A 113,628-nucleotide genomic window follows, 5' to 3' on the forward strand; every position below is an offset into this window, starting at 1 on the left:
GTCGTGGCGCCCGGTATTGCCGAAGCGCTTCTGGCAACCGCAATCGGCCTCGTGGCCGCTATTCCGGCGGTCATGGCCTACAACAAGTTCATGGCTGACGCGCACAAGCTTTCCTCGCGCATGGAAGGTTTTGCCGACGAGTTCTCCGCGATCCTGTCTCGCCAGATCGACGAGAAGCTGCAGACGCGTCAGGCCGCGCAGTAAAACGCAACGCCGAAAGCCAGTGGAGTAAAACGCGATGGGTATGTCAGCAGGCGGTAGCGGTGGTGGTTCGGGCGGTCGTCGCGGCCGTGGACGCGGTCGTCGTGGCGGCGGCGGTGCGATCAGCGAAATCAACGTGACGCCACTCGTGGACGTCATGCTCGTGCTGCTCATCATCTTCATGGTGGCAGCCCCTATGATGACGGTCGGTGTGCCGGTCGATCTGCCGCAGACCTCTGCCTCCGCTCTGAACTCGGAAACGCAGCCGATCACCATTTCGGTCAATGCCAATGGCCAGATCCATCTGCAGGAAACGCCGATCGAAGCGGCGGAAGTGGCGGACAAGCTGAAGGCGATCGCCACCACCGGATACAATGAACGCGTCTTCGTGCGTGCCGATTCCGTTGCCGCTTACGGCGTTGTCGCGGATGTCATGGCGCGTATCCAGGGCGCGGGCTTCAAGAATATCGGCCTCGTAACGCAACAGAAACAGGACAATTGACCTCGGCGATGAAGGGTAGCATTACCACATCTGCGATCGTGCACGCCTCGCTGCTGGCCTTTGCCCTTGTGTCCCTGGGCTCGCCAGCACCGCTCGAGGTGTCTCAGGCCGAGTCGATGCCTGTCGAACTCGTGTCCGTCGAGGAAATGACGCAGATCCAGCAGGGTGACAAGAAGGCGCCGAAGGCGGAGAAATCCGCCCCTGTTCCGACCACGCGTCCCGACACCGTGCCCAATGCGCAGAATGTCGGCAACAACAATGCCGACCTCGATGCGCCGCCGACGCCAACCGAAAAGCCCAACAACAATGACAGTGCTGCCGCTCCGCCAAAGCAGGAGCAGCCGGCACCCGTGGTCGATACCAATCCGAACGACGTCAAGGACATCGTGAAGGAAGAGACCGCGCCGAAGCCGCAGGAGATGGCGGCCCTTCCACAGCCAAAGCCTGAAATCGCGACGCCGCCGAAGCCCGCCGAGCCACCGCCGGCCGAGCAGAAGGCCGAAGAGCCGCCGCCGCAGAACCAGGAACCGGCAGAAATTGCCGTGCCGCAGAACGTGCCGCGCCCCAATGCGCGTCCGCAGCCGCCGGAACAGAAGCCGGAGCCGCCAAAGCCCGAGCCGCAGAAGCCGGCTGAGCAGAAGCCTGCGGAAAAGCCGACTGAAAAGAAGACCGACCAGGCCAAGGCCAATGAAAAGCCTTCCGACAAGAAGGTCTCCGATCGCAAGCAGGAAACGGCAAAGGCTGCCGCAACCCAGCAGAGCGAGTTCAATGCCGATGAAATCTCTGCACTTCTCAACAAGCAGGCGCCTTCCGGCGGTGGCGCGAAGCGCTCCACCCAGACGGCAGCCCTTGGTGGGAAGAAGACGATCGGCACGGGCCTGAGCGCCAGTGAGATGGATGCTCTACGCGGGCAGATTTCCAAGAACTGGTCGATGGTCGCCGGCCTGACCGATGTGGCGCAGGTGGTCGTTGAAGTCCGCGTCCATCTCGACAGATCGGGTGAGATCGTCGGCCAGCTTGAGGTTTCGGCGACAGGCGGACCGGACGGAACGCGCCGTGCGGTGGAAGGCAGCGCAAGGCGCGCCGTCACCCGATCCGCGCCCTTTACCAATCTCCCACCGGATAAGTACGACGGTGAAAAAGGATGGAACACCTTGTTGTTGACGTTCACGCCGGAAGACTTCGGTGTCTAAGCAGCCGCTTTCGGCGCCGGGCATCCGTATTCCAATCGATGTGCAATTTATGAAAAAAAGCTGAAAGGCTTGTCTCGATGATCAAGTTCTCTTTCCTTCGCGCGATGATGGTGGCCTCCGGCCTCATCCTGTCGTTCGTTGCGATCACTCCAGCCAACGCGGAAGTTCGGCTCAATATCACCAAGGGCAATGTGCAGCCGCTGCCGATTGCGATCACCGATTTCATGTCGGGTGACGGCATCGGTGCGCAGGTTTCCGCTGTGGTTGCGGCGGACCTGCAGCGCTCCGGCCTGTTTGCGCCGATCAACAAGAGCGCCTTCATCGAAAAGATCAGCAATCCGGACCAGTCGCCGCGCTTTGAAGACTGGAAGGTCATCAATGCCCAGGCACTGGTGACGGGCCGCGTAACGAAGGAGGCCGATGGTCGTCTTCGCGCCGAGTTCCGTCTGTGGGACACCTTTGCCGGCCAGCAGATGATGGGTCAGCAGTTCTTCACCCAGCCGGAAAACTGGCGCCGCGTCGCGCATATCATCGCCGATGCCATCTATGAGCGCATTACCGGTGAAAAGGGCTACTTCGACACCCGCGTCGTTTTCGTTTCCGAAAGCGGCCCGAAGCAGCAGCGCAAGCGTCAGCTCTCCATCATGGACCAGGATGGCTTCAACGTTCGTAACCTGACCAACACCAACGATCTGGTGCTGACGCCGCGCTTCTCGCCGAACCGGCAGGAAGTCACCTATATGTCGTTCGAAGGCAACCAGCCGCGCGTCTACCTGCTGCAACTGGAAACCGGACAGCGCGAAGTCGTCGGCAACTTCCCGGGCATGACCTTCTCCCCGCGCTTTTCGCCGGATGGTCAGAAGGTGATCATGAGCCTCCAGCAGGAGGGCAATGCCAATATCTACACGATGGATCTGCGCTCGCGCACCACGACGCGCCTGACGAATACCGGTGCGATCGACACGGCACCGTCCTACTCGCCGGACGGCCAGCGCATTGCGTTTGAAAGCGACCGTGGTGGACGCCAGCAGATCTATGTGATGAATGCCGATGGCTCGGGCCAGACGCGTATTTCCTTCGGCGATGGGTCCTACTCCACGCCGGTCTGGTCTCCGCGCGGCGATCTGATTGCCTTTACCAAGCAGTCGGGCGGCAAGTTCTCCATCGGCGTGATGAAGCCCGATGGTTCTGGCGAGCGCATTCTGACATCCGGCTTCCACAATGAGGGACCGACCTGGGCGCCAAATGGACGCGTCCTGATGTTCTTCCGCCAGAATGCCGGTGCCGGCGGCCCGCAGCTCTATTCCATCGATCTGACAGGTTATAACGAGCAGATGGTCAAGACCCCGACCTATGCGTCCGACCCTGCCTGGTCGCCACTGCTTGACTAAGGCGTATCGCGGTCTTTCAGGCTCGCTCCCTACGCATTAGGACTTGTTCTTTCGCATGTCGTTCTCGCAAGACAGCTGTACCGTTTTGCTTCGACCATGCCTGATAAATACCCGCCACAGCACCTCGAACCGGAGTTGTTGTGGCGGTTTTGTGGAGAATACCGGGAATGCGCCTCTTTCTTGCCGCAAAATGCTGTGAGGGAGCAGAAAAGTGGGACATTTCCGTTTTGTTAACCATAAGCGTTCGGGGGCCGTTAACCTCAATCGGTTAGCGTCTGGCAACGTTATCGAAATCCTAAGGAGAGACCGGCGATGAGCCGTACACAAACTTCGGCGCTTAGCCCAATGCAGAAAATCGCCCGCAATCCGGCTGTTATCGCTCTGACGCTTGCTCTGGCGCTTGCCGGTTGCGCGAACAAGAAGAACATGCCGAACAGCGCTGGCGAGCTTGGCCTCGGCGGTGGTGCTGGTTCCGCGACGCCTGGTTCGCAGCAGGACTTCACCGTCAATGTCGGCGACCGCATCTTCTTCGATACCGACTCCACCTCGATCCGCGCCGACGCCCAGCAGACGCTGCAGCGCCAGGCCCAGTGGCTTGCTCGTTACCCGAACTACGCCATCACGGTTGAAGGCCATGCCGATGAACGCGGCACGCGCGAATACAACCTGGCGCTCGGTGCACGCCGTGCAGCCGCCACCAAGGAATTCCTAGCATCCCAGGGCGTTCCGGCCAACCGCATGAAGACCATCTCCTACGGCAAGGAACGTCCGGTCGCCGTTTGCGACGACATCTCCTGCTGGTCGCAGAACCGCCGCGCGGTTACCGTTCTCGGTGGCGCAGGCATGTAATTGCCTCGCGCAATCGTGATGAAATTTGCAAAGGCGGCCCTCGGGTCGCCTTTCGTTTTTTTCATAGTTTGGCCGAAGTTAAGTTGCTTTTTCATCGCAGATGGAAAAAATCGCGAGTTGCGCCGCTGGGGCGCAAATCAATGAGACAGGAAGCACTATGAAGAAACTTGTCGTGGCGGGAATGCTGGGGCTTGCAGCTTGCACCGGCTTCAGCGGCACTGCAGTGTCGCAGCCGTTGTTTGGCTGGGGTGGGAACCCTAGCACGACCAATTCGCGGGCTCCGGTGGTCAATGTCCAGGCCAACGAGACCTACCGCGTACAGCAGCTTGAAGAGCAGATCCGTCAGTTGAACGGTCGTATCGAAGAGATGAGCTTCCAGCTTCTCCAGATGCAGGAAACCATTCGCAAGGCGCAGGAAGACAATGAGTACCGCTTCCAGGAACTGGAAGGCGGCGGCAAGTCCTCTGCACCGGCTGCAGCACCGAAGAAAAAGGCCGAGGCGGATCTTCCGCCTGCAGGCTCTTCCGCCGGTCCGTCTGACGATGTCGCAACCATTATCGGAGAGCCGTCCACCAACGGCGCTTCGGTGCCAGGCAGCGCAGCACCCACCGGTCCGCGGTCCAACGCCGCACCGGGCGAGACCACGCTTGGCTCGATCGAGCTCGATTCGCATGGCCTGCCGGTTGGCGGCACGCTGAATTCCAGTGCCAACAATTCTGCAGGGGCGCTTCCAGGTGTCAGCACGGGTGGCAAGTCCACCAGCACCGATCCGGTCAATACTGCAGCGCTGACCAGCGAAAACGATATCTACCAGGCGGCTTACAGCCATGTGCTTGCTGGCGATTACAAGCAGGCGGAGCAGGGCTTCGAACAGTATATCAAGGGCTACCCCAATGGCTCGAAGGCGGCGGACGCCAGCTTCTGGCTTGGCGAAGCGCAATATTCCCAGGGCAAGTTCACCGCTGCCGCGAAGACCTTTCTCGACGGCCACAAGAATTACGGCAAGTCGCCCAAGGCGCCTGAAATGCTGCTGAAGCTCGGCATGTCGCTTGCCGCACTCGATAACAAAGACACCGCCTGCGCCACGCTGCGCGAAGTGCCGAAGCGCTACCCCAGCGCCTCCAAGACCGTTCTCGGCAAAGTCACCAGTGAACAGAAGCGCATCGGCTGCTGAGCCTGCTCGCAGCCCCCGCTATGGCACCCCATTCTTCTCCGCTCGCGCCGATCGAGGCAGCACGGAATTTTCTAGAACGCATTCAAAAACCCGCCCTTCTTCTGGTGGCGGTCTCAGGTGGAAGTGACTCCACCGGGCTGCTTCTTGCCCTTCACGAGGTTTTGCTTGCCTCCGGTCGCGACGATGTCCAGCTTCATGCCGTGACCATCGACCACGCTTTGCGCCCCGAAGCGGCGGATGAAGCGCAAGCCGTTCAATCCTTGTGCCGCGGGCTGAATATTCCCCATGACATCCTTCGCTGGAATGACGAGAAGCCGAAAACCGGCATCTCCGCTGCTGCGCGGCTCGCGCGGTATCGGCTGATCGGCGAGGTCGCCAGCAAGATTGGCGCAACAGCCATTGTGGTCGGGCACACGCTGGACGACCAGCGCGAGACAATTGCGATGCGCAGTCAACGAAGCGCGCAGGCTGGCACGCCCGGCCTCTCTGGCATGGCAGATGCGGTTCTCTACAATGCCCGCCACTGGGTGCTGCGCCCGTTCTTAGGCGTGCGTCGCGAGGATATTCGCGACGATCTCGCGGCCAAAGGGCAGGGATGGTTCGATGATCCCAGCAATGAGGACGACACGTATGAGCGGGTGCGTGTGCGCAAGCTCTCAAGGGATGACGAATTTCGGCCCTGCGAGCCGTTGCTCGACAGGATCGAGCTTGCATCCCGCGCCGCGGCTTTTGTCCATAGCGGAGCGCAGGCTTATCCGGGTGGTCTGATCAAGCTCAGTGCCGATTGCCTTGGCGATGATCCCGCCGTCATCCGCTATGCCCTTGCAGCACTCGCTTGCGTTGCAGGTGGCCGTGCCTATCCGCTTGCGGCGCAGAGCATGGACCGGGTGATGGCCTTCGTCACCGCTAAAGAGCCAGGCAGGCTGACGGCAGGGCGGGTCATCTTCGACCGGCGCAAGGATGGGTTATACCTGATGCGGGAGAACCGGGACGTGCCGACGATAACCGTTGCTCCTGGCGAGACCGCGAGGTGGGATGAGCGGTTCGAGATCGTCAACCGTTCCAAGCTTCCGGTGACTGTTTCAGGCGGGGCGGTTGCTGATGCAGAGGATGCCACGCCCGCCGCCGTTCCGGCTGGTGTGCTGAAACGCGCGAAGTTCTCGCAGCCACGTGTTACTCCGGAGAGTGCGGGGCAGGAGGAGGCTGATGTCGGCTCGATTACGATGCGCCCTTTGCTTGCGCCCTACGACCTGTTTCTCCCGCGCTTCGACCTCGATTTGGCCAACGCAATTGCGCTCAGTCTCGGGCGCGGCGTCTATCCAAAGCTTCCGCTGCAAAGTTTGTCGTAAATTTCGCAGAGTTTTTACCGCAAAACACATCTCCTTCCTCCCTTCGCCTTGGCAACCGCAACTGTCCTCCTTATGTTAGGGGCAACATAATGGCGGGCGGTCATCCGTCCGTTGGAGTTCGGGGAGTTCAATGAACCCAAATTTTAGAAATTTCGCCCTGTGGGCGGTGATTGCTCTTTTGCTGATTGCGCTTTTCAGCATGTTTCAGACGTCGCCGTCTCAATCCGGCTCGCGCGAAATTCCATATTCGCAATTTATTCGTGATGTCGATGCAGGCCGTGTCCGTGAAGTGACGGTAACGGGCAACCGCGTTCTTGGCACCTACACCGAGAATGGGACGACCTTCCAGACCTATTCGCCGGTCATTGACGACTCGCTGATGGACCGTCTTCAGCAGAAGAACGTCACCATTGTCGCGCGTCCTGAAAGCGATGGTTCCTCCGGTTTCCTGAGCTATCTCGGTACGCTGTTGCCGATGTTCCTGATCCTAGGCGTCTGGCTGTTCTTCATGCGGCAGATGCAGGGTGGATCGCGCGGCGCGATGGGCTTTGGCAAATCCAAGGCGAAGCTTCTGACGGAAGCACATGGCCGCGTCACCTTTGACGACGTCGCCGGTGTCGACGAAGCCAAGCAGGACCTAGAAGAAATCGTCGAATTCCTGCGGGACCCGCAGAAGTTCCAGCGTCTCGGCGGCAAGATTCCGCGTGGCGTGCTGCTTGTCGGTCCTCCCGGTACGGGTAAGACGCTTCTGGCGCGCTCGGTTGCCGGTGAAGCCAATGTGCCGTTCTTCACCATTTCCGGTTCCGACTTCGTGGAAATGTTTGTCGGCGTGGGTGCATCCCGTGTCCGCGACATGTTCGAACAGGCGAAGAAGAACGCGCCCTGCATCATTTTCATCGACGAAATCGACGCCGTCGGTCGCCATCGTGGCGCCGGTCTTGGCGGCGGCAACGATGAACGCGAACAGACGCTGAACCAGTTGCTGGTCGAGATGGACGGCTTCGAGGCCAATGAAGGCATCATCCTGATCGCCGCGACCAACCGTCCCGACGTTCTCGACCCTGCACTTTTGCGCCCAGGCCGTTTCGACCGTCAGGTCGTGGTGCCGAACCCGGATATCGTCGGTCGCGAACGCATCCTGAAAGTTCATGCGCGCAACGTGCCGCTGGCGCCGAATGTCGATCTCAAGGTTCTGGCCCGTGGCACGCCTGGCTTCTCCGGTGCGGATCTGATGAACCTCGTCAACGAAGCAGCCCTTATGGCCGCGCGCCGCAACAAGCGCGTCGTTACCATGCAGGAATTCGAAGACGCCAAGGACAAGATCATGATGGGTGCGGAACGCCGCACGACCGCCATGACCGAGGCCGAAAAGAAGCTGACCGCTTACCACGAGGCAGGCCACGCCATCACGGCGCTGAACGTGCCGGTGGCCGATCCGCTGCACAAGGCGACGATCATCCCGCGCGGTCGTGCACTCGGCATGGTCATGCAGTTGCCGGAAGGCGACCGTTACTCGATGAGCTACAAGTGGATGGTGTCGCGCCTCGTCATCATGATGGGCGGCCGCGTTGCGGAAGAACTGACCTTCGGCAAGGAAAACATCACCTCGGGTGCGTCTTCCGATATCGAACAGGCGACCAAGCTTGCGCGTGCCATGGTGACGCAGTGGGGCTTCTCCGACGAACTCGGACAGGTTGCCTATGGCGAAAACCAGCAGGAAGTCTTCCTCGGTCACTCCGTGTCGCAGTCGAAGAACGTTTCCGAGGCAACAGCCCGGACGATCGACAGCGAAGTTCGCCGCCTGATCGACGAGGCCTATACCGAAGCGCGCCGCATCCTGACCGACAAGCACGACGAGTTCGTGACTCTTGCCGAAGGCCTGCTCGAGTATGAGACGCTGTCGGGCGAAGAGATCAAGTCGCTGCTGAAGGGCGAAAAGCCTGCCCGCGATATGGGTGACGACTCGCCCCATAACCGCGGCTCGGCCGTGCCGAAGGCGGGCGCCAAGAAGGATGGCCCGAACGAGGCGAAGGGCGATGGCGAAGCCGAAGGCGGCATGGAGCCGCAGCCGCACTGAGCTTCGTGCACAAGTTTACGACGGGAAGGCCGCTTCGAAAGAGCGGCCTTCTTGTTTTTTAGGTGTCGCTGGCGACGCTTGCTTGTCCAAAAGCTGTCGCAAATTTCTCCGTCGTCATGGTCGGAGTTGACCCGATCATCCACAGGCACCAACCGTAAGCGATTGAAACATATGGATACTCGGGTCAAGCCCGAGGATGACGGAGGGTGTGGCGAGGGCGGTGCCAGTCACGTAGCTTCCCGTCTGTAAGGAGCCCCTCTCATTGCTGTCGCTTCGCCCGCGAAGCCTCCGCTTTCCTGGGGAGAACCTGGGCCGGTCACGACATATATTTCGTTTTTGCGGTAATTTACGTGCTGCCAGACTCGCTTTGTGGCATCTAGCGAAAAAAGGTTGCCGCATCTCAATGCGCGGCGCCGCCATATATTTGGAGTTCACATGACACGTCGCTATTTCGGAACTGATGGCATTCGCGGGCAATCCAACGTTTTCCCCATGACGCCGGATCTGGCGATGCGGGTGGGGATTGCTGTCGGCACGATCTTCCGTCGTGGCCATCACCGTCATCGCGTCGTGATCGGCAAGGATACGCGTCTGTCCGGCTATATGTTGGAAAACGCGCTGGTCGCCGGCTTCACCGCCGCCGGTCTCGATGTCTTCCTGCTCGGCCCGATCCCGACACCTGCCGTTGCCATGCTGACCCGCTCGCTTCGCGCCGATATCGGCGTGATGATTTCCGCCTCGCATAATCCGTTTGCCGATAACGGTATCAAGCTCTTCGGCCCGGATGGCTACAAGCTTTCCGACGAGCTGGAGCTCGAAATCGAAGATCTGCTCGACAAGGACATCCACGCACAACTTGCCAAGCCGCATGAGATCGGTCGCGCCAAGCGCGTCGATGGCGACATTTATCGTTACATCGAATTCGTCAAGCGCACCCTGCCACGCGACGTGACCTTAAGCGGGCTCAGGATTGCAATCGACTGCGCCAATGGCGCGGCCTATAAGGTGGCACCGACAGCGCTTTGGGAACTCGGTGCCGAGGTCGTGACCATTGGTAACGAGCCGAACGGCACCAACATCAATTTCGAATGCGGCTCTACGCATCCGGACGCGTTGCAGAAGAAGGTGCATGAAGTGCGCGCCGATATCGGCATTGCACTCGATGGCGACGCCGATCGTGTCATCATCGTCGATGAACGCGGCCAGATCGTCGATGGCGACCAGTTGATGGCGACGATTGCCCATAGCTGGGCCGACGACAATATCCTGCGTGGCGGCGGCATCGTCGCCACCGTCATGTCCAATCTCGGCCTCGAACGCTTCCTTGGCGACAAAGGGCTGACGCTCGCGCGCACCAAGGTTGGCGACCGTTACGTGGTCGAGCACATGCGCAACCACGATTTCAATGTCGGCGGCGAGCAGTCCGGTCATATCGTTCTTTCCGATTACGGCACGACGGGTGATGGCCTCGTGGCCGCCCTTCAGGTTCTGGCGCGCGTCAAGCGCTCGGGCAAGACGGTCAGCGAGGTGTGCCGCAAGTTCGAGCCCGTGCCGCAGCTCTTGAAGAATGTCCGCATTTCCGGCGGCAAGCCATTGGAAAACCCGGTTGTGAAACAGGCGATTGCCGATGCTGAAAGCGCGCTTGCGGACAAGGGCCGTCTTGTCATTCGCCCATCCGGCACCGAGCCGCTGATCCGCGTCATGGCAGAAGGCGATGACAGCGCCCAGGTCGAGCGGATCGTCAACGATCTGGTCGGTGTGATTGGCAGCGTAAAGTCGGCGGCTTGAAGGTAGTCAGCTGGTTGCAGGGGGAAAGGTAATGTCTTTCCTCATCAAGTCAGTCGTATTTGGGCTATGTGGTATTCTTTGAGTCTCGCATTTGCGATGACGATGATGTGTCGCATGATGGCGCCAAGAGCTGTGAGTTTTGACTTCCCGGCTGCGAGCAGACGCTTGTATGTTGTAGCGAGCTGGCTTTTGCTGTGGCTTGCCGCCATCGCCGCGGTGAAGAGTAGCGGTCGTAACTGCCGCCGTCCGCCCTTTGTAAAACGACGGCCTTTACGAGCGCCGCTGTCGCGGGCATGAGGCGCACATCCCGCCAGACTTGCTGCCTGCTTGCGATCGATGTGTCCGAGCTCTGGCATGAGAGCCAACAGCACCGGGGCGATCACCTTGCCAATACCAGGAACCGTCTGAAGGATAGCCTTGCGGTCTTTCAATCGCTTATCGAGGCTCATGATCGTTTCGATCTGCTTGTCGATAGCTTCAATGCGGCGCTTGATCTCAGTTATATGGCCGGCGATGTCGCGCGCGATCGGCTTATTGCGTGGCGCCTTTAATCGGTTTTCCTCTTGCACGCGCATAGAAACCAGATCGGTACGACGCAAGACGAGCAGCTTAATTTTTGCCTCCCGTGGCTGACTTGGGCGCCAGCGAGGCAGAGATTGCGCACGTGAGAGCCCATATTCGGCAATATGGCGCGCATCAATGGCATCTGTCTTGGCATTGGCGCCGCAGGCGCGGATGAAGGCTTTGACCCGGGCAGCGTCTGCGCGATGTGCGGGAATAGCAAGGTCTTCAAGGACATCGAGCAGATTGTCCTCGTAGCCACCGGTTGCCTCGCAAATGGCGAGTGTGTCGAGGCGTCCAGCATATGGCTTTAAGATCGCTTTGAGCGCCACCTTGCTGTTTTCTAGGGTGCAGATCTCTCCGCTATGTGTGTCGAAGAAAGTGATTGTTGCTTTGGAGACGTCGAATCCCAAAGCGAATTGGATCAACTGAGGCTGGATTTGTTCGGTGTTCAGGCCCATGATTGAGCTCCATGCTTAGCATTGTCTGCGGGCGCGGCGCCAAGCCGGCCCATTCAAGTCAACAAGCGATGCGAAGCTGGTGCGATTGCAGCCCAGGATGAGGTCGGTCGAGAAGACCCATTCCTGTTCGGGCGTACAAACGCATGACCTCCGGGGTGGCCACCTCGGAGGTCATCCAGCCTCCCGAACAATAAAGCACATTTTCGACAGACAATTCCTGTGCTTGTCACAGGAATCTAGCCGCTGCGCGTCTGCGCGGCGAGAGGAGTTCTTTCAGACCAAAGACTTGGTCTGACTGGATTTCTATGACAAGCACAGGAATGAGGAACGTAACCATCGATGCTCCCGTTCCTTCGTCGCCGTTGCGGTGCAACTCGTCGAAGACACAGAAAAGATAAGCTTGATCAGCGACATATATCGTACGTCACAAAATTGAACTAGGCAGCAATGGGCCCAGACCAAGAATGATCAAGAGGCGAGGTCGTGACGCCTCTGTAACCTTTGCGGCGCTTGCTTTGCCGCCCGCTTGCCTATGACCGCGTCACGCCCACTGCTGAAAGCTCTCCTCAACACATCCGTTCAGAAACGCATGCACATCATCCGTCTGGATCGGCCGGGAGAAGACGTAGCCCTGCACCAGCGTCCCGCCCAGCGCCTTGATGACGGCCAGTTCGGCTTGAGTTTCGACGCCCTCCACAATCGTGTCTAGGCCCATTTCACGGCTGAGCGTCAGCAGCGAGCGGACGATGTTGTAGCTGGCGTCGCTGTCTTGGATGTCTCTGACGAAGCTGCGGTCGATCTTGAGCTTGGTGAGCGGGAGAGAGTGAAGCGAGGTCAGGCTCGAATAGCCGGTGCCGAAATCGTCGAGCGAAATGCCGCAGCCGATCTTTCGCAGCATCTCGACGGATTTGCGTGCCTGCCGGGTGTCATGAATGATCGCGGTTTCGGTGATCTCGAGATCCAGCCGCTGCGGGTCGAAGCCGCTATTGGCGATGATGGCGATGATGCCAAGCGTGGCTTCGGCGCTGTTGATGTCCTGGGCAGAGAGATTGAAGGACAATCGAATGTCCTGCGGCCACGTCTTCGCGGTGGCCAATGCCTTCTTCAACAGCGGTTTCGTCAGCATGTTGATGATGCCGGCGCGCTCTGCGATCGGAATGAATTGTGCCGGTGGGACAGTACCAAGAAGCTTGCTGTTCCAGCGTGCGAGCGCTTCGAAACCGACTGTCTTGCCGGAGTTGACGTCGAGGATCGGTTGATAGACCACCGACAACTCGTTTGCGAGATCGGCTTGCCGCAGCGTCTGCTCCACGCGCGCATCGCGGTGGATTTCGACGATATGCTTGGTGGTGAACAGGGTGCTGTTGCCGCGATGTTCGCGCTTGCTCTGGTAGAGCGCATAGTCGGCCCGGTCGAACAGTTCCTCGGGCGTGGACGCCACATCCGGATAGATGGCGATGCCGATCGAAGCGGAAATCATGATCGTCGCATCCGGCGTTTCAAAGGGGATGCGGAGTTTGGAGCCCATCAGGTTTCCCGCGGCAAGAACGGTATTCTCGTTCACCTGACCGGAGATGATGAAAGCAAACTCATCGCCACCCAAGCGCGACAGGAACATGCTTTCGGCGTTGCAGACGTCTTGCAGCCTCTCACCGACCTCTTTCAAAAGCCGGTCGCCAGCGGAGTGCCCGTAAAGGTCGTTGACGGGTTTGAAGCCGTCTAGATCGATCACACCGACGGCGAGGCGATGATTTTCCGCCTGGGCGAGGGTGAAGGACGTGTCGAGATGATGAAAGAAGGCGCGGCGGTTCGGGAGTTCGGTCAAGCTATCGATATTGGCGAGCTTGAGGTTCTCGTTGCTCAGGGCTTCGGTCTTCTGCTGCGCCAGCACCATTTGCTCGAAATTGTCGTAGTTGATCTTCAGCACGACCAGCATGCCGAAACAGACGAGCAGAATGTTGATGGCTGTGGCAATGAGCGTCAGGTGCCCGGTGGATGCGAAGAAAACGACGAAGGTGCCGTTGACGATCGCCGTGACCATGAGGGCGGCAGAGCGCACATGCATCATGCAGAAGATGCAGGAAATGACGGTGATCGCCATATAGAAGGCGACATGTGATTTCTGGAAGGCGTCCCCATAGGGATAGAGAAGACAGGACCATGTGGTAAAGGACGCGGCAATTACCGCCCCAAGGATGTTGATCCGCCTCATGCTGGATGCGACAGCCGCAATGGGCGGAGTATCACCTCTAGACCGTAGCCAAAAGAGGATGCGCGCCCCGCACATCACGGTGAAGAGGCATGGGACGCCAAGCGACAGCAGCCTCGGCGCGGTGTGCAGATAGGTTAAGGCCAGCGCCCACGTGCTCGAGAGTAGAATGAAGTACATCATCGGCATCTGCTGGCTGAAGGCCACATATTGCGCTCTCAACAACACCGGATTGTCCTGAGGTGTGGGAGAGAAGTCGAAGATGCTTTTCAGATTGGTTTTCAACGAAGGCCACTCTCGAACAGTTGTTGTGTCGTCTTCTCAACGGGTTTGTCGTGATGCAGTTGCTAGCGAACGCTGTGAGTGGCTTCGTCGTGGTCGCTTGTGGGGACGATGACGGGCAAAGTCGAAACGTTCTGCGTTTGAACCATCTGGAAGGGTCTAAGTTTCCCGATGTTCACACACGTTTCGTTTTATACTGTGTGCCGGTTAATACTGTTGTCTATCAAAAGGGAATAATTCTACAGAAACGTACCGGTTCGGCGCAGCGACGTAGAATTGCTGACGTGCAGCTTTTGGATGTGCTGGAGCGCATTCCTGCGTGTGAATGCGCACTTTGAGGTGTAGACGTTGCTTCCTTTAACCGGGTGTTGACTGTATTTATTAGCAAAACGACCTGTACTGGCCGTGATATTAATCGTCACTTAACCAATTTCCTTCATGTTTCATAAGTGAAGAATTCACTGGTGTGCGCGCCGTTCGCGTATGCCGCTTATGGAGCCGCCCACATGAAGAAGAGCCTGATCGGTGTCGTTGCCGCTCTGATGGCAGGTCAGCACGCACTCGCTGCGGATGTCTATCAGTCAGCCCCACCAGCCTATATTGAGCCCGCACCGGAAATTCAGGTGAAGGAAGCAAGCGGCTGGTATCTGCGTGGCGATGTCGGCTATTCCTTCAACAAGTTCCGTGGTGGCAGCTTCAACCGGGCAGTGTCGGCATCTGCGATGGAAGATGTGAGCTTTACCAGCACGTCCCAGAAGGACAGCGTCCTCTTCGGCGCAGGCGTGGGCTACCAGATCAACAATTATCTGCGCACCGACCTGACCGTCGATTATCTGTCGAAGTCGAAATTCCGGGGCTCTGCTCCAAGCCTTGAGTCGCACACCTCGCTCCAGGCCTTTGGCCTGATGGCGAACGCCTATGTCGATCTCGGCACCTATGGCCGTGTTACCCCCTATATCGGTGCAGGTATCGGTGGCGCGCATGTGAAGTGGGATACGTTCAAGACCGATTCGGGTTGCTGCGAATTCGATGGCAAGGGCAGCTGGCGCTTCGCTTACGCTTTGATGGCCGGTGCCTCGGTTGATGTCACCTGCGACTTCAAGGCCGATATCGGCTATCGCTTCCGCCAGATCGGCCAGGGCGAAATGTTCGGTCTCAATGGCGCTGCCGGTCCTGGTCGCGACAAGGGTCTGACGTCGCATGAAATCCGCCTCGGTGGCCGCTATGTCTTCAACGGTTGCGATACCGCACAGTACATGCCACCAGCCGATATTCCGGTTCAGCCCGCCGTTTACAAGTAAACGTCACAGATTGATTATAGACTTCGACCGCTCGTATCTCATCGATACGGGCGGTTTTTGTTTGGGCGGCTACCGGCATCTGACGCAGATCGGACAAAATTATCGAAGCTTGCGACATATTCCGCTTGACGGAAACGGGCGAGAGGAATAGCAACGGTGTCAGGACACTCCACCCTAACGTGGAGCGCCTATCTGGAAGGATAGTAAAATGACAGATATAGTGAAGCCGGACGTGCGTCCGGGCAATACGCATTTCTCTTCAGGTCCCTGCTCGAAGCGCCCCGGTTGGTCGCTTGATGCTCTCGCCGATGCACCGCTTGGTCGTTCGCATCGTGCCAAGGTTGGCAAAGCCAAGCTGAAGCAGGCCATCGATCTCACCCGCGAAATTCTCAATGTTCCTGCCGATTATCGCATCGGTATCGTTCCCGCATCCGACACCGGTGCCGTTGAAATGGCCTTGTGGTCGCTGCTTGGCGAACGCGGTGTGGACATGGTTGCCTGGGAAAGCTTCGGTGCTGGCTGGGTGACCGATGTCGTCAAGCAGCTGAAGCTGAAGGATGTTCGCAAGTTTGAGGCCGATTACGGTCTCCTGCCGAACCTCGCAGAGATCGATTTCGACCGCGATGTGGTCTTTACCTGGAACGGCACCACCTCCGGTGTTCGCGTTCCCAACGCCGATTTCATTCCCGCCGATCGCAAGGGCCTCACAATCTGCGACGCGACCTCTGCCGCATTCGCGCAGGATCTCGATTTCGCCAAGCTCGATGTTACGACCTTCTCCTGGCAGAAGGTTCTGGGCGGTGAAGGTGGCCATGGCGTCATCATTCTTTCGCCACGCGCCGTCGAGCGTCTGACGACCTATGTTCCCGCCTGGCCGCTGCCGAAGATTTTCCGCATGACGTCCGGCGGCAAGCTGATCGAAGGCATCTTCACAGGTGAGACGATCAACACGCCCTCGATGCTCTGCGTCGAAGACTATATCGATGCGCTTCTCTGGGCGAAGAACCTGGGTGGCCTCAAGGCGCTGATCGCCCGTGCCGATGCCAATGCCAAGGTGATCTTCGACTTCGTGGCCGAGAACAACTGGATTGCCAATCTGGCGGTTGCCGATGAGACGCGCTCCAACACCTCCGTCTGCCTCAAGATCGTCTGCAAGGATGTTGCAGCCCTTGATGCTGGCGCCCAGGCCGATTTCGCCAAGGGCATGGTTGCTCTTCTCGAAAAGGAGAATGTGGCGCTCGACATCGGTGCCTATCGCGACGCGCCGTCCGGCCTTCGTATCTGGGCTGGCGCGACCATCGAAACGGCCGACATGAAGGCCGTGATGCCCTGGTTGAAGTGGGCTTTCGGAACGCAGAAGGCAACGCTTGCCAAGGCTGCGGCCTGATCCATTCCGGCCCTGCGCAGTGCAGGGCCGCACACACTTTTCGCTTTCACGCATAAACCGCTTTTCAAGGAGCCCACACCATGGCACCTCGCGTACTCGTATCTGACGAACTGTCGGAAACCGCCGTTCAAATCTTCCGCGACCGTGGCGTCGAGGTCGATTTCCAGCCAAAGCTTGGCAAGGACAAGGACAAGCTCGCCGAAATCATCGGCAATTATGATGGTCTTGCCATCCGCTCTGCCACCAAGGCGACGGAAAAGCTGATCGAATCGGCCAAGAACCTCAAGGTCATCGGCCGCGCCGGCATCGGCGTCGATAACGTCGATATCCCCGCTGCATCGCGCCGCGGCATCATCGTCATGAACACGCCTTTCGGCAACTCCATCACCACGGCAGAGCACGCCATTGCGCTGATGTTCGCCGTTGCTCGCCAGCTTCCGGCAGCGGATACCTCCACCCAGGCCGGCAAGTGGGAAAAGTCGAAGTTCATGGGTGTCGAAATAACCGGCAAGACGCTCGGCGTCATCGGTGCAGGCAATATCGGCTCCATCGTCTGCTCGCGTGCGCTTGGTCTGAAGATGAATGTGCTCGCTTACGATCCCTTCCTGTCGCCGGAACGGGCACAGGAAATGGGTGTGACCAAGGTCGAGCTTGACGAGCTTCTGGCCCAGGCCGACTTCATTACGCTGCACGTGCCGATGACGGATAAGACGCGCGGTATTCTGGGTGCGCAGAACCTGGCCAAGACCAAGAAGGGTGTGCGCATCATCAACTGCGCCCGTGGCGGTCTGGTGGATGAGGCAGCGCTTGCCGACGCCATCAAGTCCGGCCATGTGGCTGGCGCCGGTTTCGACGTTTTCGAAGTCGAGCCCGCAACTGAAAGCCCGCTTTTCGGCCTGCCGAACGTGGTCTGCACGCCGCATCTTGGCGCATCCACCACGGAAGCACAGGAAAATGTCGCTCTGCAGGTTGCCGAGCAGATGTCGGATTACCTCGTCAAGGGTGCGGTTTCCAACGCCATCAACATGCCTTCGATCACCGCTGACGAAGCGCCGCGTCTGAAGCCCTTCATCAAGCTTGCCGACGTCCTCGGTTCTTTCGTCGGTCAGGTGCAGGAGAGCGCCACCAAGGAAATCGAAATCCTGTATGATGGCGCAACCGCCAACATGAACACCAAGGCGCTGACGAGCGCGCTTCTGGCCGGTCTCATCCGTCCGCAGGTGGCAGACGTCAACATGGTTTCCGCGCCGATCATGATCAAGGAAAAGGGCATCATCCTCTCCGAGGTCAAGCGCGACAAGACCGGTGTCTATGACGGCTTCATCAAGCTGACCGTCAAGACCGAAAACCAGGTTCGCTCGGTTGCCGGCACGGTGTTCTCGGATGGCAAGGCCCGCTTCATCCAGATCAAGAACATCAACATGGATGCCGATGTCGGTCAGCACATGATCTACATCACCAACACCGACGTGCCCGGCATGATCGGCTTCATGGGCACCACGCTCGGTGAAGCAGGCGTCAACATTGCAAACTTCCAGCTTGGCCGCGAAGCCAATGGCGGCGATGCGATTGCGCTGCTTTATGTCGACGGCCCCGTTTCGGAAGAGGTGCTGGACAAGCTGCGCGCCAACCCGGCCATCCGTCAGGTCAAGCCACTGACCTTCAATATCGATTGATCGACGACGGCCTTCTTGAAGATTTCAGCCCGGTGCGGATCCTATCTGCACCGGGCTTTTTATTGCGCGATGAAGCGTAAATCTACCGAGGGTTGCGTATCACGAAATATTTATGGTTCTCACCCTCAAAACAAAGACCGATAGTTGCTATATGCCTTTTGTTCTTTGTCGCTCAATGGGAGGGCGACCCAACAGGAGATGACGATGTTTGCTGCCATTCGGCGCTTTAAAGGTTTATTCGCGGTTGCCGCTCTGGGGATTGCGGTTTCGTTCGTGGCTGTCGATATGGCAGAAGCGCGCCGCGCCAGCGGCGGTTTCGGCAGCCGCGGCACGCGGACCTTTTCGGCACCGCCCGCAACCAATACCGCACCGGGCCAGGCCGCGCCGATGAACCGCAGCATGACGCCGAACACGAACCAGGCGACGCAGCCAAATGCAGCGCAGCCGGCACGCCCAGGCGCGCAGGCACCGCAGCAGAACCGCGGTATGTTCGGTGGCATGATGGGCGGTCTCATGGGCGGCCTGTTGATGGGCGGCCTGTTCGGCATGCTCATGGGCGGCGGCTTCGGCGGCATGGCTGGCTTCTTCGGAATGCTGCTGCAGGGACTGCTGATCGGCGGCCTCATCATGCTCGCCATGCGCTTCTTCGCCTCGCGCCGCAAGGCCGCTGAGCCCGCTTATGGCGGCGCAGCCGGCTCGAACAATGCGCGCAGCGACTATTCCGCCAATCAGCCCCAGGGCCAGGGCGGTTTCAAGATCCCGCAGATGGGCTCGCGTGCTGGTGCCTTTGGTGGCGCTGCTGCCGCAACGGCGGCTGCCGAACCCGTGGTTGCCAAGCCCGTACCGCATGAAAATGCCATGTCCGAAGGCGACGAAATCGGCGTGACGCATGGCGACCTCGAAACCTTCCAGCACATGCTGCAGCAGGTTCAGTCCGCTTATGCTGCGGAAGATTACGGCACGCTGCGCAAGCTGACGACGCCGGAGGCGATGTCTTATCTTGCCGAAGAACTCAGTGACCATGCGACGAGCGGCGTGAAGAACGATGTACGCGATGTGACGCTGTTGCAGGGTGACGTTGCCGAGGCCTGGCACGAAGAGGGCCAGGATTACGCGACCGTCGCGATGCGCTATTCGGCGATTGACATCATGCGCGACCGCGCCACCGGCAAGGTCATCGAAGGCAATGAGCACGAGCCGGAAGAATCGGTCGAGATGTGGACCTTCGTTCGCAAGGGCGGATCCGACTGGCAGGTGGCCGCAATCCAGGCCGCCGCGTAAAGCGCATCGATTTCTTCCAATGATTTATGGCGTCGGGGTCAGACCCCGGCGCCTTTTTCTTTTTTGCCGCTTTGCACTGGTGAGCAGGCGGTTCAGGCGACCGTCGCAAAATGGGGGAGGGGCGGTGCCGCAACCTTGTCCACGTATTGCCTTTTTTCGTTCATCCCGCATTCAGTCGCCGCCTTCTAACCAGACAGGCACACGTCAATGTGAACCGCTCGCGTTTTAGCAAATGCGCGCATAGGCGGAACTCCCGCCTTTTATTCGCGTTGACAATCCGAACTTCGGGCCGACCTTCGGACAACACCCGAGCAGAGGAACACGGCGACCAGCCACAGCGCGGTCCGCGAAATGGAGAGCTTTAACGATGAAACGCTTCGACCTGATCGACGGGATGCGCGGCTATTTCCTCGTCTTTATGCTGATCAACCATCTGGTCTTCGCAGGCGGTTTCTGGCTGGTGGAAATCAACCATCGCCAGTTTGCCTTCGTTGAGGACGCGCAGGGCTTCGTGTTCCTGTCCGGCCTTCTGATCGGCATGGTGTATGCCCGCAAGATGGTGAAATACGGCTACGAGGCCGGGCGCGACATGATCTGGAACCGCGCGCTCGAACTGTACAAATATGCAATGGGACTGGTGATTGCCGTCCTCTTTGCGCGCATGGTCATCCCGCACGCACCTTATATCTGGTACAACTGGCTCGGCATGACGTCCTTTGACGATCCGTTACGTCTGGCGGCCATCGCTACCTTCCTGTTCCAGCCCACCTTCATGGACATCCTGCCGCAATATATCGTCTACATGATCTTTGCGCCCTTCCTGGTGAAGCTTTGCATCGAGGGCAAGTGGGCCTATGTGATGGCCGGTTCGCTGCTGGTGTGGATGGCGGGACAGCTTGGCCTGCAGCAGCTCTTCACCGCGCCGATGAACGAGATCGTCAAGGGCGTCGACGAGCAGGGCATTCGCGTCAGCTTCAACCTGTTTGGCTGGCAGCTGGTGTTCTACACCGCACTGGTACTCGGCGCGATGACGGCGCAAAACCGTATTCCGTGGACGAAGATCTTCTCGCCGGAACGTAGCTGGATTGCCAAGGCCGCGCTAATCGTCTGCGTGTTCTTCGTGCCGCTGCGTATTGCCACCGCCTGGAACCTGATGCCGGAATTCGTGCTCGGCAAGTTCTCGACCATGGAAATCCGCGCCGACTTCGGCCCGGTTTACCTGATCAACTTCCTCGCCGTCGGCGTTGGCCTCACATGGCTCATCATCGCCGGTCCGAAGCACCACAACCCGATCGTGCAGAAGATCGCCGCCGGCGTCATCTGGGTGCTGTCCCTGAAGTTCCTGCAGCTTCTTGGTCGTCACTCACTGCAGGTCTATGTGTGGCACGTCGCCATCGTCTACGGCATCTACTATCTGGATGGCCGCACGGCAGAGCTGACGCAGATCCAGAAGACCGCGATTGCCGTCGTCGGGATTGCGATGCTGGCAATTCCAGCCCTCTGGCGCGAAAGCGACAAGTGGATCGGCAACAGCCAGAAGACGGCCGGCGCCTGATCCTGCAACACAGCGACAGATCCTCTACGGGGTGGCACTTGCCGCCCCGTACTTGCGTTTTAGGGCTTTTCTTTCTATATGCAGCGCTTGAAAATCCAAGCTTCCACGCCTCTCTTGAGGCGGAGCCCCATGGATTTGACGACAGGCGGCGGGGCCTTTACCCCCGTTATGACTGACGATTGGAAAAACCTTGAATACGCTCGACTTTGACAAGAAGCCGGAAGATACCCGGATTGTCGTTGCCATGTCCGGTGGCGTCGATTCCTCCGTGGTGGCTGGCATTCTCAAGCGTGAGGGCTATGACGTCCTCGGCATCACCCTGCAGCTTTACGACCATGGCGCCGCCGTTCATCGTGCTGGCTCCTGTTGTGCGGGCCAGGATATCGACGATGCACGCCGCGTGTGCGAAACGCTCGGCATTCCCCACTACGTGCTGGATTACGAAGCGCGTTTTCGCGAAACGGTGATCAATCCCTTCGCCGAAGCCTATGCCATGGGCGAAACGCCTGTGCCCTGCGTGGCCTGCAACCAGACGGTCAAGTTCGCTGATCTGCTGGCCACCGCGCAGGAACTGGGCGCCGACGCGCTCGCAACCGGCCACTATATCCGCTCGCGCCGCAACCCGGTGGCGGGCAACCCCAACCGCCGCGCGCTCTATCGCCCGATCGATAGCGACCGTGACCAGAGCTGGTTCCTGTTTGCAACGACGCAGGAGCAGATCGACTATCTGCGCTTTCCCCTTGGCGGTCTCTCCAAGGCGGAAACGCGTGCGCTGGCGGAAGAGATGGGCCTTGTGGTGGCCAAGAAGGCAGACAGCCAGGACATCTGTTTCGTGCCGCAGGGCAAGTATACCGACATCATCAACAAGCTGAAACCGAATGCAGCACTTGTTGGCGATATCGTCCATCTGGATGGCCGCGTGCTCGGCCGCCACGATGGTATCGTACACTACACGATCGGCCAGCGCCGCGGCATCGGCGTTGCGACCGGCGAGCCGCTCTATGTCGTCCATCTCGACGCCCGCGGTCGCCGCGTCATCGTCGGCCCACGCGAAGCGCTGGAGACACACCGCGTCTATCTGCGCGACATGAACTGGCTCGGCGACGCAGCACTTGAAGACGACGCAGCCGACGGCTTTGCCTGTTTCGCCAAGGTCCGCTCCACCCGCCCACCGGCGGAAGCCGTTCTCCATACCGACGAGAAAGGCATCTATGTCGATCTCGCCGTCGGTGAGGCGGGTATCGCACCCGGCCAGGCCTGCGTCCTCTACTCCGCACCGGGTGCCGATGCGCGCGTCTATGGCGGCGGTTTCATCGAGCGCTCGGAACGCTCGGCGGAGGCCGAGGCATCGCTGAAAGCGCTGCTCGCCAACCAGGTCGCAGCCTGAAATCGGCACTCCGGCCAAGTCTGTCGAAAGACTGACTTTTTGCGCATCTTGCGCTTGACACTTTAGGGAGCGGCACCTTATAAGCCGCTCATCCTGATGAAACGGGCCGCACATCGCAGCTTTGTTTCCCTCGTGGCGGGGTAGCTCAGGTGGTTAGAGCAGCGGAATCATAATCCGCGTGTCGGGGGTTCAAGTCCCTCTCCCGCTACCATTCTTTCCGTTGTCCGAACCGAAGACATAGGTAACAGTTTGTCTGCGTTGGACGCTGTAGCGAGTTTTCGGAATTTTGACACGAGAAATCGGAATCTCGTGCGGTTCCAGACGCGGTGACAAATACCTTACAATCTGCTATTCCAGCTCATAAAAAATGCGGGCTCAAGCCCGCACTTAATTTTCTTGGAACCAGCCAGCGAATTACTTTTTGCCAGCGTTGTTCCTGAACTGTGCTGCCATCGCTGGCGCTTGGTCCTTCGGAACCATCACGTAACCCTTTTGTGCCATGCAGCCTTTCATAACATCGTTCAAGGCATCACTCTTCTGACCTGTCACCATGGCCGCGCTCACTGTGCTCCCGATGCTGCCATCTGAATACACCACGGGCGCTCCTACAGCGGATTTTTGCGTCTCACCTACGCAAACAGTGCGGTCGATTTCGAACTGCTGCATCAAGTGCGGATTACCGACTTGCGATCGGCCATCAGTCCGCAACCAAATCTGATTTGTCGGAGCCGTCTGACATGATGACAAGAGCATCATAGCCGAAGCTCCAATGACTAAAAGTAATTTCATTCTTACCCCCTTAAAGTGCGTGGAAGAATGAAGCAGATCATTAGATGGCTGTCTATTAATACTGGCGTGCCGAGCGCGAGGACAGGAAATTTATAGCCGCCTCAGGTGCTTCTCAAATCGTGTTTGAGCGCTGCTAGAGAGCGCAGTTTCGAAATGCACCACACTTTTTTCGCCATAAGAGAAAGCCGCCCAGAACGAGCGGCTCTAGGCTCGCTGACGCTCATGTGAAAATCAGAGAGCGGCGCGCTACCAAACTTATTTCAATTCTTGAAGCCTCTGCCGTATAAACTCCGCGGCCTGATAGAGCCATGATCCGTCAGGGACGTTGAACATTAAACCCCAGTTGCTCATTGCGTAATTGAGAACGATGATGATCGAGCTCTTTACAACCGCGCTGGCAATCTCTTTTAGCGGTGTTCTCACCACGAAATTATAAAATCCCGCGACGATGTTCAGTACAGTCTTGGCAACGCTCACTCTGCCTTTCGGAGTATTGATCTTTTCGCCCCACTCACCGGCGGTCGTGAGTGCTTCTATGACGCGCGGATCTACAGCGGGCTGTGTAGAAAGATTTTCTGCCATGGCTTTAGCGATGCGAGCGAACGTCTTTGAGTCTTCTTCGGAAATCCGGGTCTGAGCAACATTATCGATGTAAAGTTGCCAGTCGTTGAACTGCGCAACGTAGTTGAGAGCCATGCGCGCGAATTCGGTCAGCGTTGCATGCAGACCGCCGGAAAGCTCGTCGCTCCGGGCAGCAACCTGAGTTTCGAACATGCTCGCATTCATGCCAGTCTCTATTACGGCTCGTCCCTCTACGAGCGATGTGTGCAGCGGAACAAAATCACGAAGGATTTGCGGGTGGTTCGAGTTGCCCAGATCTTCGCGGATATTTTCAGCCATCCGTAAGAGTACTCTCAAGGCAGCCTCTGCGATCGGTCCAGAACCATCTTTCGGATGATTAATCTGCTCCACTAAGCTGATTTCAGTTTCTGTAACCTTAAACTGATATGGAGCGATCGACTGGTCAGGGGGAAGGGTGATCTCGGGGTCTGACAGGTAGAATATGATGTTTTCTTGATCGAGGTACGAGAGATGTTGTTGTATCGCACGCAATCTGTCCTTGAGATTACCCTGAGGAAATGGACCACCCTCCGTGGATATGATGCCTTCGCTCACCACATCGAAATGCTCCCTGAAAAGATAATCAATTTCAAAGTTCAGAGCGTTTACGGTCGCAGAACTCACTGGGGTGCTTTTGAACTTATTCACTATCGACGCAAGCGCCACGGCGTAACCGTGATTGGCCTCCCAGTCTGAACGCTCTTTCTCTGCTGCATCGACTATGAGCTCGTCTAGAGCGTCGAAAATCTTTTTTATCTCTGCGGCTCTCTGCGCTTCGTCCATAGGGTCCCCCAGGTTACGACTGACTGCAATAGCTATGGAAAATAGCACGGTACCGGTTTTATCACTAGAATCAGATGTACAGTTTGTAATTGTTGACCTGCAGTTTCTGCGCCTCGATGAATGTCCAAGGCATCCTTGACCGCTTCGCAAAGTCAACGACATCAATTCCATCCCTTACAGCTTGCCGTAGGTACTGAAAGACTGTGTCTGTAACCTGTGGCCGAAATCCGCAACCGTCTGCATCACCTTGAAACTCTTAGTTTAAACCGCCATCCCACTGTCGCGCATGGAAGCGGTGAGGTTTCATCTTTTTCGTGAAATATAAAGAAGGAAAAGAAAGAGACTTGCGTCTATTGAGAGATAGCTAACATTCTTAAGTGCGATTATAGGGGAGTGTCGCATATGCATTGGAGAGAAGACTTAAAGATAAACACGAATAAGTTGTCTTTGGCGCACGCGTTTATCAGATACTTTACATCACCGAGTTTCAAGGTCGTTACGCGCTACCGGATGTACCGGTGGCTTTACCAGCGCGGATTGCTCGGCCGTATTCTTCACAAGCCGCTATTTGTGGCCAATGTCAAAATGGGTGCGTATATCTCGCCGAAAGCTGTAATCGGCAAAGGATTCCACTTGCCGCATCCAGTGGGTGTTGTGATCGGCGAAGGTGTCAAACTGGGCGACAACGTAACGATCTTCCAAGGCGTTACGCTTGGCGTCTCGAAGGAAGGCAAGGGAGATTATCCCACGCTTTCTAATGACGTCACTGTCTACGCAAACTCGGTTCTCGTTGGCGAGATCAATGTGGGGCCCGGCGCTCAAGTTGCCGCTCTGAGCTTCGTGAACGAGGACGTTCCGGGAGGAATGGTGGCTGCGGGTTCGCCGGCAACAATGAGAAACCCGCGTGACCGGCTCCCCGTATCCTTGAACGGCTGAACAAGATTCTAAAAGACGTCGCTCGCGCCCATCGTCTCGATGGGAGCAGCCTTGGGCGAGCCCATGTGGAACGATCCAATGTCGATGGAATACTTTCCCCGGGGCATTTTTTAACAGTGTAATGAGCTGGTGCACGCCATAGGGGCTTAGCCTGACAGCCCTAGAGTAACAGACGGGATTGTTCGTCTCGAAAAATGAATTCGACTGCCTGTTTCCACAGCAGGTATCCATAGTAATTTGAGTGTACGTAATCCGCGCTTCGCGCTTCAGCGTGGAGCCAAGTCGTCCAAATTTTTTAGGGGCAATTAAGTCGATTCCTGCACCTTGTACCAGTTTGCTTGCACCTTACGGACATCCCCATCAGAGAGCGGTCGATCTGCTATTGCCAGATAAGCTCTGTTTGCTTTCGCCTGATTTTGGTAGGGCACCGACTGCAATCGCTCATCACCGTCTCCGTGAACGACTGGAGCGTAGGGCATTTCGGCTATGCTCCCGTCCATGTGCCCGAATGGCTGCACGCCGCCGCCGCTGACGTAAAGCCGGTTCTTTGCCGTGAAGAATTTCATGTGGTCGGGGGCGTCTTCGTAGTTATAGACGACCGAAGGCTCGTGCACATGAACCATCAGTTGCTCCTGACCGACCTTATAGAGGTACTGCAGGTTATCGCGCGTCTGCTGCGGAAGCGGCGCATCGAACTTTATAGGCGAAGAGTCATCGATATTCTCGAGCACGGATGCGGTTAGCGTCAGGTCCTGATTGTTCGTCTGAGACGTGTTGATCACCTCATTGGTGAACCTGCGGATCAGGGCAGTCCAATAATTGTATTTTAGCAATGTCTGCATGAGGCCGTCGTAGTTGAACTTCGTAGCAAGATCGGCGAGTTTGCGGCGTGCGACCACACCTGCGGTGTCCTTTGTAGCAGACGGCTTGGTCGCAACCGCCGGCACGGCATGATGGTGTCCCAGCATCCAGATTGCGTCTGACCGCGTATCAGCCTGCGGATCACCTTTCGACAGACTCCACGTGACCTGTACGTTGTTGTCGACTGCTCCGCTTTCGAGCATCGCGAACGATAGAATCGTGAAGCCGTTGCGACCGAGGTTGAACGTCTCTTCCGAGGTGTAACTGTTCAAATTACTGTTGTCGGGGCTACGAATCCCTTGAAGGCCTGTATCCGGATCGGTGTAGCCAAACTGAAGCGTACCGTTTGTGTTGAATATCAAGTTCACGTTTCCGCGCTCGCCGGCAACTCGCCCGGTAGAAGGGTCTGCCCTGCGCATGTCGATCAGGTCGATATTGAACAAAGCCTTGACCTCAGCGAGTGTCGCCGCAAGATGCTGCTGGCCAATAAGCGCCATGCGCGCCTGGATAGCTCGGATTTGCCCCATTGACCTATTTTTTGTGACGATAACGCCGCCGACCAGGATGTTGCCGCGGTTACGCTTCGACAGTTTTTTGTCGCTGCCGGAAAAGACAGAGCCGATAGCGAGATCAGGGTTGTCCATCGATCCACCCAGAATAGCAGATGTCTGAGCTTCGCTGAGGGCCACATCCTTCGTGATTGCGCCATTCTCGAATTCTCGATAGCGGGTGGATGAGAAAATGTGGGTGGTCACATATTGCGCGTTCTTCGGGAACCGATAGGTCGCGCCTGATTTTTTGCCGGTTGCTGAAATGGTCGTGCCGCCAGTGGCGATGCTCACGCGATCAGGACCGGAGCCACCGCCACCAGCATAGGCTTGGAACCGGTTTGCCTTGCCATTGCCAAGGGTGACAATGTTGTTACGAGCGTTCAAGCCATCGAGCGGATCGTTTCCATTCGGAACGCCCCTCATGACGTCTTGTGCAGAGGACATGCGTTGATTGGGCGACCAAAGAATATGAACCTCGAACTGTTCTCCTGAAGACAGACGTATGGGTAATGTCACCGACAAGGCGCTCGCGCCTGCCAGATCGATTCCCGTGCCACCCCGATCAGTTAACCTTACCTCCTGTGCATCACTGCCTTTCCGCATCGCTGTGGCGAAGCGGGGGACGATGCCCGCAGCGCTCATGACGGGCGTGCCATCTATGGCGACCATGGTCAGTTGAAAGCCGTTTTGGTCAGGCCAAGACAGGAAACCTGCATTTGACGGAATTGCTGACACCGTTTCTCGACCAAGCGCGTCACATCCATTTTGGAAGACTGCACCCGTGTCGATATCCGTTCCCTTGACAGTCGGGGAGGTCCAATCGGCGACCATCCGGGCATTACCGAAGGCGGCAATGGTGTTTGCCTTGTCGGCTTTGGCGATCGGTGCGTCGAGCGGGATACCAGCGCGAGGCGCTGTTGCCGTCATTGCCACCGCACGTCCAGTGCTTTTCGTAAGCGATGGGGCTATTGTGCCAGCCGAGAGAACACCAAGGCCAACGATCAGGTTTCTGCGATTGCTGTCCAATGCGAGCCTCCGTCGCTCGGCGTAACGATACCGATGGTCTCGTACTGTCAGACAGATGATAGCCGCAACCGGCCCGCCAATGCTAGTCTCGCTACCCGCAGCACCAGCCGTCAGCTTTCAATGTGCTTCTTGCGGCATCGAAGCGAGTTACCATCCCAATTGCGCTACCTTGGTTCAGCAAAGCAATCGACGCTGTTTCCTGCAGAAATTGAACCAAGAGAATGCCCGATAGGTCTGACAGTGGGGTAGGGTCACATTAGACAAAAAAGCCCGGCGCAGTGGCCGGGCTTTCCCTGATCAACGTGTTCTTCTAACCTTAGAACTTCACGCCAAGACCGACGCGGATCGCGTGTTGGTCGACGTCGGAGTTGAGCGTTGCGCCGCCGAGGTCGAAGTCCTTGTCGCCGAAGTCGGTGTAGCGGTATTCGATGCGGCCGAACATCATGTCGGTGAAGGCGTAGTCGACGCCCACGCCAACGGTGTAGCCGTTGAAGGTTTCCTTTTCGCTGAAGCCTGGGACTTCCGCGAAGCCACGGGCATAGGCCCAGCCGGCGGTACCGTAGACCAGTGCGCGGTCGAAGGCGTAGCCAACGCGGCCGCGGACGGAGCCCTGCCAGTCGAGACCGTAGTCAACCGTGGCGATGCCGCCGAGATCTGCCGTGTCATCGGCCCAGTTCTTTTCGAAGTCTGCCTCAAGGCCGACGACCCAGTTGTTGCCGAGCTCGTGGTTGTAGCCAACGAAGCCGCCGAGAAGGCCGCCGTCGACGTCAGCGGAACCGGTTGCGCCGAGGAGCGAAACGTCCTGGTTGGCCCAGTTATAGCCGCCCTGGATACCGATGTTGAAGCCGGTCCAGCTGAAGGCAGGGGCAACGTCGGCGACGGGTGCAGCTGGGGTTTCGTAAACGGCGTCTGCTGCCATTGCCGTGGAGGCTGCGAGAAGAAATGCCAGTGTGGCGATCGTCTTTTTCATGGTCTTTACTCCCTTATATGAGGGAGTACTAAAACGCATTTTGGTTGAAAAATCTGTAGATTTTATGCAACAGTTACCAATCGATAGGCCAAAAATCCCTTTGAAGTTGCGTTGCGGTTTCCGCTCGCAGAGGAGTTCAAGCTGTTCGTTGTCATGGGAGCAGGGAACAGGCGTTGTCAGTATGCCCGGCCTCGCGCCGTGCCTTGTATATTCCAAGATCAAATAGGCTCTAATACTTGCAAATGCATGCAAATCTTGGGAGTATTTGGTGCGTCCAGCCTCTTTCTGCGCACAAATTTCGTTGATAGTGTTGCTTTTATGAAATCGACACTTCACCCGGCGCCGATATAAATGTTAGGCTCTCCTTAAGTTCCCCGTACCGGCAATAGCGCCACGGATGTGCGCAAGCGGTCTGCGCCTCCTGAATGATTGACGGGGTGCGATCAGGATTTGGAGTGGGACATGGATTGCCTGTTGGGCAGGGACCCGAGTGAAGTTGGGTATCATACGTGGGACATCATCGAGAACCGATTGTCGCTCGATCGGGTCTGCGCAGCAATGTGCGGCGTGCCGGAGGCGGAAGGGGCAGAGGGGATCCCGATCGAGGCCTTCCTGATGAAGATCGACCTTGCCAATAGGGAGCGGGTGGCGAAGGCCATCCATGACAGTCTTCTCTACGGCAATTTCTACCAGGAAGAATATCCGGTTGAATATGAGCCTGGTCTGTTTCGTCTCGTGCGGGTGGGCGGTCGGTTAATCTACGACCGGGACGGCGTGCCTCTCAGGGGGATCGGCTGGATGGTGGATGTCAGTCCTGAAAAGATACTGGGCGAGGGCGTCACCCGCCAGTAAAGCAATCCAAACGTGAAAACGGGCCGCGTGTTACGCAGCCCGTTTTCGGATAGATTTGCTAGTGTGCGGTTACCAGCCCTGGCGGCCGTACCAGCTGTCGACGTCGCTCTTGACGCGATCCTTTTCAACGCCGTAGCGCTCCTGGATCTTACCCTCCAGCTGGTCGCGCTTGCCTGCGATCTGGTCGAGATCATCGTCAGTGAGCTTGCCCCACTGCTCCTTGATCTTACCCTTGACCTGCTTCCAGTTACCTTCGACGCGGTTCCAGTCCATGGTGGTGTCTCCTCTATTAAATCATGGTGATATAACGGGCGCATGAAGCTGTGGTTCCAATAAATGAATGATTGATAATTCGTTAAAATCTGATTCGACATCCGATTCGATCAGGTGTAAAAATTAAGTGTTCATGGAAATTAACATCGTTTGTCAGCATGTTGCGGGAGGATGAGCCTTGTCGTACGCGGCATTTCAACGAGTCGGCGGACAGTTGTCGCCCCAGCAGGTCACGGATCTGCAGACTATCTTTGACGGTGTTTGTTTCGAATGCTTGGAGGATCGCAGCAGTCAGGTGGCGAATGAATGTGCCGCCGTGCTGATCAGAAGCGCCCAGCGCGGCATTCTTGATCACGACATGCTTCGGGACATCGGCCGCGCAGTCTTGCGGCGGCACTAAAGCGCGTCGCGATCCTTCAGAATCGCTCACACGCGTTGGGTTATCGTTTTACTGCATGTCGCGCAAATCCGCTGAACGCTGTTGCGTGGACCATGCTTCAGTCCGAACTATCTTGGTGAAAGCGCCCGGTCTTGGCCGGGCGCTTTGTCGTGTCAGACTTTTTCCTGCACGTGGGCTTCGAGGAACCACAGCGACTTGTCGAGATCGCGCGATGCGGCTGTGAAGATATCCGCCGTGCTGGCGTCGCCTGCCTCATCCGCCTCATCGATCGACTTGCGCACCAGATTGGCGACATCGCCGTAGCGCTCGATCAGTTCGTCCAGATGGTCATGGATCTTGTAGATATCGGTCGGGTAGGCCTTGAGCTTGGTGGTGGACGAGACCGCCTGAAGGCTGCCGAGTGCGGTGCCGCCGAGCTGGACGGCGCGTTCTGCGATGATGTCGGTGTGGTTGTCGATCAGCTTGCGGAAGCTGTCGAGAAGCTCGTGCACGGCAATGAACTGTGGACCCTTGAGGTTCCAGTGTGCCTGCTTGGTAAGTAGTGCCAGATCGATCATCGAAGCCAGCGCTTCGTTCAAAAGCCCGATTACCGTGGATTTGGTGTTGGAGGGCAGGTCGTTTCTGGTCTTGTGGGTCTTCATCTTCTTCTCCTGGACGGTCGCGGCCATGCGCCGCTTGTGCTGTTCAGGAGAGGAACGGGCAGCGGCTTATGATGTTCCGCTGCCGTCAAAGGGACGATGGAAAATTTGCGCGGCGCTTAAAGCGTGTCGCGATCTTTCAGACCCGCTCCATACGCTTTAAGTCCTTGTTTTGTCGCATGTCGTCATCGCAAAACCGCTGCACACTTTTGCGTGGACCATGCTTTAGCGCGCGGTCAGTTTTCCGGATAGTCGCTGATGATTTCGCGGCGCAGAAGGGTCAGCGAACGGTCCGGCTCGATCCGATAGGTTTCCAGCGCAAGGCGTCCGTCGCCGGTGCGGAAGCTATGGCTGAAGGTGGAGCCTGCCGGCGACTTCACCAATCTCTCACGCGGCTGTCCACCATAGGTGATGCTGCCAGGAATGGGTTCGACGGTGGACCCGGCTGTGGAGCAGGAGGCAAGCGCCAGAACGAGGAGAAGGCCGAGTTTACGCATTGTGGCTCCCGTTGAATGTAGGTGAAGTATGAGTGTGTAACTCAGGCTCTTCGCGTCTGTTCCAAAGGAAAGAGCCCCGCATCTTGCAAGATACGGGGCTCTTCGTCCTGGGAGGTGTTCTGGTTACGATCAGTCTTCGTTGGCCGCAAGCTGCGTCAGAACCTGGCCGCGTCCGCGAATGCGCATAATCAGCGGAACGATGAAGGCTGCGGCGGCGACGAGGAAGAGGCCGACTGCGATGGGCGAGGTGAAGAGGACGCTCGGGTCACCCTGGCCGATGGCAAGTGCACGGCGCAGCTGCTGCTCGGCAAGCGGTCCGAGGATGAGGCCAACGACGGCCGGCGCGATCGGATAGCCGAAGATGCGCATGATATAGCCGAGGATACCGAAGGCGAGCAGCATGCCGAGTTCGAAGACCGATGGATTGGCGCCGATGGTGCCGAGCGTCGCAAACAGCAGAATGCCGGCATAAAGCCACGGTTTCGGAATGGTCAGCAGCTTCACCCACAGACCGATCAGCGGCAGGTTGAGAACCAGCAACATCAGGTTGGCGATGAAGAGGCTGGCGATCAGACCCCAGACGAGCTGCGGATTGGTGGCAAACAGCAGTGGACCGGGCTGCAGGCCATATTGCTGGAAGCCCGCGAGCATGATGGCGGCGGTTGCCGTGGTGGGCAGGCCGAGCGTCAGGAGCGGAACGAGCGTGCCGGCAGCCGATGCGTTGTTGGCCGCTTCCGGACCGGCTACGCCTTCGATGGCGCCTTCGCCGAATTCTTCCGGATATTTGCTCAGCTTCTTCTCCGTCGCATAGGAGAGGAACGTCCCGATTTCCGCACCGCCCGCAGGCATGGCGCCGATGGGGAAGCCGATCAAGGTGCCGCGCAGCCATGGCTTCCAGGAGCGTGCCCAGTCCTGCGCGCTCATCCAGATGGAGCCCTTGACGGCTTCGATCTTGTCCTGGCCGGTCTGGCCCTGGGCAACGATGAAGAGCGTCTCGCCAATGGCGAACATGGCAACGGCAAGCGTCGTGACTTCGACACCGTCGAGAAGGTCCGGAACGCCGAAGCTCATACGCGTCTGCCCGGTCAGCTGGTCGATGCCGATAATGGCAAGCGTGAAGCCGATGAAAAGCGAGGTGAGGCCGCGCAGAGCCGAATCGCCGAATGCCGACGAGACGGTGACGAAGGCTAGAACCATCAGCGCGAAATATTCGCGCGGGCCAAAAACCAGCGCCAGCTTGACGATATAGGGCGCGACGAAGGCAAGTGCGATGGTGGCGATCAGTCCGGCAACGAAGGAGCCGATGGCGGCGGTGGCAAGAGCCGGGCCGCCACGACCCTTGCGGGCCATCTTGTTGCCTTCGAGTGCGGTGACGATCGAGGCGCTTTCGCCCGGCGTGTTCAGAAGGATCGAGGTGGTCGAGCCGCCATACATGCCGCCGTAGTAGATACCGGCAAACATGATGAGCGAGCCCGCAGGGTCGAGCCTGTAGGTGACGGGCAGAAGGAGTGCCACGGTAAGAGCCGGACCGATGCCCGGCAGAACGCCGACGGCCGTGCCGAGTGTCACGCCGATCAGCGCGTAGAGCAGGTTCATGGGTTGGGCTGCAACCTCAAGACCGTGCAAAAGGAATTCGAATGTGCTCATGGACAGATGTTCCCCTGTCGGGCGAGGCTGCCGCGGAATTCACGTCCCACTGCGGTCAAGCCTCTGATCTTTGTTGTTTTATAATTTGCGGTCAGACGAAGAGCTGCTCGATCGGGCCAGCGGGTAGAGACAGCTGCAGCAGGCGCGCGAAGATGAACCACACGACGAAGCTGATCGCGATGCCGAGCGGGATCGAATAGTGGAGCTTCTTCTTGCCGAAAGCGCGCGCGGTGAAGGCAAACAGCAGGCCGGTGGCAATGGAAAAGCCCGCAACCTTCAAAAGCAACATCTGTGCGGCAAGGCCTGCAACGACCCAGACCACGGGTCCGACTTCCTGATGGTCGCGCTCGGGGAAATCCCCACGCCAGGCTTCAATCGCCGTCCAGATTGCCAGACCCACAAGACAGAAGCCGATGGCGTAAGGTACCGTTGCCGGACCGACAGGCGAGTAGCCGGTGACGCTGGCCAGACGGCCTGAATCCCAGAAGATGACGGCGGCAATGGCGACCAGCGCCACCGCGATGAGGAGCGCCGCCCAATCAGGGCGGCGTTTTTGTGATTGTGAGGGGTTGATACCCTGGCTCATTTTACAAGTCCGATGTCTTTGAGAATGGTTTCGGTCGCGGCCGTATCCTTGGCAAGCTCCGCCTTGAAGGCTTCACCGGCGAGATAGGTATCCGTCCAGCCCTTGGTCTTCAGCGTTTCCTGCCACTTGGCGGATTTGACCAGCTTCTCGATATCGGCGTTCACAGCCTTCTCCTGATCCGCCGTCAGGCCGGGAGGAGCGGCAACCATGCGCCAGTTCTGCACGACCACATCGAGGCCGCTTTCCTTCAGCGTCGGCGCGTCGACGCCTGGAAGCTTCTCTGCGCTGGTGACAGCGAGAAGGCGAAGCGTTCCCGCCTTCACCTGGCTTTCGAATTCGCCATAGCCGGAAATGCCGGCGGTGACCTGGGCGCCGAGGATGGAGGCAAGTGCTTCGCCGCCGCCGGAATAGGCGATGTAGTTGATCTTGGTGGGATCGACGCCGGCAGCCTTTGCAATCAGGCCCGCCGTGATGTGGTCGGTGCCACCAGCCGAACCGCCGCCCCAGGACACGCTGCCCGGATCCTTCTTCAGCTGCGCGACCAGATCGTTGATGTTCTGGATCGGCGAAGAGGCAGGAACGACGATCGCTTCAAATTCGCCGGTCAGGCGGGCAATCGGGGTGACGTCGTTCAGCGTAACGGGTGCCTTGTTGGTGAGAATGGCACCCACCATGACGTAACCGCCAACGATCAGTGCGTTGGCGTTGCCCTTCTGCTGGCTTGCGAACTGGGCAAGACCGATGGTGCCGCCGGCGCCTGGAACGTTTTGAACCTGCACGCTCTTGGAAATGCCCTCTTCCTGCAGAACCGTCTGCAGCGAACGGGCCGTCTGGTCCCAGCCGCCGCCCGGATTGGCAGGCGCGATGATGGTGTAATCAGCGGCTGCTGCGGGAAGAGCGATGGCGCCAGCCAGAAGCGAGGCGAGGAAAAAATGCTTCAAAGTGAATCCTCCTTGAATGCCGTTTCGGCATTGTTGCGATCATTGACAACGGAAGGAGCACGCAAATTTACCGACCTGGCGCGAAGACGCTGCCTGTTGAACGGTATGATGCGATGAGACTTGCCTCCCGCTTCCCCGGCCGCCTCCACGGCATGAAGAAGAATTGCAGACCACCATACAAAGCTGTCATTTAACTGACGCGGGATGAAGGTTGCGGCGTTTACGGGCTGTTAATTTTTACGGGAGGGTGTTTTGCCAGTGCCTGCAGTCCCTTCGGCTGCCGCATTCCGTATCGCACCGCCTCACGACATGGAAATTCTGTGGTGCACTGGGTAAGATGCATCTGAATTTCCAGCGTTGTCGCGTCGATGAACGTCTGCAACACCGGTTGGGACAGTCCTATGGTCGTGGGCGAAAACCTCTCGTTCGTCATCCTCGCCCTTGAGGCTAGGATCCATAAGCTATTGACACTAATGGAAAACGTGGATCCTCGGCTCAAGGCCGAGGATGACGGGGAGGAGGGGTCCCACATCATCGCGAGGTCGTGCGGAAAGGACCTCACCACCTCATATTGCGGATTACCCGACCGAGGAATCATTTCCGCGGTTTCCTGTGCTTGTGATGATCCCAGGCCACGTCCGATGATAGGATTGAGGGTAATGATAGCTACAGCTACTGCGACCGCAAGGCCTCGTTCCAGCGCTCGATGATGCGGGCGCGCTTGACCTGGTCGAGATAGACCATCAGACCGGGGCTGACGGGAACAGGGCGCAATTGCGCACCGTGGATGGCCTGCATTGTGTTGGCGGTGTTCTCGCCGGCGACTTCCGGACTGACGGCCGGGATCTGCAGTTGCCTTGCCATGATCGTCTGGCCTTCCTTCGACATGAAGAACTGCAGATAGCGGCGGCCGAGTTCTGGATTGGCTGCGGCCTGCGGCACGAGGCCGATGCGCGACATGACGACGGTATAATCGCTTGGCAGCATGATGCCGACATCCGGGTGGCGGGCGGCCCAATCGGCGGCGTATGAACCGAGGATGTTGTAACCAAGCACGAAGCGGCCATCGGAGATGCGTTCCAGAATGGCGGAGCTGGTGGAATAGACCTTTACGCCCGCAGCACCCATGGCCTTGATGACATTCCAGATATCGCCGAACTGCTCCTGGTCACGCGACATGAAGAGAAAGCCGACGCCGGAGCGCTCGATGTCATAGGTGGCGATGCGCCCGTGAATATCCTTGGCGTGGCGCTGAAGATAATCGACGAACTCGGCGCGGCTTGCCGGTGGCTTCTCGTTGACGAAACTTGGCTTGTGATAGACGAAGACGGCGGGTTCGAAGGTCAGCGCGTAAGCGGTGTTGCGCCAGTTGGCCCAGGCGGGCCAGAGCGCGCTGCCGGGAAGATCGGAGCGCTGGGCGTAGCCGTCATTGCTGAGCTTGACCTGCAGGTCCATGGCGGAGGAAAAGGCGAAATCGGCGGTCTTCTTGCCGCTGTCGGTCTCTGCCACGATGCGGTCGTAGATCTCGCCGGTCAGCATGTCCTCATAGGAAACGGCCACATCCGGGTTGGCGCGCTGAAAACCCTCGATCATTGGGGTCGCGAGCGGCTCATCGAGCGAGGAATAGACCACCAGCGTCTGCGCATCCTTCTTTCCCGAAAGCGCGGGAAAGAGCATCGGCTGCGCTTGCGAGGCGGCAGTGCCGAGAAGAACAAGACAAAGGGCAAGGGCAATACGCATGGTTGCGATCATGCCGCAGGGCGTTGTTCTTCACAAGCGGGGTTCATAAGCGGTTGCTTCGAGATGGGCATTCACAAGCGCGAGCGACTTCGCTAACGTCCGGGTGGAAAGAGGGATTTGACGTTTGCGCATTCTGCTGGTGGAGGACAATCAGGTTCTGTCGGAAGGACTGTCTGCGCTGTTGCGTGGCAGCGGCTATGCCGTGGACGTGGTGTCCGATGGCAATTCTGCCGATGCGGCAATCGCCGCTGAAAACTTCGACCTCGTCATTCTCGATCTCAACCTGCCGGAAAAGGATGGCATCGATGTGCTGCGCTCCATGCGCGCGCGCCAGGACAAGGCCGCCGTGTTGATCCTGACGGCGCGTGGCACGCCCGAGGAGAAGGTGAGGGGGCTCGATCTCGGCGCCGACGACTATATGATCAAGCCCTTCGACATTGCCGAGTTCGAGGCGCGCGTGCGGGTGCTTCTGCGCCGCAATGCCGGTCTGCGCTCCTCACTCGTCAGCTTCGGCAATGTGTCCTTCGATCTCACCTCGCGCACCTTTTCCGCCGGTGGTCATCCGCTCGATCTTCCGGCGCGCGAGGTGGCGCTGCTGGAGGTCCTCTTCATGCGGGCGGGCAAGGTGGTGGCGAAGGAGGCGATCGTCCAGTCGCTGACAGGCTTTGACGACGAGCTTTCCGGCAATGCCATCGAGCAATATGTCAGCCGGCTGCGCAAGCGCCTTGCACCGCATGGGCTGACGGTGAAGACGGCGCGCGGCATTGGCTACTATCTCGAAAGGCTGGCCGAGGCCGCCGAATGAGAAAGGTCGCCTATTCGCTTCGGCGCAGGCTTCTCGGCTGGCTCTTGGTGTCTACCGCGATCATCGGCTGCGTGGCACTGGCCGACACCTATCGCGAGGCGATCAACACCGCCAATATCGTCTCGGACCGGGTGCTCTCCGGCTCGGCGCTTGCCATTGCCGAACGCGTCGTCGTGGCGGAGAACGGCACCCTTGAAGTCGATATTCCCTATGTCGCGCTGGAGATGCTGACGTCGGCAGCACAGGATCGCGTGTTTTACCGGGTGGATGGGCCGAACGGCCAGTTTCTCACCGGCTACCAGAACCTTCCTTCGGTGAATGGCCTGCAAGGGGATAGCCCGCGCTATATGGACGGCGTGTTCCGCGGCGAGCCGATCCGGATCGCGGGCCTGCGCCGCTTTGCCTCCACCGGGATCAACTCCGTACCCTTTACAGTCACGGTGGCGGAAACCACCATTGCCCGCAGTCGGCTTGCCCGCGCCATCATCCTGCGCTCGGCGCTGCGATTGCTGCTGATGATCCTCGGTGCCGCAGCGATTGTCTGGGTGGCAGTGACTATATCGCTGCGCCCTCTCTATCGCTTGAGCGAGGCGATCGACGAGCGCAGCCCGGACGATCTGCATCCGATCCGTCAATCCGTACCGGTCGAGGTCGAGAATCTGGTGGAGACGGTCAACTCCTTCATGGTCCGGTTGCAATCGGCGCTCGATGCTTTGCGCCATTTCACCGGCAATGCCAGCCACCAGTTACGCACGCCACTTGCTATCATCCGCACCCAGCTGGCGCTCGCCGCGCGTGCCCAGACACTGGAAGAGGCCAAGGCAGCAGCCAAGAAGGGCGATGCTTCGGTTGCGCATGCCGAGCATATTCTGGCGCAGCTTCTGCGCATGGCCAATATCGATGCCGCGGGCTCCGGCGAAAAGCAGAGCCTCATCGCTGTCGATCTCGTTTCGCTTGCCCAATCGGTGACGGCGGATTTCGTGCCGAGCGCTGCAGACGCCGATATCGATCTGGGCTTCGAGGAGGTGGAGCCCGCGACCGTCGAGGCTGAACCGCTGCTGCTTCGCGAACTTCTGGGCAACCTCATCAGCAATGCGATTGCCTATGCGGGACGCGGCAGCGAGATCACCGTGCGGGTGCGCAAGATCGATGGCAGTACCTGTCTGGAAGTGGAGGACAACGGCATCGGCATCCCACCGGAGAAGCGTGCTATCGTGCGCCAGCGCTTTGCGCGCGGCGAGGGGAATGTGGCGCCCGGCGCTGGGCTGGGGCTGGCGATCGTCGAGGAGATTGCGTCCCTCTTCAAGGCAGAACTTGTGTTAGAAGATGGCGCGGGTGGACAGGGGCTGAAAGCGTCGATCCGGTTCTGATCGAGAAGGGCGAACGGGCAGGGCAGCGCATCGCCACCCTGCCACAGCCAAAGGCTTAATCGTTCATCTTGTCGATGAGCTGCATCATGATATCGGCGCAAGCTTTCATCGGTTCATCGTCGGCGCATTTGACGTCGATCTTGGTCTCGCCGCTCTCGATGCGGAAATGCGCACCCTTGGAAGGTGGCGGCGGCGGAGGCATATGACCGCGCGGGCCGTCCGGACCTGGACCATCCGGGCCGGGGCCACGCTCCATCGGACCGCGAGGGCCTGGTGGCGGTGGCGGCGGCGGAGCGTCGGGCTTTGCCATTCCGTCAGCCGGCGCTGCCGGCGGAGGCGGCGGTGGTGGCTGCTGGGCGAAGGCGGTTCCGGCCGCAAGGAAGAGCGCGGCGCCAGCGATAATCAACTTTTTCATGAGGAAGCCTCTTGGTTGGACTGCGCAAGAGAAACGGCACGGAGCGCCGTCAGTTGCTTATGGTCCAAAATTATTTTTGGCTTCCCCGGGAAGACGCTGCCTACAGCATCGGCCCGAAAATCGGAATCGATTTTCGGAAAGCACGATGCGTAGATCAAAGAAGATAGAGCGTCCTTTGTGCGTCCAATAGGACGCACGGCGCTCTAAGCCGCGGCATCGGTCTGCGTTTTAGCGACCAAAGAGAGCCTGTAGCCCAGAGCATCGGCCACCTTGCTGATGGTGCCGAGTTCTGGATTCCCTTCTCCGCTCAACGCCTTGTAGAGTGTTTGCCGGGATAGGCCGGTCTGCTTGGACAGATCGGTCATGCCCTTGGCGCGAGCTACGACGCCCAAGGCATGTGCAATCTCTGCCGCGTCGCCGCTCTCGGTGGCGTCAGCGAGATAAGCGGCGATTGCCTCTTCGTTATCGAGATAACGTGCTGCGTCGAACTCACGAGTTTCCACGGCCATGGCCTACTCCTTCAACGCCTTGGCAAGTGCCTTGGCTTGTGAAATGTCCCGGCTCTGCGAGCTCTTATCTCCACCGCAGAGCAGCACGATAATGAGCTTACCCTCCTGAATGAAATAGACCCGGTAGCCGGGACCGTAGTCGATCCTCAGCTCACTGACGCCCTCGCCAACCGGCTTGACATCGCCGGGATTGCCTCGCTGGAGCCTGTCGACCCGCCGGACAATCCGCGCTCGCGCCTGAACGTCTTTAAGCTTGGTCAGCCAGTTCGAGAACTCAATTGTTTCGCGAATGGTGAACATCTGAAGTGTAAACTATGGTTGTCTATTTGTCAAAGAATGATGGTGGGCGGAAACGTCAGCCCATCCGCTCCGACGCATAGGAACCCGGGCTTGGCGGGAAGACCACGGTGCGGTTGCCGTTGATGAAGGTGCGATGGTGGATATGGGCATGGATGGCACGGGCCAGAACCTGGCTTTCCACATCGCGGCCAAGCGAGACGTAATCGTCTGCCGATTGGGCGTGGGTGATGCGCACGGTGTCCTGCTCGATGATCGGACCTTCGTCGAGATCGGCTGTGACGTAGTGGGCGGTGGCGCCAATCAGCTTCACGCCACGCTCATAGGCCTGCTTATAGGGGTTGGCGCCCTTGAAGCTTGGCAGGAAGGAGTGGTGGATGTTGATGATCTTGCCGGACATCTTGCGGCACATGTCGTCTGACAGAACCTGCATATAGCGCGCCAGAACCACGAGTTCGGTGCCGGTGCTTTCGATCAGGTCGTTCAACTGCGCTTCGGCCTTGGGCTTGTTTTCCTTCGTTACCTTGATGTGGTGGAAGGGAATGTCGTGGTTGACGACGACCTTCTGGTAATCGAAGTGGTTGGAAACGACGCCGACGATGTCGATCGGCAGCGCGCCGATCTTCCAGCGATAGAGCAGATCGTTGAGACAATGACCGAAACGCGACACCATCAGCAGCGTCTTGGTGCGTTCGCCATCGCTGTAGATCTCGGCCTCCATCTTGAAGCGCTCGGCAACCGGCTTGAAGCCTTCCTTGATGTCTGAAAGCGACACGCCCTCTTCCGAAATGAAGGAGACGCGCATGAAGAACTTGCCGGTTTCGAGGTCGTCGAATTGCGAGCTATCGACGATGTTGCAACCCTTGTCGGCGAGATAACCCGAGATGGCCGCGACGATGCCGCGTGTGGATTTGCAAGCTACGGTCAATACATAGGTCGTCATCTGGTCTTACCCCTCGCGATCTTTATGTTGCCTAATAGCGCAAGCGTGCGTGGGCGCAAGTCCTCCATCGCGCCGCTTCTGCGCTTCAGATCAATGTGTTGAATTCATAAGCCAGAGGAGGCGCGCGGAACATGCCGGGAGCGACATCGGCTGTCCAAAGCAGGAGTGGCGTCGGGCTTCCGAGATGGGATCATTCGGCAGCCCCGGATTCACGGTCGTCAGGCGCGGAAACTATCGCGAAGGGTCTCGAAGCGGGCGACCTGGTGGGGCAGCAATTCCTTCTCCGCGTCGCGGCGTACGAAGATCTTGAACATGGCGCTGCCCGCCGCATTCATGAACCAGACGGAGAGCGACCGGCGTCCGTGAAAGGTGCGGTCGATAAAGGCGATGGAGGCGCAGGCCTCCTTCTTGATATGGCCGCCAATCGGGCTATCGCCGTGGATGTTGAACCAGCCATGGCCCTCACTGCCCTCCGGCAGGGTGCCTGCCACTTCGAAGACGATATCCGGCGTCTGCACGATCATCAGGATTTCGCCCCAACCGCGAAGCTCTTCCCAGATGGCGTTGAAGCTTTCGGCAGGCGCCTGGATGGCAGCAACGGGCGGCAGGATCGCCAGAATTTCGGCAGGTGTCACCTCAGCCTTGCCGGCAATGGCTTCCACCACACCATCGGGCTTTTCGGCGAGCGCGGCTTGAGCGCGGGCGCGGCGTTCGTTTGCCTCGTTCGAAGCGTTCAGCGTTGCGGCTGTCATCGTCATGCGGCGACCGAACGGGTTTCGCCGTTGGCGTCTTCATGGATGATGACATCGAAGCCTTCGAAATGCGGGCCGGAGAGATATTCGACCTTGCCGCGATTGTTGCCAGCATTGGCATGGGCGGCGCGGAACTGCTCGGAGCGCGTCCATGCAGTGAAATCGTCCTTGGTGGCCCAGACGGTGTGCGATGCGTAGAGCGTATGGTCGTCGGCCTTCGGGCCTTTCAGCATATGAAACTCCAGATAGCCGGGCATTTCGGCCAAATGACGCTTGCGCTCGCGCCAGATGGTCTCGAAGGCCTCTTCATAGCCCGGGACGACGCGGAAGCGGTTCATTGCGATAAACATTGGGGTCTCCATTAAGTGGTGTATGCCACTCAGGATATTGAGCGCCTCGACAAATGAAAAGAGGAAAATAGAAAAGATAACGCTCATACTCCACTTTATCGGATTGTGCGCATTTTAAAGATGTGTAAATAACTCAACTTATAGGCGGCACGCCTGCCGCACCTTTCGATAGCAGGGTTATGACATGCCGGTTTTCACGCGTTCCGCTCTCTTTGGTGTTGTTCTGCCAGCGCTCGCCGCGTTGGTGCCGTTGCACGCCGCAGCCTCGGACAAGGGCAATCCGGAGGCGAAGCGGATCGTTGCCGTCGGTGGTACGATCACGGAAATTCTCTATGCACTGGGTGCGGGCGAGCGCGTGATCGCGCGCGATTCCACAAGCACCTATCCTGCCGAGGTCGTGCAAAAGCCGGACGTCGGCTACATGCGGGCGCTCTCCTCCGAAGGCGTTCTGGCGCAGAAGCCGGACCTCATCCTTTCCGAAGACGGTGCCGGACCGCCGGACGTGATCGGCATCCTGAAAGCCAGTGAAGTGCCGATGGTGACGATCGATACGCCGCCAGATGCGAAGGCAATCGCCAGGAAGATCGAGGATGTCGGGGCCGCTGCCGGTCTGGAGGGCAAGGCGAAGGCACTGGCCGACAAGGTCGATGCCGAACTCGATTCGCTTTCCAAGGATGTTGCTGCCGTCGGGGACAAGAAGAAGCGGGTGCTCTTCGTTCTTTCGATGGCCGGTGGTCGCATCATGGCGGCTGGCAAGGATACCGAGGCTGCGGCCATAATCGAGCTTGCGGGTGGCGTCAATGCCGCGCCTGAGATCACCGGCTACAAGCCGCTGACGGATGAGGCGGTGATTGCGGCAGCCCCTGATGTCATTCTTACCATGCAGCGGGGCAATCATGCGGCGAAGCCCGACGAGGTGTTTGCGCTGCCCGCCTTCCAGTCCACACCCGCAGCTGCCGCAAAAGCCCTGATCAGCATGGACGGGCTTTACCTGATCGGCTTTGGCCCGCGCACGCCCGCTGCCGGTCGTGAGCTTGCGTCAAAACTCTATCCGGAGATCGTCAAGCCGTGAGTGCGATTGCGATGAATGCGGCTGCGGGAAGGGTGCCAGGAGATCGCTCCCGCAAGGGCGTCGTGACGCTTGGCGCACTCTGCCTCATCCTGTTTCTCGCCTGTCTCGTGTCGCTGGCAAGCGGCCCGACAGGCGTTGGCTTGCATGAACTCTGGCTTTATTTTACCGGCGGTGCCGAGGGCATGGATGCGCGCGACCGCATCATTCTGGAGGCCGTGCGCCTGCCGCGAACCGGGCTTGGGCTGATGATCGGTGCTGCCCTTGCAGTTTCGGGTGCGATGATGCAGGGGCTGTTTCGCAATCCTCTGGCCGATCCGGGCCTGGTTGGCGTGACCTCGGGGGCCGCCCTTTTTGCCGTTGCGGCATTGGCGCTGGGCGGTGGGCTGCTTGCACCGCTGTCGCTCTTTCTCGGCGTCCACTTTCTGCCGGTCATGGCCTTTGCCGGCGGGCTGATCAACACGTTTCTTCTCTACATTATCGCCACGCGCAATGGCGCCACCTCGACCACGGTGCTGATCCTTGCCGGCATTGCGGTGGCCGCCTTGAGCGGTGCCCTGACGGGCCTGATGATCTTCATGGCCGACGACCGGGCGCTGCGCGACATTACCTTCTGGAGCCTCGGGTCTCTCGGTGGTGCCACCTCCACCAAGGTGCTGGCGACGTTGCCCTTCGTGCTGGCGATCCTTGTGAGCATTCCCTTTGTCTCGAAGGGGCTGGATGCGCTGATCCTTGGCGATGCTGCGGCTTTCCACATGGGCATTCCGGTGCAACGGCTGAAGCGCATCGTTATCGTCGTCGTGGCCGCTGCCTGTGGTGCAAGTGTCGCGGCGGCGGGCTCCATCGGCTTTGTCGGCATTGTCGTGCCGCACCTGCTGCGCCTCGTCATCGGCTCGTCGCATCGCTTCCTGCTGCCCTCCTCGGCCATTGGCGGAGCGGCACTTCTGCTGCTTGCGGACAGTTTCGCCCGCACCGTCGCCGCTCCCGCCGAATTGCCGATCGGGGTGGTTATGGCGCTGATCGGTGCGCCGGTGTTCCTCTTCCTGCTACTTGGCAAGAACGGTCTTGGTCTGAGGAGCACGACATGATTTCGGCGCGCAATGTCACCGTCACGCGTGGAGAGCGGCATCTGATCGATGACGTGTCGATCAGCCTTGCCCCCGGGACCTTCAGCGTCATCATCGGTCCCAACGGCGCGGGAAAATCGACCTTGATGAAGGTGTTGTGCGGCGAGATGACGCCCGATCAGGGCCATGTCGCCTATGGCAATATCGATCTCTCGGGTTTCTCCCCGGTGCAACTCGCGCGTCGTCGTGCCGTGCTGCCGCAGAGCACGGTTCTTGCCTTCCCCTTCACCGCGCTTGAAATCGTGCGGATGGGTGCGGTGGCGCAGGGGTCGCGGACCCCGGATGAACAGGCACGACGCGCACTTGCGAAAGTGGGCTTGAACGGCTTCGAGGGCCGGGCCTACAACATGCTGTCTGGCGGAGAGCAGCAGCGGGTGCAGTTTGCCCGTGCGCTCGCCCAGGTGCCGCTTGCCGTGGAGAACGGCGAGAGCCGTGTCCTGCTTCTAGACGAGCCAACCTCCAGCCTCGATCTCGGTCATCAGATTTCCGTCCTGGAAACGGCCAAGGACTTTGTTGCGGCTGGCGGCACGGTGCTGGCGATCCTGCACGATCTCAATCTTGCGGCGGAGTTTGCCGATCAACTTATCGTCATGCACCGGGGCATTGTCACCGCGTGCGGATCGGCGCTCGAAACCATCAATGACGAAACGATTGCCCGGGTCTATGGCGTGGGCGGCGCGGTGGGGCGTCTGCCCGCCAATCATATTGCCTATGTGCTGCCCCAGGCGCGGTACCGTTAGGCCGCTCGTTCAGTCCTTGGGCGGCGATGGCCGCGTGACGACGAAGGTTCCGGCACCGATCATCACCACTGCAACGATCAGCGCATGAAGCGCCATCGGAGCCAGGATGACGAGGTAAAACAGATAACTCATTGTCATCAAAGAGACTGCGGCGATCTTGGCGCGCCGCGGAATGGCGCCGTGTTCGCGCCAGTTGCGCAGGGATTTGCCGAAGCGCGGGTGGTTCAGCAGCCAGGCTTCCAGTCGCGGCGACGATTTGGAAAAACACCAGAGCGCCAGCAGAAGAAATGGCGTCGTCGGCAGCACGGGCAGAAACGCACCGACCACACCGGTGGCGACCATCAGACAGCCGAGACAGAGATAAACAATGCGCATATCTGCCGGTAACACGGGCGTGCCATTCCTGACAAAGAAAAAGCGTGGCAGACCCTCGTTCCGAGCCAAGGGGTTGAACTCTCTGCCTTTCGGCTTTATCTGGCTGCCAAAATGCCGGGGTACAACCGGCCAGGCATAGTCCGCGCAAATATGCGTGAGCGTTTTGGGACAAGGACATGCGACAAAACAAAAACTCGAAGCGTGAGGCGCGACTCTGAAAGATCGCGACACGCTTTAACAGGAAGAAGGAAAACACCATGGCCAAGCTGATCCACTCGATGGTCCGGGTGCTGGACGAGACGCGTTCGGTGAATTTCTACAAGCAGGCTTTCAATCTCGATGTTGCCGAGCGCTTCGAATTCGAAACCTTCACGTTGATTTATCTGAGCAACAGCCAGGGCGACTTCGAACTGGAACTGACGGTCAACAAGGGCCGCGAGGTGCCGTATGCGCTGGGTGACGGCTACGGCCATCTTGCCGTCAGCGTCGAGGATGTGGATGCCGAGCATGCCCGCCTTTCCGAAGTCGGCCTTTCGGTTGGCAAGATCATCGAGGCGGATTACAAAGGCATGCCGTTCGCCAAATATTTCTTCATCTGCGATCCGGACGGCTACAAGATCGAAGTGCTGCAGCGCGGCAATCGCTTCAAGTAAGCAGCTTACAGGGGACGGCTCACCATGGCAGAGGCTGGCGTGAAACTCGAAGAGAGCTGGAAACAGGCGCTTTCGGGTGAGTTCGACAGCCAGTATATGCAGAAGCTGAAAGGCTTTCTGCTGGCCGAAAAGGAAGCCGGCAAGCAGATCTTTCCTAAGGGGCCGGAGTATTTTCGCGCGCTCGATCTGACCCCGCTCAACGAGGTCAAGGTCGTGATCCTGGGGCAGGACCCGTATCATGGTCCGGGCCAGGCGCATGGTCTCTGCTTTTCCGTGCGCCCCGGCGTGCGCATTCCGCCCTCGCTCGTCAATATCTACAAGGAATTGCAGAGCGATCTCGGCGTTCATCCGGTCAAGCACGGCTTTCTGGAAAGCTGGGCCAAGCAGGGCGTTCTGCTTCTCAACAGCGTCCTGACGGTGGAACAGGCGCGGGCCGCCTCTCATCAGGGAAAAGGCTGGGAGACGTTCACCGACGCCGTCATCCGTGCGGTGAACGAGCAATGCGATCATGTCGTCTTCCTGCTTTGGGGCGCTTACGCCCAGAAGAAGGCGTCCTTCGTCGATCAGCGCAGACATCTGGTGCTGAAATCGGCCCACCCATCGCCGCTTTCCGCCCATAACGGCTTCTTCGGCAACCACCATTTCTCCAAGGCCAACGCCTTTCTGATCTCGCATGGACGAGACCCGATCGACTGGCAGTTGCCGGACGAAGTGTGAGGGCTGTGATCGTCAAGGTCATGCAAAAACCCGCAGCGCCGAATGAGCAACTGCGGGTTCCAACACGACCGTCCGAGCGGTCTCAGCCTTTAACGTCAATCACTTGACGACGTTGATCTCGGCGACAGAATCTCGCACCATACCGTCCTTGTATGAGTTGCGGATCACAACCTTGTCGGTGCCGGTGAACCCCTTTTTCGAAGTGTAATAAGCGGCGGCCCCTTGCACGTCTTTTCCGGTGCATTTTGCATAGGTCCCGTGGAACTTTCCATCTAGCTTTTCGTGGACGATGTCGACGGTGCCGTGTTGAGGGGCTTGCAGAACGCGCAGTTCCGGGATGACGCGAGCGCTGCAATCTCCCTTCACCGCCACAGCCCAATCGATTTTGGTGCGCTCGCCGCTGAGGGCGTTCTTTGTATAAGTGGTTTGCTTGATGCCTTCGGCATTCGTGGTGACACAGCTTGATACTGCAGTGGAAATCAATATTGCGGCAGAAATTTTAAGGAGGATTTTGTTCATGGTGGTTGTCCCAACCGAGGAATTTACACGCGAAATCTAGAAGTGCCGGTAGTACAGTCAAATTAAATTTCGTTTAGAATTGCGCATGTATTTCAGCGACTTGAGATATATTGAGAAGACAACTGGCAGCGAGGCATCTGCGTGATTGCGGATAAGCTGGTGACGATTGGCAGCCCAGAACTGTTCTCAGAAAAAGAACGATCCGTTCTGATTGTTCACTCTATGCGTCAGGGCCGATCTGCACCATCTTCAGCCCATCAAACACGGCACCTGCTTCCAGAGTGAAGCCTCCGCCGAAGCACAAGGGTTTTATCATGTTGAACCAGATCAAGGGCCTGCACCACGTCACCTCCATGGCCGCGAGTGCATCGGGCAACAATCGCTTCTTCACCGATACGCTGGGCCTGCGCCGGGTCAAGCAGACCGTCAATTTCGATGCGCCGGATGTCTATCACCTCTATTATGGCGATGAGGTCGGTTCGCCGGGCTCGGTCATGACCTACTTCCCGTTTCCGCATATTGCTCGCGGGCGTCCGGGCACGGGTGAAGTCGGCACCACGCTGTTTTCGGTTCCGGAAGGGTCGCTCGGCTACTGGCAGGATCGCCTCTCCAAGGCGAATGTCGAGGGGTTGAAGAGCGATGAAGCCTTTGGCAACAAGCGCCTGCATTTTGCTGGGCCCGATGGCGATGGCTTTGCGCTGGTGGAAGTCAAGGATGACGGCCGGGCGCAGTTCACTGGCAATGGTGTCGGTCAGGATCAGGCGATCCATGGTTTCCAGGGTGCGTCGCTGCGCCTACGCGATGAAGGTGCGACAGCGGAGCTCTTGAAGTTCATGGGCTATCAGGAGATGGACCGCCAAGACGACGTTGTCCGTCTTGGTATTCCCGGTGGCAACGGCGCCGATGTGATCGATATCGAGACCATGCCGAATATCTCCGGCGCGCGTCTGGGTGCCGGTTCCGTCCATCACATTGCCTTTGCTGTCGAAAACCGTGCAAAACAGCTGGAAGTCCGAAAAGCGCTGATGGATACCGGTTATCAGGTCACGCCGGTCATCGACCGCGATTACTTCTGGGCGATCTATTTCCGCACGCCCGGCGGCGTCTTGTTTGAGATCGCCACCAACGAACCGGGCTTCGATCGTGATGAGGATACAGCGCATCTGGGTGAGACGCTGCAACTACCCGAGCAGCACCAGCATCTGCGGCCCTTCCTCGAGCAGCATCTTGAGCCGCTCGATGGTTCGGTAAAGGCTTGACCGTCAGGTAAGCGAGGCCGGCTCAACTGCCGGCCTCGTAGAGGATTTGAGGAGTACGAGATGAGCACCGACAGTTACATTCATAAGCTGCGCGTCGGCACGCCCGGCCAGCCGGCTTTCTTTGTCTTTCACGGCACCGGTGGCGACGAGAACCAGTTCTTCGATTTCGCCTCACGGCTCTTGCCGAATGCCACAGTGATTTCGCCACGCGGCGATGTCTCCGAACATGGCGCGGCGCGGTTCTTCCGCCGCAAGGCCGAAGGCGTCTATGATCTTGATGACCTCGACCGGGCGACCCGCCGCATGGCCGATTTCGTTACGGCGCACCGCGATGCGCATCAGGCGGGCAAGGTTGTCGGGCTCGGCTTTTCCAATGGCGCGAATATCCTTGCCAATGTCCTGATCGAGTTTCCCGATCTCTTCGATGCGGCAGCGCTGATGCATCCGCTCATTCCCTTCGAGCCGAAGGCCGCCCCCGCGCGGCAAACGCGCCGGGTCCTGATTACGGCCGGGGAGCGCGACCCGATTTGTCCGGTGCCGATGACCAAGTCTTTTGCCGACTATCTGAAGGCTCAAGGCGGAGATGTCACGGAAGAATGGCACGCCGGCGGGCATGAGATTCGGTCGAATGAAATCGAAGCGGTGCGGACGTTTTTGACGCCTTATATGTGAGGCATAACAGAAGCGGCGGCCGAGCCCATTTCCGTCTCAGCCGCGGCTTTTTCTCAATAGCCGCGTGTCAATAGCCGCATTGGCGAAGCTGTGCTTCGTAGCGGATCGCCATATTGGCCGAGCGTCGCGCCGCCTTCTGGATGGCGGCGTTATTACGCCACACACCATTGGCGTAGCCGCCATGGCCGGAGTAATAGGCGAGATAGAGATTGTAGGGGTCATTCAGCGCAATGCCGTTCTGGCGGTTGCTGGTGGAGTGATACCAGCCGACGAAATGGATGGCGTCGGTGAAGTCGGTGCGGCTGGCGCTCCAGCGCCCGGTTTCACGGCGGTAGCGATCCCAGGTACCGTCCAGCGCCTGGGCATAGCCGTAAGCGGTGGATTTGCGCTTCCACGGAATGAAGCCGAGAAGCTTGGTGCGCGGCGGGCGGGCATAGGGCTGGAAGCTCGATTCCGTATAGATCGTCGCCATCATCACCGGCACGGGCACGCCGAACTCGCGCTGCGCGGCCTCGGCATCCTTGCGCCAGTTATTGAACATGCCGTTGCGCTGTTCGAAAATGGCACAGGCATTGGTGATTTGCGACGGGGCTGTCGCACAACCTACCAGAACGATCAAAAGAAAAAGGGCGACAAAAACGCTACGCATCGCGAAAACCTTTCGTTCTGCGTATTAGTAAATCGTAAATCTTAATGCTCGGTTTTGAGACAGGGTTAATGCAAATGCGATCTGTTAAGGATCGGTTAACCGCTCAGATACGGCCCATGGCCGACGCCATCTGGTAGAGTGCGAGACCGGATGCGGTGCCGGCGTTGAGGCTATCGAGCTGCGGCGATTGGGCGATGCGCGCCGAATGGAAGCGCGAGAGTACGGCAGGCGGAAGGCCCTCTCCTTCGGTGCCGATCACGAGCGCCATGCGGGGAGAGGGCGGGATGTGTCGGATCTCCGTTTCGCCCGCTGGCGAGAGGCTCCAGATCTCGAAACCTTCGTTTGCCAGTGCTTCCAGCATGGAAAGCGCGTCTCCGCTGCGATGATAGGGCACCGACAGGACCGAGCCGACCGAGACGCGCAGCGCCTTTCGGTACAGCGGATCGCAGGAGGTGGAGTCCAGAAACACTGCGTCCGCCATAAAGGCTGCGGCGTTGCGAAACATGGCGCCCATATTGTCGTGATTGGAAAGGCCGCAGCCTGCGACGACCAGCGAGGCTTCCGGCAGGCTGGCGATGGTCTGACCTATATCGCGGCTTCCCACCCTCACGCCCAGAGCCAATATGCCCCGGTGCAGGTGAAAGCCGACGATGGTGTCCAGCACTTCGGCCTCTGCGACATAGACCGGCACGTCCGCTGGAAAATCGGAGAGAATATCCAGCACGCCGGCGAGGCGGTTTTTCAGGATCAGGATGCATTCGGCGCGGAAATCGCTGCCCGTCTTGTGGGCTGCCGCCAGCATGCGCAGCACTACCGTGCCTTCGACGATGAATTTGCCGTGCCTGCCGGTCAGGTCGCGTTCCTTGATGTCGCGAAAGGCAGCGATCCTTGGATCGTCCGCTCGCTCTATCGCAATCGGAGCCGCGCCATTCGGCAGGGCAGGCAGATCATTGAGCATCGATGGTGACGTCTGCGACGAAGCGGCGTGTCTGGACATTGAAGACCAGCGCCTTGCGCGTGCCGTTGGTGAGGCGACCATAAAACAGCATGTCGCCATTGGCGAAGGAGACGTTCTCGATGGTGAAGCCCTGCGGCAGGCTCGCCGTTGCCGAGACCGGCTGATCGGACGGTACCTGCATGGACTGGGTCGCCGCCGGTGTGGCGGTTTTCGATGGTCCCATCGCCTTGTAGACAACCGCGCCGAAGACGGCCATAAGGCTGATAAACATCACCAAGCCCGACACGATCTGCAAACGGATCATCTTGCGGCGAACTTTTTCCATGGCCGGGTCTAGCGGCTTGTCGTCCTGTTCGTCTTGCTCGATCTGCGTCATCGGGGTCCTTGGAAGTCTCGGATTGATCGGAAAAATAAGAATGAACGACCCCTTTAAACAAGGCGAAGACGCAAGGAAAGTCCTGATTGCTGGCGATGATGCCGAAGGGCGCCTTGATTCCTGGCTGGCAGCCGAAGTTGGGGGTGATCTTTCCCGCAGCCGTCTCAAGGCGCTGATCGAGCAGGGGGCCGTCTTCGTCAATGGTGTGGCTGTCACCGAGCCGAAGAAGAAGATCCGCGTCGGCGACCGTATCGAGATCACCATGCCGGAGCCGGAAGATCCCGAACCCAAGGGTGAGGATATTCCGCTCGAGGTAGAATATGAGGACGATGACCTCATCGTGCTGATCAAGCCCGCAGGTCTCGTGGTGCATCCGGGTGCCGGCAACTGGACGGGAACGCTGGTCAACGCGCTGATCCATCATTGCGGCGATAGTCTCTCCGGCATTGGCGGCGTCAAGCGCCCGGGCATCGTTCATCGGCTGGACAAGGAAACCAGCGGTGTGATGGTGGTCGCCAAGAACGACAACGCCCACCGGCATCTGGCCGCACAATTTGCCGACCACGGCCGCACCGGTCCGCTGGAGCGCGCCTACAAGGCGATCGTCTGGGGCCGCCCGAAGAGCCTGCGCGGTACGATCGATGCGGCCTTGGGACGCAGCACCGACAGAACGAAACGCGCCGTCAAGCGCGAGGACGCCGACGATGCGCGCGAAGCCATCACCCATTATGAGGTGGTGGAGCGCTATCACGAAAAGCCGGATGCAACCTCGCTCGCCTCCATGGTGGAATGCCAGCTGGAGACCGGGCGCACCCACCAGATCCGCGTTCACATGGCCCATATCGGCCATCCACTGATCGGCGATCCCGAATATGGGGCGGCGTTCCGCACCAAGGCGAACCTTCTGCCGGAACCGGCGAAGATCGTCGTCAACCGCTTCCCGCGCCAGGCGCTGCATGCCTATCTACTGGTCTTTGAACATCCGCGCACCGGCGAGGTGATGGAGTTCGAGACGGATATGCCGGACGACATGGCGGAACTGGTGGATGCGTTGCGGGCTTAAGCCGTAAGCAACCGCTGAGGGCGCGCGCCACCCTGCCGTTTTTCAATGATGATTTTTTTGGGAACGATTTCAGCCGAGATCTGTTTTTTCAACGTCCCGTGATGAGGTATTATTGGTTGATATGGGAGTGGTGCGTTTCCTTGAAACGTGACATCCGCATACATATTTAAGACATGGCTTGAAGCGGGGTCGGAAATGAACCGCGATAAGGTTCGCCTTAGGTTTGGGAACCGTGCCTGAAAAAACATAAAGGGGGTGCTTTATGGCCCGCAATAGTTTGCCATCGATTACGGCTGGTGAAGCCGGTCTGAACCGATATCTAGACGAAATACGCAAGTTCCCGATGCTGGAACCGCAGGAAGAATATATGCTCGGCAAGCGTTATGCCGAGCACGGCGACAGAGATGCCGCCCACAAGCTCGTGACAAGTCACCTTCGCCTCGTTGCCAAGATCGCCATGGGTTACCGTGGTTACGGTCTGCCGATCGGCGAAGTCGTGTCCGAGGGCAATGTCGGTTTGATGCAGGCGGTGAAGAAGTTCGATCCTGATCGCGGCTTCCGTCTCGCGACCTATGCCATGTGGTGGATCAAGGCGTCGATCCAGGAATATATCCTGCGCTCGTGGTCTCTGGTCAAAATGGGCACGACCGCCAACCAGAAGCGCCTGTTCTTCAACCTGCGCCGTCTGAAAGGGCGTCTGCAGGCGATCGATGACGGCGATCTGAAGGCCGAGCACGTCAAGGAAATCGCGACGAAGCTGCAGGTGTCCGAGGAAGAGGTCATCTCGATGAACCGCCGCCTGTCTGGCGACGCCTCGCTGAACGCGCCGATCAAGGCGTCCGAAGGCGAATCCGGCCAGTGGCAGGATTGGCTGGTCGACGACCAGGAAAGCCAGGAAGCGGTGCTGATCGAGCAGGACGAGCTGGAAACCCGCCGCCGCATGCTCTCCAAGGCACTCGGCGTTCTGAACGATCGCGAACGTCGCATATTTGAAGCACGCCGTCTGGCGGAAGATCCGGTGACGCTGGAAGAGCTGTCCACCGAGTTCGACATCAGCCGCGAGCGCGTTCGCCAGATCGAAGTCCGCGCCTTTGAAAAAGTGCAGGACGCGGTGCAGAAGCAAGCCGAAGAGGCTGCCAAGGCACTTCGGCTCGTGGACGCCTGATACGTTTAAAGCGTGTCGCGATCTTTCAGATTCGCTCCCTACGCTTTAAATCCTCGTTTTGTCGCATGTCGTTATCGCAAAACCGCTGCACACTTTTGCGCGACATGCGTTAGAGCGCCGTGCTTCCTATTGGACGCACAAAGGACGCTCTATCTTCTTTGATCTACGCATCGTGCTTTCCGAAAATCGATTCCGATTTTCGGGCCGATGCTGTAGGCATTCGATGAATACACCTTCCAAGCAAAAGCCCCGGTGAAATCTTCACCGGGGCTTTTCGTTTTGGTCGAGTTATCCGATCTGCTTACTGCGCGGGCGTCGGCGATGCCGCCATCCACTCGCGAAGCGCGGTCTCAAATGCGGACTTGCCGTCAGCGCCCTTCTGCAGCGTCAGAAGCGCCCGGCGACCGTTGCGGTAGGACACCGGAATGTCGATCCAGTCACGGGTTCTGAGCAATTCCAGATTGGTCTTGCGTGCGTCCGGAAAGTCGTTCAGCGCGATCATGTGGAAATCGTCGGTGATCTTTGCAGGAACGGCGATCAGAGCGTTTCCGCGGTCCTGTTCGGTGGACTTCATGGCAATGCGCTGGACGCTGTCTATGGCGCCACCTTCGAAGCCCGGCGAGACCGAGAAGACGATCTCGACCAGATGGCTTGCGGGAAGCGACGGGTCGGTGTTGCGCTTGAAGGTGATGAGTGCGCTGAGGCCACGACCGGGAATGGTGATCTGGCCCTGAACCTCAGGCGATGGCTTGCCAGCCTCGTCCTTCTCGTTCTGCAACGTCCAGGAGACCGTCCCTTCGATCGCTGTCGGAACCGTCTGGCCGAGCACTTCCTCGTAAAGGAACATGCGGTCGCCGGTTGCGGCAGCCGGGGCTGCGGTCTGCTGTGCGGCGGGCTGGCTGCCGGAAGCAGCAGGTGCCGCGGCAGCGGTATTCTGGGCCGAAGGCGCTTCGTTCTGCTGATAGACCGATTGACCTTCTGCGGTCACAGGCTGGCCATTGGCACCGGGGCCTGGGCCTTCGTCCTTCTCCGTACCATCAGCGAGAAGCCGCTGGGTGAACTTCGTGCCGGTGACGGAGCCGTCATCGGCAGGACGCGTCGCTGCTGGCGTCGCGGTCGACGCCTGGCCCTGGGCCGGTGTCTGGCCGTTAGACGCTGGCTGATTGCCCGCTGGTGTTTGGCCATTGGCCGGTGCCGATGCCGTCTGCGAGGTTCCGTTGGATGGTGTCTCTGTGGAGGTGCCCGTCTTGGCTGAATTGACCAGACCGCCGACCATGTCGTTCAGGGCCTCGCGGTTCATCCAAGCGGCGTAGCCACCACCTGCAAGCACCACGAGAAGGCCAAGGCCAAGAACCATGCCAGCATAGTTGCGCTTCGGCTTTTTCTTCGTCGCATAGGCGGCGGCCGGAATGCCAGCGCCGGTAAAGCCGCTGTCGAAATTATTGCCGGCCGTCTTGTCGGAGCGATCGTTTGCGCCGCCATCATAGCCGATCAGTTCTTCGAGATCGTCCCAGGGTGTGCGTTCCTTGTCGTCCTTCTTGGCGCTTGCCGCAAAAGGATCTTCATCTGCACGGGGCAGGGATGGCGAAGACTTCGGCGGCAGGTCGAGTGCCGTGTCCTGAAAATACGAAGAGAAATCGTCGACCGGAGCCGCGGCCTTGCCAGCGGCATTGGCTTGCGCCGTTTCCGGCTGATCGCGATGGGCGTCATGCTCGTTGAAGGCGGCATAATGCGTCTCGTCGGAAGCGGGACGGTTCTCCGGCTCTACGCTGACATTGCCATAGTAATTGGAATGGCCGTCGAAGCCTGCCGTGTAGGGAAGCGGTGCGTTCTCATGCAGCACGGTTTCGGTGCTGAAGGGTTCTGCCTGACGCGGTACTTCGCGCGCATCATCATCCTGATGGGTCTCCTCATGACGGTAATCGTCATGGGCAACCTCGTCGTGGCGATAAGCGGCATGCAGCTGATCGTCAGCCACATGGTCGCCGACCGTCGTCTCTTCGCGCTCCCACGGGGCGGGCTCGAGATGGCTGTCCTGGCCGACCCAGTCGCGGTGCGCGTGGTCTTCCTCGGCGACGGGCTCATGACGTGCTTCGACGCCATGGTGCTCGTCTTCATGCTCGTGAGCATAGGCCGGGGTCTCGTGCCGATAGGTCTCGTGCTCCTGATGAGGTTCATGTGACTCGTCGAATGCCGGGCGCTCGTAACGCTCGGCATCTTCTGCCGTCTCCTCGGCACGATAGGCCGGCTCTTCGGCAGGCTCAGCCTGATAGGCGGGCTCGCGCTCTTCGTGCCGTTCCACATCTTCGTGGGCAGCATAGGTATCGTGCTGCTCAGACTCGGCCTGATGATCAGGATGAGCGGGCTCCGCCTCATCCCGATGGTCATCGGCGTAGCGCTGTTGCTGCGCGACGCTTTCTTCATAATAGGGCGACGACACGTCTTCGGTCGCAGGCGCCGCGTAAGCGGCGGCCATGCCATCATCTTCGTCCTCCACTGCGGGAAGTGCTTCGGAATACTCGCCCTCGACCTCGGCAATAGCGGTGTCGAGCTTCATGATCTGCCGCTGGAGCATTTCTTCCGGCGGGCGCGGCTTCATGTTTTCAAGCTGGCGCACGACGGCGCTGCGTGCCTTGTCGTACACCTTGGCCCGGTTTTCGGGAGTATTGTTCGCCAAGCCATCCACGGCCTTGCGAATGACTGCTACAAAATCCGCCATCAGCACTTTCTCGTCGGGACCGGCAACACGCTGACCCGAAATGGTTTATGAAGTTTGATCGCCGAGGACATTAGTCCTCAAACGGGTCAGTCACAAGTATGGTGTCGTCACGCTCCGGGCTGGTGGACAGCAGTGCCACGGGCGCGCCGATCAGTTCCTCGACCTGACGCACATATTTGATCGCCTGGGCCGGCAGGTCCGCCCACTTGCGGGCACCGACGGTCGATTCCTTCCAGCCCTCAAGCGTGATGTAGATCGGCTCGACGCGGGCCTGTGCGCCCTGGCTTGCCGGAAGGTGATCGATTTCCTGGCCGTCGAGCTTATAGCCGACGCAGATCTTCAGTTCGTCCAGGCCATCGAGAACGTCGAGCTTGGTGAGCGCAATGCCGGTGATGCCGTTGGTGGCAACCGACTGGCGCACCAATGCCGCGTCGAACCAGCCGCAGCGGCGCTTGCGGCCCGTAACGGTACCGAATTCATGACCCTTTTCGCCCAAGAACTGGCCGATCTCGTCGTGCAGTTCGGTCGGGAAGGGGCCTTCGCCAACGCGCGTCGTATAGGCCTTGGTGATGCCCAGAATATAGCCGAGCGAGCCCGGGCCCATGCCGGAACCGGCAGCCGCCTGACCCGCCACCGTGTTGGACGACGTCACATAGGGATAGGTGCCGTGGTCGATATCGAGAAGCGAACCTTGCGCGCCTTCGAACAGAATGCGCGCACCAGCGCGGCGCTTCTTGTCGAGCAGCAGCCAGACGGTTTCGCTGAAGGGAAGAATGCGATCGGCAATCGATGTCAGCTCTTCCATGATGGTTTCATGCGCAACTTCGGCAGCGCCGAAACCGCGACGAAGGGCATTGTGGTGGGTCAGAATGCGGTCGACCTTGGCCGACAGCGCTTCGCGGTCTTCGAGATCCATGACGCGGATGGCGCGACGGCCAACCTTGTCTTCATAGGCGGGACCGATGCCGCGGCGGGTGGTGCCGATCTTGGTGCCGCTGTTGGAGGCGGCGTCTTCGCGCATGCCGTCCAGTTCGCGGTGCAGAGACAGAATGAGCGTGGCATTGTCGGCGATGCGCAGGTTCTCAGCCGTCACCTTGACGCCCTGGGCTTCCAGACGGCCCATTTCCGCAATCAGCGCGTGAGGATCGACCACTACGCCATTGCCGATGACGGCAAGCTTGCCAGGACGAACGACGCCGGAAGGGAGCAGGGACAGCTTGTAGCTGACGCCATCAATGACAAGCGTATGACCGGCATTGTGCCCACCCTGATAGCGCACGACCACGTCGGCGCGCTCGGAGAGCCAGTCAACAATCTTACCCTTGCCTTCGTCGCCCCACTGCGAGCCGACCACGACTACATTCGTCATTTCTTGCTTTCCTGCTCATGGCGCCGGGGCGCCCCTATCTCAAACCCGCAAATCTATACTGCGTTGTTTTGCGGAAAGCGACCCTGTTTATGCAGCGGAATTTTGCTTTTGTAGGATAATTGTGCCCATCCTATGGCTGAAAAGCGTGCAACTGCCCTTGCGAAGCTGTGAGGGCGAGTGCAGAAATCGGGCACGTCTTTGAATGAAAGTTCTGTGCCCGTGCCCTCCAGAGCCTATCTCGTCCTCACCATTGCCGCATTGTGCTGGGGCGGCAATGCCGTCGCGGGCAAGCTTGCGGTGGGCCATATCAGCCCGATGGTGCTGACCTTTCTGCGCTGGGTCGTTGCAGTTGCGATCATTGTCGCGATCTCCCTGCCGCAACTGGCCCGCGACTGGCCGGTTGTCAAAAAGCGGCTGCCCTATTTCTTCATCCTCGGCACGGTGGGATACACCTGTTTCAACGCGGCCCTCTATTCGGCGCTGAAATACACAACCGCGATCAATGCCGCGGTCATCCAGGCTGTCATTCCGGCAGTGATCTTCATCTTCAACTTCGCGCTCTTCCGCACGAAGGTGCTGGCCGTCCAGATCATCGGCTTCATCCTCACCATCTTCGGTGTTGCGCTTCTCGCCTCCCGCGGCGATCTGATGTCGCTCGTGCGGCTTGAGTTCAATCCAGGCGATGCGATCATGCTGCTCGCGGTGCTCGCCTATGCGATCTACACCGTGATCCTGCGCTGGAAGCCGGCAGTTGACTGGCGCACGCTGATGGCCATTCCAGCGACGGCCGCTCTTCTGACCTCCATACCGCTGATGGGATGGGAAGTCTTGAGCGATCAGGCGATCTGGCCCGAAGCGAAGGGTTGGGCGATTGTTCTTTATACCGCACTCTTTCCGTCGCTCGTGGCGCAAATCTCTTTCATCAAGGGTGTGGAAGAGATCGGTCCGAACCGCGCCGGGCTCTTCATCAACCTCATTCCGGTTTTCGGCACCTTTCTATCGGTGATGATCATCGGCGAGACGCTTCATCTCTATCAGATCATCGCCCTTTTGCTCGCACTTGGCGGCATTGCGGTGGCCGAACGAAAAAAGCCGCCTGTCGTGTAGGCCACAAGGGCGCAACGACGGGCGGCAGTCGGTCATGAATCTCTTGGATATTCGGTTCAGCGCAGCTTTTCGAACTGGTCGAAGCGCTGGAAGTAGAAGTCGAGTGAGGCGATCGCGGCCTTGCGCTCGATGTCCACTTGCTCGCCCTGTGTGATCGATGGGGCCGATGCAATGAGGTTCCGCTCGATCTTGGCAAAGCTTCTGGCGAGACCGCCGGGGCCTGCCGCGTCGGCGTGGCTTGCGATGGATGCGATAACGATGCCGCACAGTGCGGCTGCGAAAAGCTTCTTCAACATGTCTAACCCCGTTTCGTGGCCGGCTTGCCCGCCGGTTTCTTTTGCGCTTCGGTTACCGGGCCGGTTTTTCTTTTGTTGTCCGGCCTCTGTTGAAGACGACATTACGAGGCAAAATTTTCGGGGCGTTTAAATCGATCGGTAGAATTTTATCGGTCTTTATTTTTAATGCCGCTCATCGCATTTTTTTTCGGCGATCCTCACCAGGGAACGTCACGTCCTTCCCGGTCGAGATAGCGAAGACCTGGCTTTCCCTGCTGCGCGAGAAGCGTGGTAACGATCTGTGGTACGGTCTCTTCCATGCCGAAGGGCGCATCGGGGCCGCCAAGTCCGGTGCGGATCCAGCCTGGCGCCATCAGCACCAAGGCGCGAGGATCGTGGGCATGGCGAGCCGCGTAGCTCCGCATATATTGGTTCAGCGCGGCCTTGGAGCCGCGATAGACCTCATGACCGCCCTTCGTGTTGTTGGAAATGCTGCCTTGCCCGGACGACATGACGCCGATCAGACCAGCCGGCGTCACGCAATCCTGCAAGCCTTCAACCACCCGCATGGGGCTAAGCGCATTCGTGACCATCACGCGGATGAACTCATCGGTTGACACCTCCGCAATGGTCTCATCCTGATTGGTGTTCGCCGTACCAGCGTTCACGAACAGGATGTCGATCTGTTTCTCCGCCAGCCGATCACGTAACGACGCGATCTGCTCAGGTTCTGTGACGTCGAGCTGTTCGATTTCAACACGGCCTGGATGTGCGTCAGCAAGGTCGTGCAGCAAGCTTCGATCCGATCCGCGCACCGTTCCGATCACATTCCAGCCGCGTCCCAAAAATTCTGCCGCCATTGCATGGCCAAGTCCGCGCGATGCGCCGACGATGAGAGTGGTTCCCTTGGTTTCGTTTGCATGGTTTGAGGTCATGATCTCGCCTTTCCTTTTGATGTCGGACGTCATCATCCTCCTCGCAGGTGAAATGCGCCAGACGCACAGGATGCAAACTATTATTGCACAAGACGCTATGCATCTGTCGGGTATCGGATAGAGTGTTTCGATGGACACCATCGACCTCAATCTTCTGCCAGCACTGGATGCGCTTCTGACTGAAGGCAGTGTAACGGCGGCAGCGCGGCGGCTGGGCCTCAGTTCATCCGCCATGAGCCGGACGCTTGCCCGATTGCGTGCCGCGACCGGCGATCCTCTGCTCGTGAGGGCAGGTCGCGGGCTGGTGCCAACGCCACGCGCCATCGCGCTGCGTGATCGCGTTCATGTGCTGGCGCGCGATGTGCGTGCCGTTCTGAGCCCGCAGGACGGCAGCCTCGATCTGGCCACGCTGGAGCGGACCTTCACGATCCGGGCCAATGAAGGTTTCATCGCCTTGTTTTCCGCTTCCTTAGTCGCCGCGGTGGTTGCGACCGCTCCCCATGCGCGCCTTCGCTTTGCGCCGAAGCCGGTTAAAGAGGCGGGACCGCTCCGGGACGGAACGATCGACCTGGAGATCGGAGTGCTGGGCGACTTTGCGCCCGAGGTTAGAACGCATCTTCTCTTTCGCGACCGCTTTGTCGGCGTTGTCCGACAGGGGCATACGCTGCTCTCAACACGGGTGACGCCTGAGCGGTATGCCGCCGCCCGGCATGTCGTCGTGTCCCGGCGCGGGCAATTCACCGGGCCGGTCGATGACGCTCTTGAGACGCTCGGCCTTACCCGCGAGATCGTGGCCGTGGTGCCAGGCTTTCCCGATGCCTTGCGGATTGCGCGCCAGTCCGATCTCGTCGCGCTGGTCACGCAATCCTGCCTGTCCGATCCATGGTTCGAAGAGGGGTTGGTAAGCTTCCCGCTACCAGTGGAAACGCCGGAGATCGCCGTCGTGGCGCTTTGGCATCCCCGCATGGAAGCCGATCCCGCGCATCGCTGGCTGCGCGAGACGGTCATTGCCGTATGCCGGTCCTCCGCGCCGTTGTCGAAACCGGAGGGCAATGGCCGCTAGAGCGCCGTGCCTCCTATTGCACGTACAAGGGATGCTTTATCGTCTTTAATCCAGGCATCGCGCATTCCGAAAATCGATTCCGATTTTTGGGCCGATGCTGCCGGCAAAATCTGGGAAGCCACGTCCGCCACAACAAAAGCGACAGGAAGTTCAAATGATCGTCCAAGCCTGCATCAACGGAGCCCGTCCCGCCGGTTACCATCCGAATTTGCCCCTGACGGTCGACGCCATGGTCCGCGATGGTGTTGCCTCGATCGAGGCGGGTGCGGCCGAACTGCACATTCACCCGCGCGATGATGCAGGCCGGGAGAGCCTTGCGGCCGTCGATGACACGATCCACGCCATGCGCCGCGCCTGCCCAGGCACGCTGATCGGCGTTTCCACGGGCGCATGGATCGAAGCAGATGCGGCAACCACGCGGGCACGCATCGCGGCCTGGCGTGAGCGGCCCGATTATGCCTCGGTCAATCTCTGCGAACCGGATGCTCCCGCGGTGATGGCGCTTCTTGACAGGATCGGGGTCGGCATCGAAGCCGGTCTGGCGACGATCGCCGACGCGGAGCGGCTTCGATGCCGGATTGTCCGCCCCCGTTCCGGGTGCTGATCGAAATCGAAGAACAGAATATCAACAAAGCCGACGAGATCGCCGATGGCATCGCGCAGGTGCTGGCCGACGCCGGGCTGTCCCGGCCGATCCTGCTGCACGGCTTCGATGCGACCGTCTGGCATTTCGTGCGACGCGCGCGCGAGCGGCGCTGGTCGACGCGGGTCGGATTGGAAGACGGCCTGTCAAAGCCGGATGGGACCCTGTCCAGCGGGAATGCCGAGCTGGTCGCCGCGGCTGTGGCAATATTCGCGCCAAACCGATGGGTCAGCTGATCCTTCACGCCGTGCCTCGTTGCGCGTGGCCGAGGCTACATCTACTCCCGAGAGCGCCGATGCTGGTGCTCGCCCTCGCTACAGCGTGAGCATCCTTCTCATGATGACCCGGCGCGGCGCGCCATCAACTCGCTGGCACGGTTTGCCAGGCTTTGGCGGCCACCGGCGTTTTCGGCATTGGCGATGAGGGCGGGAATGGTGGAGCTTTCGCCTTCCTGCGCGGCAGTGAGCGCGATCATGCGTGCGGCAATCTGGCTGATCTCGTTGCGGATCGCCTCATCATGGGTGTCGCCCTTGATGTTCAACAGCCGCTCCGTCAGCGCCGTGCTCTGATTGCGGATATCCTCGATTTCGCGCGACAGCCGTTCCGGCGTTTCCGCAGAGGTTTCAGACTGAATGAGCGGAAGAGGGGCGGTGCTCAGCGCGTCCTTGCTTGCATCATTGCCGCTCATGCGCTCTTTCAGGCGGGCGATTTCCTGGGCGCGACGCTCCAGCAGCATTTCGCTATCGGCATTGCGCGCCATTTCCTTGGCAAGCTGATCTTCAAGCCGCGCGATCTTGCGGCTCTCGCGGTTCATATGCTGGGCCGTTTCCCGGGCCTTGGCAGCGGCGTCTTCCAGCTGGCGGGTGATATCCTCACGCTCCTTGCGCCAGGAGGTTGCCTTGCTCTTGCCCTGCTCCACTTCCAGATCGCGGGCCGACAGCGCGATCTTGAGATCGTCCAGCTCGCGGGAAATGGCGCTGACGCGCTTGGTGAGATTGGAGATTTCCTGGGTGCGGGCAATCGCCGTTTCTTCGGCATCGTTGAGCTTGGTCGTCAGCCGGGCGACGGCGTCCTCATGACGGCGGGCCTTGGCGCGCAGGTCGCCCGCCTCCAGCGTCATCTGCTCGAGCTGCAGTTTCAGTTCGCGGGTCTCGGCGAGAAGCCGTCCGGCATCGCCCTGGGCCGCCTCATTCTTGAACTTCAGCGCCAGAGCCTTTTCCCGCTCGGAATCCAGTTCCTGACGGGTGCGGGCATTTTCCGCGGCATAGAGCGCACGCGCCATATCCTTTTGCGCACGCACCTCCTGCGGGCTCATCGGCATCGTCGCACGCAGTCGCTTTTCGGTATAGGAAACGATGCGCCGGTGGATCGCAGGGGCAATCAATGAAACCAGCAAAATTGCGCAGAGGAAACCAAGGCCGAAAATAAGGGCGTACTCAATCACGCGTGGTCGTCTCCACAGGAAGCGCCATGGGTCGATGACCCAAAATGGCAGCTCATTTCATCGTCGCGGCGAAGACTGTCATGGCAATCTTGCGCCAGGCGGTCATCGCCTTACACGCTAAAGCGCCGTGTGTCCTATTGGACGCACAAAGGACGCTTTACCTTTTTGAAGCTACGCATCGTGCTTTCCGAAAATCGATTCCGATTTTCGGGCCGATGCTGTAGTCGCGTTAGAGGACTTTACTGCAAAAGTGAGCGGCTGACGAATCAGAAAGGATTCCAGGTCGGCTGCGGGGTGAGCTTCAGATAGCCGACATTGATGCCAAGACGCGCGCCGATGCCGGTGCGGATCGGGGCGATGGTGACGTCGCTGTTCTTCAAAACCGTCATGCCAACGCCGGCGACGATGAAGGCCGAGCCGCTGACGCCGCCATAACGACGATAGAGCGCGTTGACGGAAGGAAGGTTGTAGACGAGCATCATGGCGCGCGTGCCCTGGCCGCCGTAATCGAGACCGAGCGAGGGGCCCTGCCAGAAGACCGGATGCTGGCCGGCATTCTTCGTATAAAGCGTACCTTCGCCATAGGTGAGGCCTGCGACAAAGGCGCCGGAGCCTTCCTGGCCGAGAATGTAGCCGTTCGGCAGACCATATTGCTGGAATGCGCGTTCCACGACCTTTGCAAGGCCGCCCGTCGTCTCGCCGAAGAAGCCGTGACCGGCATCGACAATTTCCTGGATTGTGTATTGATCGCTGCTTTGTGCCGATGCCTGCGCAGCCGACAAAGACAGGCTCGCGAGCATCACGAAAATCTTTACCAGTCCGAGGCGTGCGATGGTGCGGAGTTGGTTAAGTCGCATCGTCAGTTCCGTCCGTCTGTTTGTTACCATTGCCGTGTTAAGACATTTGGCATTTTGAGACCATGATATTAACAATCGGTTTACCAAATATGGTGTCATTATGGCTTAGAGCGTTTCCTTGCTAAATGGAATCGGTCCGGCGAAGCACGTTTTCGACAGGACATATTGTATTTAACAAGGAAAAGCTCATGAGAGCGCCTCGCGTCCTTTCGGACGCCCGTGGGGCGCTCCAACAGTTTGAGGTGACGCGTCGTGCTTTTCCGAAAGTCGGTTCCGATTTCCGGGCCAATGCTGAAGCAATTTTTATAGGGTCCGCGCTCCATCCGCGCAGGAGAAAATCTATGACATCAAAATTCAATATCTCGCTCTCCGGCCCGGATCTGGCGGCACTTCTGTGCAGCCGTGTGTGCCACGACGTCATTTCGCCGGTCGGAGCCATCAATAATGGTCTTGAACTTCTCGACGAAGGCGGCACCGATGCCGATGCGCTGGACCTGATCCGCACCTCGGCGCTGAATGCCTCCGTAAGGCTGAAGTTTGCACGTCTTGCCTTCGGTGCTTCCGGCTCGGCCGGCGCGTCGATCGACACGGGCGAAGCGGAAAAGGCCGCCAAGGATTTTGCCGCTGCGGAAAAGAAGGTGGAAGTCACCTGGTCCGGTCCGCGCGCCATCGTCGCCAAGAACCGCGTCAAGCTGCTGCTGAACCTCTTCCTCGTTGCCTATGGCGCGATCCCGCGCGGCGGCAATGCGGATATCGTCCTGGAAAACCCCGAAGGCGATGCCCGCTTCGAAATCACCGTCAAGGGCCGCATGATGCGCGTGCCCGCCAAATTTGCAGCCCTAGCCGAAGGCACGGAAGAAGAGGCGATCGACGCCCATTCCGTCCAGCCTTACTACACGCTGCTGCTGGCGGAAGAAGCTGGCATGAAGATTGAGTACAAGATTCATGAGGACCGCGTGGTCTTCACGGCCTCCATGGCCGGGGCTGCCGAAGCGGCCTGATTCTGATGTGGGCTGCCGTGAGGTGGCCCATTTTTTTCATGCCGAGTGAGATGTGGGGGTGGCTTCAAAGCTGTTGCCCCCATCACTGATATTGCGATTCGCTTGGCTAGGTCTTCAAAAGACGCTTCACCATCACCTCGTTGGCGTAGGACTGCTCGCCGATCCGAAACGTAGTCTGGCCGTCGCGCGTAAAACCGAGACGTTGATAGAAGGCGATGGCGTCCTGATTCTCGCTGTTGACCGCGAGCCACACGCCGTCACGTCCGCGTTCCGCGCTTAGCATGAAAGCTTCATCGAGAAGCCGTTTGCCGATGCCTTTTCCCTTGTGTCGCGGCTGAACATAGAGCGTTGCGACTTCTGTTTCCGGGCCATTCTCGATAGGGGCGGGGCTTTCGAGCGTGACGCGCACGAAGCCGTCTATGCCGTTGCTATTGTCGGAGACGAGAACGATCTCGTTTTTATCATCGATGAAGGCTTCGAATATCTGCGTGGTGAAGGTCGAGAGGGCGTAATCGGCAAAGAATTTCGACACGCCGTTCCTGAGATAGGTGCCGATCCAGACTTCGATGGAGAGTGCCGCAAGGCTTGATGCGTCGTCTTTTGAGGCTTTGCGAATCGCCATGGCACGCTCTTTCCAATTGTCTCGCGGTCTCGCAAAAAACAAAACCCGCCGTTTGCACGGCGGGTTTGTCATGACAATCATGCTTGGGAGGCATGTTCAGGAGATAATCAGGCGGTCTCGAGATATTCGGTGTTGCTGTCCGGCTCGCGCAGCACGTAGCCGCGGCCCCAGACGGTTTCGATGTAGTTCGCGCCGCCTGCTGCGTTTGCGAGCTTCTTGCGCAGCTTGCAGATGAACACGTCGATAATCTTCAGTTCAGGCTCGTCCATACCGCCGTAAAGGTGGTTGAGGAACATTTCCTTGGTGAGCGTGGTACCCTTGCGGAGCGACAGAAGCTCCAGCATCTGGTATTCCTTGCCCGTCAGGTGAACGCGCTGGCCGCCGACTTCAACAGTCTTGGCATCCAGGTTGACGATCAGTTCGCCGGTGGCGATGACCGACTGGGCGTGACCCTTGGAGCGGCGCACAATGGCGTGAATGCGGGCAACCAGCTCGTCCTTGTGGAACGGCTTGGTCATGTAATCGTCGGCGCCGAAGCCGAGACCGCGCACCTTGTCTTCGATACCAGCCATGCCCGACAGAATGAGGATCGGTGTCTTGACCTTCGAGAGACGGAGCGTTCTCAAGACCTCGTAACCGGACATATCCGGGAGGTTGAGATCGAGAAGGATAATATCGTAATCGTAGAGCTTTCCAAGGTCCACGCCTTCCTCACCGAGGTCGGTCGTATAGACGTTGAAACTTTCTGACTTCAACATCAGCTCAATGCTCTGAGCCGTTGCGCTGTCGTCTTCAATAAGTAGAACCCGCATAATTATCCCCTTTGCCGCCCGCGGTTGGTAAATCAATGCCTTTGCGCGATGCGGATCCAGACGTTGCCTGATTTGCAGGCTGCCACCAAATGGTTAACAAATTCTTCTCTCCTTTGGCAAGGTATGCAGAATTTATTAAATAATTCGGGCACTCTGCTGTTTTTCAACGTGAATCCCTCATCGCCAAACATGAACCAATAGATGAGGAAAACCCCCTAAGTGATTCAATCGACTCTTGCATTGTCGTGCCCAGTGGTTTTTTGGGCTTGGCATTTACCGACCCTTAAATGATCTCCCTTATCATTAACGATGCCCGTAAATGAAAAGTTAACAGCGCAGTTTTTTTATTAATGGCGGGTAACTTTTAAGAATCATTCCGGCACAGCCGGAGTGGCGGGTTGGTTCCTGTTTGAACCGGGGTCTCGCTATCCACGGAGTATTGAGTATGAAGTCGCGTGACAGCCTAGTTCGCCTGAAGGAATTTCAGGTCAACGAAAAACGTCGTCAGTTGCAGCAGCTGCAGTCGATGATGTCCGAATTCGAACGGATGGCCAAGGAGTTGGTCCATCAGATCTCGCTGGAAGAAAGCAAGTCCGGGATCACCGATCCCAGCCACTTCGCCTATCCGACATTTGCCAAAGCTGCGCGCCAACGTGCCGACAACCTTCAGGTCTCCATTCGCGAGCTGAAGATGCAGCAGGAAGCCGCGGAAGCCTCTCTGGAAGAAGTGCAGGCCGAGTATGACAAGGCCGCAGCACTGGAAAACCGCGATACGGCGGTGCGCGCCCGCGCCTGACGCTTTTGCGTTAACGCAGGTGCTTTGATCCTGACGTCATTGACGGCGGCCAGCTGATCAGGAGGCTGCTTTCAATGACGCTGTGTCATTTTTGTAGATGACGGTCCGCCTGGCGAAAGCCGGGCGGATTTTTTTATGGGTTAGTGACCGATCAGATTGAGGGCAGGGGAGAAATCCCCACCACTTGCGACTAAGACAGGGCTAAGCCCGAAAACAAAAAAGCGCCACGCCGTCCCGGATGAGCGGGATGGGGTGACGCCGTATCTGGCAAGGCTGGACGCAACCAATGCGCCCAAGCCTAAACTCTTAGTGGCGGTATTGCTGAATGCGCGTGGTGCGCAGGCCGGCGAGGCCATGATCTGCAATCGACGACTGCCAGGACAGGAATTCTTCCACTGTCAGCGTATAGCGCTCACAGGCTTCCTCCAGGCTGAGAAGACCCCCGCGCACGGCGGCGACGACTTCGGCCTTTCGGCGGATAACCCAGCGACGGGTGTCGGCTGGTGGCAGATCGGCAATCGTCAAGGGGCTGCCATCGGGGCCGATGACATATTTAACTCGCGGGCGTATCATTTCGGTCATTGGACACTCTACACAAACTCAAGACCATATGCTGGGCACTTTAGGGGCGTACCTTTAAAAAATACCTAAGCGTGCAGAGATAATTTATTAACAATTTGAATGATTTCGCTGCGTTTGTTCGTGCTTCGCGGCACATACGCGCAAAATGAGCGCTTTACCGCTCACGGAATTGTCAAAAATTTTTTCGCCAGAAACGGAATCTGGGAGAGGTTGCAAGGGTCGCGCGGATGGGCGGCTGAGGCTTCTACGGGTCACGTTGCAGGCCCGCACGCAGCTCTTCACATGGCTGTAGATTGCACCTTTGGGGCGCCAAGTCGCTCGGGAAGGAGAGACTCCTGCGACCATACGGGAGGCTCTTATCGCGGGGGAGCGCCCCAGGCGATGAAGTCGGGATTGGCCAGCATGTCGTCATTGCTCTGGTCGATTTCGTAGCGCAGCGGCAGGCCCGCCATATCGAGCGTGATGCCACCGGCAGCCCTGAGCACCGCGTCCCCTGCGGCGGTGTCCCACATCATGGTGCGGCTGAAGCGCGGGTAAACGTCGGCGGCCCCTTCCGCGAGCATGCAGAACTTCAGCGACGAGCCAATAGAGATACTGTCGATCAGGCCGTTTTCGGCAACGAAGGCTTCGGTCTTCGGCGTGCAATGGGAGCGGCTGATGACGGCGACCGGCATGGGCGGTTTGGCACGGCAGCGAATGGAGTGGTTCGACACCGGCTCGAATTCACCTGAGATGAAGAGCTTGCGCGCCGTCTCCTTTTCGCCAGTCCATGCCACGCCAAGGGCCGGCGCATAGACGACGCCGAGCACCGGAGTCCCGTTGCGGATCAGCGCGATATTGACGGTAAAATCCTGCTTGTCGGAAATGAATTCCTTGGTTCCGTCCAGGGGATCGACGAGGAAAAAGTCGCTTTTAATTTCTGGGATATGGCCGCTGGCGGCAGCTTCTTCGGCGACGACGGGAATGTCGGGATAGTGGCGTGCAAGAGAGGAGAGGATGATGTCTTCAGCGCGTTGATCTGCCTCTGTCACGGGAGAACAGTCATTCTTATAGGTGACCTGCGGACCTGCGGCATGAACCGCCATGATTTCCCTACCAGCGCTCAAAGCCGCGGCGATCAGACTTTCCAGCATTTCCATTCCTTCAGAACCCGCAAGCCCACAGCCCTTCTGCTGCAAGGCTTTCTGTCATCACGAGAAGCGATCCGGTGAAGGTTGGTTACGCCTGAAGAGAGCGATGGTCAAATATATCTATTTATACACAAAGTGGTTGTCTTCCGCGCTTAAAATTTCGGGCATTGTTGCCGCTTTCATCATCTTTTTGATGCCGATTGCAGCAATCCGTGGGTCAACATTAAATTTTGTGCATATTTCCACCTTTTTAGCTTCACATTTTTAACGAACGCGATATGGGTTTGGGTCAAGAGGGACCAAAACAGCAATGAGAGCCCTCAGGAAGCAACATAAACGAGGTGCGTTCCAACTTGAGGACGTGCCCGGGGGAAAAATATGGAGTATTTTATCCAGCAGCTCATCAACGGGCTGACTCTTGGATCGATCTACGGCCTCATCGCTATTGGCTATACGATGGTCTACGGTATTATCGGCATGATCAACTTCGCTCACGGCGATATTTTCATGCTTGGCGGCTTTGCCGCGCTGATCGTCTTTCTCATTCTCACATCCTTCATCGCAGGCATTCCGGTCGCCATTCTTCTGTTGGTGATGATGGTCGTTGCCATGCTGGTGACGGGCCTGTGGAACTGGGCAATCGAGCGCGTCGCATATCGTCCGCTGCGCGGCTCGTTCCGCCTTGCGCCGCTTATCACGGCAATCGGCATGTCGATCGTGCTGTCGAACTTCATCCAGGTGACGCAGGGTCCGCGCAACAAGCCGATCCCGCCCATGGTCACCGAGACGTATCATTTCGGCGCAATCACCATTTCGCTGAAGCAGCTTCTCATCGTGGCCATCACCTCGGTGCTGCTGTTTGCCTTCTGGTACATCGTCAACAAGACGCCGCTTGGCCGTGCACAGCGCGCCACCGAGCAGGATCGCAAGATGGCGGCGCTGCTTGGCGTCGACGTCGACCGGACGATTTCGGTGACCTTCGTCATGGGTGCAGCGCTCGCCGCCGTCGCCGGTACGATGTATCTGATGTATTACGGCGTGGCCTCGTTCAATGACGGCTTCATCCCCGGCGTGAAAGCTTTCACGGCTGCGGTTCTGGGCGGTATTGGCTCGCTTCCGGGTGCCGTTCTCGGCGGTCTTCTGATCGGCCTTATCGAGTCGCTCTGGTCGGCCTATTTCTCCATCGCCTACAAGGACGTGGCCGCCTTCGGTATCCTGGCTTTCGTGCTGATATTCAAACCGACTGGCATTCTGGGCCGTCCGGAAGTCGAGAAGGTTTAAGCACATGGCAAACATTCCTTCTGACAACACCGCCGAGCAGGACGTCATGGCAAGAGCGGTGAAGGAAGCCATTATTGCTGGCTTCGTTTCCCTCGGCATGTTCCTGCTCTATGTGGGCATCGTCACCTATCAGGATATCAACAACCAGCTGGTCTGGGGCACACGTTGGGGTCTCCTGGCGATCTTCGTCGCCGTTGCCGCCATCGGTCGCTTCGTCGTGGTCGGCGTCATCGAGCCGCATCTCGACCGCCGCAAGCTCGCCAAATCCAAGGCTGGCATTCTGGAAATCTCCGAGGAAAAGAACTTTTTCCACAAGCATTTCCTGAAAATCGCGCTGGTGTTCCTGCTGCTCTATCCGATGGTCGCCGTCTATTTCCGAGGCGCTCAGGGGTCGCTGATCTTCGTCGACAATTTTGGTATCCAGATCCTCATCTATGTGATGCTCGCCTGGGGTCTGAACATCGTCGTCGGTCTGGCGGGTCTGCTCGATCTCGGTTATGTCGCCTTCTATGCCGTCGGCGCCTATTCCTACGCGCTGTTGTCCAGCTATTTCGGCCTGTCCTTCTGGGTGCTTCTGCCGCTTGCCGGGATTCTTGCCGCCTTCTGGGGAATCATTCTCGGCTTCCCGGTGCTGCGTCTGCGCGGCGACTATCTCGCCATCGTCACACTTGCCTTTGGTGAGATCATCCGGCTTGTTCTGTTGAACTGGACGGATGTGACCCGAGGCACATTCGGTATTTCCGGAATTGCCAAGGCTTCGGTCTTTGGTATCTGGTCTTTCGATGTTGGTGCGCCGAACAACTTCGCCAAGGCTTTCGGCCTGCCGATGTCGTCGGGTTACTACAAGATCTTCCTCTTCTACGTGATCCTGCTTCTGTGCATGCTGACGGCCTATGTCACCATCAAGCTGCGCCGCATGCCGATCGGTCGTGCCTGGGAAGCGCTGCGTGAAGATGAGATCGCCTGCCGTTCGCTCGGCATCGATACGGTCAAGACCAAGCTCACCGCCTTTGCAACAGGTGCGATGTTTGGTGGCTTTGCGGGGTCCTTCTTTGCCGCACGTCAGGGCTTCGTCTCTCCGGAGAGCTTTGTCTTCCTTGAATCGGCCGTCATCCTCGCCATCGTCGTTCTTGGTGGCATGGGCTCGCTGACCGGTATTGCGATTGCTGCCGTCGTCATGGTTGGCGGTACGGAACTGCTGCGTGAAATGGAATTCCTCAAGCACGTCTTCGGTCCGGACTTCACGCCAGAGCTTTACCGCATGCTGCTCTTCGGCCTTGCCATGGTTATCGTCATGCTGTTCAAGCCCCGCGGTTTTGTCGGCTCGCGTGAACCCACGGCCTTCCTGAAGAAACGCAAGTCTGTCTCCGGCAGCTTCACCAAGGAAGGTCACGGCTGATGGCTTCCGGAAACACTGCGATGAACAAGAATACCATCCTGAAGGTCGAACATCTGTCGATGCGCTTTGGCGGGTTGATGGCGATCAACGACCTTTCCTTCGATGTGAAGCGCGGCGATATCACCGCGCTGATCGGTCCGAACGGGGCCGGCAAGACCACCGTGTTCAACTGCATCACCGGCTTCTACAAGCCGACGATGGGCATGATCACCATGGTGCGCAGCAATGGCGAGGAGCATCTGCTCGAGCGTCTGCCGGACTTCGAAGTGACCAAGAAGGCCAAGGTTGCCCGTACCTTCCAGAATATCCGCCTGTTTTCAGGCCTCACGGTTCTGGAAAACCTGCTGGTTGCGCAACACAACAGGCTGATGAAGGCCTCCGGCTACACCATCCTCGGCCTGCTCGGGCTTCCGGCCTATACGCATGCGGCCGAAGCATCGGTCGAAAAGGCCAAATACTGGCTGGAGAAGGCCGATCTCATTGATCGTGCCGACGATCCGGCGGGCGATCTTTCCTACGGCGCGCAGCGCCGTCTGGAAATTGCGCGCGCCATGTGCACCGAGCCTGAGCTTCTGTGCCTCGACGAACCGGCCGCCGGTCTCAACCCGAAGGAGTCGCTTGCGCTCAACGCCCTCCTGCGCGGCATTCGCGACGAGGGAACCTCGCTGCTTCTGATCGAACATGACATGTCGGTCGTCATGGAAATCTCCGACCACGTCGTGGTGCTCGAATATGGGCAGAAGATTTCTGACGGTACGCCCGATCATGTGAAGAACGATCCCAAGGTCATTGCCGCCTATCTTGGTGTCGAGGACGATGAAGTGGAAGAAGTGATTGCAGAAGAACTTGACGGGAGAGCAGTCTGATGTCTGACACTCTCCTGAAAATTCAAGGCGTTGAAACCTATTACGGCAATATCCGCGCTCTGGCTGGCGTGGATGTGGAAGTGAAAAAGGGTGAGATCGTCTCCTTGATCGGCGCCAACGGTGCCGGCAAGTCGACCCTGATGATGACGATCTGCGGCGCGCCTCAGGCACGCAATGGCGAAGTCATTTTCGACGGCGAGGATATCACCCGCCTGCCGACGCATATGATTGCCCGCAAGCGCATCGCCCAGTCGCCTGAAGGCCGCCGAATTTTTCCGCGCATGTCGGTGCTGGAAAATCTGCAGATGGGCGCCAATCTCGACAACCTCAAATACTTCAAGGAAGATGTCGAGAAGGTCTTCACCATGTTCCCGCGCTTGAAGGAGCGCCAGAGCCAGCGTGGCGGCACGCTTTCGGGTGGCGAGCAGCAGATGCTCTCCATCGGTCGTGCGCTGATGTCGCGTCCGAAACTTCTGCTCCTCGACGAGCCGTCTCTCGGCCTGGCTCCTTTGATCGTCAAAGGCATTTTCGAGGCGATCAAGAAGCTCAACCAGGAAGAGGGGCTGACTGTCTTCCTCGTGGAGCAGAACGCTTTCGCGGCCCTGAAGCTTTCCGACCGCGCCTATGTGATGGTCAATGGCAAGGTGACGATGAGCGGTTCTGGCAAGGAGCTTCTCGCCAATCCGGAAGTGCGTGCAGCCTATCTCGAAGGCGGCCGCCACTGACGATGAGAGGGTGCGGGGGTCGTCGATCCCCGTCCTTTGACAAGGCGCAAAAGTTTTTATGATTTTGTGCCGCTGCCCATGAAAAAATGCTTGCTTTCGAAGGCGTTGGGCGCAAATCTGCTGAGAGCCTGTCAGACTGCATAGCCGGTTTGGCGGATCAAAAACAAACAATAAAGCTTGCCGGAAAACGGTCAAGCGAAACAGAAAACAGGATCGTTTGCTTCTCGTGGCGGCGGTGCTGATTGGGGAAAAGATGCAGGGCCTTTTTTTCGAAACCGATAGTGGCGTTCGCTATATCTTGCGTGGCCTCGTCGTTCTTCTCGGCTTCTGGACTGCCTGGCGTACAGGCAAGTCCGTTGCCGATGGCTGGGGTCAATATCCGCAGGTGGTGATTTACGCTCTGCTTCTGGGCTGCGTCATGCGCTTTTTACATTACGCGCTCTTTGCCGGTCCGTTGTTGAACGGCTTCTACTACCTGATCGATGTCGCGGTTCTCCTGGCCTTCGCAACGGCGGGCTTCCGCATCCGTCGGACCAGCCAGATGGTCGATAACTACTACTGGCTATACGACCGGACATCGGCATTTTCCTATAAGAAGAAACATTGACAGACGGGTTTTTCTGAAATCAGAATTCCCTCCTGAGAGGAGCAGCCTGGACAGTTAATTTGGGTGCTGGACAGGTCGAGAAAACCAACCCAATCAAAGGAACTGGGAGTAATATAATGAAGAAGTCTCTTCTTTCCGCAGTTGCGCTGACCGCAATGGTCGCGTTCAGCGGTTCGGCATGGGCCGATGTCCTGATCGGCGTCGGTGGTCCGTTGACTGGCCCTAACGCTGCTTTCGGCGCTCAGCTCCAGAAGGGTGCAGAGCAGGCCGCAGCGGACATCAATGCTGCTGGCGGTATCAACGGCGAGAAGATCAAGATCGTTCTCGGCGACGACGTGTCCGACCCCAAACAGGGCATCTCGGTTGCCAACAAGTTCGCAGCCGATGGCGTGAAGTTCGTCGTCGGCCACTTCAACTCCGGCGTTTCCATTCCGGCATCTGAGGTTTATGCTGAAAACGGCATTCTCGAGGTCACGCCTGCTGCGACCAACCCGGTCTTCACCGAGCGCGGCCTGTGGAACACCTTCCGTACCTGCGGCCGTGACGACCAGCAGGGCGGCATCGCCGGCAAGTACCTCGCGGACCACTTCAAGGATGCCAAGGTCGCCATCATTCATGACAAGACCCCTTATGGTCAGGGCCTTGCCGATGAGACCAAGAAGGCTGCCAACGCCGCTGGCGTGAAGGAAGTCATCTATGAAGGCGTCAATGTCGGCGACAAGGACTTCTCCGCCCTCATCGCCAAGATGAAGGAAGCTGGCGTTTCCGTTGTTTACTGGGGCGGCCTCCACACCGAAGCCGGCCTGATCATCCGTCAGGCAAAGGACCAGGGCCTCAAGGCCACGCTCGTTTCCGGTGACGGTATCGTTTCGAACGAACTGGCTTCGATTGCTGGCGACGCCGTTGAAGGCACGCTGAACACCTTCGGTCCTGATCCGACCCTGCGTCCGGACAACAAGGACCTGGTTGCGAAGTTCAAGGCTGCAGGCTTCAACCCTGAAGCTTACACGCTTTACTCCTACGCCGCCGTTCAGGTGATTGCCGAAGGTGCAAAGGCTGCCGGTTCTCTCGACGCTGAAGCCGTTGCTGCAGCGCTGAAGAAGGGCACCTTCAAGACCGTTCTCGGCGATATCTCCTTCGACGAAAAGGGCGACCCGAAGCTTCCTGGCTACGTCATGTATGAGTGGAAGAAGGGCCCGGACGGCAAGTACAGCTACTTCCAGCAGGGCATGTAATCTGCTTTCTGGATTTGAGATTGATGAAGCCCGGCAGCGATGCCGGGCTTTTTTCGTTCTTTAGCTCCCGGTAGAATCGGGTTCTGGAGGAAAGCTCAGTCTTCTGTTGGGCGTCCGGCGCTCGTTCCCGGCGAAGAAAGGGCGGGGATGGAACTCCCGTTGAGCATGTTTGATCACGATAAATTAGATAAATGTGATGATAGGCGGAACCGGCTGCGACGCGCCACGTTTCCCGCAGCCTCAATTCAGGAGTTCATGAATGAAAAAGCTTGTTGTTTCCGCAGTGCTCGCCGCCGCGTCGTTCTTCTCGGTCACCGCACCATCCTTCGCTGAAACCGTCACCGTAACGACGTCGCAGCGCGTCATGCGTGAGCCGGTCCGTGAAGAATACCGCCCGCGCCATTACCGCCATGCCCCGCGCGATTGCTTCGTCAAGAAGGAACGCATCCGCCGCCACGGTGAGATCATCGTCCGCAAGACGCGCGTTTGCCGCTAATCTCAGCGCTTGGTCTCCCTTCCGATGGTGTCGGAGGGGAGGACAGGTGCGATGCTGTTCTTTGTTGGGTGGGTGTATGTGGCGGACGGAGTTCCGCCTTTTTTGCATTGTGGGGGATGTAAGCCGTGGCTACCCCCCTCTGTCCTGCCGGACATTTTCCCCTCAAGGGGGGAGATCGGCATGAGGCGCCGACGCAGTTTAGCTTCGATGTTCGGGATTTTTGCTTCGTGTCGGTTTATGCGGGCATTTCTTTTTTCATGAGTCTTGAAGCAGTTTCAGCACAAATTCCACGCGCTCATCAACGCCCGTCTTCGGCAGCGTGACGACGTCATATCCCAGATCATCGTAATCGCGGCAGAGCCGCTCATATTCATCTACGGCGTCCCCGAAGCCGTGGCGGCGTTCGTTGTCGGTGGCGTAGATTTCGGGCCACGGCGGTGTCAGGAAGACCCGATTGTCGTAACGAAATTCGCTACGCAGTCTCTCATACCAGCGGTCGTCTCCCAGATGGCGAAGCGCGGAGGCGGCGTCGATCAGGCTGCGGTCAAAGATCGAAATGCCTGATGTGTTGCGGGCGTCTGCGTAGTCCCGTTCCGCCATCGCAAGTGCTTGCTCAAGGAAGGCTTCGAGGTCGAGCCAGGGGAGGGCTGTGCCTCCCGTTTTCAGCTGTTGGTCGACGACGCGTCGGCCGGGTTCTTCCACCGTGGCGAACCCGTGTTTTGAAAGGTTTGAGAGGAGCGTGGATTTGCCGCCGCCGGAGCAGCCGGAGAGGATGACGAGTTTGGCCATGGGTTTATCCTTACAGCATCAGCCCGAAAATCGGCCTCGATTTTCGGAAAGGCGATGGGTCAATTCAAAAAGGTGGAGCGTCCTTTGCGCGCCCTGTAGGACGCACGGCGCCTTGATGGGCGACATGGTGCAGCCTCGTCGTGATCAAGCGGCAAGGGCGCAACGGAGCGTGACGCTGTGGAGCGTGCTAGGGCTCGCAGATCAGAGGTTACTTATCGGGCAGGAAGGCGGCGGAGACGGACGGCCCGCAGTCTCAGCTATCGTGCAGCACATTTGCCGCTTTTACTGCGGCAGAGGCGCGGTTTTCGACGCCGAGTTTGACGTAGATCTGCTCCAGATGCTTGTTCACCGTGCGGGCCGAGAGGCCGAGAATCTCGCCGATGTCACGATTGGATTTGCCCTTGGCGATCCAGACCAGCACTTCCGATTCCCGCGTCGTTAGCGAGAAGCGGTCACGCAGTAAAGCGTCGCCGGATTTGTCGTTGGTGGTGGTAAGGCGGAAGAGATATTCGTCGGCGCCGACGGCACCCAGAAACGTAAATTGCAGCGAAGGCCGATCCGACTGAGTGATCACCAGCGGCGTGTCACGGGAGGCCTGCTTCTCCATCCATTCGCCAATGGTGCGCGACACGATATCGAGACCATCATTGCTGCCGGTTGCGGCGTTGATGAGGCGTGTTGCCTGTGGCGTGGACCAGAGGATCGTGCCATCGGCGCGCACGGCCAGAAGGTGGCGGCCAGCCGCATCCAGCGCCACGCGCGCGCTTTGGGCCGAGCGGGCATTGGAGAGGTGGACCCGAAGCCTGGCGCGCAGCTCGTCGATATTGATCGGCTTGCTCAGATAATCCACGCCGCCGCATTCCAGCGCGCGCACCACATGTTCGGTTTCGGTCAGCCCGGTCATAAAGATCACCGGCACCTGCGCCACCGCAGCATTGGCCTTCAGGCGCAGGCAGGTTTCGAAGCCATCCAGGCCCGGCATGACGGCATCGAGCAGCACGAGATCGGGCGTCACACGCTCGACGATGTTGAGGGCTGCCTGTCCCGAGGTTGCGATCAGCACCGAGAAGCCGGACTGTTCCAGCGCCTCGGTCAAAAAGCCGAGCGCTTCCGGGCTGTCATCGACCAGAAGAACGATATCGCGGGGCTGCAACGATCGGTTCATCCGTGTCCGTCCTTTCTATCGAAAGCCTGGAGATAATCGGCATAGCCGGCGAGGTCGAAAGCGCGCACGAAGCGGCGGGCTTCTTCGGTAAAGGCGAGGTTTTCAGGTTCAGCCGCAAGGCTATCAAGCTTGGCTTCGATACCACGAATATAGCCTATTTCGCCAAGTGCAATCAGATCCTGTAAATGAGCCGGTGCCGGTGCCTGTATTGCGCCGGGCTTTGCTCGACTTTGGGGCAATGAGACTGGGGGTAGGTCGGTATCATAGACCCATTGCAGGCTGAGATGAACGGCCAGCCGGTCGCAGAGCTTGCGGATATCCACGGGCTTTGACAGCGTGTCATTATGGCCATCCGTCCCAGCGCCGATGATCGCTGTATCGCCGATATTGGCAGAGAGCATGAGGATGGGCGCCGTTTGCCCCGCGTCGCGCAGCCTGTCCACCAGTTGCCAGCCGCTCATGCCCGGCATGGAGATGTCGATGAGGAAAGCGTCCGGCTGCATCGCCTCGATCAGCGCCAGGCAGTCCGGCCCGCTTTGCGCCGTCAGCACGACGAAATCGAGCGGCGACAGCACCTCCATCATCAGGTCGCGGTGATCCTCATTGTCATCGACAACGACAATGGTGCGGCGTGGACCGGCATAGGAAACAATCTTCTTTTCCGGTGCGAGTGCCGTACTCGGCCGATCGACGGAGGAGAGCATCAGCCGTACCCGGAAGGTCGAGCCGACATCCTTCTCGCTTTCCACCGAGATCTCGCCGCCGAGCGTGTTGGTGAGAAGCTGCGTGATGGTGAGGCCAAGGCCAAGCCCCGGCATCGGCTTGATGGTTTCGGCTTCGCCACGCTGGAAAGGCTCGTAAATGCGGGCAAGATCCTTTTGCGCAATACCGCGCCCGGTATCGGTGACGGTGAAGGTGGCGACCTGGCTTCGATAGGTGACGTCGAAGCTGACAGTGCCTTCGTCGGTGAACTTGATGGCGTTGGAGAGCAGGTTGACGAGGATCTGGCGTAGGCGTTTCTCGTCGCTGCGCACATATTGCGGCAGGCCTCTTGCGCGCTCATGACGGAAGGTCAGCCCCTTGGCCTGCGCCTGTGGGCGGAACATGTCGATGATCTGGTCGAGAAAATCCTGAATGTTGATTTCGTTGGATTGCACCTGCAGGCGTCCCGCCTCGATCTTGGAGATATCCAAGAGACCGTCGATTAGGCCGGAGAGGTGATCGGCGGAGCGGCGGATGACCTTGATGGCGGACTGGCGCGGCGCGGGGATGGTTTCGTCCCGTTCGAGGATTTGAGCGTAGCCGAGCACGGCGTTGAGCGGCGTGCGCAATTCGTGGCTGAGCCCCACCACATAGCGGCTCTTGGCGCGGTTGGCGGCTTCGGCGGTTTCCTTGGCGTTTTGCAACGCGGCATCGGTCTTCTGGTGGGCGGCGATTTCCTTGAGCAGCAGCGTGTTCTGGCGCGAGGATTCCTCCTCCGCCACGACACGGCTGTCATGGGCGAGCACCAGGAACCAGCAGACGATGCCGGCAATGACGGCAAAGACGAAGAAGACGATGAGGATGGTGCGGTTGACGACATCCGCCGTCGCCGGCGTGCCGGTGCCGACCTGATGGGCGATCAGCCCCAGAATGCCGCCAATGGCGGCCACGGCAAGTATCGAGAAGATGGCATAGCGGCCAAGCCGGGTCGACAGCTTGGCGACGAGTCGTTCCGGCAGGAAGGTCTTTGCCACCTGGGCCGTCTGATAATTCAGTCGCGCCTTCGGCTTGCACATATCGTGGCAGCGGCTGTCCAGCGAGCAGCAGAGCGAACAGATCGGACCGGCATAGGCGGGGCACCAGGCCATGTCTTCCGGCTCGAAAGGATGCTCACAGATGGAGCAGGTGATGCTGGAAAGCTCCTTCCACTTCTGGCGCGGCTTGCGGGCCAGGTAGAATTTTCCCTTCGTGCCCCAGGCGATCAGCGGCGAGGCGATGAAGGCGACGATGAGGGTGATATAGGGCGCCAGCGATGCGGCAAGCGTGCCGAACAGACCGAAATGGGCGCTGAGTGCAATCGTTGCGGAGAGCGCCATGGCTCCGACGCCGACGGGGTTGATGTCGTAAAGATGGGCGCGCTTGAACTCGATGCCGGGTGGGGCAAGACCGAGCGGCTTGTTGATGAAGAGATCGGCGGAGATGGTGCAAAGCCACGCCATGGCGACGATGGAAAAGATGCCGAGCGTTTCTTCCAGCAGCCGATAGATGCCAAGCTCCATCAGAAGAAGCGCAATCGCCACGTTGAAGACCAACCAGACGACGCGGCCCGGATGGCTGTGGGTGAGCCGCGAGAAGAAGTTCGACCATGCGAGCGAGCCCGCATAGGCATTCATCACATTGATCTTCAACTGCGACACGACGACGAAGGCCACCATCAGGATCAGCGCGGCATTGTGGTTCGGGATCATGTAGCCAAAGGCAGTCAGATACATCTGCGATGGGTCGGCGGCACGATCCACCGGTACGCCGGAGGACAGCGTCAGCACCACCAGGAAGGAGCCCGCCAGAAGCTTGGGAACGCCCACCAGAACCCAGCCGGCGCCGGCGAGGAAAACGCCGAACTTGTGGCGCCACTTGCTCTGACCTTCGGCGGGCAGGAAGCGCAGAAAGTCCACCTGTTCGCCGATCTGTGACATCAGCGCCAGGATGACGGCGGAGGCGGCACCGAATTCGATGAGGTTGAAAGAGGCGATTTCACCGGGCACGGCGGAGGCATGATGAATGCCGGAAAAGGCGAGCCAGAGATCGAACTTCTGCCAGTCCATCAGGGCGATGAAGATAAAGGGCAGGACGTTGAGGACGATCCAAAAGGGCTGCGTCAGGATCTGGAATTTGCTGATGAGGCGCACGCCATGGGTGACGAGTGGAATGACCATGACAGACGAGATGATGTAGCCGATCCACAGCGGAATGCCGAGCGCCAGTTCCAGCGCGCCGGACATGATCGACGCCTCGATAGCAAAGAGCATGAAGGTGAAGGCGGCGTAGATCAGCGAGGTAATGGTCGAGCCGATATAGCCGAAGCTTGCACCGCGCGTCAGAAGGTCGATATCGACGCCATGGCGGATGGCGTAGCGGCTGATCGGCAGGCCGACGAGCAGCATGGCGATCGCAGCAGCAACGATGGCGAAAAAGGCGTTGGTCGTGCCGTAGGAAAGGGTGATGGCGCCGCCGATGGCTTCCAGCGCCAGAAAGGAGATCGCGCCGATCGCGGTGTGAGAAATGCGGCTTGAGGAGAATTGCCGGGCGCTCTTGGCGGTAAATCGCAGCGCGTAATCTTCCAGCGTCTGGTTCGCGACCCAGCGGTTATATTCGCGTCTGACGGGGATGATGCGTTGCCGTGCGGCCATGCCAGTGTTCCACAGCCTCCACTAGAGTTTGGTGTCCGTATCTCTCTCCGGCGTCACGGTCGGGCTTGACCCGACCATCCACTAGCGGATGGAAACCTGGATCCTCGGGTCAAGCCCGAGGATGACGAGCGCGCCGCGGTCGTTGAGTCCACGTTGCCCGCAAACGGCAGACGGAAAAATGGCGTCGCCCGGATCGAGCGACGCCACTTGTTTCAGATTAGGCAGCAGCCGACTTTGCCGTCGGGACTTCTGCGATCGTCTTCAGTACGACGGAAGCGATCTGGTAAGGGCAGCCCTGGGAGTTCGGACGACGGTCTTCGAGGTAACCACGATAGCCGTTGTTGACGAAGGAGTGCGGAACGCGGATCGACGCGCCACGGTCGGCAACGCCGTAGGAGAACTTGTTCCACGGAGCGGTTTCGTGCTTGCCGGTCAGGCGCAGGTGGTTGTCCGGACCGTAAACGTCGATGTGCTCTTTCCAGTTCTTTTCGAAGGCAGCCATGAGGGCTTCGAAATAGTCCTTTCCGCCAACTTCACGCATGAACTTGGTGGAGAAGTTGCAGTGCATGCCAGAACCGTTCCAGTCGGTGTCGCCGAGCGGCTTGCAATGGAATTCGACGTCGATGCCGTACTTTTCGCACAGGCGAAGAAGCAGGTAGCGAGCGATCCAGATCTGGTCGGCGGCACTCTTGGAGCCCTTGCCGAAAACTTGGAATTCCCACTGACCCTTGGCCACTTCGGCGTTGATGCCTTCGTGGTTGATGCCTGCTTCGAGGCAGAGGTCGAGATGCTCTTCGACGATTTCGCGAGCGATCGAACCAACGTTCTTGTAGCCGACGCCAGTGTAGTACGGGCCCTGCGGAGCTGGGTAGCCCTGCTCTGGGAAGCCGAGCGGGCGGCCATCTTCGTAGAAGAAGTATTCCTGCTCGAAGCCGAACCAGGCGCCTTCGTCGTCAAGGATGGTTGCGCGGCTGTTGGACGGATGCGGGGTTACGCCATCCGGCATCATGACTTCGCACATGACCAGCGCGCCGTTGGTGCGGGCAGGGTCAGGGTAGATTGCGACTGGCTTGAGAACGCAGTCAGAGCTGTGGCCTTCGGCCTGCATGGTGGAGGAGCCGTCAAAGCCCCAAAGCGGAAGCTGCTCGAGTGTCGGGAATTCGTCGAATTCCTTGATCTGCGTCTTGCCGCGCAGGTTTGCTACCGGCTTGTAACCATCCAGCCAGATGTACTCGAGTTTGAACTTAGTCATTACGAACCTCTCATGGGTTAAGATGCGAAGCCTTGATTGTTTTCGTCCGGTTACCGGTGGAAAACGCTCTCGCTTTCAAGGGCTGCCGATAGATATGCATGCCGCGTGCCAATTCGCGCCCGTCTCGAATCGACACTTCATTTTTTTCTGCCAACCTTGCTGCCGAACCGGTTGGTACGGCAGAATTCCGTCCTGACGGGCGATGAGGGTTTTTCCCAAATTTTTAGAATTATGAAGGCTTTATGAAGCGAAATCGGCCGATTTTCTGCTGAAACTGTAAGCGAAGGGGTCGTTCTGAATGTTTTTTGACCTGAAAGTGCGAAATTTGAGTGATTAGCTGCATAAAGACTATTCGATTAACGGACGCGCAATCGATGTGATTAAAAAATAGGCTTTGTGATATTTTTTTAAGCGGATGGGGTGAATTTCGGCTTTCAATCGGCTATAGTCCGGAACGAAGCATGGTGCTGAGGTGTTTGACTGGAAGAAAAGAGGCCGTCATGAGAACCGAACCCAATTTTGAAAGTGCCAAGATCTATCAGTTCCCCGTCGGAGGCCGTGCAGGCTACCGAGGCTTTCGCAAGGATGCGTCGGTTCAGTCCATGCAGGCAGAGGCTCCGCGCGTGGACTTCGACAGCTGGTACCATCAAGACGCCATTGCCGAGGACGAGAAGCCCCATAACTGAGGTATCTCGCGTTCTAGCTTAGCCCGTCGGCTGACCTTGCGTCGGCCCTCATGTTTCCATGTGCTGATTTCGCCACCCCACCTACGTCAAACGACGTATACGGTTTCGCGGCACCGAGCCCGATAGTCCCCTCCAGCAGCGGTTCAACATGCCGCTGAGGCCTTCACGGCCCAACACGAAGAGGGGTTCTTCCGATGACTTTCAGCAAGATGCTCACTGGCGCGCTGCTCGGCGCCATTATGTCCACCACTGCATTCCACGGCGCATTTGCCGCTGACGACACGATCAAGATCGGTGTGCTGCACTCGCTCTCCGGCACGATGGCGATTTCGGAAACGACGCTGAAGGACGCCATGCTGATGCTCATCGACGAGCAAAACAAAAAGGGCGGCGTTCTTGGCAAGAAGCTGGAAGCCGTCGTCGTTGATCCGGCCTCCGACTGGCCGCTCTTTGCCGAAAAGGCGCGTCAGCTAATCAACCAGGACAAGGTTGCCGCCGTCTTCGGTTGCTGGACCTCGTCTTCGCGCAAATCCGTTCTGCCGGTTTTCGAAGAGTTGAACTCTATCCTCTTCTACCCTGTGCAGTATGAGGGAGAAGAGTCCTCGCGCAACATCTTCTACACCGGTGCCGCACCGAACCAGCAGGCGATCCCCGCCGTCGATTATCTTGCCAACACCGAAGGCGTCGAGCGCTGGGTTCTGGCTGGTACCGACTATGTCTACCCGCAGACCACCAACAAGATCCTGAAGGCCTACCTGATGTCGAAGGGCGTCAAGGAAGAGGACATCATGATCAACTACACGCCATTCGGTCATTCCGACTGGCAGACGATCGTCTCCGACATCAAGAAGTTCGGCTCTGCCGGCAAGAAGACTGCCGTCGTTTCCACCATCAATGGTGATGCGAACGTTCCCTTCTACAAGGAACTGGCGAACCAGGGCGTGAAGGCTGAAGACATTCCGGTCGTCGCCTTCTCCGTCGGTGAAGAAGAGCTTGCCGGTCTCGATACCACGCCTCTCGTCGGCCATCTTGCCGCCTGGAACTACTTCCAGTCCGTCGATACGCCGGTCAATGCCGAGTTCATCAAGGAATGGCACGCCTTCACCAAGAACGACAAGCGCGTGACCAACGACCCGATGGAAGCCGCCTATATCGGCTTCAACGCCTGGGTGAAGGCCGTCGAGGCTGCCGGCACCACGGATACCGACAAGGTTCTGGACAGCATCATCGGCGTTTCAGTGCCGAACCTGTCTGGCGGTTACGCGACCGTCATGCCGAACCACCACATCACCAAGCCGGTGCTGATCGGTGAAATCCAGTCGGACGGCCAGTTCCAGATCGTCCAGCAGACCGCGCAGGTCGTGGGCGACGAGTGGTCCGATTACCTGCCGGACTCCAAGGACCTGATCTCCGACTGGCGCAAGCCAATGTCCTGCGGCAACTTCAACGTTGCGTCGGGCAAGTGCGGCGGCAAGGGCATGTGATTGGGTGATCCCTCTCGAGGCGCTGATGCGCCTCGACTGGACTCCGGCTCAACTCCGGGGTGAGGGAGACCGGGCAAGCGCCCCACACACTGCCGTCATCCTCGGCCCTCGGATCAAAGTCTGAGGGTGACCCGAGGATCCACTGTTTACACTCACTCTCTCTAGCGTTGCTGGTTTCTGGCAGACGTGATGGATCCTCGGGTCAAGCCCGAGGATGACGTCGAGAGGGAGGGAGGCTCCAAGGGGGACTTGGGACCATGTTTTTCCGACTGTTGGCCGTGATCGGCCTTTTGTTCAGCCTGACGGCTTCGGCCTTTGCCCAGCAGGGCGATGCCAAGCCCTTGATCGATGCACTGGGCAAGGCTGACTTCAAGCAGGCTGAAGCGCTGATCGGGCAGATTGCTGCGACGGGCGATGCACGCGTCGTGCCTGCACTCGAAGCGCTTGCTGCCGGCGAACTCTATGTTCGCAAGGCCGACAGCCTGGTGTTTCTCGTGAAGCCCGCCGGCGACAATCTGACCCTGATCGATCCGGTGACGAGTGAGGCGGTCGGTGAGGCGCCGAAAGCGGCGGTGACGAAGATCAAGGTCAACAATACGCTGCGCCGTGTCACGCGCGCAGCACTCGGCGGTCTAACGCTGCTGAGCCCCGATCGTGGTGTGCGGCTTGCCGCGGCGGACGCCGTGTTGAAAGCGCCGAGCGCCGAGAACCTCGGGCTTCTGGAAGCGGCTCTTGCCAAGGAAACCGACGGCCAAGTTCGCGCACGCATGGAAGAGGCGCGTGCCGTCTCCCTCCTGAATTCCGACCGTGCCGTCGAAGACAAGCGCGGTGCCATCGACACGATCAAGACGATCGGCGGGCGTGATGCGATCAGCATCCTGATGGCCGCATCGTCCTCCGTCGATGCCAGCCTGAAGCCGGACATTGACGCGGCGATCTCGCATATCCAATCCTCGCTGGCGCTATGGGATGCCGCGCAGAATATCTGGTACGGCCTGTCTCTCGGCTCCGTGCTGCTGCTTGCCGCCATCGGCCTTGCCATCACCTTCGGCGTGATGGGGATCATCAACATGGCCCATGGTGAGATGGTGATGATCGGCGCCTATTCCACCTTTATCGTGCAGGACATCATTCGCAGCCACTTCCCTGGACTGTTCGACTGGTCGCTTACCATCGCGCTGCCGGTTGCCTTTATCGTCACCGGATTTGTCGGTCTCATCATCGAGCGCGGCGTAATCCGCTTTCTTTATGGCCGGCCGCTGGAAACGCTGCTGGCCACCTGGGGTATTTCGCTGATCCTCCAGCAGGGCGTGCGCTCCATCTTCGGGCCAACCAACCGCGAGGTCGGTAGCCCAAGCTGGATGTCCGGCTCCTTCAGCGTCGGTTATCTGAATTTCACCTGGAACCGCGTCTGGATCGTCTGTTTCTCGCTGTCGGTGTTCTTCGCTCTGCTTCTGCTTCTGAAGCGTTCGTCCTTCGGCCTGCAGATGCGCGCCGTGACCCAGAACCGGCGCATGGCCTCTTCCATGGGTATCCGTACACCCTGGGTCGATGCCTTCACCTTTGCGCTCGGCTCGGGCGTTGCGGGCCTTGCGGGCGTCGCGCTCAGCCAGATCGACAATGTGTCGCCCAATCTTGGCCAAAGCTACATTATCGACAGCTTCATGGTCGTGGTCTTTGGTGGTGTCGGCAATCTCTGGGGAACGCTGGTCGGCGCGCTGTCGCTTGGTGTTCTCAACAAGTTCCTGGAGCCGACCGTCGGTGCCGTTCTCGGCAAGATCCTCGTGCTCGTCCTCATCATCCTGTTCATCCAGAAGCGGCCACGCGGTCTCTTCGCACTCAAGGGAAGGGCGATCGAAGCATGATTACCGGCTTTCTCCTTCGCGCGCTCGACCGCCGCATCTCGATTGCCATCGGCATCATTCTGGCCGTTGCGCTCATCATTCCGGCGCTGAACCTGCTCTTGCCGCCCAGCAACCCGCTGCATGTGCCGACCTACATGATGTCGATGCTCGGCAAGTATCTGGCTTACGCGCTTCTGGCGCTGGCGCTCGATCTCGTCTGGGGCTATTGCGGCATTCTCTCGCTTGGCCACGGGGCCTTCTTTGCGCTCGGCGGCTATGCCATGGGCATGTATCTGATGCGCCAGATCGGCTCGCGCGGCGTCTATGGCGATCCGGTGCTGCCGGATTTCATGGTCTTCCTTAACTGGAAGGAACTGCCCTGGTTCTGGCACGGCTTCGACATGTTCTGGTTCGCCATGATAATGGTGCTGGTGGTTCCCGGTCTGCTTGCCTTCATCTTCGGCTGGTTCGCCTTCCGCTCGCGCGTCAATGGCGTCTACCTGTCGATCATCACCCAGGCCATGACCTACGCATTGCTGCTCGCCTTCTTCCGCAACGACATGGGCTTTGGCGGCAATAACGGCCTGACAGACTTCAAGGACATTCTCGGCTTTTCCGTGCAGTCGAGCGGCACACGTGCCGTGCTCTTTGCCATGACCGCACTGATGCTGGCGCTGTCCCTGTTGATTGCCTCTGGCATCGTCAACTCCAAGTTCGGCAAGGTGCTGGTTGGGGTGCGCGATGCCGAAAGCCGGGTTCGTTTCCTTGGCTTTCGCGTCGAAAACATCAAGCTTTTCACCTTCGTCGTCTCGGCGATGATGGCGGGTATTGCCGGTGCCCTTTTCGTGCCGCAGGTGGGCATCATCAATCCGGGCGAATTCGCGCCGGCCAACTCGATCGAGGTGGTTGTGTGGACGGCCGTTGGCGGTCGCGGCACGCTGATCGGGCCAATCATCGGCGCGCTGCTGGTCAACGGCGGTAAGAGCTACTTTACCGGCGCCTTTCCCGAGTTCTGGCTCTTTGCGCTGGGCGGCCTCTTCATCGCCGTGACGCTGTTCTTCCCCAAGGGCATTGTCGGCACCATCCAGCACACTATGGCGGGCCGTCGCGGCAAGGGTGCAAAGCCCAAAGACAACCCGGCAAAGCCCGGCAATGACGATGCGGTGGCGCATCAGGCAGCGGAGTGAGGCGGATATGAACACAGTTTCCGATACGAGAGCAAAAAGCCTGCTCTATCTCGACGGCGTTTCCGTTTCCTTCGATGGCTTCCGGGCGCTGAACTCTCTGTCCTTCGTGGTGGAGCCCGGCGAGTTGCGCGCCATTATCGGCCCGAATGGAGCCGGCAAGACGACGATGATGGACATCATCACCGGCAAGACGCGGCCGGACAGCGGCACAGTGCTGTTCGAAGACCAGATCGACCTGACGAAGAAGGACGAGGCGGACATCGCCCAGCTCGGCATCGGCCGGAAATTCCAGAAGCCGACTGTGTTCGAAAGCCATACGGTCTGGGACAATTTGGAACTGGCGCTGAACCGCAAGCGCGGCGTCTTCGCCACGCTGTTCTACCGTCTGACGGCGGAAGACAAGGCGCGCATCGAGGAAATCCTCGCAACTGTGCGCCTCGGCCACCGCCGAGATGATCTTGCGGCCAATCTCTCCCACGGCCAGAAACAGTGGCTGGAAATCGGCATGCTGCTTGCGCAGGAGCCGAAGCTTCTGCTGGTGGATGAACCCGTGGCGGGGATGACGGACGCCGAAACGGCGGAAACGGCGGTGCTGTTGAAGGAAATCGCCAAGACCCGTTCCGTGGTGGTGGTGGAACACGACATGGGCTTCATCCGCGAGCTCGGCGTCAAGGTGACATGCCTTGCCGAAGGCTCCGTGCTGGCCGAGGGATCGATCGATTTCGTTTCGAACGATCCGAAGGTCATTGAGAATTATCTGGGGCGGTGAGGGGATGGCTTCTGGTGTTCAAGGTTGGTGGGTGTTGCCGTGGATCCTCGGGTCAAGCCCGAGGATGACGGAAGAGGGTGAGGTTGCGCTTCAGCAGAACCCACCAACGATGCCTGAGATTGGGGCGTCACATAAGCGCCACCCACTGCCGTCATCCTCGGGCTCGACCCGAGGATCCATGGCCGCGCGCGCCGTTGCCTCATCCAAACTCCTCATACAAATCCCGCCATTCGGGATTAAAATCCTCGATCAGCTTGATCTTCCAATCCCGGTACCACCGCTTCAAACTCTTCTCCCGCTGGATCGCCGTGCCAATGCTGATATGCTCTTCGTACCAGACGAGCCGCGTGCAGCCATAGCGGCTGGTAAAACCCTTCGTCAGACCTTCGCGGTGCTCATAGATGCGCTGCTCAAGATTGGACGTCACGCCGATGTAAAGCGTACCGCGCTTCTGGCTGGCGACAATGTAGACGTAACCGCTCATCGTGGTCGTTCCCGGTTGTGGATCCTCGGGTCACCCTCGGGCTTGACCCGAGGGCCGAGGATGACGGAAGAGGGTAAGGCTACCCTACAGCCAAACCGGCGAACAATGCCTGAGATCGGGGCAACACATAAGTCCCGCCCAATGCCGTCATCCTCGGCCCTCGGGTCAAGCCCGAGGGTGACCCGAGGATCCATATTACAGCCGCAGCCGAAGGTAACACCATGCTAAGCGTCGAAAACATCAATCTTCACTATGGCGCGGCGCAGGCTTTGCGTGGCATCTCGCTGAATGCCGAGATGGGCAAGATCACCTGTGTGCTGGGGCGCAACGGGGTGGGCAAGAGTTCGCTGTTGCGTGCGGTCACCGGGCAGCATGCCATCAGCGGCGGCTCGATTACCTTTGGTGGCGAGAGCCTGAATGGACTTGCGCCCTACCAGCGGGCAAAGCGCGGAGTCGGCTATGTGCCGCAGGGGCGTGAGATATTTCCGCTTCTGACGGTGCAGGAAAATCTGGAGAGCGGTTATGCGCCGCTGCCGCGCAAGGAGCGGTTTATTCCCGACGACATCTTCAGCCTGTTTCCGGTGCTGCAAAGCATGTTGTCACGCCGCGGCGGCGATCTTTCCGGTGGGCAGCAGCAGCAGCTGGCGATCGGCCGGGCGCTCGTAACGCGTCCGAAGATCCTGGTGCTGGATGAGCCGACCGAAGGCATCCAGCCGTCGATCATCAAGGATATCGGCCGGGCCATCAAGTATCTGCGAGATTCCACAGGCATGGCGATCCTGCTTGTCGAGCAATATCTGGATTTCTGCCGCGAGCTTGCCGACTATGTCTACATCATGGATCGCGGCGAGGTGGTGCATCAAGGTGCGGCGGAAACGCTCGACACGCCGGAAGCGCGGCGGCATTTGACAGTATAACTGCTGCGGATTTGCTCACGCCGTAATAAAAACCCCGTGATAAAGTGAACAGCCATGCGCTCAGGCATGGCTTTCATGCAGGTTTTTACGTTTCATTCACCAAAGTCCTGTGTTATTGGCAACATGAATGCTGCATGCAAGACACACCCGAGAGGTCATCTGCACCCCGCGACCGTCGATCCCTTACATTCCGCGAATTTTCCGGCATCTTGTCGGAGAACTGTGCCAATAAAGGCGTGCCGATGAATTTGACTGTTGCTGGCCGGACGTTCCGGCTTCAATTCCCTGCCAAGACATTGTTCGCAGGGTTTGCCATCCTCACAAGCATGAGCGCCGCAGCATCGGCGTCAATGTGCGGTCAGGCTGCGAAGCCCGGTCGGCATGAGTTCTCGCTCATGTCGCAAGGGTCAGAACGCGAGGGCGTCTATTTCGTTCCATCCTCATATGATGGATCGAAGCCGGTGCCGGTGGTTTTCGATTTTCATGGCAGCAACAGCAACCCGAACGGCCAGTTGGATCGCAGTGGCTGGGACAAGGTCGCCGAACGCACGGGCGTCATGGTCGTCGCACTGCAGGGCAGTCTCGATGGCGATCTGCCAGGTACCCATGCCTGGAACGTGCCGGGCGTGACCACCCGCAAAGGCGGGCTGGATGAGGTCTCTTTCATCCGCGATGCGGTTTCCCTGGTGAAGTCGAAGTTCTGCGTCGATGAAGAGCGATTCTATGGCTCCGGCTATTCCGGTGGTGGGCGCATGCTTTCCCAATATCTGTGCAGTGGCAGCAACGATTTTGCCGCGGCTGGCTTCGTCGCCTCGCTTCGCGCGGGCGTTCCGGTGGAAGCCGAAGGCCGCTGGCGGCCGGACATGGCAAGCTGCACGCCAGCCAAGCCCATGTCGATCATCGCCTTTGCCGGCACGAAGGATCCAGCCAATCCCTATCAGGGCGGCGGCAAGCCTTACTGGCAGTATGGCGGCGAGACGGCGCTGAAACGTTGGGCAGAGCTCGATGGCTGCAAGGGTGCCGTCAAAAGCAAGTCTCTCGGCAACTTCACCTTCAATTCCTATGATGTCTGCAAGAGCGGATCGCGCATCCATTCCTATGTGATCGACGCCTGGGATCATGCATGGCCGCGCGCCACGATGAAGTCCGACGTCATTGCCGCTTCTGCCGTTTTGACCCGCAAGCCCGGCAGCGATGTAACGCCGAAGGCGCAGCCTGCGGTGGACCGCAGGACATCCGGTGATGAGAGCGCAAGACAGGTTGATGCAGCCGAAAGAATGTGGGATTTCTTCCAGAATACGGAAGGGCAGATGGTTGTCGACGCAACGTCGAAGACGGATTGCTCTGTGAAAGCGGTTTCCGCATCCGCGAAGCCCTCGGAGACGACGTGCAGCCAGTCCTTGAAAGCATCAGCCAACCCCGTCCGCAACGCGCCCGTGGCCGAGGACGCATTGTAACCAAAGCGCTTGATGGGCGCAGCCGTCTGGATGAATTGTTCCAGGAAGGCTGCGCCAAGATCAGGCTCCCCGATACATTTTCCAATGAGATGGAAGCCATTCTCATCAATTCCTCCGGCGGCTTGACCGGGGGAGACGAGTTGGAATGGCAGGCGCATGCCAAGGCAGGCACCAACCTTGTCGTCACCACGCAGGCCTGCGAAAAGGTCTACAAGGCCGCTGCCGGGACTGCGAATGTCTCCGTTCGTGTCACGGCGGAAGAAAACACCCGGCTGCACTGGCTCCCCCAGGAAACCATCCTTTTCGATCGCGCCTCGCTGACACGCAGGCTGGAGGCCGATCTGCATGCCTCGTCCGAGTTTCTCGCGATGGAAGCGGTGCTGCTTGGGCGTCAGGCCATGGGCGAAGCAATGGAAGAAGGGCTGTTTCGTGACCGCTGGCGCATTCGTCACGGCGGCAAGCTCGTTCACGCGGAAGAGCTTTTTCTCGACGGTCGCATTGCCGATCTGACGCAGCGGTCTTCCGTTCTCGCGGGCCGCGTCGCCTTCGCCACCATCCTTTATATCGGGCCGCTGGCTGAGGCGCTCTTGCCTAAAATCAGAGCGTTTGCCGGAGAAAGCGGCGGCGCCAGCGAATGGCAGGGGAAGCTCGTTGTGCGACTGTCTGCGCAGGACGGTTTCTCCTTGAGAAAAATGCTTTTTCCCATCATTTCGCTCTTGCGCAACGGCGCGCCAGTGCCGAAAGTCTGGAATCTGTGAAGCGGGTGCAGCGCCCCTAAAGCCGGATGACCGTTTGGCCTAAGTGACTGCATCGGCGGGATGATTTTGAGCGTACCTTCCAAGCCCTGAAGGACGCTCGGCTGGAATGGGACGACGATGAACCTTACTCCCCGGGAAAAAGACAAGCTCCTGATCTCCATGGCCGCCATGGTGGCGCGCCGGCGGCTCGAACGCGGCGTCAAGCTCAATTATCCAGAGGCGATCGCGCTGATCACCGACTATGTGGTGGAAGGGGCGCGTGACGGCCGCGCCGTGGCCGAACTGATGGAAGCGGGCGCCCATGTCATCTCGCGCGATCAGGTCATGGAAGGCATCGCCGAGATGATCCACGATGTGCAGGTGGAGGCCACCTTCCCGGACGGCACCAAACTCGTCACCGTGCATGAGCCGATCCGTTAAAGCGCCGCGCGTCCTATTGGACGCACGGCACTTTACTTTTTGAATCGACGCATCGTGCTTTCCGAAAATCGAGTCCGATTTTCGGGACGATGCGGTAAGACCGACAGAATTTGTTTTACGCATTTCCAGGGCAGAATTGCTTACGCGTTTGCTGGATATGCTGAAGGGAGAACTGGGATGATACCAGGTGAGATCATTGCTGCCGAGGGCACGATAGAGCTCAATGCCGGCCAGCCGACCGTGACCATCGAGGTTGCCAATTCCGGCGACCGCCCGGTGCAGGTGGGCAGCCACTATCATTTCTTCGAAACCAATGCCGGGCTGCTCTTCGAGCGCGACAAGGCCCGCGGCATGCGGCTGGATATTCCGGCCGGCACGGCGGTGCGTTTCGAGCCGGGGCAGAAGCGTGAAGTGACGCTGGTGCCGCTTTCCGGCAAGCGCGAGGTGTATGGCTTTCGCCAGCAGGTGATGGGGAAGCTTTGATGGCCTCGCAGTTATATCTGAGCCGCTGTCTCTCGCTCTTTCTGCTTGTCGGCTCCGGCGCCGCCACCGCGGCGTTTGCCCAGGACAAAAAGGTCAATTGCACCGACCCTCAGACGCAGATGGAGATGACCCAGTGCGCCGGGGAAGACTACGACAAGGCCGACAAGGACTTGAATGTCGAGTACCAGAAGCTTCGCAAGCTTTTGGGCGAGCGCGACAAGGCGGCTGATGAGAATGGCAAGGGCGCGGTCGACGCGCTGGTTGCCGCGCAGCGCGCCTGGGTCGCCTACCGCGATGCCAATTGCAACCTTGCGGGATTTCAGGCGCGTGGCGGGTCGATGGAGCCGCAGCTTGTCGCCTCTTGCCTTGCGCAGATGAGCCGCGATCGGACGCAGGAGTTAAAGACGCTTTCCGCACAGTTCTGGTAGCCCGGATCTGTCAAGACACGTCACGATGTCAAGGCGGATGCCGCCTTGGTCTTTATCAAAACAATCGCCTTCTCCGCCTCTGAGGGAGCCAGACCGCCCATGTCCTACAAGATTTCCCGCACCGCCTATGCCAGCATGTTCGGCCCGACCACCGGCGACAAGGTGCGCTTGGCCGATACGGAGCTGTTCATCGAAATCGAAAAGGATTTCACCACCTATGGCGAAGAGGTGAAGTTCGGCGGTGGCAAGGTCATTCGTGACGGCATGGGGCAGAGCCAGGCGACCCGTGCGGAGGGTGCGGTCGATACCGTCATCACCAATGCGGTGATCGTCGATCATTCGGGCATCTACAAGGCCGATGTCGGCCTGAAGGACGGGCGCATTCACGCGATCGGCAAGGCGGGCAATCCGGATACGCAGCCGGGCGTGACGATCATCGTTGGCCCTTCGACCGAAGCCATTGCGGGTGAGGGCAAGATCCTGACCGCCGGCGGTATGGACGCTCATATCCACTACATCTGCCCGCAGCAGATCGAAGAAGCGCTGATGAGCGGCGTGACCTGCATGCTGGGCGGCGGTTCGGGCCCTGCGCATGGAACGCTTGCCACCACCTGCACCGGCGCATGGCATATCGAACGGATGATCGAAAGCTTCGACGGGTTTCCGATGAATCTGGCACTTGCCGGCAAGGGCAATGCCTCGCTGCCGAAGCCGCTGGAAGAAATGATCCTGGCAGGCGCCTCCTCGCTGAAGCTGCATGAGGATTGGGGCACGACCCCGGCTGCCATCGACAACTGCCTGACGGTGGCCGACGCCTTCGACGTACAGGTGATGATCCATACCGATACGCTGAACGAAAGCGGCTTCGTGGAAGACACTGTGGCCGCCATCAAGGGCCGCACCATCCATGCCTTCCATACGGAAGGGGCAGGTGGCGGTCACGCGCCGGATATTATCAAGATCTGCGGCAACCCCAACGTCATTCCGTCCTCCACCAACCCGACGCGGCCCTATACGGTCAATACGCTGGCGGAGCATCTGGATATGCTGATGGTCTGCCACCATCTGTCGCCATCCATTCCTGAAGACATTGCTTTTGCCGAAAGCCGTATCCGCAAGGAGACCATCGCGGCGGAAGATATTTTGCACGATATCGGCGCCTTCTCGATCATCTCCTCCGACAGCCAGGCCATGGGTCGCGTCGGCGAAGTGGCGATCCGCACCTGGCAGACGGCCGACAAGATGAAGCGTCAGCGCGGCCGCCTGAAGGATGAAAAGGGCGAGAACGACAATTTCCGCGTTCGTCGTTACATTGCCAAATACACGATCAATCCGGCAATCGCCCATGGTGTGAGCCACGAGATCGGTTCGGTCGAAGTCGGCAAACGCGCCGACCTCGTGCTGTGGTCTCCGGCCTTCTTTGGCGTAAAGCCGGAAATGGTGCTGCTCGGCGGTTCGATTGCGGCGGCACCCATGGGCGACCCGAACGCCTCCATTCCCACGCCGCAGCCGATGCATTACCGCCCGATGTTTGCGGCTTACGGCAAGCTGCGCACCAACTCCTCTGTCACCTTCGTCTCGCAGGCCTCACTCGATGGCGGGTTGGCACAGCGTCTCGGTGTGGCGAAAAAGCTGGTGGCGGTGAAGAATGTCCGTGGCGGTATCTCGAAGGCCTCGATGATCCACAACACGCTGACCCCGCATATCGAGGTGGACCCGGAGACCTACGAGGTGCGCGCAGATGGCGAGTTGCTGACCTGCGAACCGGCGACAGTTCTGCCCATGGCGCAGCGCTACTTCCTGTTTTGATATCGGGCTTTTTGAAACGGCCCGCATAACTGCGCGATCGTCGCCTTAGCGCCGTCTCCGCTCCGTCGGCGGATCGGCGAGGGGCGCACGCGTTTGAAATGATGCGTTGTGCTTTTGCGATACTGACGTCAGTTACGAGAACTGGTCTACCTCCAAAAATGAAGCGGGCGCCGTCCAAAGACGGCGCCCGCTTCATTTTGTTATCGGTCGCAGACCCCTGGTGAGGGTCTTTTAGTCTTCGATGATCTCGCTCTGCTTGCTGGTATCGCGCATGAAGAGGTAGACGACCAGCGACACGCCGATCATGGCGGTGACGTACCAGTAGAAGCCCTGTTCCCAGCCGGCGCTCTTGAAGCGCAGTGCGACGAACTCAGCCGTGCCGCCGAAGAGCGTGTTGGCGAGCGCGTAAGGGAGAGCAACGCCGAGTGCGCGGATATGGGCGGGGAAGAGCTCCGCTTTGACCACCGCATTGATCGAAGTGTAGCCCGTCACGATGACGAGGGCGGCCATGACCAGCAGTCCGGCGGTGAGCGGGTCCTTCGTCTGTTCCAGAGCCGAGAAGATCGGATAGGTGCAGAGTACGCCAAGCACACCGAAGGCGATCATCAGCGGCTTGCGGCCGATCTTGTCGGACAATCCGCCCGCGATTGGCTGCAGGAGCATGAAGATGAAGAGCGTGACGGCATTGATCTCGCTGGCAACCTCGCGGGAAAAGCCGGAGGTGTTGACGAGGAATTTCTGCATGTAGATCGAGTAGGCGTAGAAGGCCAAGGTGCCGCCTGCGGTCAGCAGCATGACGAGAGCTGTCTCTTTCGGATGCTTGGTCAGAAGCTGCCAGAAGCCAGACTTCGGCTTGCCTTCAGCCTTGGCATTCTTGAAGCTTTCGGTTTCTGCAAGGCCACGACGCAGCCAGAAGACCACGACGGCCAGTGCCGCACCGACAAAGAACGGGATGCGCCAGCCCCAGGCATTCAGATCTTCCGTGGTCATGACGTTTTGCAGAATGATGAGTACGGCAATGGCCAGTAGCTGGCCCGAGATCAGCGTCACATACTGGAAGGACGAGAAGAAGCCGCGGCGTTCCTTGCCGGCCATCTCGGAAAGATAGGTGGCGGACGCACCATATTCGCCGCCGACGGAAAGACCCTGCAACAGGCGGGCGATGACGAGAAGTGTGGGCGCGGCTACGCCGATCGTGTTGTAGTCGGGCGTCAGCGCAATGATGAGCGAGCCCAAGCACATGAGGGTGACCGAAAGCGCCAGACCGGACTTGCGGCCATGACGGTCGGCATAAAGGCCCATGATCCATGCGCCGACAGGGCGCATCACGAAGCCGACGGCGAAGACGGCTGCGGAATTGAGAAGCTGTGCGGTCTGATCGCCTGCGGGAAAGAAGTGCGGTGCGAAGTAAAGCGCAAAGGCGGCATAGACATACCAGTCGAACCATTCGACGAGGTTGCCCGTCGAGCCGCCGATAATCGATTTCAGGCGATGCTTGCGGTCCGCCGACTGCGCGGCTCTTCCCTGGGTGACAGTATTTCCGGTCTCGATCAACACACTCAGACCCTCCCTTGGTCAAGTTTTACAAAGACGCCCAGTGCCTTCTTCCAGGCAGGGCCAAGATCGTGACGCGCGGCTTGGGGCTTGGGTCTTCCCTTAGAGCGACCAGCGATTGTCCCGCTCAAAGCGTAGTTGCTGATCAGCACATGGCCGTTGATTTTTAGCTGTTGGGCCATCCTCCCGACGGCGCGTCCTCTTCATGCAATCTGCGGGAGGGGCGGTCGACGTGTGAAGGTTTTGTTGCGCTTTGGTCAAGATATTGAATTTTATTATTTTTCCCGAAATTGTCTTCGGGCTACGGATAAAATTTGTGCTGATTTTTGCATAGCATTCTGATAGATTGTGCAATATCCTGCACAGATGTCAGTGAAACCTCGTCTGCAAATCGTCGTGCTGGTGCTGCTCGTCCTGGCCGCTATCGCTCTCGTCTGGAGCGGAGCGTCACTCTGGTCGCGTCGGCAAGCGGCGCAGCAACTGGCCGGAGAGGCCGAGTTGCTGGTGCGCCAGCACAGCCTGTTGATTGACAGCGAACTTGCCCGTTTTCGGCTCATGCCGATCGTTCTGGGCGAATATGGCGATCTGGTCGATGTTCTCTCGACCAGGAATGCTCAGACGGCAGCGCGGCTCAGCGAAAAGTTTGGCTCTCTCGTGCGAGAGACCGGAGCCTCCTATATCTACCTGATCAATCGAAACGGCGTTGCCGTTGCGGCCTCCAATGCCAGCGATGACAGCAGCTTCGTCGGGCAGGATTTCGGCTTCCGGCCGTATTTCTCCGGCGCCATGCGCGACGGGAAGGCGGAGTATTATGGTGCCGGCTTACTCACCCGTCAGGCGGGATTGTTTCTGGCGCGGCGCGTCGGCCAAAACGACGCGGCATCCGGCGTCGTCGTCGTCAAATACGAGTTCGGTGCGCTTTCCTCCATCTGGGCCGGTGATCCGGGACGCACGCTGATCGTCGATGCCAACGGCATCATTCTGGCGGCACCTGACAAGGACCAGATTTTGACAACGCTGGCGCCTCTCCCAACCGCCGTTCGTCAGCGCATCGATGCGATCAGCCAGTATGGCGATGCAAAGTTGGAGCCGGGCAACTATCGGTTTGCCGGTCCGGATCATATCGAGACGGCTGAGGGCGCTGACATGGTCTATGCCGCACTTCCCATTGTCGGAACGGATCTTCGCATCCTGCATCTTCTCAACACGCGGCAGGCGCGTCTCGCCGCGGACCGGCGAGCGACGTTTGCCACGCTTGCCATCCTGCCGCTTCTGCTTCTCGCCGGTTTCGCCGTCTGGTGGCAGGCCAATCGCACCGCAAGGCGCGCTGCGGAGCGGCGTAGCCTGGAGGCGGCGGTTGCTGAAAGAACGGCGCAGCTGCGTGAAGAAATGGGCCATCGGGCCATTGCCGATCAGCGTTATCGGGAGGCGCGCGAGGAACTGGCGCAGGCCAATCGGCTCGCCTCCGTCGGCTCCATTACCGCTGGACTCATGCATGAAATCAATCAGCCGGTTGCCACCATTCGCACCCTTTCGGAAAATGCGCTCCACCATCTTGCCGCCAGTCGTAGCGAACGTGTTCGCGACAGCCTCGGCACGATGATTGCGATGACGGAGCGGATCGGCACGCTGACGCAGGAAATGCGCGGCTTTGCCCGCAAGGGGGAGGGGCAGATCGGCGAAGAGCCCCTGGATGAGATGATCGCGGGCGCCATGCTGTTGATGGAAGACCGGATCCGCAAGGCGGGCATTCGCCTGACCTTGCCGCCAGGCGGTCAGCCAACTGTGCTGGGCAAGCGTGTGCCGCTCGAACAGGTTGTCGTCAATCTGCTGCAGAACGCCATGGATGCGCTGGAGGGACATCCCGATCCAGAGATTGCGATCACGGTGGAGCGTGAAGGGGGCATGGTTTGCCTGACAGTTGCCGATAACGGCCCCGGCATCGATCCGCAGCTTGGCAAGCAAGTCTTCGAGCCCTTCGTTACCGGCAAGCCCAATGGGCTTGGGCTTGGTCTCGGCATTGCTCAGGACATCATGAAGGATCTCGGGGGTTCTCTGACTATCACGGCGTCGGCGCTCGGGGGCGCGGCCTTTACTGTGACCATGAGGGCGGCATGACGCAGAACGCACCGGAGAAGATCCTGCTCGTCGAAGACAACCTTGCCTTTCGCGCAGCATTGGCGGACAGCTTCGCCATCGCCGGGCTGGAGGTGGAGGTGCATGACGATGGGAAATCGGCGCTCGCCAGCCTCTCCACGACGTTGCCCGGTGTCGTCGTCACCGATCTTCGCATGCCGCGGCTGGATGGCAACGACCTGTTCGATGCGATTCTGGCGCGAGACCGGGAATTGCCGGTCATCCTGATGACGGGCCACGGCGATATCGCCATGGCGGTGGCTGCCCTGAAGCGTGGCGCGTTCGACTTCGTGGCAAAGCCGTTCATGACGGACCATTTGATCGCCTCAGTCCGGCGGGCGCTCGAAACCCGCCGCCTCGTCGTCGACAATCGGCGGCTTCGCCAGGCGGCACTGGAGGCGGAACTGACATCGCCGCTGCTTGGCCAGACACCGGCGATGGTGCAGTTGCGGGACCTGGTCGAACGGGTCGCGCCAACCGACGTCAATGTTCTGATCGAAGGCGAGACTGGCACCGGCAAGGAGCTGATTGCCAGACTGTTGCACCAGGGAAGCGCGCGACGTGCGCGCCCCTTCATCCGCGTCGATTGCGCGTCGATCTCCGATGCGATGGTTGACGAAACGCTGTTCGGGACGCGCCTGCGTCGTGGGCTGATTGCCGAGTCCCAGCGCGGAACGCTGTTTCTGGATGGGGCGGAGACCATGTCTGCCCTGATGCAGGGCCGGATGCTGGGCGTGGCGGAAAGCCGCGAAATGCCCAATCCCAGTGGCGGGACGATGCCCGTGGATATCCGGATCATCACCACCCTGACACGCAAACACCTTGCCGGTGATGACGAAAGGGCGGGCTTCCGCAAGGACCTGTTGTATCACCTCGAGACCGTGCGCATCGGTGTGCCGCCTCTGCGCCAGCGGCAGGGGGATATCGCCATCCTCTTCCACGTGTTTTTAGAGGACGCGGCGCGTCGGCATGGGCTTCCCAGCCCGCAGATCGATGGCGAGATCGAGGCGTTTCTGCTCAGCAACGAATGGCCAGGTAATGTCCGTGAATTGCGCAACTATGCAACGCAGATCGCGCTTGGCCTTGCGTCACCGCGCCACGGACTGTCAACGAGGTTGGGCCTGGTGGAGCAGATGGATGCTTTCGAAACAAGCGTTCTCACCCAGGCACTTCAAAACCATGGCGGTGACGCTACGGCTGTTGCGGAAGCGTTGAAACTTCCACGACGCAGCCTGTATGCGCGTTTGCAGCGTCTGGGCATCTCCCCATCCTCTTTCCGCAAGCCTCGGGAGGAGAGCTAGGATCTGTCTCTTTTCGTCTCGCTGAGAGCATGCCGCGGAAAGCCCTAGGACGCTGTCATGCGGAAATCTGGGGATAACGACACCAAAGCAGAACTGGGGCCGCGTGCGGCAAAGCGGAGGCGCCCGACAGCATTTTCATGAGAATTCTGCGGATCATTCCTGCCGTTTCGCCGTTCATGCCCGTGGGGAATGACAAGCTTAAGGTCATCCTTGTTTAAGCACATATGCGATTAATTTCACCACGAGCGCATACGCATAAAACTAGCTTAAACTTTTACTTGTTCTATTGAAGATGTCGCAACCTTTTCTGCTTATCGGTTGCCTTATGGAGGTAAGAGGCTGATGGCTGACGGGTTCGCAAAGTTTATCTCGCTCGATATGAGCCTCAGCGATCAAGGCCGGGGCCAGACGCTGCGAAGCTTTGCGATGAAAATGGTGTTCATCTCCATATCCTTGTCCATCGTGATCAGTCTGGCCGTCATTTTGATCGGTTCGGCGCTGGGGCTTCTTCCCGTTCCGCTTGCGGAGGCTGTTTCCTACAGTATCGCCATGGGCTGGATCGTCGGCGGCCTGGTGGCCGGAATTCTCTGCACGGTTCTTGCCAAGGCGATCCTTCAGTTGCGGGAATCGCAGGCGGAGTTTGAGCGGCTGAGCCGCACCGATACGCTCTCGGGCCTTGCCAATCGCCGCGCCTTCAACCAGGCGTTCGAAGACATTCAGAACAACGCCTCGCTTGCGATCTTCGATCTCGACCGCTTCAAGTCGATCAATGACAATTTCGGCCACAGCGCCGGCGATCTGGTGATCAAGCGTGTCGCCCGGGCAATCGAGGATGTGTTCGGCGATTTCCACTGTGTCGCAAGGCTCGGCGGCGAAGAGTTCGGCGTGATCGTCTGTGGCGGCGAGCGCAAGGATCGCGTCGCGCTGATCGAAATGGCGCGGGTCCGCGTGGCCTGTCTTTCCGTCAATTTCGAAGGCAATCTGCTGCAGACGACGGTTTCCGTCGGCATTGCCGAGATCGAGCCATCGCGATCGAAACACGATACTTTCGCCTTGGCCGACAAGGCGCTCTATATCGCCAAGGCCGCCGGGCGCAATCGCCTTTGCCATAGCGATGGATTTGCCCGCGTGGAGCGTAACGAGACAGTTGGCATGGCGCTCCAGGCGGCCTCCTGAGCCGAAGTGAACGCGGTGCTGCCGTCACTCCATGAGGCGCATTTGTGCTTGCTATACGCTTGAGATTTTGAATCCACGCATCGTGCATCTGCGAAAATCAGTTCCGATTTTCGGGCCGATGCTGTAGCGGCTTGCAATCCCCCATCCCATCCGGCAAGACTCATCGCTTGAAGCAATACAGTCAGGCCGGACAACTCCATGTTACGTGTTCAATCCTATCTCCCCGCAGGCACACACGCCGATGAGCCGAGCGGCTATGTCACCCTTGCCCATGACCAGAGACATTTGAGACGCAAGTTGTTGCATCTCCAGAATGACGAGATGGTCATGCTGGACTTGAAGGAGGCGGTGCTGTTTGCCCATGGCGATCTGCTGGTCGTCGAAAACGGCGATCTGGTGGAGGTGCGCGCAGCCAATGAGAAGCTGTTCGAGATCTCCGCAAAGAGCCCGCTGCATCTGATCGAGCTTGCATGGCATCTCGGCAACCGCCACCTCTCGGCCCAGATCGAGGAGGATCGCATTCTCATCCTGCGCGATCACGTCATCCGCGCCATGCTTGAGGGTCTGGGTGCAAAGGTGCGGGATGTGGAAGAACCCTTCCAACCGGCGCGCGGCGCCTATCACGCGCATGGTGGGCATTCGCATGGCAGCCATTCTCATGGCGATCACGGGCATGGCGATCATGGACACGGCAACCACGGCCACCACCATCACGATTGACGCATGATGCCGAAACGCAATGTGGATAGCCTGCTCAGACTGCTGGCCTGGATGTCGCCTGCCTTTCCGGTGGGTGCCTTTTCCTATTCCGGTGGCCTTGAGAGCGCTGTTGCGGACCGCCGCATTTCCGATGCTGAAAGTCTCAGCGACTGGATTGGGCTTTCGCTCCAGCGTGGAACGTTGTGGAACGATGCGGTGATGGTGTGCCAGGCCTGGAACGGCTTTGCCGACGACGCCATGCTGGACGAGGTCTCCGAACTGTCGCGGGCTCTTGCGGGTTCGGCGGAGCGCTATCGCGAGACGGTTCTCCTGGGCGATGCCTTTGTGGAGGCTACACGCGCCTGGCCGTCCCCAGTCTTCGACTGGCTACCAGCCGCGCCGACCTATCCGGTTGCGGTGGGTGCAGTTGCCGCCGCGCATGACATTGCGCTGGAGGATATTCTCGCCGCCTATCTGCATTCCGGCCTGTCGCAACTGATTTCCGCAGGCATCCGTCTTGGTGTCGCGGGGCAGAAGGACGGTGTTGCCATCCTGGCAAGGCTGGAGGGGGCGGTGGGAAAGGTTGCAAGCCGCGCCTCTACTGCCACGCTCGATGATCTGGGATCTGCCACCATCATTGCCGATACGGCGCCCATGCGTCATGAGGTGCAGGGCACGCGGCTCTTCCGCTCCTGACTGCCTCCTTTACTTTGGTGTTGATGAGGCAGGCGTGAGGCCGCTATGGTCGGCAAAACACATCCAGAAGGGAAGCAGGTATGAAATCGGGAAATGGGCCGCTCAGAGTTGGTATCGGCGGACCTGTCGGTTCCGGCAAGACGGCATTGACGGAAAAGCTGTGCAAGGCGATGAGCTCTGAATTCTCCGTCGCCGTCGTCACCAATGACATCTACACCAAGGAAGATGCCGAAGCGCTGGTGCGCATGCAGGCGTTGCCATCGGAGCGCATCGTCGGCGTGGAAACCGGCGGCTGCCCGCACACGGCGATCCGTGAAGATGCGACGATCAATCTTCAAGCGATTGCCGGTTTGAACGAGCGCTTCCCCGATCTCGACGTGGTCTTCATCGAATCGGGCGGCGACAATCTCGCGGCCACCTTCTCTCCCGATCTGGCGGACATCACCATCTATGTCATCTCCGTCTGCCAGGGCGAGGAAATCCCGCGCAAGGGCGGGCCAGGCATCACCCGCTCCGACCTTCTGGTGATCAACAAGAAGGATCTGGCACCTTATGTCGGTGCCGATCTTGAGGTAATGGACAGCGATGCCACCCGGATGCGCAAGGACATGCCATTCTTCTTCACCGATATGAAGCGCGGCGAAGGCATCGACCGCATCGTCGGCTTTCTGAAGCAGCAGGGCGGCTTGTAAAAAGATTAGCCTGTGGAAGGCCGGTCCGCTTTGACACGTCCACAGGCTCGATCCGGGTCATAGCCTGTTCAGCGCCGCCGGGTCTTTGATGTGGATGACGCGTCCGCGCACGCTGACGCCGCAGCTTTTCAGGGTGGAAAAGGCGCGGGATAGCGCTTCTGGTGCAAGGCCGAGCTTGCCCGCCAGCACGCTTTTCTGGAACGGCAGGCGCAGCGAATATGAGCCATTGTCCATCGGTGCCTGTGTGGCCAGGTAATGCGCCACGCGTTGAGGCGCTGTCTGCAGCCTATCATTGGCGACGCAGTCCATGACTTTCAGATTGTTCTTCGACAGGGTTTCGATCATGGCACGCGCCACCGTCGGATCCGCCTCGAGCATCGCCCTGATGCGCGACAGTTCCAGCCTTGCCAGCAGGCAGCATTCGGTGGTCTGGGCGCTGTAGCGGTGGTTTCCGGTCTCGAAGATCATGCAATCATTGAAGGTTTCGCCTGGACTGCAGATGCGGATATCGGCCTCGCGCCCGTCGCGACTGGTGCGAAACAGGCGCACATGGCCGTTCAATACGTAATAGAGATACTCCGCCGCGCTCGACTCGGTGAAGAGCACATGACGGGAGGGTAGCGTCAAAAGTGACGCGGCATCGATGACCGACCGCGCTGATGTCTCGCTCATGGGAGAGAGAAGGTCACTGCGAATGAGAAGGGCTTTGTCCCTGTTGGTCAGTTTCTCGATCTTGCTCACGCTCGTCCCCCGGAACCATATCATCCGCGCGCCCGTCTCGTCAGGTCGATTGGGAGAGGCGCGAACCTTCGGCCATGGATGTTGTCATGGGGGAGAGGATAGCCGGTTCTGCAGAGCTCAAATTGATTTCGATCAAACTTTGATGAAATTTGAGGAGCGTATTTCTTCGAAGCGATACTGCTTGCTGCGTAGATGAAGCCGTCGAAAAAGGATCGACGTTTTACCTTTTTAATCCACGTATCGTGCTTTCCGAAAATCGAGTTCGATTTTCGGGCCGATGCTGTAGTGGGATCGTCGATCCAAGAGCTATGCTTGTCACGACTTGTGGATGGCCGGATCAAGTCCGACCATGACGACGGAGAGGTCTCATTTCCCATTATAGACGAGAACGCCGGGCACATGGCCCGGCGTCTCTGGTTCGATTCAACTGCGTTGCGGCTACTCAGCCGCGAGAGGCGGAAGTCGAAGCACGTTGTCGGATTTGCCGCTGCGGCTATCCTTCGGCGCGTTCTTCTCCACCGCTGCGATACGCTCTTCCATGGAAGCGATCGCCTCGCTGTTTTCCCGCGCGACGTTCGACAGTTCTTCCGATGACAGGATCGGATGCTCTTCTTCCTTCTTGCCGATGAAGCGGCCGAAGAGGTGAGAGAGCAGGCGCGAGAGGTCGTCCATGATCAGGAAGAAGGCCGGAACGACGATCAGAGACAGAACCGTCGAGACGATGATGCCACCGATCACGGCGATTGCCATCGGCGCGCGGAATGAGCCGCCTTCGCCGACGCCGAGTGCGGATGGCAGCATGCCGGCCGACATGGCGATCGAGGTCATGATGATCGGACGGGCGCGCTTGCGGCCGGCCTCGACCATGGCTTGGACGCGTTCCATGCCGTGGCGGCGCATCTCGATGGCGAAATCAACGAGCAGAATGGCGTTCTTTGTAACGATGCCCATCAGCATCAGAATGCCGATCAGAACCGGCATGGAGAGCGCGTTCTGCGTGACGATCAGCGCCACTGCCACACCACCGATCGCAAGCGGCAGCGAGAAGAGAATGGTGAAGGGCTGGATGACGTCCTTGAAGAGCAGGATAAGAACGACGAGCACCAGCAACAGGCCGAGCAGCATGGCGTTGACGAAGCCTTGCTGCATTTCACCCTGCACCTTGGCGTCGCCGCTTTCCGCAAGGCGAACCGTTGGCGGAAGCTTCGTTTCTTCGACGATCCGTTTGAACTCATTCGTCGAGGTATCGAGTGCCGTGCCGAAGGGGACGTCGGAGCCGATGGCGACAACGCGGTTGCGGTCGTTGCGCTTGATGGAGCTCGGGCCTTCCGAATAGTCGATATCGGCGACACTATAGAGCGGCACGGTTGCGCCCGACGCAGTCTTGATCTTCAGCGCGCGGATGGCGGCCAGATCGCGCCGCACATCGAGCGAGGTCTGGACGCGGATCGGGATCTGCCGGTCATCCAGCGAAATCTTCGTCAGCTGCGCATCGATATCGCCGATGGTGGCAACGCGCACTGTTTGCGAAATCTGCTGCGGCGTGATGCCGAGGCGGGCGATTTCATCCTTGCGCGGGCGGATCTGCAGTTCGGGACGTGGCAAGGCACCTTCCGAGCTGACATTGGCGAGGATCGGCGAGGCACGCAGGCGCGATTCCAGAATGCCGACGGCCTGGTTCAGGTCCTCTTCACTGGACGAGAGGAAGTTGAATGCGAGTTCGCGTTCTGCGCGGTCGTTGAGCTTGATGATGCGCACATCCGGGATGTCGTGAACGCTGGCGAAGATGTCGCGCTCCACATCCCATTGTGGCCGGGTTCTGCCATTTTCTTCGATCTTTGGCAGATGAGGACCGATCAGCGGAATGGAGCCGAAACCACGGTTGACGATGGTCTTCAGCAGCGAGTGGTCGATCTTTTTCAAGATGACACGCACTGTCGCGCGGCGCAGTTCCAGATCACCCTTGGGGGACGCGCCGCCGAGGATGAAGACGCTTTCCACGCCGTCGATGCCCTTGATGGCGTCATTGATCTTGGCGGTCGTGGCGTCGGTCTCGTCGAGCGTCGCATTGGGCGGAAGCTCGATCGACAGCACGACGCGCGAGGAGTCATCCGGCGGCAGGAAGCTGCCGGGTACCTGGGCAAGCAGCATCAACGAGGCGACGAGGAAGCCGATCGCGCCGAGCAGGGTGAGATAACGCGCCCACCATTTGCGGGTCGTGCCCGTCACCATGCGCGTATAGGCCTTCATCAGGCGACCGTCATTATCGTGATGATCATCGACGGCATCGTCGGCACGCATCAAATAGGCGGCCATCAGCGGCGTGATCAGACGCGCCACCATCAGCGAGAAGAAGACGGAGAAGGCGACGGTCAGGCCGAACTGGATGAAGTACTGGCCGGGAATGCCGGGCATGAAGGAGACAGGGACGAACACCGCGATGATGGTGAAGCTGGTGGCGATCACCGCGAGGCCGATTTCATCGGCAGCTTCGAGCGCTGCGCGATAGGGTGTCTTGCCCATTTTGATGTGTCGCGAGATGTTCTCCACCTCCACGATCGCATCATCGACGAGAATTCCGGTTGCCAGCGTCAGCGCCAGGAAGCTGACAAGGTTCAGCGAGAAGCCGAGTAGGTCCATCACCCAGAAGGTGGGGATGGCGGACAGCGGCAGCGCGACGGCCGCAATCAGCGTGGCGCGCCAGTTGCGCAGGAAGAGCAGCACGACGATGACGGCGAGGATCGAGCCTTCCATCAGCGTGTGAAGGGCTGCTTCATAGTTTCCATAGGTGAAGTAGACCGAGTCATCCACCATCTGGATGGCGACATCCGGATGGTCTGTGCGCACCTTGTCGAGGTTCTGCGCCACGGTTTCGGACACCGTCACTTCGCTGGCACCCTTTGCGCGGAAGACGGCGAAGGTGACGGCGGGATTGCCATTGAAGCGCGAGAAGGACTTCGGCTCCTCATACGTATCGGTCACTCTTCCGAGTTCCGACAGCTTGACGAAGTTGCCGTTCGGTAGCGCGATCGTCGTATTGGAAAGTTCCGCCACGTTGCGGGCGTCGCCGAGCGTGCGGATCGTCTGTTCGTTCCCGCCGACCTGACCACGGCCGGAGCCCAGATCGATGTTGGTACCGCGCAGCTGGTTGTTCACCTCGGCTGCGGTAATGCCGTAAGCATCGAGCTTCGACGGGTTGAGCGACACACGCACTTCGCGGTCAGCACCGCCGTAGCGGTCGATCTTGCCGACGCCCGGCTGGCCCTGGAGTGCGCGCTTGATGGTGTCATCCACGAACCAGGAGAGTTCTTCGAGCGTCATGTTCGGCGAGGAGACCGCAAAGGTCTGGATCGCCTGACCTTCAACGTCGATCTTGCTGACGACAGGCTCTTCGATGCCGGCGGGCAGATTGGAGCGGATCTTGTCGATCGCATCCTTGGTGTCCTGTACGGCCTCTTCGGTCGGCTTTTCGATGCGGAAGAGAACGGTCGTCAGCGACTGACCGTCGGTCACGGTGGATTGGATTTCATCGATGCCGCTGATCGAGGCGACGGCATCTTCCACTTCCTTCGTCACCTGCGCTTCGAGTTCGGAAGGCGAGGCGCCGCTCTGCGTGACCGTGATGGCGACGACGGGAACGTCGATATTGGGGAAGCGGGTGATCGGAAGGTCGTAGAATGCCTTGATGCCAAGGAAGAGCAGCAGCGCGAAGGCAAGCAGCGGCGCAATCGGATTGCGGATGGACCATGCAGAAAAGTTCATGGTTGTGCCTTCGCTTTAGTTCGAGGCCGCGGCAGCAGCCGGAACCGGGTTGATCTTGTCACCGTCGCGGACGAAAGCGCCTGCCTTCTCCACGACCTTGTCGCCCTGCGACAGGCCTTGCTTGATTTCCACAAAGCCGGAATCCTGAATGCCGGTTTCGATCTTCACCTGCCTGATGACGCCGTTTTCGACCTTGCGTGAGGTGGAGCCGTCACGCCCCGAGGTCACAGCCGACAGGGGGAGGGCCAGCGCATTGGCGGAAGCAACGACGATCTCGGCATTGGCATACATGCCGGCGCGCGCCGGGCTATTGGCTGGAAGCACGATATGGACTGCGCCGAGGCGCGTGGTCGGATCGACCGTGGGAGAGACGATGCGCACCGTGCCCTCGATCTTCTGGTTGCCGCCGGCGACGGTAAGGCGCGCCTTCTGGCCGACTTCGACCTTTTGAATATCGGTCTCCGACAGGTCGGCGACAAGCTCGATCGCGCCATCCCGGATGATGGTGAAGAGGGGGTTGCCCGACCCGCTGGCAATGGCGCCGATGCGGGCATTCTTGGCGGAAATGACGCCGGCGACGGGCGTCTTGACGCCGGTGCGGGCGAGCTTCAGATCGATATCCTCGATCTGCGCATCCACCACCTTGATATCGGCTTCACCGACAGTCACGGTCTGCCTGGCTGCCTCGAGGCGCGCCTTGGCGACATCTGCCGCCGCTGCCGTCTGTTCCACCTGGGATACGGAGCCGGAGCCGGACTGGCCAAGGCGGGCGGCGCGATCCTTCTGGCGCACGGCGTCATCCAGATTGGCCTGGGCTTCGATCACCTGCGCCTTGCTCTGGGCAACGCCTGCCTCGGCTTTCGCCCGGTTGGCTTCCAGCTGGCTCTTTTGCAAAAGCAGGCTGTCGCGGGAAAGCTCGGCGAGAACCGCACCCGCCTCCACCTTGTCGCCCACATCGACATTGAGCTTGTCGAGGGCAAGACCCTCCACCTGCGGCTGGACATAAATCTCATCCACCGGGCGAATGGTGCCGGTGGCAATCACGCGGTCCACCAGATCGCGCTTTGCCACCTCCGTCACCACGATGGCGGGCAGGTTGTTGCGGTTTGCCTGTACGGGTTCACCTTCTGCCTGAGCCACTGTCTGAAGAGTGGAGCCGAGAAGAAGAAGGGCAGTAAAACCTGCAATCGGTGCGATGCGCTGCATATATTTGTCCGTCCACAGTGGGTCGCGCGATGATCATGCGCCGTCGTCGGCGCCAATCATCTTCGGCGAGAAGTGCATGCGATATTCATTAGACTCTTCTACGATATCAGCCTCCATCCGGTTTACCTGACCGCGATGTCTGCGATATTACGCAAGCGTGTCCCATTCCCCTAATGCACGCTTTGTAAAAGCTCTGGTGAAAGGAATGTAAATGCGAGATCGCTACTTTTCAATCCGTCTAGCCGAGGGCCGGGCTATACATTTTTGAATAGCTTTTTGATGGGTTACCAAGGGGCTCATTGGCACCGAAATACCAGCCTATCAGGAAATTCCGCGCCGTGCGCAGCATGTTTGAGAAAAACATGACGGTTATCATCAACTTTATTCTTTACTCTAAAACTCATCTTTAATATCGTGCGCTCCAAGAACCGGCAGAGGGCCGGGTTTCAACGGCAAGGTGAGGCATGGCGCGGAAAGAAAAGAAGAAGGCAGTTCGGGGCAAGCAGGACGATCGCTCTCAATCGCCGGACACGTCCGTACAACAGCAGGCACCTTCCGGTCCGAAGAGCTTTCTCTATGTTGGCGGGCGCGACTGCCAGGTGGCGCATCTGCGCCAGATCGCCAGCAACTTCGATGCCGAGCTGATCCACCATGACGGGGGCTTGCGTGAAGCGGTTTCGCGCATCGACACGCTGTTGCCTTCGGTCGATTGCGTCTTCTGCCCCATCGACTGTATCAGCCACGACGCGTGCCTGCGCGTCAAATCCGGCTGCAAGAAGTTCGGCAAGACCTTCATTCCGTTGCGCAACGGCAGCAAGTCCAGCCTCGAGCGGGCGCTGCAGACGATGAACGAGCGTGGGGCGAATTAGGGGATGATGCGGCCCCGGATGAGGTCTGCAGGTACCCCTACTATCGAGTCGTAAGAATAGTGGATCCTCGCCTCAAGGGCGAGGATGACGCAGGAGAGGTCTGAGGCTGATCGTGCCCACCTCGACGTGGCGAAAAATGGTATCTACAAAGCGTTCCTGCGGATCACATCGCTCAGCCAGTGATATGACGCCTTCGGAATACGCTGCAGTGTCGGGTAGTCGACATAGACCAGACCGAAGCGTTTGGAGTAGCCGCGGCCCCATTCGAAATTGTCCATCAGCGACCAGGCGAAATAGCCCTTGATATCGTGGCCTTCTTCGAGCGCGTCGAGAAGAACGTTCAGGTAGCCTTCGAAATAGGCGATGCGATCCTTGTCGATGACCTTGCGATCCGGGCCGAGCGCGTCCGGATAGGAGGCGCCGTTTTCGGTGATGTAGATGGTCGGCTTGTTATAGCGCTCGCTGGTATCGCGGATCTGTTCGAGGAAGGCCTGGGGATCGACGACCCAGTTGACATCGGTCAGCGGACCCATGCCAGTGGGCGGGGCGGTCTCGGCAACGCCGAAGGTCGTGTTCTTGTTGGGGCCCACGAAGACGGGATTGTAGTGGTTGAGGCCGAAGAAATCCATTGTCTGGCTGATATCGGCCATGTCGTCGCCAAGAATGAACCGCTCCATTTGCTTGGCGATCGGCTCTGGGTAAGTGCCAAGCCACAGCGGATCGACGGTCACGCGGCGCCAAAGGCAATCGCCCAGAATGCGGGCTTCCTCGTGCGCCGCGTCGTCGTAATGCGGACGCACCGGCCCGAGCGAGACGATGTTGCCAACCTCTGCCTTGGGCGCTTCAGCGCGCACGGCCTTGACCGAGTAACCATGGGCAAGATTCAGCGTGTGGATGGCCTGCAGGCTATCCTCATAGGACTGTTTGCCAGGCGCGTGACGGCCGACATTATAGGCGACCCAGGGAATGACGTTCGGTTCGTTGATCGGCGCAAAGCGTTTGACGCGGTCGCCAAAGTGGCGGGCAATCGTCGCGGCGTAATCGGCGAAAATCTTTGGCGTTTCGCGCGAGCGCCAGCCGCCCTTTTCCTCCACCGCCACCGGCATGTCCCAGTGATGCAGGCAAATCCACGGCTCGATGCCTTCATGCAAGAGAAGGTCGATGACGCGGTCGTAGAAATCGAGCCCGCGCTGGTTCACCTGACCGGAGCCTTGCGGGAAAATGCGCGGCCATGCGGTCGACAGGCGATAGGCGCCGACGCCTAGACCGCTCATCAGGCCGATATCTTCCGGATAGCGGTGGTAGTGATCGCAGGCGATGTCCGCCGTCTCGCCATTGGTGGTGCGGCCCGGCGTGTGGGCATAGACATCCCAGACACTCTGGCCGCGGCCATCCTTGTTGACGGCGCCTTCGGTCTGGAAGGCGGAGGCAGCGACGCCCCAGAGAAAGTCCTTGGGAAAAGAACGCGTCATGACAGATGCTCATTATCGATGAAGGAGGCTTGCGGCGTGCCCCGCACAGGATGCGGGACACGTGTTTGCTTGGGAGGAGAGTTGACCTCAGTTTCCGGTGCTGACATTCCAGAAATACGGCCAAGGGGATGGCTTGAAATCCTTGAGTGTCTTCTTCTTCGAGCTCAGCGCATTGAAATCGCCGACCTTGTAAACCGGGGCTTCCTCATAGAAGACCTTCTGAATTTCGGCGAAGAGGGCCTTGCGCTTTTCCGGGTCGGATTCCGCAATGAAGGGCTCGACTGCGGCGGCCTTGGCAGGTGTTGACCACCAGCCTGGATAGCTGTCGGACATCCAGCCGTTGAGGATCGGCTCCGGCGGGAAGGGGCCATGGGTGATGAAGATGTCCCACAATTTCGGATCGGCCCGGCGGGTGGTGAGTGTTGCCCAGTCGAAGACGCCAAGCTCGACCTTGAAGCCGGCGGCCTTCAGATATTCGGCTGCCACCTGCGCCATCTTGTAATGAAACTCGTACTGGCGGCTGGTCAGGATGCGGATCGGCTTTTCACCGTCGTAACCGGCCTTCTTGGCCATGGCTGCTGCCGCTTCGGGATCGCCCGCGCTATAACGCTCGATGCCTTCTTCCGTGTGCCATGTGTAGCCTTGTGGATAGAGCGCGCCATCGACAGCGAAGAATTCCGGATTGCCGAAGGCGGCCAGCAGCATGTCTTCCGGGTTCAGCGCGGCCTGGATGGCGTGGCGCATCTCCTTGTTGGCAAGTACACCTTCCTTGGTGTTCATCACCATGACTGGCGCACCATAGGGCTTCAGCACCACAGGCTCGGAAGCCTGCGATGCCTTGAGACGGTCGAAGGTTTCAGGGGGAAGGGAGTCGGCATAGTCGAACTGTCCGGAGACCGCACCTTCGAGGCGGGTATTGGCATCGGGAACCGGCACGAAGCGTACCTCGTCGAGAATGGCCTTGCGTGCGCCGCCAAAGCCGTTGGCCGCTTCGGACCGCGATTGGTAGCCATCGAAGCGGACGAGCTGGATATACTGGTCGGCCTTGCGTTCTTTCAGCATGTAGGGGCCGGTGCCGATGATCTTGGTCAGCGGGTCTTCGGCAAGGTTTGCCTTCGGCATGATGACGGCGGCGGAGTTGTTGAACGCGAGAAGCGAGAGCAACGGCGCGTATGGCTTGTTCAGCACGATCTGAATGCCGTCATCACCCTTGGCGGTGACCGAACTCAGATAGGGTGCGACCTGCTTGCCGCGTGATGCGATCTTCGCCCAGCGCTCGATCGAGGCGACGACATCGGCGGATGTCATGGTGGAGCCGTCGTGGAACTTGATGCCCTTGCGGAGTGCAATGTCATAGGTCTTGCCGTCTGCGGAAACGGTCGGCATTCCCTCGGCCAGCAGCGGAACGACGTTCCATTCGGCATCGAAGGTGAAGAGCGTCTCGAAGATATGCTGCGTGATCATGCCCACCACATCGGCGGTCGATGCCATCGGGTCGAGCGTGGGCGGTTCACCGATCGTTGCGACATTGACTACTCCGCTGGCAAAACTCGGCGTGGACATGGCGGGCAGCAAGAACAAGGAGGCTGCAAGCAAAGTGCGTTTGAGCATGACGTTCCCTCTTTTGAATCCACAATAATGGAATATGCGTTCTTATTGCGTCATACTTTAGCGGGATGGTGAGCGTTGTCAAATGCGTTTGCGCGCACAGTCACGTGCAAGCGAAGTTCATAAGAGGTCTCGGGGATCGACGCGAAACCACATGCGCGTTCTGGCAAACACGCACCGAAACGTCGTCGTTGCGGTCAAAGTGGATCGCTATCCATTTCACACGCCGAGCGAGGCGATCTGCGGATCGCCCTTGTGCGCCGCCCGGTCTTACGCCGGTCCCAACAGGCCTGCGATACGCCGAAGCTTGTCGAGGTCTTCTTCGATCATCGATGTTGCTTCGGCACGCTTGATTGCGCTTCTGGAATGTTGGACGGCAATGCGTTTGAACTCGGGGTGGCGAAAACCGGAAAGGGTGATGAACGCCTTCTGCAGTCGAATGCCGACTTCAAGGATCGCGGCGCCATCGCGGGCAAGCGGAATGAAGAGATCGTCGAAGACATCGTCGAGCCTGATGGGCGCGACATGCAGGCGCGGATATTGCACGTCGATGTCGTCGGCGTGTTCATCCCAGACGGTCAGGACACGCATATATCTCGAAATCAGATCGATCGCAGTGCCGGAATCGTTGATGGCTTGCGACAAGGACCTGGACGCGATTTCAGCCAGAACCGCAGCACCGAAACGCGGGTCCTGATCGAAGGATCGGACGTCGCCGATCGTGAATGCCGATGCTACGCGTTTTTGACCCTCTTCATCGACATCCCCAACGATCCAGGCCAGGGGAATATTGGGGGCAACCAGCTTGCCGGCGATCGCCACAACTGCGATCTCCACGTCAAGTTCTTCCGAAATTTGCCCGAGCGCGCCGCCATCCACATGCTGGACATAGCCAACCTTCGGCTGGTGA

At 59.0% G+C, this 113,628-nt stretch carries 104 protein-coding genes, 1 tRNA gene and 2 pseudogenes (2 of these 107 cut by a window edge); 60 read left to right on the forward strand and 47 right to left on the reverse strand.

Annotation, left to right across the window (positions count from 1 at the left end; genetic code table 11):
• The 9 genes from tolQ to glmM all read left to right on the forward strand — a co-directional run.
• Positions 1–204 carry the 3' end of a protein TolQ gene (gene tolQ, locus ACTJK5_RS01360; RefSeq protein ID WP_062427952.1) on the forward strand. Its footprint begins 516 nt before the window's first position, so only the last 204 of its 720 coding nucleotides appear in the window; the start codon falls outside the window, past its left edge; it ends in the stop codon at positions 202–204.
• Positions 205–238: 34 nt separating this feature from the next.
• Positions 239–703 (forward strand): protein TolR, encoded by a 465-nt coding sequence (tolR, locus tag ACTJK5_RS01365; protein WP_062439827.1) that lies wholly within the window; start codon positions 239–241, stop codon positions 701–703.
• 8 nt (positions 704–711) lie between these two features.
• Positions 712–1,896 (forward strand): hypothetical protein, encoded by a 1,185-nt coding sequence (locus tag ACTJK5_RS01370; RefSeq protein WP_062427954.1) that lies wholly within the window; start codon positions 712–714, stop codon positions 1,894–1,896.
• A gap of 77 nt (positions 1,897–1,973) precedes the next feature.
• Complete coding sequence (tolB, locus tag ACTJK5_RS01375; RefSeq protein ID WP_062427955.1) at positions 1,974–3,287, forward strand: Tol-Pal system beta propeller repeat protein TolB; 1,314 nt, start codon at positions 1,974–1,976, stop codon at positions 3,285–3,287.
• 312 nt (positions 3,288–3,599) lie between these two features.
• Entirely contained in the window at positions 3,600–4,136 is a 537-nt protein-coding gene (gene pal, locus ACTJK5_RS01380) for a peptidoglycan-associated lipoprotein Pal (protein WP_062427956.1), read from the forward strand.
• A gap of 157 nt (positions 4,137–4,293) precedes the next feature.
• A complete protein-coding gene (gene ybgF, locus ACTJK5_RS01385; protein WP_440611680.1) occupies positions 4,294–5,310 on the forward strand; it encodes a tol-pal system protein YbgF in 1,017 nt (338 codons plus the stop codon).
• Between the two features lie 20 nt (positions 5,311–5,330).
• Complete coding sequence (tilS, locus tag ACTJK5_RS01390) at positions 5,331–6,659, forward strand: tRNA lysidine(34) synthetase TilS (protein WP_113180772.1); 1,329 nt, start codon at positions 5,331–5,333, stop codon at positions 6,657–6,659.
• 130 nt (positions 6,660–6,789) lie between these two features.
• Positions 6,790–8,736 carry an ATP-dependent zinc metalloprotease FtsH gene (gene ftsH / locus ACTJK5_RS01395; protein WP_062427959.1) on the forward strand — a complete coding sequence of 649 codons (1,947 nt, stop codon included), beginning with the start codon at positions 6,790–6,792 and terminating at the stop codon, positions 8,734–8,736.
• Positions 8,737–9,171: 435 nt separating this feature from the next.
• The gene (gene glmM / locus ACTJK5_RS01400) at positions 9,172–10,524 is read left to right on the forward strand and encodes a phosphoglucosamine mutase (protein ID WP_062426211.1); all 1,353 of its coding nucleotides are present in this window, start codon (positions 9,172–9,174) and stop codon (positions 10,522–10,524) included.
• Between the two features lie 44 nt (positions 10,525–10,568).
• Here glmM and ACTJK5_RS01405 read toward each other — a convergent pair whose 3' ends face one another.
• Together ACTJK5_RS01405 and ACTJK5_RS01410 are read right to left on the reverse strand one after the other, a co-directional pair.
• Entirely contained in the window at positions 10,569–11,546 is a 978-nt protein-coding gene (locus ACTJK5_RS01405; RefSeq protein WP_062427771.1) for an IS110 family transposase, read from the reverse strand.
• Between the two features lie 541 nt (positions 11,547–12,087).
• Positions 12,088–14,040 carry a putative bifunctional diguanylate cyclase/phosphodiesterase gene (locus tag ACTJK5_RS01410; protein ID WP_440611681.1) on the reverse strand — a complete coding sequence of 651 codons (1,953 nt, stop codon included), beginning with the start codon at positions 14,038–14,040 and terminating at the stop codon, positions 12,088–12,090.
• 503 nt (positions 14,041–14,543) lie between these two features.
• Here ACTJK5_RS01410 and ACTJK5_RS01415 point away from each other — a divergent pair.
• The 7 genes from ACTJK5_RS01415 to ACTJK5_RS01445 all read left to right on the forward strand — a co-directional run bounded on the left by ACTJK5_RS01415 (position 14,544) and on the right by ACTJK5_RS01445 (position 22,835).
• Entirely contained in the window at positions 14,544–15,338 is a 795-nt protein-coding gene (locus ACTJK5_RS01415; RefSeq protein ID WP_062425207.1) for an outer membrane protein, read from the forward strand.
• A 208-nt stretch (positions 15,339–15,546) separates the two neighbouring features.
• On the forward strand, positions 15,547–16,725 hold the full coding sequence (locus tag ACTJK5_RS01420) for a phosphoserine transaminase (RefSeq protein ID WP_440611682.1): 1,179 nt from the start codon (positions 15,547–15,549) through the stop codon (positions 16,723–16,725).
• 80 nt (positions 16,726–16,805) lie between these two features.
• The gene (serA, locus tag ACTJK5_RS01425; protein WP_062598839.1) at positions 16,806–18,401 is read left to right on the forward strand and encodes a phosphoglycerate dehydrogenase; all 1,596 of its coding nucleotides are present in this window, start codon (positions 16,806–16,808) and stop codon (positions 18,399–18,401) included.
• Positions 18,402–18,605: 204 nt separating this feature from the next.
• Positions 18,606–19,682: a Tim44 domain-containing protein gene (locus ACTJK5_RS01430; RefSeq protein ID WP_062425206.1), complete on the forward strand. Its 1,077-nt coding sequence runs from the start codon at positions 18,606–18,608 to the stop codon at positions 19,680–19,682.
• Positions 19,683–20,049: 367 nt separating this feature from the next.
• Positions 20,050–21,237 (forward strand): OpgC family protein, encoded by a 1,188-nt coding sequence (locus ACTJK5_RS01435; RefSeq protein WP_440611683.1) that lies wholly within the window; start codon positions 20,050–20,052, stop codon positions 21,235–21,237.
• Positions 21,238–21,427: 190 nt separating this feature from the next.
• Positions 21,428–22,624: a tRNA 2-thiouridine(34) synthase MnmA gene (mnmA, locus tag ACTJK5_RS01440; protein WP_440611684.1), complete on the forward strand. Its 1,197-nt coding sequence runs from the start codon at positions 21,428–21,430 to the stop codon at positions 22,622–22,624.
• A gap of 134 nt (positions 22,625–22,758) precedes the next feature.
• Positions 22,759–22,835 (forward strand) — tRNA-Met (locus tag ACTJK5_RS01445).
• Between the two features lie 203 nt (positions 22,836–23,038).
• Here ACTJK5_RS01445 and ACTJK5_RS01450 read toward each other — a convergent pair.
• Entirely contained in the window at positions 23,039–23,413 is a 375-nt protein-coding gene (locus ACTJK5_RS01450; protein WP_440611685.1) for a hypothetical protein, read from the reverse strand.
• A gap of 255 nt (positions 23,414–23,668) precedes the next feature.
• On the reverse strand, positions 23,669–24,817 hold the full coding sequence (locus ACTJK5_RS01455) for a hypothetical protein (RefSeq protein WP_313592485.1): 1,149 nt from the start codon (positions 24,815–24,817) through the stop codon (positions 23,669–23,671).
• Between the two features lie 402 nt (positions 24,818–25,219).
• On the opposite strand from ACTJK5_RS01455, the gene ACTJK5_RS01460 reads away from it, so the two are divergent.
• Complete coding sequence (locus ACTJK5_RS01460; protein ID WP_427928731.1) at positions 25,220–25,753, forward strand: serine O-acetyltransferase; 534 nt, start codon at positions 25,220–25,222, stop codon at positions 25,751–25,753.
• A gap of 305 nt (positions 25,754–26,058) precedes the next feature.
• Here the strand turns inward: ACTJK5_RS01460 and ACTJK5_RS01465 are convergent, their stop codons facing one another.
• The gene (locus ACTJK5_RS01465; protein WP_440611686.1) at positions 26,059–28,092 is read right to left on the reverse strand and encodes a hypothetical protein; all 2,034 of its coding nucleotides are present in this window, start codon (positions 28,090–28,092) and stop codon (positions 26,059–26,061) included.
• A 415-nt stretch (positions 28,093–28,507) separates the two neighbouring features.
• Positions 28,508–29,161, reverse strand: a complete 654-nt coding sequence (locus tag ACTJK5_RS01470; protein WP_062439854.1) for an outer membrane protein — start codon at positions 29,159–29,161, stop codon at positions 28,508–28,510.
• 462 nt (positions 29,162–29,623) lie between these two features.
• On the opposite strand from ACTJK5_RS01470, the gene ACTJK5_RS01475 reads away from it, so the two are divergent.
• Positions 29,624–30,013, forward strand: coding sequence for a hypothetical protein (locus tag ACTJK5_RS01475; protein ID WP_062439860.1), 390 nt, complete (start codon positions 29,624–29,626; stop codon positions 30,011–30,013).
• A 69-nt stretch (positions 30,014–30,082) separates the two neighbouring features.
• Here ACTJK5_RS01475 and ACTJK5_RS01480 read toward each other — a convergent pair whose 3' ends face one another.
• The 8 genes from ACTJK5_RS01480 to ACTJK5_RS01515 all read right to left on the reverse strand — a co-directional run bounded on the left by ACTJK5_RS01480 (position 30,083) and on the right by ACTJK5_RS01515 (position 36,735).
• Complete coding sequence (locus ACTJK5_RS01480; protein WP_062425195.1) at positions 30,083–30,286, reverse strand: CsbD family protein; 204 nt, start codon at positions 30,284–30,286, stop codon at positions 30,083–30,085.
• A gap of 82 nt (positions 30,287–30,368) precedes the next feature.
• Complete coding sequence (locus ACTJK5_RS01485) at positions 30,369–30,641, reverse strand: hypothetical protein (RefSeq protein WP_186330222.1); 273 nt, start codon at positions 30,639–30,641, stop codon at positions 30,369–30,371.
• Positions 30,642–30,838: 197 nt separating this feature from the next.
• Complete coding sequence (dps, locus tag ACTJK5_RS01490) at positions 30,839–31,354, reverse strand: DNA starvation/stationary phase protection protein Dps (RefSeq protein ID WP_082479094.1); 516 nt, start codon at positions 31,352–31,354, stop codon at positions 30,839–30,841.
• Positions 31,355–31,560: 206 nt separating this feature from the next.
• Positions 31,561–31,821, reverse strand: coding sequence for a hypothetical protein (locus ACTJK5_RS01495; protein ID WP_062425157.1), 261 nt, complete (start codon positions 31,819–31,821; stop codon positions 31,561–31,563).
• Positions 31,822–31,950: 129 nt separating this feature from the next.
• Complete coding sequence (locus ACTJK5_RS01500) at positions 31,951–33,468, reverse strand: tripartite tricarboxylate transporter permease (RefSeq protein ID WP_062425156.1); 1,518 nt, start codon at positions 33,466–33,468, stop codon at positions 31,951–31,953.
• 91 nt (positions 33,469–33,559) lie between these two features.
• A complete protein-coding gene (locus tag ACTJK5_RS01505; protein ID WP_112953700.1) occupies positions 33,560–34,054 on the reverse strand; it encodes a tripartite tricarboxylate transporter TctB family protein in 495 nt (164 codons plus the stop codon).
• A complete protein-coding gene (locus tag ACTJK5_RS01510; protein WP_111848846.1) occupies positions 34,051–34,995 on the reverse strand; it encodes a Bug family tripartite tricarboxylate transporter substrate binding protein in 945 nt (314 codons plus the stop codon). The genes ACTJK5_RS01505 and ACTJK5_RS01510 overlap by 4 nt, the downstream gene beginning before the upstream one ends.
• A 672-nt stretch (positions 34,996–35,667) precedes the next feature.
• Complete coding sequence (locus tag ACTJK5_RS01515) at positions 35,668–36,735, reverse strand: ABC transporter substrate-binding protein (RefSeq protein WP_335322151.1); 1,068 nt, start codon at positions 36,733–36,735, stop codon at positions 35,668–35,670.
• Positions 36,736–36,859: 124 nt separating this feature from the next.
• Between ACTJK5_RS01515 and ACTJK5_RS01520 the strand changes: the two genes are divergently transcribed.
• A complete protein-coding gene (locus ACTJK5_RS01520) occupies positions 36,860–37,540 on the forward strand; it encodes a response regulator (RefSeq protein ID WP_062425152.1) in 681 nt (226 codons plus the stop codon).
• Positions 37,537–38,910, forward strand: a complete 1,374-nt coding sequence (locus tag ACTJK5_RS01525) for a sensor histidine kinase (RefSeq protein ID WP_113261929.1) — start codon at positions 37,537–37,539, stop codon at positions 38,908–38,910. The genes ACTJK5_RS01520 and ACTJK5_RS01525 overlap by 4 nt, the downstream gene beginning before the upstream one ends.
• A gap of 55 nt (positions 38,911–38,965) precedes the next feature.
• On the opposite strand, the gene ACTJK5_RS01530 is transcribed toward ACTJK5_RS01525, so the two are convergent.
• From ACTJK5_RS01530 to ACTJK5_RS01555, 6 genes are all read right to left on the reverse strand, one after another.
• Complete coding sequence (locus ACTJK5_RS01530; protein ID WP_062425150.1) at positions 38,966–39,325, reverse strand: hypothetical protein; 360 nt, start codon at positions 39,323–39,325, stop codon at positions 38,966–38,968.
• Positions 39,326–39,528: 203 nt separating this feature from the next.
• Positions 39,529–39,834 carry an addiction module antidote protein gene (locus ACTJK5_RS01535; protein WP_062439875.1) on the reverse strand — a complete coding sequence of 102 codons (306 nt, stop codon included), beginning with the start codon at positions 39,832–39,834 and terminating at the stop codon, positions 39,529–39,531.
• Positions 39,835–39,837: 3 nt separating this feature from the next.
• Positions 39,838–40,134 carry a type II toxin-antitoxin system RelE/ParE family toxin gene (locus ACTJK5_RS01540; RefSeq protein ID WP_112358500.1) on the reverse strand — a complete coding sequence of 99 codons (297 nt, stop codon included), beginning with the start codon at positions 40,132–40,134 and terminating at the stop codon, positions 39,838–39,840.
• 55 nt (positions 40,135–40,189) lie between these two features.
• The gene (purU, locus tag ACTJK5_RS01545) at positions 40,190–41,074 is read right to left on the reverse strand and encodes a formyltetrahydrofolate deformylase (RefSeq protein WP_313557336.1); all 885 of its coding nucleotides are present in this window, start codon (positions 41,072–41,074) and stop codon (positions 40,190–40,192) included.
• 218 nt (positions 41,075–41,292) lie between these two features.
• On the reverse strand, positions 41,293–41,832 hold the full coding sequence (gene hutX, locus ACTJK5_RS01550) for a heme utilization cystosolic carrier protein HutX (RefSeq protein ID WP_418884824.1): 540 nt from the start codon (positions 41,830–41,832) through the stop codon (positions 41,293–41,295).
• The gene (locus ACTJK5_RS01555; RefSeq protein ID WP_062425147.1) at positions 41,829–42,176 is read right to left on the reverse strand and encodes an antibiotic biosynthesis monooxygenase family protein; all 348 of its coding nucleotides are present in this window, start codon (positions 42,174–42,176) and stop codon (positions 41,829–41,831) included. The genes hutX and ACTJK5_RS01555 overlap by 4 nt, the downstream gene beginning before the upstream one ends.
• A 184-nt stretch (positions 42,177–42,360) precedes the next feature.
• On the opposite strand from ACTJK5_RS01555, the gene ACTJK5_RS01560 reads away from it, so the two are divergent.
• The 3 genes from ACTJK5_RS01560 to ACTJK5_RS01570 are packed head-to-tail and all read left to right on the forward strand — an operon-like array spanning position 42,361 to position 45,112.
• On the forward strand, positions 42,361–43,248 hold the full coding sequence (locus tag ACTJK5_RS01560; protein WP_335322152.1) for a heme/hemin ABC transporter substrate-binding protein: 888 nt from the start codon (positions 42,361–42,363) through the stop codon (positions 43,246–43,248).
• An 11-nt stretch (positions 43,249–43,259) separates the two neighbouring features.
• A complete protein-coding gene (locus tag ACTJK5_RS01565; RefSeq protein ID WP_376782323.1) occupies positions 43,260–44,333 on the forward strand; it encodes a FecCD family ABC transporter permease in 1,074 nt (357 codons plus the stop codon).
• Positions 44,330–45,112, forward strand: coding sequence for a heme ABC transporter ATP-binding protein (locus ACTJK5_RS01570; protein ID WP_335322153.1), 783 nt, complete (start codon positions 44,330–44,332; stop codon positions 45,110–45,112). The genes ACTJK5_RS01565 and ACTJK5_RS01570 overlap by 4 nt, the downstream gene beginning before the upstream one ends.
• A gap of 9 nt (positions 45,113–45,121) precedes the next feature.
• Here the strand turns inward: ACTJK5_RS01570 and ACTJK5_RS01575 are convergent, their stop codons facing one another.
• Positions 45,122–45,487: a YbaN family protein gene (locus tag ACTJK5_RS01575; protein ID WP_112360025.1), complete on the reverse strand. Its 366-nt coding sequence runs from the start codon at positions 45,485–45,487 to the stop codon at positions 45,122–45,124.
• 257 nt (positions 45,488–45,744) lie between these two features.
• Between ACTJK5_RS01575 and ACTJK5_RS01580 the strand changes: the two genes are divergently transcribed.
• Entirely contained in the window at positions 45,745–46,140 is a 396-nt protein-coding gene (locus tag ACTJK5_RS01580) for a VOC family protein (RefSeq protein WP_335322154.1), read from the forward strand.
• Between the two features lie 24 nt (positions 46,141–46,164).
• Positions 46,165–46,857, forward strand: coding sequence for a uracil-DNA glycosylase (ung, locus tag ACTJK5_RS01585; protein WP_335322155.1), 693 nt, complete (start codon positions 46,165–46,167; stop codon positions 46,855–46,857).
• A gap of 99 nt (positions 46,858–46,956) precedes the next feature.
• Here the strand turns inward: ung and ACTJK5_RS01590 are convergent, their stop codons facing one another.
• Positions 46,957–47,376 (reverse strand): hypothetical protein, encoded by a 420-nt coding sequence (locus ACTJK5_RS01590; RefSeq protein ID WP_335322156.1) that lies wholly within the window; start codon positions 47,374–47,376, stop codon positions 46,957–46,959.
• Positions 47,377–47,690: 314 nt separating this feature from the next.
• Here ACTJK5_RS01590 and ACTJK5_RS01595 point away from each other — a divergent pair, with 314 nt between their 5' ends.
• Together ACTJK5_RS01595 and ACTJK5_RS01600 are read left to right on the forward strand one after the other, a co-directional pair.
• Positions 47,691–48,635: a VOC family protein gene (locus ACTJK5_RS01595; RefSeq protein WP_440611687.1), complete on the forward strand. Its 945-nt coding sequence runs from the start codon at positions 47,691–47,693 to the stop codon at positions 48,633–48,635.
• Between the two features lie 60 nt (positions 48,636–48,695).
• Positions 48,696–49,307: an alpha/beta hydrolase gene (locus tag ACTJK5_RS01600; protein WP_440611688.1), complete on the forward strand. Its 612-nt coding sequence runs from the start codon at positions 48,696–48,698 to the stop codon at positions 49,305–49,307.
• A gap of 67 nt (positions 49,308–49,374) precedes the next feature.
• Here the strand turns inward: ACTJK5_RS01600 and ACTJK5_RS01605 are convergent, their stop codons facing one another.
• The 3 genes from ACTJK5_RS01605 to ACTJK5_RS01615 all read right to left on the reverse strand — a co-directional run bounded on the left by ACTJK5_RS01605 (position 49,375) and on the right by ACTJK5_RS01615 (position 51,290).
• Positions 49,375–49,956, reverse strand: coding sequence for a transglycosylase SLT domain-containing protein (locus ACTJK5_RS01605; protein ID WP_440611689.1), 582 nt, complete (start codon positions 49,954–49,956; stop codon positions 49,375–49,377).
• 103 nt (positions 49,957–50,059) lie between these two features.
• Positions 50,060–50,914, reverse strand: coding sequence for a TrmH family RNA methyltransferase (locus ACTJK5_RS01610; protein ID WP_440612548.1), 855 nt, complete (start codon positions 50,912–50,914; stop codon positions 50,060–50,062).
• A complete protein-coding gene (locus ACTJK5_RS01615; protein ID WP_440611690.1) occupies positions 50,904–51,290 on the reverse strand; it encodes a hypothetical protein in 387 nt (128 codons plus the stop codon). Before ACTJK5_RS01615 ends, ACTJK5_RS01610 begins: the two co-directional genes overlap by 11 nt.
• 40 nt (positions 51,291–51,330) lie before the next feature.
• On the opposite strand from ACTJK5_RS01615, the gene ACTJK5_RS01620 reads away from it, so the two are divergent.
• Positions 51,331–52,353, forward strand: a complete 1,023-nt coding sequence (locus ACTJK5_RS01620) for an RluA family pseudouridine synthase (RefSeq protein WP_440611691.1) — start codon at positions 51,331–51,333, stop codon at positions 52,351–52,353.
• 262 nt (positions 52,354–52,615) lie between these two features.
• Complete coding sequence (gene rpoH / locus ACTJK5_RS01625; protein WP_062425133.1) at positions 52,616–53,518, forward strand: RNA polymerase sigma factor RpoH; 903 nt, start codon at positions 52,616–52,618, stop codon at positions 53,516–53,518.
• A gap of 301 nt (positions 53,519–53,819) precedes the next feature.
• Here the strand turns inward: rpoH and ACTJK5_RS01630 are convergent, their stop codons facing one another.
• Both ACTJK5_RS01630 and ACTJK5_RS01635 read right to left on the reverse strand, forming a co-directional pair.
• Positions 53,820–56,237 (reverse strand): hypothetical protein, encoded by a 2,418-nt coding sequence (locus ACTJK5_RS01630; protein ID WP_440611692.1) that lies wholly within the window; start codon positions 56,235–56,237, stop codon positions 53,820–53,822.
• Between the two features lie 70 nt (positions 56,238–56,307).
• Positions 56,308–57,606 (reverse strand): adenylosuccinate synthase, encoded by a 1,299-nt coding sequence (locus ACTJK5_RS01635; protein WP_062425131.1) that lies wholly within the window; start codon positions 57,604–57,606, stop codon positions 56,308–56,310.
• A 219-nt stretch (positions 57,607–57,825) separates the two neighbouring features.
• On the opposite strand from ACTJK5_RS01635, the gene ACTJK5_RS01640 reads away from it, so the two are divergent.
• Positions 57,826–58,713 (forward strand): DMT family transporter, encoded by an 888-nt coding sequence (locus tag ACTJK5_RS01640; RefSeq protein WP_113180732.1) that lies wholly within the window; start codon positions 57,826–57,828, stop codon positions 58,711–58,713.
• 56 nt (positions 58,714–58,769) lie between these two features.
• Here the strand turns inward: ACTJK5_RS01640 and ACTJK5_RS01645 are convergent, their stop codons facing one another.
• Positions 58,770–59,009 (reverse strand): hypothetical protein, encoded by a 240-nt coding sequence (locus ACTJK5_RS01645; RefSeq protein WP_062439919.1) that lies wholly within the window; start codon positions 59,007–59,009, stop codon positions 58,770–58,772.
• A gap of 197 nt (positions 59,010–59,206) precedes the next feature.
• Positions 59,207–59,923, reverse strand: a complete 717-nt coding sequence (locus ACTJK5_RS01650) for an SDR family oxidoreductase (protein ID WP_313557317.1) — start codon at positions 59,921–59,923, stop codon at positions 59,207–59,209.
• Between the two features lie 130 nt (positions 59,924–60,053).
• Between ACTJK5_RS01650 and ACTJK5_RS01655 the strand changes: the two genes are divergently transcribed.
• On the forward strand, positions 60,054–60,986 hold the full coding sequence (locus tag ACTJK5_RS01655; RefSeq protein ID WP_440611693.1) for a LysR family transcriptional regulator: 933 nt from the start codon (positions 60,054–60,056) through the stop codon (positions 60,984–60,986).
• A gap of 154 nt (positions 60,987–61,140) precedes the next feature.
• A pseudogene (locus ACTJK5_RS01660) lies at positions 61,141–61,865 on the forward strand (3-keto-5-aminohexanoate cleavage protein).
• Positions 61,866–61,963: 98 nt separating this feature from the next.
• Here the strand turns inward: ACTJK5_RS01660 and ACTJK5_RS01665 are convergent.
• Together ACTJK5_RS01665 and ACTJK5_RS01670 are read right to left on the reverse strand one after the other, a co-directional pair.
• Entirely contained in the window at positions 61,964–63,073 is a 1,110-nt protein-coding gene (locus ACTJK5_RS01665; RefSeq protein WP_440611694.1) for a hypothetical protein, read from the reverse strand.
• 266 nt (positions 63,074–63,339) lie between these two features.
• Positions 63,340–63,936 carry a DUF1134 domain-containing protein gene (locus tag ACTJK5_RS01670; RefSeq protein WP_062425158.1) on the reverse strand — a complete coding sequence of 199 codons (597 nt, stop codon included), beginning with the start codon at positions 63,934–63,936 and terminating at the stop codon, positions 63,340–63,342.
• Between the two features lie 335 nt (positions 63,937–64,271).
• Here ACTJK5_RS01670 and chpT point away from each other — a divergent pair, with 335 nt between their 5' ends.
• Positions 64,272–64,931 (forward strand): histidine phosphotransferase ChpT, encoded by a 660-nt coding sequence (gene chpT / locus ACTJK5_RS01675; RefSeq protein WP_062425125.1) that lies wholly within the window; start codon positions 64,272–64,274, stop codon positions 64,929–64,931.
• 106 nt (positions 64,932–65,037) lie between these two features.
• On the opposite strand, the gene ACTJK5_RS01680 is transcribed toward chpT, so the two are convergent.
• Positions 65,038–65,553, reverse strand: a complete 516-nt coding sequence (locus ACTJK5_RS01680) for an N-acetyltransferase family protein (protein ID WP_440611695.1) — start codon at positions 65,551–65,553, stop codon at positions 65,038–65,040.
• 107 nt (positions 65,554–65,660) lie between these two features.
• The gene (gene ctrA / locus ACTJK5_RS01685; RefSeq protein WP_062425123.1) at positions 65,661–66,365 is read right to left on the reverse strand and encodes a response regulator transcription factor CtrA; all 705 of its coding nucleotides are present in this window, start codon (positions 66,363–66,365) and stop codon (positions 65,661–65,663) included.
• Between the two features lie 445 nt (positions 66,366–66,810).
• On the opposite strand from ctrA, the gene ACTJK5_RS01690 reads away from it, so the two are divergent.
• Positions 66,811–67,161: a flagellar export protein FliJ gene (locus ACTJK5_RS01690; protein WP_113225560.1), complete on the forward strand. Its 351-nt coding sequence runs from the start codon at positions 66,811–66,813 to the stop codon at positions 67,159–67,161.
• 306 nt (positions 67,162–67,467) lie between these two features.
• Here the strand turns inward: ACTJK5_RS01690 and sciP are convergent, their stop codons facing one another.
• Positions 67,468–67,743 (reverse strand): CtrA inhibitor SciP, encoded by a 276-nt coding sequence (sciP, locus tag ACTJK5_RS01695; RefSeq protein ID WP_062426213.1) that lies wholly within the window; start codon positions 67,741–67,743, stop codon positions 67,468–67,470.
• 356 nt (positions 67,744–68,099) lie between these two features.
• Positions 68,100–68,876, reverse strand: a complete 777-nt coding sequence (gene cysQ, locus ACTJK5_RS01700) for a 3'(2'),5'-bisphosphate nucleotidase CysQ (protein ID WP_144621378.1) — start codon at positions 68,874–68,876, stop codon at positions 68,100–68,102.
• Positions 68,877–69,251: 375 nt separating this feature from the next.
• On the opposite strand from cysQ, the gene ACTJK5_RS01705 reads away from it, so the two are divergent.
• From ACTJK5_RS01705 to ACTJK5_RS01735, 7 genes are all read left to right on the forward strand, one after another.
• Positions 69,252–70,154: a branched-chain amino acid ABC transporter permease gene (locus ACTJK5_RS01705; protein ID WP_062426214.1), complete on the forward strand. Its 903-nt coding sequence runs from the start codon at positions 69,252–69,254 to the stop codon at positions 70,152–70,154.
• Between the two features lie 4 nt (positions 70,155–70,158).
• Positions 70,159–71,553 carry a high-affinity branched-chain amino acid ABC transporter permease LivM gene (livM, locus tag ACTJK5_RS01710; protein WP_111850344.1) on the forward strand — a complete coding sequence of 465 codons (1,395 nt, stop codon included), beginning with the start codon at positions 70,159–70,161 and terminating at the stop codon, positions 71,551–71,553.
• Entirely contained in the window at positions 71,553–72,419 is an 867-nt protein-coding gene (locus tag ACTJK5_RS01715) for an ABC transporter ATP-binding protein (protein ID WP_062439932.1), read from the forward strand. The genes livM and ACTJK5_RS01715 overlap by 1 nt, the downstream gene beginning before the upstream one ends.
• A complete protein-coding gene (locus tag ACTJK5_RS01720; protein ID WP_062439933.1) occupies positions 72,419–73,144 on the forward strand; it encodes an ABC transporter ATP-binding protein in 726 nt (241 codons plus the stop codon). Before ACTJK5_RS01715 ends, ACTJK5_RS01720 begins: the two co-directional genes overlap by 1 nt.
• A gap of 253 nt (positions 73,145–73,397) precedes the next feature.
• Positions 73,398–73,751: a DUF6867 family protein gene (locus ACTJK5_RS01725; protein WP_062426612.1), complete on the forward strand. Its 354-nt coding sequence runs from the start codon at positions 73,398–73,400 to the stop codon at positions 73,749–73,751.
• A 116-nt stretch (positions 73,752–73,867) separates the two neighbouring features.
• On the forward strand, positions 73,868–74,986 hold the full coding sequence (locus tag ACTJK5_RS01730; RefSeq protein ID WP_062426218.1) for a branched-chain amino acid ABC transporter substrate-binding protein: 1,119 nt from the start codon (positions 73,868–73,870) through the stop codon (positions 74,984–74,986).
• A gap of 259 nt (positions 74,987–75,245) precedes the next feature.
• Entirely contained in the window at positions 75,246–75,482 is a 237-nt protein-coding gene (locus ACTJK5_RS01735) for a hypothetical protein (RefSeq protein ID WP_062426219.1), read from the forward strand.
• Between the two features lie 255 nt (positions 75,483–75,737).
• On the opposite strand, the gene ACTJK5_RS01740 is transcribed toward ACTJK5_RS01735, so the two are convergent.
• The 4 genes from ACTJK5_RS01740 to ACTJK5_RS01755 all read right to left on the reverse strand — a co-directional run bounded on the left by ACTJK5_RS01740 (position 75,738) and on the right by ACTJK5_RS01755 (position 82,080).
• Positions 75,738–76,271: an AAA family ATPase gene (locus ACTJK5_RS01740; protein ID WP_440611696.1), complete on the reverse strand. Its 534-nt coding sequence runs from the start codon at positions 76,269–76,271 to the stop codon at positions 75,738–75,740.
• 253 nt (positions 76,272–76,524) lie between these two features.
• Positions 76,525–77,436 carry a response regulator transcription factor gene (locus ACTJK5_RS01745; protein ID WP_062426221.1) on the reverse strand — a complete coding sequence of 304 codons (912 nt, stop codon included), beginning with the start codon at positions 77,434–77,436 and terminating at the stop codon, positions 76,525–76,527.
• Positions 77,433–80,828 (reverse strand): hybrid sensor histidine kinase/response regulator, encoded by a 3,396-nt coding sequence (locus ACTJK5_RS01750; protein WP_440611697.1) that lies wholly within the window; start codon positions 80,826–80,828, stop codon positions 77,433–77,435. Before ACTJK5_RS01750 ends, ACTJK5_RS01745 begins: the two co-directional genes overlap by 4 nt.
• 217 nt (positions 80,829–81,045) lie before the next feature.
• Positions 81,046–82,080 (reverse strand): glutamine synthetase beta-grasp domain-containing protein, encoded by a 1,035-nt coding sequence (locus ACTJK5_RS01755; RefSeq protein ID WP_112359988.1) that lies wholly within the window; start codon positions 82,078–82,080, stop codon positions 81,046–81,048.
• 500 nt (positions 82,081–82,580) lie between these two features.
• Between ACTJK5_RS01755 and ACTJK5_RS01760 the strand changes: the two genes are divergently transcribed.
• From ACTJK5_RS01760 to urtD, 5 genes are all read left to right on the forward strand, one after another.
• Positions 82,581–82,766, forward strand: a complete 186-nt coding sequence (locus ACTJK5_RS01760) for a DUF2735 domain-containing protein (protein WP_440611698.1) — start codon at positions 82,581–82,583, stop codon at positions 82,764–82,766.
• A 194-nt stretch (positions 82,767–82,960) separates the two neighbouring features.
• On the forward strand, positions 82,961–84,250 hold the full coding sequence (urtA, locus tag ACTJK5_RS01765) for an urea ABC transporter substrate-binding protein (RefSeq protein ID WP_440611699.1): 1,290 nt from the start codon (positions 82,961–82,963) through the stop codon (positions 84,248–84,250).
• A gap of 257 nt (positions 84,251–84,507) precedes the next feature.
• A complete protein-coding gene (urtB, locus tag ACTJK5_RS01770) occupies positions 84,508–86,115 on the forward strand; it encodes an urea ABC transporter permease subunit UrtB (protein WP_440611700.1) in 1,608 nt (535 codons plus the stop codon).
• On the forward strand, positions 86,112–87,281 hold the full coding sequence (gene urtC / locus ACTJK5_RS01775) for an urea ABC transporter permease subunit UrtC (RefSeq protein WP_296020113.1): 1,170 nt from the start codon (positions 86,112–86,114) through the stop codon (positions 87,279–87,281). The genes urtB and urtC overlap by 4 nt, the downstream gene beginning before the upstream one ends.
• A gap of 7 nt (positions 87,282–87,288) precedes the next feature.
• On the forward strand, positions 87,289–88,050 hold the full coding sequence (urtD, locus tag ACTJK5_RS01780) for an urea ABC transporter ATP-binding protein UrtD (RefSeq protein WP_062426613.1): 762 nt from the start codon (positions 87,289–87,291) through the stop codon (positions 88,048–88,050).
• 199 nt (positions 88,051–88,249) lie between these two features.
• Here urtD and ACTJK5_RS01785 read toward each other — a convergent pair whose 3' ends face one another.
• Complete coding sequence (locus tag ACTJK5_RS01785) at positions 88,250–88,534, reverse strand: GIY-YIG nuclease family protein (protein ID WP_440611701.1); 285 nt, start codon at positions 88,532–88,534, stop codon at positions 88,250–88,252.
• 221 nt (positions 88,535–88,755) lie between these two features.
• Here ACTJK5_RS01785 and urtE point away from each other — a divergent pair, with 221 nt between their 5' ends.
• The 7 genes from urtE (at position 88,756) to ureC (ending at position 94,806) form a co-directional block, all read left to right on the forward strand.
• A complete protein-coding gene (gene urtE / locus ACTJK5_RS01790; RefSeq protein WP_062598804.1) occupies positions 88,756–89,451 on the forward strand; it encodes an urea ABC transporter ATP-binding subunit UrtE in 696 nt (231 codons plus the stop codon).
• 242 nt (positions 89,452–89,693) lie between these two features.
• A complete protein-coding gene (locus ACTJK5_RS01795; protein ID WP_440611702.1) occupies positions 89,694–90,908 on the forward strand; it encodes an alpha/beta hydrolase family esterase in 1,215 nt (404 codons plus the stop codon).
• 35 nt (positions 90,909–90,943) lie between these two features.
• Entirely contained in the window at positions 90,944–91,666 is a 723-nt protein-coding gene (locus tag ACTJK5_RS01800; protein ID WP_440612549.1) for an urease accessory protein UreD, read from the forward strand.
• Positions 91,667–91,783: 117 nt separating this feature from the next.
• The gene (locus tag ACTJK5_RS01805; RefSeq protein ID WP_062426232.1) at positions 91,784–92,086 is read left to right on the forward strand and encodes an urease subunit gamma; all 303 of its coding nucleotides are present in this window, start codon (positions 91,784–91,786) and stop codon (positions 92,084–92,086) included.
• A 177-nt stretch (positions 92,087–92,263) separates the two neighbouring features.
• Positions 92,264–92,569 carry an urease subunit beta gene (locus tag ACTJK5_RS01810; RefSeq protein ID WP_440611703.1) on the forward strand — a complete coding sequence of 102 codons (306 nt, stop codon included), beginning with the start codon at positions 92,264–92,266 and terminating at the stop codon, positions 92,567–92,569.
• Entirely contained in the window at positions 92,569–92,997 is a 429-nt protein-coding gene (locus ACTJK5_RS01815; protein WP_440611704.1) for a lysozyme inhibitor LprI family protein, read from the forward strand. Before ACTJK5_RS01810 ends, ACTJK5_RS01815 begins: the two co-directional genes overlap by 1 nt.
• A gap of 99 nt (positions 92,998–93,096) precedes the next feature.
• On the forward strand, positions 93,097–94,806 hold the full coding sequence (gene ureC, locus ACTJK5_RS01820; protein WP_440611705.1) for an urease subunit alpha: 1,710 nt from the start codon (positions 93,097–93,099) through the stop codon (positions 94,804–94,806).
• A 231-nt stretch (positions 94,807–95,037) separates the two neighbouring features.
• On the opposite strand, the gene ACTJK5_RS01825 is transcribed toward ureC, so the two are convergent.
• Complete coding sequence (locus ACTJK5_RS01825) at positions 95,038–96,357, reverse strand: MFS transporter (RefSeq protein WP_062426614.1); 1,320 nt, start codon at positions 96,355–96,357, stop codon at positions 95,038–95,040.
• A gap of 369 nt (positions 96,358–96,726) precedes the next feature.
• Here ACTJK5_RS01825 and ACTJK5_RS01830 point away from each other — a divergent pair, with 369 nt between their 5' ends.
• From ACTJK5_RS01830 to ureG, 6 genes are all read left to right on the forward strand, one after another.
• Positions 96,727–98,478: a sensor histidine kinase gene (locus tag ACTJK5_RS01830; protein ID WP_440611706.1), complete on the forward strand. Its 1,752-nt coding sequence runs from the start codon at positions 96,727–96,729 to the stop codon at positions 98,476–98,478.
• Positions 98,475–99,797, forward strand: coding sequence for a sigma-54-dependent transcriptional regulator (locus tag ACTJK5_RS01835; RefSeq protein WP_113180687.1), 1,323 nt, complete (start codon positions 98,475–98,477; stop codon positions 99,795–99,797). Before ACTJK5_RS01830 ends, ACTJK5_RS01835 begins: the two co-directional genes overlap by 4 nt.
• Before the next feature lie 342 nt (positions 99,798–100,139).
• Positions 100,140–100,973 carry a GGDEF domain-containing protein gene (locus ACTJK5_RS01840; RefSeq protein WP_113261650.1) on the forward strand — a complete coding sequence of 278 codons (834 nt, stop codon included), beginning with the start codon at positions 100,140–100,142 and terminating at the stop codon, positions 100,971–100,973.
• A gap of 198 nt (positions 100,974–101,171) precedes the next feature.
• Positions 101,172–101,693: an urease accessory protein UreE gene (ureE, locus tag ACTJK5_RS01845; protein WP_113261648.1), complete on the forward strand. Its 522-nt coding sequence runs from the start codon at positions 101,172–101,174 to the stop codon at positions 101,691–101,693.
• A 3-nt stretch (positions 101,694–101,696) separates the two neighbouring features.
• Positions 101,697–102,368, forward strand: coding sequence for an urease accessory protein UreF (locus ACTJK5_RS01850; protein WP_113261647.1), 672 nt, complete (start codon positions 101,697–101,699; stop codon positions 102,366–102,368).
• A gap of 80 nt (positions 102,369–102,448) precedes the next feature.
• Positions 102,449–103,060: an urease accessory protein UreG gene (gene ureG / locus ACTJK5_RS01855; protein ID WP_062439974.1), complete on the forward strand. Its 612-nt coding sequence runs from the start codon at positions 102,449–102,451 to the stop codon at positions 103,058–103,060.
• A 57-nt stretch (positions 103,061–103,117) separates the two neighbouring features.
• On the opposite strand, the gene ACTJK5_RS01860 is transcribed toward ureG, so the two are convergent.
• The 3 genes from ACTJK5_RS01860 to ACTJK5_RS01870 form a co-directional block, all read right to left on the reverse strand.
• Positions 103,118–103,801: a Crp/Fnr family transcriptional regulator gene (locus ACTJK5_RS01860; RefSeq protein WP_312929867.1), complete on the reverse strand. Its 684-nt coding sequence runs from the start codon at positions 103,799–103,801 to the stop codon at positions 103,118–103,120.
• A 438-nt stretch (positions 103,802–104,239) separates the two neighbouring features.
• Positions 104,240–107,563, reverse strand: a complete 3,324-nt coding sequence (locus ACTJK5_RS01865; protein ID WP_440611707.1) for an efflux RND transporter permease subunit — start codon at positions 107,561–107,563, stop codon at positions 104,240–104,242.
• 15 nt (positions 107,564–107,578) lie between these two features.
• Complete coding sequence (locus ACTJK5_RS01870) at positions 107,579–108,769, reverse strand: efflux RND transporter periplasmic adaptor subunit (protein ID WP_113226929.1); 1,191 nt, start codon at positions 108,767–108,769, stop codon at positions 107,579–107,581.
• Positions 108,770–109,332: 563 nt separating this feature from the next.
• Here ACTJK5_RS01870 and ACTJK5_RS01875 point away from each other — a divergent pair.
• Positions 109,333–109,638, forward strand: a pseudogene (locus ACTJK5_RS01875) (DUF2325 domain-containing protein); the annotation flags it as partial.
• Between the two features lie 143 nt (positions 109,639–109,781).
• On the opposite strand, the gene ACTJK5_RS01880 reads toward ACTJK5_RS01875, so the two are convergent.
• The 3 genes from ACTJK5_RS01880 to ACTJK5_RS01890 form a co-directional block, all read right to left on the reverse strand.
• Entirely contained in the window at positions 109,782–111,110 is a 1,329-nt protein-coding gene (locus ACTJK5_RS01880) for a GH1 family beta-glucosidase (protein WP_440611708.1), read from the reverse strand.
• Between the two features lie 87 nt (positions 111,111–111,197).
• Positions 111,198–112,721, reverse strand: coding sequence for an ABC transporter substrate-binding protein (locus ACTJK5_RS01885; RefSeq protein ID WP_112521062.1), 1,524 nt, complete (start codon positions 112,719–112,721; stop codon positions 111,198–111,200).
• A gap of 267 nt (positions 112,722–112,988) precedes the next feature.
• Positions 112,989–113,628, reverse strand: the 3' portion of a protein-coding gene (locus ACTJK5_RS01890) for a DUF2254 domain-containing protein (protein ID WP_440611709.1). It continues 617 nt past the right edge of the window; only the last 640 of its 1,257 coding nucleotides appear in the window; its start codon lies beyond the right edge, outside the window; its stop codon occupies positions 112,989–112,991.

This window comes from Agrobacterium sp. 22094 (assembly GCF_052046015.1).
Lineage (GTDB): Bacteria > Pseudomonadota > Alphaproteobacteria > Rhizobiales > Rhizobiaceae > Agrobacterium > Agrobacterium cavarae.

Bases quoted from the DNA above. Each gene is read 5' to 3' on its own strand.
- ACTJK5_RS01635 (WP_062425131.1), bottom strand. From the start codon at position 57,606: ATGACGAATGTAGTCGTGGTCGGCTCGCAGTGGGGCGACGAAGGCAAG.
- ACTJK5_RS01505 (WP_112953700.1), bottom strand. From the start codon at position 34,054: ATGAGCCAGGGTATCAACCCCTCACAATCACAAAAACGCCGCCCTGAT.
- ACTJK5_RS01805 (WP_062426232.1), top strand. From the start codon at position 91,784: ATGAACCTTACTCCCCGGGAAAAAGACAAGCTCCTGATCTCCATGGCC.
- ACTJK5_RS01865 (WP_440611707.1), bottom strand. From the start codon at position 107,563: ATGAACTTTTCTGCATGGTCCATCCGCAATCCGATTGCGCCGCTGCTT.
- ACTJK5_RS01420 (WP_440611682.1), top strand. From the start codon at position 15,547: ATGACAGATATAGTGAAGCCGGACGTGCGTCCGGGCAATACGCATTTC.
- ACTJK5_RS01475 (WP_062439860.1), top strand. From the start codon at position 29,624: ATGGATTGCCTGTTGGGCAGGGACCCGAGTGAAGTTGGGTATCATACG.
- ACTJK5_RS01655 (WP_440611693.1), top strand. From the start codon at position 60,054: ATGGACACCATCGACCTCAATCTTCTGCCAGCACTGGATGCGCTTCTG.
- ACTJK5_RS01745 (WP_062426221.1), bottom strand. From the start codon at position 77,436: ATGAACCGATCGTTGCAGCCCCGCGATATCGTTCTTCTGGTCGATGAC.
- livM (WP_111850344.1), top strand. From the start codon at position 70,159: ATGGCAAACATTCCTTCTGACAACACCGCCGAGCAGGACGTCATGGCA.
- ACTJK5_RS01885 (WP_112521062.1), bottom strand. From the start codon at position 112,721: ATGCTCAAACGCACTTTGCTTGCAGCCTCCTTGTTCTTGCTGCCCGCC.
- ACTJK5_RS01740 (WP_440611696.1), bottom strand. From the start codon at position 76,271: ATGGCCAAACTCGTCATCCTCTCCGGCTGCTCCGGCGGCGGCAAATCC.
- pal (WP_062427956.1), top strand. From the start codon at position 3,600: ATGAGCCGTACACAAACTTCGGCGCTTAGCCCAATGCAGAAAATCGCC.
- ACTJK5_RS01600 (WP_440611688.1), top strand. From the start codon at position 48,696: ATGAGCACCGACAGTTACATTCATAAGCTGCGCGTCGGCACGCCCGGC.
- ACTJK5_RS01650 (WP_313557317.1), bottom strand. From the start codon at position 59,923: ATGACCTCAAACCATGCAAACGAAACCAAGGGAACCACTCTCATCGTC.
- ACTJK5_RS01690 (WP_113225560.1), top strand. From the start codon at position 66,811: ATGAAGTCGCGTGACAGCCTAGTTCGCCTGAAGGAATTTCAGGTCAAC.
- ACTJK5_RS01810 (WP_440611703.1), top strand. From the start codon at position 92,264: ATGATACCAGGTGAGATCATTGCTGCCGAGGGCACGATAGAGCTCAAT.
- ACTJK5_RS01615 (WP_440611690.1), bottom strand. From the start codon at position 51,290: ATGACGCAGATCGAGCAAGACGAACAGGACGACAAGCCGCTAGACCCG.
- ACTJK5_RS01630 (WP_440611692.1), bottom strand. From the start codon at position 56,237: ATGGCGGATTTTGTAGCAGTCATTCGCAAGGCCGTGGATGGCTTGGCG.
- ACTJK5_RS01560 (WP_335322152.1), top strand. From the start codon at position 42,361: ATGCCGGTTTTCACGCGTTCCGCTCTCTTTGGTGTTGTTCTGCCAGCG.
- ACTJK5_RS01680 (WP_440611695.1), bottom strand. From the start codon at position 65,553: ATGGCGATTCGCAAAGCCTCAAAAGACGACGCATCAAGCCTTGCGGCA.
- ACTJK5_RS01830 (WP_440611706.1), top strand. From the start codon at position 96,727: ATGTCAGTGAAACCTCGTCTGCAAATCGTCGTGCTGGTGCTGCTCGTC.
- urtB (WP_440611700.1), top strand. From the start codon at position 84,508: ATGTTTTTCCGACTGTTGGCCGTGATCGGCCTTTTGTTCAGCCTGACG.
- ACTJK5_RS01415 (WP_062425207.1), top strand. From the start codon at position 14,544: ATGAAGAAGAGCCTGATCGGTGTCGTTGCCGCTCTGATGGCAGGTCAG.
- purU (WP_313557336.1), bottom strand. From the start codon at position 41,074: ATGACGACCTATGTATTGACCGTAGCTTGCAAATCCACACGCGGCATC.
- glmM (WP_062426211.1), top strand. From the start codon at position 9,172: ATGACACGTCGCTATTTCGGAACTGATGGCATTCGCGGGCAATCCAAC.
- ACTJK5_RS01755 (WP_112359988.1), bottom strand. From the start codon at position 82,080: ATGACTAAGTTCAAACTCGAGTACATCTGGCTGGATGGTTACAAGCCG.
- rpoH (WP_062425133.1), top strand. From the start codon at position 52,616: ATGGCCCGCAATAGTTTGCCATCGATTACGGCTGGTGAAGCCGGTCTG.
- ACTJK5_RS01495 (WP_062425157.1), bottom strand. From the start codon at position 31,821: ATGCGTAAACTCGGCCTTCTCCTCGTTCTGGCGCTTGCCTCCTGCTCC.
- ACTJK5_RS01575 (WP_112360025.1), bottom strand. From the start codon at position 45,487: ATGCGCATTGTTTATCTCTGTCTCGGCTGTCTGATGGTCGCCACCGGT.
- ACTJK5_RS01715 (WP_062439932.1), top strand. From the start codon at position 71,553: ATGGCTTCCGGAAACACTGCGATGAACAAGAATACCATCCTGAAGGTC.
- ACTJK5_RS01835 (WP_113180687.1), top strand. From the start codon at position 98,475: ATGACGCAGAACGCACCGGAGAAGATCCTGCTCGTCGAAGACAACCTT.
- ACTJK5_RS01405 (WP_062427771.1), bottom strand. From the start codon at position 11,546: ATGGGCCTGAACACCGAACAAATCCAGCCTCAGTTGATCCAATTCGCT.
- ureG (WP_062439974.1), top strand. From the start codon at position 102,449: ATGAAATCGGGAAATGGGCCGCTCAGAGTTGGTATCGGCGGACCTGTC.
- ACTJK5_RS01540 (WP_112358500.1), bottom strand. From the start codon at position 40,134: ATGTTCACCATTCGCGAAACAATTGAGTTCTCGAACTGGCTGACCAAG.
- ACTJK5_RS01880 (WP_440611708.1), bottom strand. From the start codon at position 111,110: ATGACGCGTTCTTTTCCCAAGGACTTTCTCTGGGGCGTCGCTGCCTCC.
- ACTJK5_RS01515 (WP_335322151.1), bottom strand. From the start codon at position 36,735: ATGCGTATTGCCCTTGCCCTTTGTCTTGTTCTTCTCGGCACTGCCGCC.
- tolB (WP_062427955.1), top strand. From the start codon at position 1,974: ATGATCAAGTTCTCTTTCCTTCGCGCGATGATGGTGGCCTCCGGCCTC.
- ACTJK5_RS01815 (WP_440611704.1), top strand. From the start codon at position 92,569: ATGGCCTCGCAGTTATATCTGAGCCGCTGTCTCTCGCTCTTTCTGCTT.
- tolR (WP_062439827.1), top strand. From the start codon at position 239: ATGGGTATGTCAGCAGGCGGTAGCGGTGGTGGTTCGGGCGGTCGTCGC.
- ACTJK5_RS01595 (WP_440611687.1), top strand. From the start codon at position 47,691: ATGTTGAACCAGATCAAGGGCCTGCACCACGTCACCTCCATGGCCGCG.
- urtD (WP_062426613.1), top strand. From the start codon at position 87,289: ATGAACACAGTTTCCGATACGAGAGCAAAAAGCCTGCTCTATCTCGAC.
- ctrA (WP_062425123.1), bottom strand. From the start codon at position 66,365: ATGCGGGTTCTACTTATTGAAGACGACAGCGCAACGGCTCAGAGCATT.
- ACTJK5_RS01735 (WP_062426219.1), top strand. From the start codon at position 75,246: ATGAAAAAGCTTGTTGTTTCCGCAGTGCTCGCCGCCGCGTCGTTCTTC.
- hutX (WP_418884824.1), bottom strand. From the start codon at position 41,832: ATGACGATGACAGCCGCAACGCTGAACGCTTCGAACGAGGCAAACGAA.
- dps (WP_082479094.1), bottom strand. From the start codon at position 31,354: ATGGCCGCGACCGTCCAGGAGAAGAAGATGAAGACCCACAAGACCAGA.
- ACTJK5_RS01465 (WP_440611686.1), bottom strand. From the start codon at position 28,092: ATGACGGCAACAGCGCCTCGCGCTGGTATCCCGCTCGACGCACCGATC.
- urtA (WP_440611699.1), top strand. From the start codon at position 82,961: ATGACTTTCAGCAAGATGCTCACTGGCGCGCTGCTCGGCGCCATTATG.
- ACTJK5_RS01705 (WP_062426214.1), top strand. From the start codon at position 69,252: ATGGAGTATTTTATCCAGCAGCTCATCAACGGGCTGACTCTTGGATCG.
- ACTJK5_RS01525 (WP_113261929.1), top strand. From the start codon at position 37,537: ATGAGAAAGGTCGCCTATTCGCTTCGGCGCAGGCTTCTCGGCTGGCTC.
- ureE (WP_113261648.1), top strand. From the start codon at position 101,172: ATGTTACGTGTTCAATCCTATCTCCCCGCAGGCACACACGCCGATGAG.
- cysQ (WP_144621378.1), bottom strand. From the start codon at position 68,876: ATGCTGGAAAGTCTGATCGCCGCGGCTTTGAGCGCTGGTAGGGAAATC.
- ACTJK5_RS01760 (WP_440611698.1), top strand. From the start codon at position 82,581: ATGAGAACCGAACCCAATTTTGAAAGTGCCAAGATCTATCAGTTCCCC.
- serA (WP_062598839.1), top strand. From the start codon at position 16,806: ATGGCACCTCGCGTACTCGTATCTGACGAACTGTCGGAAACCGCCGTT.
- ACTJK5_RS01620 (WP_440611691.1), top strand. From the start codon at position 51,331: ATGAACGACCCCTTTAAACAAGGCGAAGACGCAAGGAAAGTCCTGATT.
- ACTJK5_RS01590 (WP_335322156.1), bottom strand. From the start codon at position 47,376: ATGAACAAAATCCTCCTTAAAATTTCTGCCGCAATATTGATTTCCACT.
- ACTJK5_RS01580 (WP_335322154.1), top strand. From the start codon at position 45,745: ATGGCCAAGCTGATCCACTCGATGGTCCGGGTGCTGGACGAGACGCGT.
- chpT (WP_062425125.1), top strand. From the start codon at position 64,272: ATGACATCAAAATTCAATATCTCGCTCTCCGGCCCGGATCTGGCGGCA.
- ybgF (WP_440611680.1), top strand. From the start codon at position 4,294: ATGAAGAAACTTGTCGTGGCGGGAATGCTGGGGCTTGCAGCTTGCACC.
- ACTJK5_RS01750 (WP_440611697.1), bottom strand. From the start codon at position 80,828: ATGGCCGCACGGCAACGCATCATCCCCGTCAGACGCGAATATAACCGC.
- ureC (WP_440611705.1), top strand. From the start codon at position 93,097: ATGTCCTACAAGATTTCCCGCACCGCCTATGCCAGCATGTTCGGCCCG.
- ACTJK5_RS01530 (WP_062425150.1), bottom strand. From the start codon at position 39,325: ATGAAAAAGTTGATTATCGCTGGCGCCGCGCTCTTCCTTGCGGCCGGA.
- ACTJK5_RS01795 (WP_440611702.1), top strand. From the start codon at position 89,694: ATGAATTTGACTGTTGCTGGCCGGACGTTCCGGCTTCAATTCCCTGCC.
- urtC (WP_296020113.1), top strand. From the start codon at position 86,112: ATGATTACCGGCTTTCTCCTTCGCGCGCTCGACCGCCGCATCTCGATT.
- ACTJK5_RS01435 (WP_440611683.1), top strand. From the start codon at position 20,050: ATGAAACGCTTCGACCTGATCGACGGGATGCGCGGCTATTTCCTCGTC.
- ACTJK5_RS01555 (WP_062425147.1), bottom strand. From the start codon at position 42,176: ATGTTTATCGCAATGAACCGCTTCCGCGTCGTCCCGGGCTATGAAGAG.
- ACTJK5_RS01450 (WP_440611685.1), bottom strand. From the start codon at position 23,413: ATGAAATTACTTTTAGTCATTGGAGCTTCGGCTATGATGCTCTTGTCA.
- ACTJK5_RS01430 (WP_062425206.1), top strand. From the start codon at position 18,606: ATGTTTGCTGCCATTCGGCGCTTTAAAGGTTTATTCGCGGTTGCCGCT.
- ACTJK5_RS01535 (WP_062439875.1), bottom strand. From the start codon at position 39,834: ATGGCCGTGGAAACTCGTGAGTTCGACGCAGCACGTTATCTCGATAAC.
- ACTJK5_RS01720 (WP_062439933.1), top strand. From the start codon at position 72,419: ATGTCTGACACTCTCCTGAAAATTCAAGGCGTTGAAACCTATTACGGC.
- ACTJK5_RS01785 (WP_440611701.1), bottom strand. From the start codon at position 88,534: ATGAGCGGTTACGTCTACATTGTCGCCAGCCAGAAGCGCGGTACGCTT.
- ACTJK5_RS01480 (WP_062425195.1), bottom strand. From the start codon at position 30,286: ATGGACTGGAACCGCGTCGAAGGTAACTGGAAGCAGGTCAAGGGTAAG.
- urtE (WP_062598804.1), top strand. From the start codon at position 88,756: ATGCTAAGCGTCGAAAACATCAATCTTCACTATGGCGCGGCGCAGGCT.
- ACTJK5_RS01730 (WP_062426218.1), top strand. From the start codon at position 73,868: ATGAAGAAGTCTCTTCTTTCCGCAGTTGCGCTGACCGCAATGGTCGCG.
- ACTJK5_RS01570 (WP_335322153.1), top strand. From the start codon at position 44,330: ATGATTTCGGCGCGCAATGTCACCGTCACGCGTGGAGAGCGGCATCTG.
- sciP (WP_062426213.1), bottom strand. From the start codon at position 67,743: ATGACCGAAATGATACGCCCGCGAGTTAAATATGTCATCGGCCCCGAT.
- tilS (WP_113180772.1), top strand. From the start codon at position 5,331: ATGGCACCCCATTCTTCTCCGCTCGCGCCGATCGAGGCAGCACGGAAT.
- ACTJK5_RS01610 (WP_440612548.1), bottom strand. From the start codon at position 50,914: ATGCTCAATGATCTGCCTGCCCTGCCGAATGGCGCGGCTCCGATTGCG.
- ACTJK5_RS01470 (WP_062439854.1), bottom strand. From the start codon at position 29,161: ATGAAAAAGACGATCGCCACACTGGCATTTCTTCTCGCAGCCTCCACG.
- ACTJK5_RS01455 (WP_313592485.1), bottom strand. From the start codon at position 24,817: ATGGACGAAGCGCAGAGAGCCGCAGAGATAAAAAAGATTTTCGACGCT.
- ACTJK5_RS01370 (WP_062427954.1), top strand. From the start codon at position 712: ATGAAGGGTAGCATTACCACATCTGCGATCGTGCACGCCTCGCTGCTG.
- ftsH (WP_062427959.1), top strand. From the start codon at position 6,790: ATGAACCCAAATTTTAGAAATTTCGCCCTGTGGGCGGTGATTGCTCTT.
- ACTJK5_RS01500 (WP_062425156.1), bottom strand. From the start codon at position 33,468: ATGAGCACATTCGAATTCCTTTTGCACGGTCTTGAGGTTGCAGCCCAA.
- ACTJK5_RS01870 (WP_113226929.1), bottom strand. From the start codon at position 108,769: ATGCAGCGCATCGCACCGATTGCAGGTTTTACTGCCCTTCTTCTTCTC.
- ACTJK5_RS01460 (WP_427928731.1), top strand. From the start codon at position 25,220: ATGCATTGGAGAGAAGACTTAAAGATAAACACGAATAAGTTGTCTTTG.
- ACTJK5_RS01645 (WP_062439919.1), bottom strand. From the start codon at position 59,009: ATGTTGAAGAAGCTTTTCGCAGCCGCACTGTGCGGCATCGTTATCGCA.
- ACTJK5_RS01850 (WP_113261647.1), top strand. From the start codon at position 101,697: ATGATGCCGAAACGCAATGTGGATAGCCTGCTCAGACTGCTGGCCTGG.
- ACTJK5_RS01840 (WP_113261650.1), top strand. From the start codon at position 100,140: ATGGCTGACGGGTTCGCAAAGTTTATCTCGCTCGATATGAGCCTCAGC.
- ACTJK5_RS01605 (WP_440611689.1), bottom strand. From the start codon at position 49,956: ATGCGTAGCGTTTTTGTCGCCCTTTTTCTTTTGATCGTTCTGGTAGGT.
- ACTJK5_RS01565 (WP_376782323.1), top strand. From the start codon at position 43,260: ATGAATGCGGCTGCGGGAAGGGTGCCAGGAGATCGCTCCCGCAAGGGC.
- ung (WP_335322155.1), top strand. From the start codon at position 46,165: ATGGCAGAGGCTGGCGTGAAACTCGAAGAGAGCTGGAAACAGGCGCTT.
- ACTJK5_RS01725 (WP_062426612.1), top strand. From the start codon at position 73,398: ATGCAGGGCCTTTTTTTCGAAACCGATAGTGGCGTTCGCTATATCTTG.